113 protein-coding genes (1 of these 113 only partly in view) are annotated in these 110,217 nt (G+C 66.5%); 48 read left to right on the top strand and 65 right to left on the bottom strand.

What is annotated here, in order from left to right:
* The 4 genes in view from Q4G14_RS05745 to Q4G14_RS05730 are tightly spaced (at most 44 nt apart) and all read right to left on the bottom strand, a layout consistent with a single transcriptional unit that may run on beyond the window.
* Nucleotides 1-372, bottom strand: partial view of an efflux RND transporter periplasmic adaptor subunit gene (locus tag Q4G14_RS05745; RefSeq protein WP_303360777.1) — the start only. The gene continues 978 nt to the left of window position 1, outside the view; only the first 372 of its 1,350 coding nucleotides appear in the window; the start codon lies at nucleotides 370-372; the stop codon falls past the left edge of the window.
* 44 nt (nucleotides 373-416) lie between these two features.
* Nucleotides 417-1,265, bottom strand: coding sequence for a uracil-DNA glycosylase family protein (locus Q4G14_RS05740; RefSeq protein ID WP_303360776.1), 849 nt, complete (start codon nucleotides 1,263-1,265; stop codon nucleotides 417-419).
* Nucleotides 1,265-1,984: a response regulator gene (locus Q4G14_RS05735; RefSeq protein WP_303360775.1), complete on the bottom strand. Its 720-nt coding sequence runs from the start codon at nucleotides 1,982-1,984 to the stop codon at nucleotides 1,265-1,267. Before Q4G14_RS05735 ends, Q4G14_RS05740 begins: the two co-directional genes overlap by 1 nt.
* Nucleotides 1,985-1,988: 4 nt before the next feature.
* Nucleotides 1,989-2,501 carry a MarR family winged helix-turn-helix transcriptional regulator gene (locus tag Q4G14_RS05730; protein WP_303360774.1) on the bottom strand — a complete coding sequence of 171 codons (513 nt, stop codon included), beginning with the start codon at nucleotides 2,499-2,501 and terminating at the stop codon, nucleotides 1,989-1,991.
* 136 nt (nucleotides 2,502-2,637) lie between these two features.
* Between Q4G14_RS05730 and Q4G14_RS05725 the strand changes: the two genes are divergently transcribed.
* Nucleotides 2,638-3,507, top strand: coding sequence for a branched-chain amino acid aminotransferase (locus Q4G14_RS05725; protein ID WP_303360773.1), 870 nt, complete (start codon nucleotides 2,638-2,640; stop codon nucleotides 3,505-3,507).
* A 184-nt stretch (nucleotides 3,508-3,691) separates the two neighbouring features.
* Here Q4G14_RS05725 and Q4G14_RS05720 read toward each other — a convergent pair whose 3' ends face one another.
* From Q4G14_RS05720 to Q4G14_RS05675, 10 genes are all read right to left on the bottom strand, one after another.
* Complete coding sequence (locus Q4G14_RS05720) at nucleotides 3,692-3,880, bottom strand: hypothetical protein (protein WP_303360772.1); 189 nt, start codon at nucleotides 3,878-3,880, stop codon at nucleotides 3,692-3,694.
* 106 nt (nucleotides 3,881-3,986) lie between these two features.
* A complete protein-coding gene (locus Q4G14_RS05715; protein WP_303360771.1) occupies nucleotides 3,987-4,451 on the bottom strand; it encodes a PTS sugar transporter subunit IIA in 465 nt (154 codons plus the stop codon).
* A gap of 59 nt (nucleotides 4,452-4,510) precedes the next feature.
* Nucleotides 4,511-5,086 (bottom strand): ribosome-associated translation inhibitor RaiA, encoded by a 576-nt coding sequence (gene raiA / locus Q4G14_RS05710; RefSeq protein ID WP_303360770.1) that lies wholly within the window; start codon nucleotides 5,084-5,086, stop codon nucleotides 4,511-4,513.
* Between the two features lie 145 nt (nucleotides 5,087-5,231).
* Nucleotides 5,232-5,984, bottom strand: coding sequence for an LPS export ABC transporter ATP-binding protein (gene lptB / locus Q4G14_RS05705; RefSeq protein ID WP_303360769.1), 753 nt, complete (start codon nucleotides 5,982-5,984; stop codon nucleotides 5,232-5,234).
* Nucleotides 5,984-6,478 (bottom strand): LptA/OstA family protein, encoded by a 495-nt coding sequence (locus Q4G14_RS05700; RefSeq protein WP_303360768.1) that lies wholly within the window; start codon nucleotides 6,476-6,478, stop codon nucleotides 5,984-5,986. The genes lptB and Q4G14_RS05700 overlap by 1 nt, the downstream gene beginning before the upstream one ends.
* A gap of 26 nt (nucleotides 6,479-6,504) precedes the next feature.
* Entirely contained in the window at nucleotides 6,505-7,083 is a 579-nt protein-coding gene (locus Q4G14_RS05695; RefSeq protein ID WP_303360767.1) for a hypothetical protein, read from the bottom strand.
* On the bottom strand, nucleotides 7,080-8,027 hold the full coding sequence (locus Q4G14_RS05690; RefSeq protein ID WP_303360766.1) for an SIS domain-containing protein: 948 nt from the start codon (nucleotides 8,025-8,027) through the stop codon (nucleotides 7,080-7,082). Before Q4G14_RS05690 ends, Q4G14_RS05695 begins: the two co-directional genes overlap by 4 nt.
* Before the next feature lie 68 nt (nucleotides 8,028-8,095).
* On the bottom strand, nucleotides 8,096-8,710 hold the full coding sequence (locus Q4G14_RS05685) for a ribonuclease D (protein WP_303360765.1): 615 nt from the start codon (nucleotides 8,708-8,710) through the stop codon (nucleotides 8,096-8,098).
* A gap of 30 nt (nucleotides 8,711-8,740) precedes the next feature.
* Nucleotides 8,741-9,718, bottom strand: a complete 978-nt coding sequence (locus Q4G14_RS05680) for a VOC family protein (protein WP_303360764.1) — start codon at nucleotides 9,716-9,718, stop codon at nucleotides 8,741-8,743.
* 93 nt (nucleotides 9,719-9,811) lie between these two features.
* A complete protein-coding gene (locus tag Q4G14_RS05675; protein WP_303360763.1) occupies nucleotides 9,812-10,519 on the bottom strand; it encodes a VIT family protein in 708 nt (235 codons plus the stop codon).
* A 201-nt stretch (nucleotides 10,520-10,720) separates the two neighbouring features.
* On the opposite strand from Q4G14_RS05675, the gene Q4G14_RS05670 reads away from it, so the two are divergent.
* From Q4G14_RS05670 to Q4G14_RS05655, 4 genes are all read left to right on the top strand, one after another.
* On the top strand, nucleotides 10,721-12,307 hold the full coding sequence (locus Q4G14_RS05670) for an alkaline phosphatase (RefSeq protein WP_303360762.1): 1,587 nt from the start codon (nucleotides 10,721-10,723) through the stop codon (nucleotides 12,305-12,307).
* 82 nt (nucleotides 12,308-12,389) lie between these two features.
* Nucleotides 12,390-12,827 carry a hypothetical protein gene (locus Q4G14_RS05665; RefSeq protein ID WP_303360761.1) on the top strand — a complete coding sequence of 146 codons (438 nt, stop codon included), beginning with the start codon at nucleotides 12,390-12,392 and terminating at the stop codon, nucleotides 12,825-12,827.
* Nucleotide 12,828: 1 nt separating this feature from the next.
* Nucleotides 12,829-13,512, top strand: coding sequence for an ABC transporter ATP-binding protein (locus Q4G14_RS05660; protein ID WP_303360760.1), 684 nt, complete (start codon nucleotides 12,829-12,831; stop codon nucleotides 13,510-13,512).
* Nucleotides 13,505-14,812 (top strand): ABC transporter permease, encoded by a 1,308-nt coding sequence (locus tag Q4G14_RS05655; protein WP_303360759.1) that lies wholly within the window; start codon nucleotides 13,505-13,507, stop codon nucleotides 14,810-14,812. Before Q4G14_RS05660 ends, Q4G14_RS05655 begins: the two co-directional genes overlap by 8 nt.
* Before the next feature lie 137 nt (nucleotides 14,813-14,949).
* Here the strand turns inward: Q4G14_RS05655 and Q4G14_RS05650 are convergent, their stop codons facing one another.
* Nucleotides 14,950-15,429 carry a hypothetical protein gene (locus tag Q4G14_RS05650; protein ID WP_303360758.1) on the bottom strand — a complete coding sequence of 160 codons (480 nt, stop codon included), beginning with the start codon at nucleotides 15,427-15,429 and terminating at the stop codon, nucleotides 14,950-14,952.
* Nucleotides 15,430-15,618: 189 nt separating this feature from the next.
* Between Q4G14_RS05650 and Q4G14_RS05645 the strand changes: the two genes are divergently transcribed.
* The 4 genes from Q4G14_RS05645 to Q4G14_RS05630 are packed head-to-tail and all read left to right on the top strand — an operon-like array spanning nucleotide 15,619 to nucleotide 20,011.
* Nucleotides 15,619-16,539, top strand: coding sequence for a TRAP transporter substrate-binding protein (locus Q4G14_RS05645; protein WP_303360816.1), 921 nt, complete (start codon nucleotides 15,619-15,621; stop codon nucleotides 16,537-16,539).
* Nucleotides 16,536-17,048, top strand: a complete 513-nt coding sequence (locus Q4G14_RS05640) for a TRAP transporter small permease (protein ID WP_303360757.1) — start codon at nucleotides 16,536-16,538, stop codon at nucleotides 17,046-17,048. Before Q4G14_RS05645 ends, Q4G14_RS05640 begins: the two co-directional genes overlap by 4 nt.
* A gap of 3 nt (nucleotides 17,049-17,051) precedes the next feature.
* Entirely contained in the window at nucleotides 17,052-18,338 is a 1,287-nt protein-coding gene (locus tag Q4G14_RS05635) for a TRAP transporter large permease (RefSeq protein ID WP_303360756.1), read from the top strand.
* Nucleotides 18,308-20,011 (top strand): hypothetical protein, encoded by a 1,704-nt coding sequence (locus Q4G14_RS05630; RefSeq protein ID WP_303360755.1) that lies wholly within the window; start codon nucleotides 18,308-18,310, stop codon nucleotides 20,009-20,011. Before Q4G14_RS05635 ends, Q4G14_RS05630 begins: the two co-directional genes overlap by 31 nt.
* Nucleotides 20,012-20,022: 11 nt before the next feature.
* Here the strand turns inward: Q4G14_RS05630 and Q4G14_RS05625 are convergent, their stop codons facing one another.
* Both Q4G14_RS05625 and Q4G14_RS05620 read right to left on the bottom strand, forming a co-directional pair.
* On the bottom strand, nucleotides 20,023-21,969 hold the full coding sequence (locus tag Q4G14_RS05625; protein WP_303360754.1) for a MacB family efflux pump subunit: 1,947 nt from the start codon (nucleotides 21,967-21,969) through the stop codon (nucleotides 20,023-20,025).
* A gap of 1 nt (nucleotide 21,970) precedes the next feature.
* Nucleotides 21,971-23,140 carry an efflux RND transporter periplasmic adaptor subunit gene (locus tag Q4G14_RS05620; RefSeq protein ID WP_303360753.1) on the bottom strand — a complete coding sequence of 390 codons (1,170 nt, stop codon included), beginning with the start codon at nucleotides 23,138-23,140 and terminating at the stop codon, nucleotides 21,971-21,973.
* A gap of 183 nt (nucleotides 23,141-23,323) precedes the next feature.
* Between Q4G14_RS05620 and Q4G14_RS05615 the strand changes: the two genes are divergently transcribed.
* A complete protein-coding gene (locus tag Q4G14_RS05615) occupies nucleotides 23,324-23,683 on the top strand; it encodes a hypothetical protein (protein ID WP_303360752.1) in 360 nt (119 codons plus the stop codon).
* Between the two features lie 12 nt (nucleotides 23,684-23,695).
* Here the strand turns inward: Q4G14_RS05615 and Q4G14_RS05610 are convergent, their stop codons facing one another.
* The gene (locus Q4G14_RS05610) at nucleotides 23,696-24,631 is read right to left on the bottom strand and encodes a sugar-binding transcriptional regulator (protein WP_303360751.1); all 936 of its coding nucleotides are present in this window, start codon (nucleotides 24,629-24,631) and stop codon (nucleotides 23,696-23,698) included.
* A gap of 104 nt (nucleotides 24,632-24,735) precedes the next feature.
* Here Q4G14_RS05610 and Q4G14_RS05605 point away from each other — a divergent pair, with 104 nt between their 5' ends.
* From Q4G14_RS05605 to xylB, 8 genes are all read left to right on the top strand, one after another.
* Complete coding sequence (locus Q4G14_RS05605) at nucleotides 24,736-26,052, top strand: sugar ABC transporter substrate-binding protein (protein WP_303360750.1); 1,317 nt, start codon at nucleotides 24,736-24,738, stop codon at nucleotides 26,050-26,052.
* A gap of 61 nt (nucleotides 26,053-26,113) precedes the next feature.
* Complete coding sequence (locus tag Q4G14_RS05600; protein ID WP_303360749.1) at nucleotides 26,114-26,983, top strand: carbohydrate ABC transporter permease; 870 nt, start codon at nucleotides 26,114-26,116, stop codon at nucleotides 26,981-26,983.
* Nucleotides 26,984-26,995: 12 nt separating this feature from the next.
* Nucleotides 26,996-27,820, top strand: coding sequence for a carbohydrate ABC transporter permease (locus Q4G14_RS05595; protein ID WP_303360748.1), 825 nt, complete (start codon nucleotides 26,996-26,998; stop codon nucleotides 27,818-27,820).
* A 10-nt stretch (nucleotides 27,821-27,830) separates the two neighbouring features.
* A complete protein-coding gene (locus Q4G14_RS05590) occupies nucleotides 27,831-28,829 on the top strand; it encodes an ABC transporter ATP-binding protein (RefSeq protein WP_303360747.1) in 999 nt (332 codons plus the stop codon).
* Nucleotides 28,826-29,590, top strand: coding sequence for an L-iditol 2-dehydrogenase (locus Q4G14_RS05585; RefSeq protein ID WP_303360746.1), 765 nt, complete (start codon nucleotides 28,826-28,828; stop codon nucleotides 29,588-29,590). The genes Q4G14_RS05590 and Q4G14_RS05585 overlap by 4 nt, the downstream gene beginning before the upstream one ends.
* A gap of 3 nt (nucleotides 29,591-29,593) precedes the next feature.
* Complete coding sequence (locus tag Q4G14_RS05580) at nucleotides 29,594-31,054, top strand: mannitol dehydrogenase family protein (protein ID WP_303360745.1); 1,461 nt, start codon at nucleotides 29,594-29,596, stop codon at nucleotides 31,052-31,054.
* Nucleotides 31,051-31,719, top strand: coding sequence for an HAD family phosphatase (locus tag Q4G14_RS05575; protein WP_303360744.1), 669 nt, complete (start codon nucleotides 31,051-31,053; stop codon nucleotides 31,717-31,719). Before Q4G14_RS05580 ends, Q4G14_RS05575 begins: the two co-directional genes overlap by 4 nt.
* 11 nt (nucleotides 31,720-31,730) lie before the next feature.
* The gene (xylB, locus tag Q4G14_RS05570; protein ID WP_303360743.1) at nucleotides 31,731-33,158 is read left to right on the top strand and encodes a xylulokinase; all 1,428 of its coding nucleotides are present in this window, start codon (nucleotides 31,731-31,733) and stop codon (nucleotides 33,156-33,158) included.
* Nucleotides 33,159-33,237: 79 nt separating this feature from the next.
* Here xylB and Q4G14_RS05565 read toward each other — a convergent pair whose 3' ends face one another.
* Genes Q4G14_RS05565 through pcaD form a run of 6 tightly spaced genes read right to left on the bottom strand, consistent with a single transcriptional unit; the run spans nucleotide 33,238 to nucleotide 37,814 of the window.
* The gene (locus tag Q4G14_RS05565) at nucleotides 33,238-34,491 is read right to left on the bottom strand and encodes a lyase family protein (protein ID WP_303360742.1); all 1,254 of its coding nucleotides are present in this window, start codon (nucleotides 34,489-34,491) and stop codon (nucleotides 33,238-33,240) included.
* The gene (locus Q4G14_RS05560; protein ID WP_303360741.1) at nucleotides 34,488-35,321 is read right to left on the bottom strand and encodes a 3-keto-5-aminohexanoate cleavage protein; all 834 of its coding nucleotides are present in this window, start codon (nucleotides 35,319-35,321) and stop codon (nucleotides 34,488-34,490) included. Before Q4G14_RS05560 ends, Q4G14_RS05565 begins: the two co-directional genes overlap by 4 nt.
* A complete protein-coding gene (gene pcaG, locus Q4G14_RS05555; RefSeq protein WP_303360740.1) occupies nucleotides 35,314-35,934 on the bottom strand; it encodes a protocatechuate 3,4-dioxygenase subunit alpha in 621 nt (206 codons plus the stop codon). Before pcaG ends, Q4G14_RS05560 begins: the two co-directional genes overlap by 8 nt.
* Nucleotides 35,934-36,656: a protocatechuate 3,4-dioxygenase subunit beta gene (pcaH, locus tag Q4G14_RS05550; protein WP_303360739.1), complete on the bottom strand. Its 723-nt coding sequence runs from the start codon at nucleotides 36,654-36,656 to the stop codon at nucleotides 35,934-35,936. The genes pcaG and pcaH overlap by 1 nt, the downstream gene beginning before the upstream one ends.
* The gene (pcaC, locus tag Q4G14_RS05545; protein ID WP_303360738.1) at nucleotides 36,653-37,036 is read right to left on the bottom strand and encodes a 4-carboxymuconolactone decarboxylase; all 384 of its coding nucleotides are present in this window, start codon (nucleotides 37,034-37,036) and stop codon (nucleotides 36,653-36,655) included. The genes pcaH and pcaC overlap by 4 nt, the downstream gene beginning before the upstream one ends.
* Nucleotides 37,029-37,814 (bottom strand): 3-oxoadipate enol-lactonase, encoded by a 786-nt coding sequence (pcaD, locus tag Q4G14_RS05540; protein ID WP_303360737.1) that lies wholly within the window; start codon nucleotides 37,812-37,814, stop codon nucleotides 37,029-37,031. The genes pcaC and pcaD overlap by 8 nt, the downstream gene beginning before the upstream one ends.
* Before the next feature lie 94 nt (nucleotides 37,815-37,908).
* Here pcaD and pcaQ point away from each other — a divergent pair, with 94 nt between their 5' ends.
* Nucleotides 37,909-38,823, top strand: a complete 915-nt coding sequence (pcaQ, locus tag Q4G14_RS05535) for a pca operon transcription factor PcaQ (RefSeq protein ID WP_303360736.1) — start codon at nucleotides 37,909-37,911, stop codon at nucleotides 38,821-38,823.
* Nucleotides 38,824-38,960: 137 nt separating this feature from the next.
* Here pcaQ and Q4G14_RS05530 read toward each other — a convergent pair whose 3' ends face one another.
* The 6 genes from Q4G14_RS05530 to Q4G14_RS05505 form a co-directional block, all read right to left on the bottom strand.
* On the bottom strand, nucleotides 38,961-39,791 hold the full coding sequence (locus tag Q4G14_RS05530; protein WP_303360735.1) for a shikimate dehydrogenase: 831 nt from the start codon (nucleotides 39,789-39,791) through the stop codon (nucleotides 38,961-38,963).
* A 7-nt stretch (nucleotides 39,792-39,798) separates the two neighbouring features.
* Nucleotides 39,799-41,685: a bifunctional sugar phosphate isomerase/epimerase/4-hydroxyphenylpyruvate dioxygenase family protein gene (locus Q4G14_RS05525; RefSeq protein WP_303360734.1), complete on the bottom strand. Its 1,887-nt coding sequence runs from the start codon at nucleotides 41,683-41,685 to the stop codon at nucleotides 39,799-39,801.
* Between the two features lie 3 nt (nucleotides 41,686-41,688).
* Nucleotides 41,689-43,221 carry a tripartite tricarboxylate transporter permease gene (locus Q4G14_RS05520; protein ID WP_303360733.1) on the bottom strand — a complete coding sequence of 511 codons (1,533 nt, stop codon included), beginning with the start codon at nucleotides 43,219-43,221 and terminating at the stop codon, nucleotides 41,689-41,691.
* Nucleotides 43,221-43,724, bottom strand: a complete 504-nt coding sequence (locus tag Q4G14_RS05515; RefSeq protein ID WP_303360732.1) for a tripartite tricarboxylate transporter TctB family protein — start codon at nucleotides 43,722-43,724, stop codon at nucleotides 43,221-43,223. The genes Q4G14_RS05520 and Q4G14_RS05515 overlap by 1 nt, the downstream gene beginning before the upstream one ends.
* A 57-nt stretch (nucleotides 43,725-43,781) precedes the next feature.
* The gene (locus Q4G14_RS05510) at nucleotides 43,782-44,777 is read right to left on the bottom strand and encodes a tripartite tricarboxylate transporter substrate binding protein (protein WP_303360731.1); all 996 of its coding nucleotides are present in this window, start codon (nucleotides 44,775-44,777) and stop codon (nucleotides 43,782-43,784) included.
* A gap of 105 nt (nucleotides 44,778-44,882) precedes the next feature.
* Complete coding sequence (locus Q4G14_RS05505) at nucleotides 44,883-45,812, bottom strand: LysR family transcriptional regulator (protein WP_303360730.1); 930 nt, start codon at nucleotides 45,810-45,812, stop codon at nucleotides 44,883-44,885.
* A 127-nt stretch (nucleotides 45,813-45,939) separates the two neighbouring features.
* Between Q4G14_RS05505 and ptsP the strand changes: the two genes are divergently transcribed.
* From ptsP to phnE (Q4G14_RS05470), 7 genes are all read left to right on the top strand, one after another.
* Nucleotides 45,940-48,453 carry a phosphoenolpyruvate--protein phosphotransferase gene (ptsP, locus tag Q4G14_RS05500; RefSeq protein ID WP_303360729.1) on the top strand — a complete coding sequence of 838 codons (2,514 nt, stop codon included), beginning with the start codon at nucleotides 45,940-45,942 and terminating at the stop codon, nucleotides 48,451-48,453.
* A complete protein-coding gene (locus Q4G14_RS05495; RefSeq protein WP_303360728.1) occupies nucleotides 48,450-49,400 on the top strand; it encodes a 1-phosphofructokinase family hexose kinase in 951 nt (316 codons plus the stop codon). Before ptsP ends, Q4G14_RS05495 begins: the two co-directional genes overlap by 4 nt.
* Nucleotides 49,401-49,425: 25 nt before the next feature.
* On the top strand, nucleotides 49,426-51,174 hold the full coding sequence (locus Q4G14_RS05490) for a PTS fructose transporter subunit IIC (RefSeq protein ID WP_303360727.1): 1,749 nt from the start codon (nucleotides 49,426-49,428) through the stop codon (nucleotides 51,172-51,174).
* A gap of 173 nt (nucleotides 51,175-51,347) precedes the next feature.
* Nucleotides 51,348-52,301: a phosphate/phosphite/phosphonate ABC transporter substrate-binding protein gene (gene phnD, locus Q4G14_RS05485; protein WP_303360726.1), complete on the top strand. Its 954-nt coding sequence runs from the start codon at nucleotides 51,348-51,350 to the stop codon at nucleotides 52,299-52,301.
* 64 nt (nucleotides 52,302-52,365) lie between these two features.
* Entirely contained in the window at nucleotides 52,366-53,190 is an 825-nt protein-coding gene (phnC, locus tag Q4G14_RS05480) for a phosphonate ABC transporter ATP-binding protein (RefSeq protein WP_303360725.1), read from the top strand.
* Nucleotides 53,187-53,984: a phosphonate ABC transporter, permease protein PhnE gene (phnE, locus tag Q4G14_RS05475; protein ID WP_303360724.1), complete on the top strand. Its 798-nt coding sequence runs from the start codon at nucleotides 53,187-53,189 to the stop codon at nucleotides 53,982-53,984. Before phnC ends, phnE (Q4G14_RS05475) begins: the two co-directional genes overlap by 4 nt.
* Entirely contained in the window at nucleotides 53,972-54,778 is an 807-nt protein-coding gene (phnE, locus tag Q4G14_RS05470; RefSeq protein ID WP_303360723.1) for a phosphonate ABC transporter, permease protein PhnE, read from the top strand. Before phnE (Q4G14_RS05475) ends, phnE (Q4G14_RS05470) begins: the two co-directional genes overlap by 13 nt.
* A gap of 41 nt (nucleotides 54,779-54,819) precedes the next feature.
* Here the strand turns inward: phnE (Q4G14_RS05470) and Q4G14_RS05465 are convergent, their stop codons facing one another.
* The 11 genes from Q4G14_RS05465 to Q4G14_RS05415 all read right to left on the bottom strand — a co-directional run bounded on the left by Q4G14_RS05465 (nucleotide 54,820) and on the right by Q4G14_RS05415 (nucleotide 68,003).
* Nucleotides 54,820-55,209: a DoxX family protein gene (locus Q4G14_RS05465; RefSeq protein ID WP_303360722.1), complete on the bottom strand. Its 390-nt coding sequence runs from the start codon at nucleotides 55,207-55,209 to the stop codon at nucleotides 54,820-54,822.
* 150 nt (nucleotides 55,210-55,359) lie between these two features.
* A complete protein-coding gene (locus tag Q4G14_RS05460) occupies nucleotides 55,360-56,376 on the bottom strand; it encodes a sulfotransferase (RefSeq protein ID WP_303360721.1) in 1,017 nt (338 codons plus the stop codon).
* A gap of 141 nt (nucleotides 56,377-56,517) precedes the next feature.
* Nucleotides 56,518-57,390, bottom strand: a complete 873-nt coding sequence (locus Q4G14_RS05455; protein WP_303360720.1) for an alpha/beta fold hydrolase — start codon at nucleotides 57,388-57,390, stop codon at nucleotides 56,518-56,520.
* Nucleotides 57,391-57,438: 48 nt separating this feature from the next.
* Nucleotides 57,439-58,092, bottom strand: a complete 654-nt coding sequence (locus tag Q4G14_RS05450; protein WP_303360815.1) for a 3-oxoacid CoA-transferase subunit B — start codon at nucleotides 58,090-58,092, stop codon at nucleotides 57,439-57,441.
* A gap of 13 nt (nucleotides 58,093-58,105) precedes the next feature.
* Nucleotides 58,106-58,771 carry a 3-oxoacid CoA-transferase subunit A gene (locus Q4G14_RS05445; protein ID WP_303360719.1) on the bottom strand — a complete coding sequence of 222 codons (666 nt, stop codon included), beginning with the start codon at nucleotides 58,769-58,771 and terminating at the stop codon, nucleotides 58,106-58,108.
* The gene (locus Q4G14_RS05440; protein ID WP_303360718.1) at nucleotides 58,768-59,985 is read right to left on the bottom strand and encodes an acetate/propionate family kinase; all 1,218 of its coding nucleotides are present in this window, start codon (nucleotides 59,983-59,985) and stop codon (nucleotides 58,768-58,770) included. The genes Q4G14_RS05445 and Q4G14_RS05440 overlap by 4 nt, the downstream gene beginning before the upstream one ends.
* Complete coding sequence (locus Q4G14_RS05435; RefSeq protein WP_303360717.1) at nucleotides 59,982-61,391, bottom strand: bifunctional enoyl-CoA hydratase/phosphate acetyltransferase; 1,410 nt, start codon at nucleotides 61,389-61,391, stop codon at nucleotides 59,982-59,984. Before Q4G14_RS05435 ends, Q4G14_RS05440 begins: the two co-directional genes overlap by 4 nt.
* Nucleotides 61,378-63,885: a DUF3141 domain-containing protein gene (locus tag Q4G14_RS05430; RefSeq protein WP_303360716.1), complete on the bottom strand. Its 2,508-nt coding sequence runs from the start codon at nucleotides 63,883-63,885 to the stop codon at nucleotides 61,378-61,380. Before Q4G14_RS05430 ends, Q4G14_RS05435 begins: the two co-directional genes overlap by 14 nt.
* 19 nt (nucleotides 63,886-63,904) lie before the next feature.
* On the bottom strand, nucleotides 63,905-64,669 hold the full coding sequence (gene fabI, locus Q4G14_RS05425) for an enoyl-ACP reductase FabI (protein ID WP_303360715.1): 765 nt from the start codon (nucleotides 64,667-64,669) through the stop codon (nucleotides 63,905-63,907).
* A gap of 151 nt (nucleotides 64,670-64,820) precedes the next feature.
* The gene (locus Q4G14_RS05420) at nucleotides 64,821-66,926 is read right to left on the bottom strand and encodes a TRAP transporter permease (RefSeq protein ID WP_303360714.1); all 2,106 of its coding nucleotides are present in this window, start codon (nucleotides 66,924-66,926) and stop codon (nucleotides 64,821-64,823) included.
* Between the two features lie 90 nt (nucleotides 66,927-67,016).
* Nucleotides 67,017-68,003, bottom strand: a complete 987-nt coding sequence (locus tag Q4G14_RS05415) for a TAXI family TRAP transporter solute-binding subunit (RefSeq protein WP_303360814.1) — start codon at nucleotides 68,001-68,003, stop codon at nucleotides 67,017-67,019.
* A 251-nt stretch (nucleotides 68,004-68,254) separates the two neighbouring features.
* Between Q4G14_RS05415 and choX the strand changes: the two genes are divergently transcribed.
* Nucleotides 68,255-69,184, top strand: a complete 930-nt coding sequence (gene choX, locus Q4G14_RS05410; protein WP_303360713.1) for a choline ABC transporter substrate-binding protein — start codon at nucleotides 68,255-68,257, stop codon at nucleotides 69,182-69,184.
* Entirely contained in the window at nucleotides 69,181-70,674 is a 1,494-nt protein-coding gene (gene betC / locus Q4G14_RS05405; protein ID WP_303360712.1) for a choline-sulfatase, read from the top strand. Before choX ends, betC begins: the two co-directional genes overlap by 4 nt.
* 15 nt (nucleotides 70,675-70,689) lie before the next feature.
* Here the strand turns inward: betC and Q4G14_RS05400 are convergent, their stop codons facing one another.
* From Q4G14_RS05400 to Q4G14_RS05390, 3 genes are all read right to left on the bottom strand, one after another.
* A complete protein-coding gene (locus tag Q4G14_RS05400; protein WP_303360711.1) occupies nucleotides 70,690-71,163 on the bottom strand; it encodes a GFA family protein in 474 nt (157 codons plus the stop codon).
* Nucleotides 71,164-71,771: 608 nt separating this feature from the next.
* Nucleotides 71,772-72,008, bottom strand: coding sequence for a hypothetical protein (locus Q4G14_RS05395; protein ID WP_303360710.1), 237 nt, complete (start codon nucleotides 72,006-72,008; stop codon nucleotides 71,772-71,774).
* Nucleotides 72,008-73,183 (bottom strand): acetyl-CoA C-acyltransferase family protein, encoded by a 1,176-nt coding sequence (locus Q4G14_RS05390; RefSeq protein WP_303360709.1) that lies wholly within the window; start codon nucleotides 73,181-73,183, stop codon nucleotides 72,008-72,010. The genes Q4G14_RS05395 and Q4G14_RS05390 overlap by 1 nt, the downstream gene beginning before the upstream one ends.
* Nucleotides 73,184-73,284: 101 nt before the next feature.
* Here Q4G14_RS05390 and Q4G14_RS05385 point away from each other — a divergent pair, with 101 nt between their 5' ends.
* The 5 genes from Q4G14_RS05385 (at nucleotide 73,285) to Q4G14_RS05365 (ending at nucleotide 76,880) form a co-directional block, all read left to right on the top strand.
* Nucleotides 73,285-73,674 carry a winged helix-turn-helix domain-containing protein gene (locus Q4G14_RS05385; protein ID WP_303360708.1) on the top strand — a complete coding sequence of 130 codons (390 nt, stop codon included), beginning with the start codon at nucleotides 73,285-73,287 and terminating at the stop codon, nucleotides 73,672-73,674.
* Between the two features lie 60 nt (nucleotides 73,675-73,734).
* Nucleotides 73,735-74,475 (top strand): molybdate ABC transporter substrate-binding protein, encoded by a 741-nt coding sequence (gene modA / locus Q4G14_RS05380; protein ID WP_303360707.1) that lies wholly within the window; start codon nucleotides 73,735-73,737, stop codon nucleotides 74,473-74,475.
* Complete coding sequence (gene modB / locus Q4G14_RS05375) at nucleotides 74,472-75,161, top strand: molybdate ABC transporter permease subunit (RefSeq protein WP_303360706.1); 690 nt, start codon at nucleotides 74,472-74,474, stop codon at nucleotides 75,159-75,161. Before modA ends, modB begins: the two co-directional genes overlap by 4 nt.
* A complete protein-coding gene (gene modC / locus Q4G14_RS05370) occupies nucleotides 75,158-76,225 on the top strand; it encodes a molybdenum ABC transporter ATP-binding protein (RefSeq protein WP_303360705.1) in 1,068 nt (355 codons plus the stop codon). Before modB ends, modC begins: the two co-directional genes overlap by 4 nt.
* 73 nt (nucleotides 76,226-76,298) lie before the next feature.
* Nucleotides 76,299-76,880 carry a lytic transglycosylase gene (locus tag Q4G14_RS05365; RefSeq protein WP_303360704.1) on the top strand — a complete coding sequence of 194 codons (582 nt, stop codon included), beginning with the start codon at nucleotides 76,299-76,301 and terminating at the stop codon, nucleotides 76,878-76,880.
* 226 nt (nucleotides 76,881-77,106) lie between these two features.
* Here the strand turns inward: Q4G14_RS05365 and Q4G14_RS05360 are convergent, their stop codons facing one another.
* Nucleotides 77,107-77,520 carry a VOC family protein gene (locus tag Q4G14_RS05360; protein WP_303360703.1) on the bottom strand — a complete coding sequence of 138 codons (414 nt, stop codon included), beginning with the start codon at nucleotides 77,518-77,520 and terminating at the stop codon, nucleotides 77,107-77,109.
* A 496-nt stretch (nucleotides 77,521-78,016) separates the two neighbouring features.
* Here Q4G14_RS05360 and Q4G14_RS05355 point away from each other — a divergent pair, with 496 nt between their 5' ends.
* Nucleotides 78,017-78,655: a rhomboid family intramembrane serine protease gene (locus Q4G14_RS05355; RefSeq protein WP_303360702.1), complete on the top strand. Its 639-nt coding sequence runs from the start codon at nucleotides 78,017-78,019 to the stop codon at nucleotides 78,653-78,655.
* A 7-nt stretch (nucleotides 78,656-78,662) separates the two neighbouring features.
* Here the strand turns inward: Q4G14_RS05355 and Q4G14_RS05350 are convergent, their stop codons facing one another.
* The 7 genes from Q4G14_RS05350 to Q4G14_RS05320 form a co-directional block, all read right to left on the bottom strand.
* Nucleotides 78,663-79,631: a glycosyltransferase family 2 protein gene (locus Q4G14_RS05350; protein ID WP_303360701.1), complete on the bottom strand. Its 969-nt coding sequence runs from the start codon at nucleotides 79,629-79,631 to the stop codon at nucleotides 78,663-78,665.
* A gap of 56 nt (nucleotides 79,632-79,687) precedes the next feature.
* Nucleotides 79,688-80,380 carry a DUF2268 domain-containing putative Zn-dependent protease gene (locus tag Q4G14_RS05345; RefSeq protein WP_303360700.1) on the bottom strand — a complete coding sequence of 231 codons (693 nt, stop codon included), beginning with the start codon at nucleotides 80,378-80,380 and terminating at the stop codon, nucleotides 79,688-79,690.
* Nucleotides 80,381-80,420: 40 nt separating this feature from the next.
* Nucleotides 80,421-80,543 carry a hypothetical protein gene (locus Q4G14_RS05340; protein ID WP_303360699.1) on the bottom strand — a complete coding sequence of 41 codons (123 nt, stop codon included), beginning with the start codon at nucleotides 80,541-80,543 and terminating at the stop codon, nucleotides 80,421-80,423.
* 100 nt (nucleotides 80,544-80,643) lie between these two features.
* Nucleotides 80,644-83,289, bottom strand: coding sequence for a DNA translocase FtsK (locus Q4G14_RS05335; RefSeq protein ID WP_303360698.1), 2,646 nt, complete (start codon nucleotides 83,287-83,289; stop codon nucleotides 80,644-80,646).
* 2 nt (nucleotides 83,290-83,291) lie between these two features.
* On the bottom strand, nucleotides 83,292-84,476 hold the full coding sequence (locus tag Q4G14_RS05330) for an aminotransferase class I/II-fold pyridoxal phosphate-dependent enzyme (protein WP_303360697.1): 1,185 nt from the start codon (nucleotides 84,474-84,476) through the stop codon (nucleotides 83,292-83,294).
* Between the two features lie 145 nt (nucleotides 84,477-84,621).
* Nucleotides 84,622-85,947: an amidase gene (locus Q4G14_RS05325; RefSeq protein ID WP_303360696.1), complete on the bottom strand. Its 1,326-nt coding sequence runs from the start codon at nucleotides 85,945-85,947 to the stop codon at nucleotides 84,622-84,624.
* The gene (locus tag Q4G14_RS05320; protein ID WP_303360695.1) at nucleotides 85,947-86,123 is read right to left on the bottom strand and encodes a DUF1674 domain-containing protein; all 177 of its coding nucleotides are present in this window, start codon (nucleotides 86,121-86,123) and stop codon (nucleotides 85,947-85,949) included. Before Q4G14_RS05320 ends, Q4G14_RS05325 begins: the two co-directional genes overlap by 1 nt.
* 58 nt (nucleotides 86,124-86,181) lie before the next feature.
* Between Q4G14_RS05320 and Q4G14_RS05315 the strand changes: the two genes are divergently transcribed.
* The 8 genes from Q4G14_RS05315 (at nucleotide 86,182) to Q4G14_RS05280 (ending at nucleotide 95,226) form a co-directional block, all read left to right on the top strand.
* The gene (locus tag Q4G14_RS05315; RefSeq protein WP_303360694.1) at nucleotides 86,182-87,432 is read left to right on the top strand and encodes an RsmB/NOP family class I SAM-dependent RNA methyltransferase; all 1,251 of its coding nucleotides are present in this window, start codon (nucleotides 86,182-86,184) and stop codon (nucleotides 87,430-87,432) included.
* A gap of 138 nt (nucleotides 87,433-87,570) precedes the next feature.
* Nucleotides 87,571-89,160, top strand: coding sequence for a bifunctional phosphoribosylaminoimidazolecarboxamide formyltransferase/IMP cyclohydrolase (gene purH, locus Q4G14_RS05310; protein ID WP_303360693.1), 1,590 nt, complete (start codon nucleotides 87,571-87,573; stop codon nucleotides 89,158-89,160).
* A gap of 132 nt (nucleotides 89,161-89,292) precedes the next feature.
* Entirely contained in the window at nucleotides 89,293-89,790 is a 498-nt protein-coding gene (gene lspA, locus Q4G14_RS05305) for a signal peptidase II (RefSeq protein WP_303360813.1), read from the top strand.
* Between the two features lie 28 nt (nucleotides 89,791-89,818).
* Nucleotides 89,819-90,334, top strand: a complete 516-nt coding sequence (locus Q4G14_RS05300) for a DUF3035 domain-containing protein (RefSeq protein WP_303360692.1) — start codon at nucleotides 89,819-89,821, stop codon at nucleotides 90,332-90,334.
* Nucleotides 90,331-91,554 (top strand): cytochrome P450, encoded by a 1,224-nt coding sequence (locus tag Q4G14_RS05295; RefSeq protein ID WP_303360691.1) that lies wholly within the window; start codon nucleotides 90,331-90,333, stop codon nucleotides 91,552-91,554. The genes Q4G14_RS05300 and Q4G14_RS05295 overlap by 4 nt, the downstream gene beginning before the upstream one ends.
* Nucleotides 91,497-92,351 carry an NAD(P)-binding domain-containing protein gene (locus Q4G14_RS05290; protein ID WP_368661316.1) on the top strand — a complete coding sequence of 285 codons (855 nt, stop codon included), beginning with the start codon at nucleotides 91,497-91,499 and terminating at the stop codon, nucleotides 92,349-92,351. Before Q4G14_RS05295 ends, Q4G14_RS05290 begins: the two co-directional genes overlap by 58 nt.
* 152 nt (nucleotides 92,352-92,503) lie before the next feature.
* Nucleotides 92,504-93,850, top strand: a complete 1,347-nt coding sequence (locus Q4G14_RS05285) for a pitrilysin family protein (RefSeq protein WP_303360689.1) — start codon at nucleotides 92,504-92,506, stop codon at nucleotides 93,848-93,850.
* Entirely contained in the window at nucleotides 93,847-95,226 is a 1,380-nt protein-coding gene (locus Q4G14_RS05280) for a pitrilysin family protein (protein ID WP_303360688.1), read from the top strand. The genes Q4G14_RS05285 and Q4G14_RS05280 overlap by 4 nt, the downstream gene beginning before the upstream one ends.
* 81 nt (nucleotides 95,227-95,307) lie before the next feature.
* Here Q4G14_RS05280 and Q4G14_RS05275 read toward each other — a convergent pair whose 3' ends face one another.
* Nucleotides 95,308-95,493, bottom strand: coding sequence for a hypothetical protein (locus Q4G14_RS05275; protein WP_303360687.1), 186 nt, complete (start codon nucleotides 95,491-95,493; stop codon nucleotides 95,308-95,310).
* 149 nt (nucleotides 95,494-95,642) lie between these two features.
* Between Q4G14_RS05275 and mutL the strand changes: the two genes are divergently transcribed.
* Genes mutL through Q4G14_RS05260 form a run of 3 tightly spaced genes read left to right on the top strand, consistent with a single transcriptional unit; the run spans nucleotide 95,643 to nucleotide 98,531 of the window.
* Complete coding sequence (gene mutL / locus Q4G14_RS05270; RefSeq protein ID WP_303360686.1) at nucleotides 95,643-97,469, top strand: DNA mismatch repair endonuclease MutL; 1,827 nt, start codon at nucleotides 95,643-95,645, stop codon at nucleotides 97,467-97,469.
* Complete coding sequence (locus tag Q4G14_RS05265; RefSeq protein WP_303360685.1) at nucleotides 97,466-98,116, top strand: sulfotransferase family 2 domain-containing protein; 651 nt, start codon at nucleotides 97,466-97,468, stop codon at nucleotides 98,114-98,116. The genes mutL and Q4G14_RS05265 overlap by 4 nt, the downstream gene beginning before the upstream one ends.
* Before the next feature lie 43 nt (nucleotides 98,117-98,159).
* A complete protein-coding gene (locus Q4G14_RS05260; protein ID WP_303360684.1) occupies nucleotides 98,160-98,531 on the top strand; it encodes a DUF3775 domain-containing protein in 372 nt (123 codons plus the stop codon).
* A gap of 109 nt (nucleotides 98,532-98,640) precedes the next feature.
* Here the strand turns inward: Q4G14_RS05260 and Q4G14_RS05255 are convergent, their stop codons facing one another.
* The 11 genes from Q4G14_RS05255 to Q4G14_RS05205 form a co-directional block, all read right to left on the bottom strand.
* A complete protein-coding gene (locus Q4G14_RS05255) occupies nucleotides 98,641-99,846 on the bottom strand; it encodes a PQQ-dependent sugar dehydrogenase (protein WP_303360683.1) in 1,206 nt (401 codons plus the stop codon).
* Between the two features lie 115 nt (nucleotides 99,847-99,961).
* Entirely contained in the window at nucleotides 99,962-101,107 is a 1,146-nt protein-coding gene (locus tag Q4G14_RS05250) for a saccharopine dehydrogenase C-terminal domain-containing protein (protein WP_303360682.1), read from the bottom strand.
* A 1-nt stretch (nucleotide 101,108) separates the two neighbouring features.
* The gene (locus Q4G14_RS05245; protein ID WP_303360681.1) at nucleotides 101,109-102,164 is read right to left on the bottom strand and encodes a saccharopine dehydrogenase; all 1,056 of its coding nucleotides are present in this window, start codon (nucleotides 102,162-102,164) and stop codon (nucleotides 101,109-101,111) included.
* Nucleotides 102,165-102,222: 58 nt separating this feature from the next.
* Nucleotides 102,223-102,864, bottom strand: a complete 642-nt coding sequence (locus tag Q4G14_RS05240; RefSeq protein WP_303360680.1) for a pseudouridine synthase — start codon at nucleotides 102,862-102,864, stop codon at nucleotides 102,223-102,225.
* Nucleotides 102,861-103,487 (bottom strand): LysE family translocator, encoded by a 627-nt coding sequence (locus Q4G14_RS05235; RefSeq protein ID WP_303360679.1) that lies wholly within the window; start codon nucleotides 103,485-103,487, stop codon nucleotides 102,861-102,863. The genes Q4G14_RS05240 and Q4G14_RS05235 overlap by 4 nt, the downstream gene beginning before the upstream one ends.
* Before the next feature lie 21 nt (nucleotides 103,488-103,508).
* Complete coding sequence (locus Q4G14_RS05230; protein WP_303360678.1) at nucleotides 103,509-103,787, bottom strand: GFA family protein; 279 nt, start codon at nucleotides 103,785-103,787, stop codon at nucleotides 103,509-103,511.
* A 46-nt stretch (nucleotides 103,788-103,833) separates the two neighbouring features.
* Nucleotides 103,834-104,286 carry a GAF domain-containing protein gene (locus Q4G14_RS05225; protein ID WP_303360677.1) on the bottom strand — a complete coding sequence of 151 codons (453 nt, stop codon included), beginning with the start codon at nucleotides 104,284-104,286 and terminating at the stop codon, nucleotides 103,834-103,836.
* Nucleotides 104,283-104,486, bottom strand: a complete 204-nt coding sequence (locus Q4G14_RS05220) for a Trm112 family protein (RefSeq protein ID WP_303360676.1) — start codon at nucleotides 104,484-104,486, stop codon at nucleotides 104,283-104,285. The genes Q4G14_RS05225 and Q4G14_RS05220 overlap by 4 nt, the downstream gene beginning before the upstream one ends.
* Nucleotides 104,483-105,112 (bottom strand): LON peptidase substrate-binding domain-containing protein, encoded by a 630-nt coding sequence (locus tag Q4G14_RS05215; RefSeq protein ID WP_303360675.1) that lies wholly within the window; start codon nucleotides 105,110-105,112, stop codon nucleotides 104,483-104,485. The genes Q4G14_RS05220 and Q4G14_RS05215 overlap by 4 nt, the downstream gene beginning before the upstream one ends.
* A complete protein-coding gene (locus Q4G14_RS05210; RefSeq protein WP_303360812.1) occupies nucleotides 105,112-106,023 on the bottom strand; it encodes a co-chaperone YbbN in 912 nt (303 codons plus the stop codon). The genes Q4G14_RS05215 and Q4G14_RS05210 overlap by 1 nt, the downstream gene beginning before the upstream one ends.
* Before the next feature lie 68 nt (nucleotides 106,024-106,091).
* Nucleotides 106,092-106,274, bottom strand: a complete 183-nt coding sequence (locus Q4G14_RS05205) for a hypothetical protein (RefSeq protein ID WP_303360674.1) — start codon at nucleotides 106,272-106,274, stop codon at nucleotides 106,092-106,094.
* A 209-nt stretch (nucleotides 106,275-106,483) separates the two neighbouring features.
* On the opposite strand from Q4G14_RS05205, the gene Q4G14_RS05200 reads away from it, so the two are divergent.
* Nucleotides 106,484-107,803, top strand: coding sequence for an MFS transporter (locus Q4G14_RS05200; RefSeq protein WP_303360673.1), 1,320 nt, complete (start codon nucleotides 106,484-106,486; stop codon nucleotides 107,801-107,803).
* A 51-nt stretch (nucleotides 107,804-107,854) separates the two neighbouring features.
* Nucleotides 107,855-108,166 (top strand): GNAT family N-acetyltransferase, encoded by a 312-nt coding sequence (locus Q4G14_RS05195; protein WP_303360672.1) that lies wholly within the window; start codon nucleotides 107,855-107,857, stop codon nucleotides 108,164-108,166.
* A gap of 227 nt (nucleotides 108,167-108,393) precedes the next feature.
* Here the strand turns inward: Q4G14_RS05195 and Q4G14_RS05190 are convergent, their stop codons facing one another.
* Nucleotides 108,394-109,371, bottom strand: a complete 978-nt coding sequence (locus tag Q4G14_RS05190) for a glutathione S-transferase family protein (RefSeq protein WP_303360671.1) — start codon at nucleotides 109,369-109,371, stop codon at nucleotides 108,394-108,396.
* A gap of 149 nt (nucleotides 109,372-109,520) precedes the next feature.
* Between Q4G14_RS05190 and Q4G14_RS05185 the strand changes: the two genes are divergently transcribed.
* Nucleotides 109,521-110,018 carry a PepSY domain-containing protein gene (locus Q4G14_RS05185; protein WP_303360670.1) on the top strand — a complete coding sequence of 166 codons (498 nt, stop codon included), beginning with the start codon at nucleotides 109,521-109,523 and terminating at the stop codon, nucleotides 110,016-110,018.
* The last annotated feature ends 199 nt before the right edge of the window (nucleotides 110,019-110,217 follow it).

The raw sequence follows: 110,217 nt of genomic DNA, 5'->3' as shown, positions 1-110,217 counted from the left end.
CTCGTGCGCGGCCTCGGCCACGGCCACCTGCGCCTGCGCCGGGGCCGGGTCGATGCGCAGCAGAAACTGCCCCGCCGACACGCTGCTGCCTTCGTGCATCGAGGGGTCAAGCTGAACGATCCGCCCCGCCGCCTGCGCCCGCATTTGCAGCGAGCGGCGCGCCTGCACGGTGCCGAACACCTCGATCAGCGGATTCTGCGGCCCCGGCACCACCGTCAGCAGCCGCGCGGTGAACACCTGTTCCCCAACGGGCCGCCCGCCCCCCGGCCCGGCCCGCCGCGTCTCAAGCGCCTGCCACAACTGAAACCCCGCCAGAAACAGCAGGGCAATCGTCAGGGCGGCAATCGCCAGCCCGCCAAAACTGCGGATCATAAAGCGCATAAAACCTCGTTTGCCCGATCTAGGCCAAACGGAACCTAAACGGAAAGAGATTCCAGCCGTGCCTGCACCGATAAAAGATCGGCCCATGATTCGCGCTTGGCCACCGGATTGCGCAGCAGATAGGCCGGGTGGGTCATCGGCATGGCGGGGCGGCCAAAGGCCTCGGTCCAGTTGCCGCGCAGCCGCAGAATGCCGCGACGGCCCAGCGCCGCCTGACAGGGCGTGTTGCCCATCAGCACCACCAGATCAGGCGCGGCCAGTTCGACATGGCGGCGCACAAAGGGCATCATCATCGCCATTTCCGCATCCGAGGGATCGCGGTTGCCCGGTGGCCGCCACGGTAAAATATTGGTGATATACAGCGCCCGCGTGGCATCGACGTGATCGCGCGCCATGCCGATGGCGGCGAACATCAGGTCCAGCAACTGCCCGGCGCGGCCGACAAAGGGGCGGCCCTGACGGTCCTCTTCGTCGCCAGGCGCCTCGCCCAGAATCAGCACGCGGGCGGCGGGGTTGCCATCGGCAAAGACAAAGCGGCGCGCGCCCTTTTTCAGCTCGATCCCGTCAAAGCGTTCCTGCGCCGCCGCCAGATCCTCCAGCGTCGGCGCGGCATCCGCCATGCGCTGCGCCTCGGCCACCAGCGCGTCCAGATCCGGTTCGGCAGCGCCCGGTGAAAGCTGGGGCGCGGCGGTGGCTGGCCCGACCATTGCGGGCGACGCGGCCAGCGGCGCAGGCGCGGCAGCGGCGGCAGGCGGGCGGTCGGCCATGGCGAACCGATCCAGCGGCGCATCCAAAGCAGGTTCGTCCGCGCCCATCTCGGCCTGCCATTCCAGCAGGGCCAGCGCGGTCGCGGCGTCCAGATCGTCCCAGCGGCCCCCGTCCATCAGTCGGCCACCAGCATATAGCCGGTGCCGCGCACGGTTTGCAGGAATCGAGGCTCGCGCGGGTCGGGTTCCAGCTTGCGGCGCAGGCGGGTGATCTGAACGTCGATGGCGCGTTCGCTGTTTTCGGCCTCGTCACCGGGGGCGCCCCGGCCCAGATCCTCGATCAGTTCGGCGCGGCTGACCGGCTGGCCCCGGCTGGCCGCCAGCCGCCGCAGCAGCGCGGTTTCCGATCCGGTCAGGCGGATCGGCGTGTCGCCCGACCACAGATCGCCCTTTTCGGTGTCATAGCGCAGCGCGCCCATGGTCAGAAATTTCGGCTGCGCAACCTCGGCGGCGGGCATCCGGCGCAGGATCGCGGCAATACGCAGCAACAGTTCGCGCGGCTCGAACGGCTTGGCCAGATAATCATCGGCCCCCGATTCCAGCCCGGTGATGCGGTCGGATGTCTCGCCCTTGGCGGTCAGCAGCAGGATGGGCGTGCTGATCCGGCGGCGCAGATCGCGGGTCAGGGAAAAGCCGTCCTCGCCCGGCATCATCACATCCAGCACGATCAGGTCGAATTCCAGCCCGCCCAGCAACCGCCGCGCCTGCGCCGCATCGCGGGCGGCGGTCACGAAATAGCCGTGCCGTTCCAGAAACCGCCGCAGCAGGGCGCGGATGCGTTCGTCATCATCGACGATCAGGATATGCGTATCGGCAGCCGGGGCGGCGCTGGTCATGGGGTCAGTCCGTGGTGTCCTTCATCGACTGATACTGCGACCGCGTGTCCGGGTCCATCATTGCCTCAAGCACCTGCCGAAAACCCGCCACCGCCTGCGGCCCGGCGGCGCGATAGGCCGCGCGCATCCGGCCCCGCTGCGCCTCGGACAGGCGGCGTTCCAGCGCGGTGCCCTTGTCGGTCAGATGCAACAGCCGTTCGCGCCGGTCGCGCCGGCCCACGCGGCTGTCCACCAGACCATCTTCGATCAGCGTCCGCAGCACCCGGTTCAGCGATTGCTTGGTCACGCCCAGCACATCCAGCAGCGCCGTCACGGTCAGCCCCTGATCGCGCCCGATAAAGTGCAGCGCCCGGTGATGCGCGCGGCCATAGCCCAGATCGCCCAGAATCATGTCGGGGTCGGCGGTGAACGCCCGATAGGCGAAAAACATCGCCTCGATCCCCCGCCGCAACTGGTCGTCGGTCAGGAAAAGCAGCGTTTCCCCACCTAGACCCGCGATCCGCGCTGTGTCCTGCATCAGCTGTGGTTCCCTTTGATATGGCAGCGTTGTTGACTTTCAAAAATTTGTTAGATAGCCGTCAACCCATCTTGCGAAATATTTTTCACGTTTCTGAACGATCTGCGCAAGATTTGGAAAATTTGAGGGCATGGCGATGACGGCTGCATATGATGATCGCGACGGCAAGATCTGGATGGACGGCAAGCTGGTGGACTGGCGCGCAGCCAACGTCCACATCCTCAGCCACGCGCTTCACTATGCCAGTTCCGTGTTCGAGGGCGAACGCTGCTATTCCGGCAAAATCTTCAAAAGCCACGAACATTCGCTGCGGCTGATCGAATCGGCGCGGCTGCTGGACATGACCTCGCCCTATAGTGCCGAAGAAATCGACGCGGCCAAGGATCAGGTGCTGGCGGCCAACGGTTTCACCGACGCCTATGTGCGGGCGGTGATGTGGCGTGGCTCGGGGCAGGATATGGGCGTGTCGGCGCGGCGCAACCCGGTGCATCTGGCCATCGCGGCCTGGGAATGGGGCAGCTATTACGGCGACGCCAAATGGCAGGGCGCGAAACTGGACGTGGCGAAATGGAAACGCCCCTCGCCCGAAACCATCCCGACCGCCGCCAAGGCCGCCGGTCTTTACATGATCTGCACCATGTCGAAACACGCGGCCGAGGAAAAAGGCTGTTCCGACGCGCTGTTCATGGATTGGGAAGGTTATGTGGCCGAAGCGACCGGCGCGAACATCTTTTTCGTCAAGGATGGCGAGGTTCATACCCCGCAGGCCGACCGTTTTCTGAACGGCATCACCCGCCAGACCGTCATTCAGATGCTGCGCGACAAGGGCATCACCGTCCATGAACGCCGCATCAAGCCCGAGGAACTGTCGGGCTTTACCGAATGCTGGCTGACCGGCACCGCCGCCGAAGTCACCCCGGTCGCGGAAATCGGCGACTGGCGCTTTACCGTCGGCGACCTGACCCGCGGCATTGCCGAAGATTACGAAAAACTGGTCCGTAGCTGACCATGAAAGCCCCGGCCAGCCGGGGCTTTTTCATATCGCGCAAAAAATGCGCGGCGCGCGGGAATAGGCCGCCGCACCATGCGTTATCCCCCCGACATGTCATTGCATCCTGTTAACCAGCGCAGGGCCGGCCCAGTTCAACCCTTGCATCGGCCGTATCATCGCGGCCGATGCCTCTGCCGCCTCAGGCCATGCGGCCACGGGCAATGCGCAGAAACTCCGTCATTTTCCGCCCGTCATCCGCACGGGTCTGCGGGCGGCTGCGCAGCATCTGAATGGCCGGGTGCATCCCTGACTGACGCTCTTGCCGGGTGAATTCGCGCAGGCGGGCGGTGCTGGCGGCGCGGTGCTGGTCGCTGATGTGACGGGTCATGGCGGTCCTCCTTTCACGAAAGGATAGGACCGAATCGCCCGCAGGCCCAAGCCGGAATTGCGGTTTTCCGCAAATTGCACAAATTATGCGCAAAGGCGCAGGCGGGTCACGCCGCCTTGATGCCATGCGCCGCCGCCAGCACGGCATGCAGCGCCACCGGGCTGTCATTGGCGCGCAGCTTGCCGCGCAGATCCGGGTCGCGCAGCGTCCGCGACACCAGCGCCAGCGCCTTGAGATGATCGACGCCGGTGCTTTGTGGGGCCAGCAGGGCAAAGATCAGATCGACGGGCTGACGGTCCACGGCGTCGAAATCCATCGGCTTGTCCAGCCGGATGAACAGGCCCACGACCTTGCCCAGCGCATGAAGCCGCGCGTGCGGCACGGCCACGCCATGCCCCACGCCGGTCGCGCCCAGGCTTTCGCGTTCCTGCAACGCGTCCAGAACCTCGGCGCTGTTCAGACCGTAAACGCTGGCCGCTAGGTCGGCCAGTTCCTGAAACAGCCGCTTTTTCGAGGCGATCTGACTGAACGAGCGGACCGCCTCGGGTTTCAGGATTTCGCTGATCTGCATGTTTCCCTGATCTTTCAAGCCGTCCGGGCGGCGGGGCTGACCGCCGCCCGGCCCGGACATCACGACATACTGCGGGGGTCGATCCACCCCACGTTTCCATCTTCGCGCCGGTGGACCACGTTAACGCCACCGTGCTTTTCATTGCGGAACACCAGCAACGGCGCGCCGGCCAGTTCCATCTGCATCACCGCATCGCCAACCGACAGGGTGGGCACACGGCTTTCCATTTCGGCGATGATGATCGGTTGCAGGCCGGTTTCCTGCGATTCCCATTCATCCTCATCGGCGGCCAGCACATACATGCCTGCCTGCCCGAACTCAACCGGGGTCTGCCGTTCCTTGTGGTGATCCTTCAGGCGGCGCTTGTAGCGGCGCAACTGCTTGTCCATCTTTTCGCGGCACGCCTCGAAGGCGGCATAGACCTCGGCTGCGGACCCTTTGGCCTGCACGGTCAGGCCGGTGGACAGATGCACCACGGCATCGCAGGTGAACTGATGCGCATCGCGGGAAAAGGTGATGGTCGCATCGGTCGGCCGCTGCGAATATTTGTCGATCGTCTCACCCAGTTCCGTTTTCACATGCGATGTCAGTGCATCGCCGACATCCAGATGTTTTCCGCTGATGGTATAGCGCATCGTTGGTCCTTTCTTGTTGCCGCCACACGGCCAATGACTGCGCGACGGATGCGCGAGGGCGGAAATTGCCCCCATACCAACAGTTTGCTGCCGGAATTGTTTCGCTGTCAATCGCAGCAAGATGCCGCATTGCGGCATTGCGCGATCAGACCATGCGAAAGCCTTCGCCCAGATAGACCTGCCGCACGCGCGGGTCGGCAACGATTTCATCGGTGGTGCCCGACATCAGCACATGGCCATCGTGCAGAATATAGGCGCGGTCCACGATCCCCAGCGTTTCGCGCACGTTATGGTCGGTAATCAGCACGCCGATGCCGCGCGATTTCAGATCATGCACCAGCCCGCGAATTTCGTTCACCGCAATCGGATCGACCCCGGCAAAGGGTTCGTCCAGCAGCAGATAAGACGGGTTAGAGGCCAGACAGCGCGCAATTTCCACCCGCCGCCGTTCACCCCCGGACAGCGCCATGGCCGGGGCCTGCCGCAGATGCGCGATGGAAAAATCGCCCAGCAATTCCTCAAGCCGGTCGCGGCGGCGGTGGCTGTCGCGCTGCGACAGCTCCAGCACGGCCATGATGTTCTGCTCGACCGTCAGCCCGCGAAAGATCGACATTTCCTGCGGCAGATAGCCGATCCCCAGCCGCGCCCGGCGAAACATCGGCAGCACGGTGGCATCATGCCCGTCGATCAGCACCTGCCCGGCATCGGCGGCCACCAACCCGGCGATGCAATAAAAGCAGGTGGTCTTGCCCGATCCGTTCGGCCCCAGCAGGGCCACCACCTCGCCACGGGCCAGATCCATCGACACATCGCGGATCACCGGCCGGTTGCGGTATGATTTGCGCAGCGCGCGGACACGCAGCCCCTGAGCGCCGGGGTCAGCCGCCGTGCCCGCCATCAGTTGCGGCCCGGTTGCAGCACAGACCGCACACGCCCCTGCGCCTGCGCGGTGCCGTCGGCCAGATTGACGACGATGCGATCCCCGCTCATGACATTGCTGCCCTGGGTCAGCAGCACATCGCCGCTGAGCGTCACCATGCCGCTGTCCACCTCGTATCGGGCCGATTTCGCCTCGGCGGCGTCCGGCCCGCTGACCAGCACCACCCCGCCTGACGCATCCAGCGCCCGGATGCGGCGCTGCCCGTCCGTGCCGGCACCCGCGCCATCGGCATATTCGACCCGCACGCTTTGCGCCGACAGCCGCATCTCGCCCTGCCCGATCACGACATTGCCCTGAAACAACGCCGTGCCATCGGCCTGATTCACGCTTAACGAATCCGCCGACACCTCGACCGGGGCGCTGATGTCGGCGCGCATCCCGCCAAAAGCCACGGTCTGCGCCGCAGCGGGCAGGGCGGTCAGGGTCAGGGCGATCAATGTGGCACGGAACATGGCAACCTCGGGGTGCGCGGATGGGATCAGGGCTGGTATAACAGACGCACGCCGCCTGTGAAGTTCAAGACATGGCCCGCGCCCGCACCATCGGGCACCAGATCCATCGCCCCCGCCTCGATCCGGCCAAAGGGGGCGGTGGCGGCCACGCCTTCGCTGGCGCTGATCCGGTCATCGGTCATCATCGCGGTGATGTCGGGCGCCGTCAGCCGCCAGCCGGATGAGGTCTGCATCTGCACACCGCCGGACAGATGCACGGAATCAGGGCTGGTTTCGGCCAGAGGCGCAGCCAGACTGGCGGTCAGCCCGCCATCACCGGGCGCGCGCCAGTCCATCTGCAAACTGCGCAGCCGGCCATCCGCCGGGTCGGTCGAAGCCTCGGCCGCGCTCAGCGAAATCTGCGCGCCATCCGGCGTCACCCCGGCATAATGCGGCGCGGTGATGCGCGGGTCGCGGGCCATATCCTCGGCATCGACCTGCGCATAGGGGATATTCGGCGCAACCCCCGGCTTGCGGCCCAGCAGGAACAGCGTTGACAGAATCGCCAGCGCCAGCAACGGCAACAGCACACGCAGCCAGCGAACGATACGCGTGCGGTTCATCATACCATCCCGGCACGAAGACAGTCGTGGATGTGCAGAATGCCCGCCGGCCGCCCGTCATCATCCAGCGCGAACAGACAGGTGATCTTGCGCGCCTGCATTTCCGCCAGCGCCGCCTCGGCCAGGGCAGAGGGCGAGATGCTGCGCGGGTTCGCGGTCATCACCTGCCCGGCGCGGCGATCCAGCAGCCCGTCCATATGGCGGCGCAGGTCGCCGTCGGTGATGATGCCGGTCAGCCGCCCCTGCCCGTCCACCACACCCGTCACGCCAAAGCCCATGCGGCTGATCGTCAGCAACGCATCGGCCATCGGCGCGTCGTCAGGCACCAGCGGCATATCGCGGTGCATCAGATCCCCCACCTTGGCCAGCCGCGCGCCCAGCTTGCCGCCGGGATGGAAGGTGCGGAAATGTTCGGGGGTGAACTGCCGGTGCTCCATCAGCGCAACGGCCAACGCATCGCCCAGCGCCAGCGTCATGGTGGTCGATGTCGTGGGCACGATTCCGGTGCCACAGGCCTCGGCCGCCTGCGGCAGAACCAGCGCCACATCCGCCTGCCGCAGCAACGTCGATTCGGGCCGCGAGGCCACGCCGATCAGCGGGATCGAGAACCGCCGCGTGTGGGCGATCATATCCGCCAGCTCGGGCGTTTCGCCGCTGTTCGACAGCATCAAGACGACATCGGCCTGCGTGACCATGCCCAGATCGCCGTGGCTGGCCTCGGCCGGATGAACGAATTGCGCGGGCGTGCCGGTGCTGGCCAGCGTGGCGGCGATCTTGCGCCCGATATGGCCGGATTTCCCCATGCCCGACACGATCACCCGACCGCTGGCCCCCAGAATCAGGTCGACAGCACGATCAAAGGACGCATCCAGCCCGGCAGCCAGTTGCGCCAGCCCCTCGGCCTCGACCGCGATCACCCGCCGCGCTGTTTCGATATATCCGCTCACACCAGACCCGTCTTTCGTTTGCAAATATCCCGGGGGCCCGGGGGCTGGCCCCCGGTCCGACAGTCAAATTAATGGCTGAAGATGTCCTTTTCATCCCCCCAGCCCAACAGATCCAGATGCGCGCGGGCAGGCAGAAAATCGAAACAGGCCTGCGCCAGACCCATCCGCCCTTCACGCTTCAGGCGTTCTTCCAGCACATCCTTCAGCTTGTGCAGATGCAGCACATCGGATGCCGCATATTCCAACTGCGCATCCGACAGTTCCTCGGCGCCCCAGTCGCTGGTCTGCTGCTGCTTGGAAATATCCACCTCGACCAGTTCGTTCAGCAGATATTTCAGCCCGTGCCGGTCGGTATAGGTGCGCACCAGCTTGGACGCGATCTTGGTGCACCAGACCGGAGCCGTCACCACGCCAAAGGCATTTTCCAGCGCCGCGATGTCAAAGCGGCCAAAGTGGAACAGCTTCAGCACCTGAGGATTGACCAGCATCCGGGTCAGGTTCGGCGCCTCGTGCTGGCCGCGGGCGATCTGCACCAGATGCGCCTGCCCATCGCCCGAGGACAACTGCACCAGACACAGCCGGTCGCGGCGCGGGTCAAGGCCCATGGTTTCGGTGTCGATGGCAACGCTGGGGCCAAGCTCCAGATCGTCGGGCAGGTCGCCCTGATAAAGATGAATGCTCATCACGCGGTCTCTTGCTGATATATCGCGCCCCTATGAACCGGATTGCCCGCAATTTCCAGTGCCCTGCGGTTCGGGCAGCGGCATATCCTGCACAAGCTGCGGTCGCATGTGTTCCAGCCGCTGCGGCAGGATCAGCCTGCCGCCCAGAGCGGGCAGCGGCTCATCCACGGTGAATCCGGGGCCACGGGTGGCGATTTCCAGCAGATTGCCGCCGGGTTCGCGGAAATAGATGCTCTGGAAATAGCGGCGGTCGATCTGAGGGGCCACCTGAACGCCATGGTCGATCAGCCGCTGCCGACAGGCCAGCCCGGCGGCGGCATCGTCCACGCAAAAGGCCAGATGATGCACCGCCCCCGCCCCCTGCCGCGCCGGGGGCAGGTCTGGCTGCACGATGACATGCACCTCGCCAGCGGGGCCGGGGGGCGCGCCCGGCATGACAAAGGCCATGACCCGCCCGGCCCCGTCCGGGTCATCCCATTCCCCGGCCTGCCGCATCCCCATCAGGCCGGTCAGAAACCAGCAACTGCCCGCCGCGTCATGCACCGACAGGGCAACCGCCCCCAGCCCGCGAATCTGATGTTCGGGCGGCACGGATGAGTCCCGATGCGCCACAGCCGCCGGCCCGCAGGGGTCCGCGATCAGCGCCAGCCGCAGCCCGTCGGGGCTGTCACACAGCAGCGCATCCCACGCACCGACAGCCTGCGCCCGCACCGCACAGCCCGCCCCCGCCAGGCGCGCGGCCCAGAAATCCAGACTGTCCGGCGGAATGCGAAAGCCCACCCGGACGATGGCATTCGTCCCGCGCTGTTCCGGCGCGCTGTTCCAGTGAAAGAACGACAGCGTAGCCCCCACACGCCCTGCCCCGTCGCCGTAAAACAGATGCAGGCCGCCGCTGTCCTCGTTCACGCTGCGCTTGACCAGCCGCAGGCCCAGCAGCCCGGCCATGAAATCATGGCAGGCCCGCAGGTCGGCTGTAATGGCCGTCACATGATGATAGCCGGTCAGCATCCGTCCCCCCTTTTCACACCGCGCCAGATTCGCGGCAAGGAAAGGGCAGGTTAACCCCACGGGGCTTGAGAAACCGTTAAGCCGCGCCGGAAATCAGACGCTGACGCCGAACAGCCGCCCGACGCCCGCCGTCACGGCCATGGCAAAGCCGCCCCAGATGACCACCCGCAAGATCGCGCGCCCCATCGGCGCACCGCCCGCCCGCGCACCGATCGCGCCCAGCAAAACCAGCGCCAGCAGCGTCACCACCAGCACCGCCGGGATGATCTGCCCCGCAGGCGCCAGCAAGCTGGCCGCGACCGGCATGGCCGCCGCCGCCGAAAAGGTCAGCCCGGATGCCAGCGCCGCCTGCAACGGATTGGCGGCCAGCGCCTCGGTCAGGCCCAGTTCGTCACGCATATGCGCGCCAAGCGCGTCGTGATGGGTCAGTTCCCATGCAACCTTTTGCGCCGTTTCATCCGACAGGCCCCGGTCGCGCCAGATCGCGGCCAGTTCGGCCATCTCGCCGTCGGGGTCGCTTTCCAGCGCCTCAAGCTCGCGCCGCATGTCGGCCCGTTCGATGTCGGTCTGCGAACTGACCGAGACATATTCCCCCGCCGCCATCGACATGGCCCCGGCGGTCAGCCCGGCCACGCCCGCCAGCGCCACCGTGGCCGGATCGGGCGTCGCCGCAGCCACGCCCACGATCAGCGAACTGACCGAAACGATGCCGTCATTGGCCCCCAGAACGGAGGCGCGCAGCCAGTTGGACCGGCTGATGAAATGCGGATCATCGGAATGAGCACTGGACAGATGGCGCATGGTCTAACTCCGGTCCGGGGCGGGAATCGCCGCAAGCAAGGCGGTTTCAATACGACCGCTCCATGCCAGTTGCAACTGGAACCGGCCGGGACAACCCCAAAAACGCCCCCCCGCCAACCATCACAAACCCGTCACATTTCCGCTGCAAAGCCGTCACAATCCGCCGCTAGACGCAGGCTGACCTTGTTGTGGAGCATGTCGATGAAGACCCTTCTTCTTACCACCGTCGCGACCTTTGGTCTGGCCGGGCTGGCTGCCGCCGAAACCCTGCCGCAGGCCGACACCGATTGGTTCAAAAACGCACAGGCGACCATTCAGGAACGTCTGGCCGTGCAGCCGATCACCAACAAAGCCAAGAACGTGATCCTGTTCACCGCTGACGGCAACGGCATCGGCACGAACTATGCGATCCGTCTGTATTCCGGCCAGCTGGAAGGCGGGCTGGGCGACGACTACGTTCAGCCGCACGAGCGTTTCCCCAATGTCGCGCTGTCCAAGACCTATACCTCGAACGGCCAGACCGCCGATTCGGCCCCGACCGCCGGCGCCATGAACTCGGGCGTCAAAGGCAAGAACGGCATGATTAACATCATGGACCACGTTTCGGTGGGCGATTGCGCCGCCGGTGCGGATGCCGGCAGCAAGCTGTTCTCGGAAATCGTGTCGGAAATGGGCAAATCGGTCGGCGTCGTCTCGACCGCGCGCATCACCCACGCCACCCCGGCTGCCGTTTACGCCCGCACCGTGCATCGCGATTACGAATCCGACGCGCAGGTGCCCGAGGGTTGCGACCAGAAAGACATCGCCGCGCAGTTGATCGACCAGATGAACGCTGGCGTGATCGACCTCGCCCTGGGTGGTGGCCGCCGCGCCTTCCTGCCCGCCGATGCGACCGATGTCGAGGGCAACTCGGGTCAGCGCACCGATGGCCGCAACATGATCGAGGAAATGCAGGCGGCTGGCGCGCAGGTCGTTTTCGCCGACACCGACTTTGCCGAACTGGATCTGAGCGCCACCAACGCGCCGATCTTTGGCCTGTTTGAATCCAGCCACATGCTGTATGACCTTGATCGTCACGGCGAACCCTCGCTGGCGGAAATGACCGAAGCGGCGATCACCGCGCTGTCGAACAACGAAAACGGCTTTTACCTGAACGTCGAAGGTGGCCGCGTTGACCACGCCAACCACGATGGCAACCTGCACCGCACCGTCGGCGACGGCAAAGCCTTTGCCGATGCCATCGCCAAGGCGGTCGAGATGACCGATCCACAGGAAACGCTGATTATCGTCACCGCCGACCATGAACACGCCATCGCCTTTAACGGCTATTGCGGCCGCGGGTCCAACATCCTTGGCCTGTGCATGGAAGAAAACGAACAGGGCGTCGAACACACCGGCAACCCGAACCTGGCGGCTGACGGCAAGCCCTATACCGTTGCCGGCTTCCTGAACGGCGCGGGTTCGATTCTGGTGGAACAGGCCATGCCCGAACAGCCCGAAGGCGAACAGATCGCCGCCGACGCAACCGCGCCTGCCCCCGCCGAATCGACCGAGGCCGAGGCCCCGACGCCGGTCTTTGCCGCGCCGGAAGGCCGTCCGACCATCACCGAAGAACAGGCCACCGACATCGACTATCTTCAGCAGGCGCTGATCCCGATGTCGTCGGAAACCCATGCGGGCACCGATGTCGGTATCTTTGCCAACGGTCCCTGGGCGCATCTGTTCGGCGGCGTGGTCGAGCAGAACGTGATCTTCCACGTCATGCACCACGCTGTCACCGCCGAGTGATCCTGTGTCAAACTGCAATGGCCCCGGCATCTGTCGGGGCCATTCGCCATGACCTTACCCGCCCCGCGCGAAAGGAACCGCCATGAACCGCCGCCAGCTTTTGACCTCGCTGCCCGCTTTTGGTGCCGGTCTGACCTTGCCGGGCAGGCCCGCCCTCGCCTCGGACAAGACCGCGCGCCTGCGTGAACTGTATAACCGCGACATGAGCTTTTCCGATTTTGCGCTGGAACAGGAAGGCAAGCGGACCGAGATCTGGGGCTTTATGGCGCCGCCGCTCAAGGCGGATTCGGTGTTCTTTGTGCTGACCAACCGCCCGATGGCCGTCTGCCCGTTCTGCGAACCGGGGATGCCGTGGCCCAACGATATTCTGGCGGTCTATGCGAAACGTGTGGTCAATGTCATCGCCTTCAACGTGCCGATCACCGTCAACGGCGTGCTGGAACTGGGCGATCATGTCGATCCCGAACTGGGCTTTTATTCCAAGGTGCGCCTGAGCGACGCCACCTATGCCCGCGTCTGACATGGCCGCGCCCGCCCTGCATATCCACGATCTGCGTGTGACCACCCCTCAGGGGCGGGTGCTGCTGGACATCGCGGCGCTGCATATCCCCGGCGGCCAGACCGTCGCCCTGCGCGGGCCATCGGGGGCGGGCAAATCGACGCTGCTGCATGTCCTCAGCGGGCTGGTGCGGCCATCGGCGGGGCAGGTGCTGTGGGCCGAGCGCGATATCGCCGCCCTGTCTCAGGACGACCGCGCCCGCTTTCGCCGCGAAACCCTTGGCCTGATCTTTCAGGACTGCCACCTGTTCGAGGAACTGTCGGCCCTTGGCAATGCGGCGCTGGCCGCCGCCTTTTCCCCGGCACGGGCGCGGGGCGGCATCCATGACACGGCGGCCCGCTGGCTGACGCGCCTTGGCCTGCCGCAGACCGGCGCGCGCACGGTGGACAGCTATTCCGGCGGCGAACGTCAGCGCATCGCCGTGGCCCGCGCGCTGGCCGCCGATCCGCCGGTCATTCTGGCCGACGAACCCACCGCCGCGCTGGATCGCGACAATGCCGACCGGCTGGGCCGCGATCTGGTGGCACTGGCGACCGAGGGCGGGCGCACGCTTGTCACCGTCACCCATGACGCCACGCTGGCCGCGCAGATGCAGCGGCAGATCACATTGGCCGATGGCCGCATCACCGAGGACAGCCATGGGTGATTTCTGGGCCGGATTGCCCCCCGCCATTCAGGATACGCTGATCGCGCTGGCCCTGATCGCACCGGGGCTGATCGCCGGGCTGATCGTGCTGCGCGGCCTGCGCCCGCTGCCGCTGGCCACCGCCATGCTGCGCCGCTTCACATGGGTCAACGCGCTGTTCGTGCTGCTGATCGCGGTGTCGGTCGGCCTTGGCGTCGGCCTGCTGGCACAGGAACGCGGCCTGCGCCAAGGCTCGGCCCGCGCGGCTGAACCGTTCGATCTGATCGTCGCCGCGCCGGGCAGCGAAGTCACCGCGATGCTGGCCGCCGTCTATCTGCAACCGTCCGACATGGCGCTGGTCACGGGCGCGCAATATAACGAAATCGCCACGACCCAAGGCGTCGCCCTTGCCGCCCCCATCGCCTTTGGCGACAGCTATCAGGGTGCCCCCGTCGTCGGCACAACCGCCGAATTCGTCACCCATCTGGCCGGCACACTGGCCCAGGGCCAGATGTTCGAAACCGCGTATCAGGCCGTCGCCGGTGCCTTTGCCCCCGTCGCCATCGGCGACAGCTTTACCCCCGCACACGGCACCGGGCATGATACCGACGATCACGGCCATGCCGGTTTCAGCTATCACGTCACCGGCCGCATGGCCCCCACCGGCAGCCCGTGGGACCGGGCCATTCTGGTCCCCGTCGAAGGCGTGTGGGAGGTGCACGGCCTGCCCAACGGCCACGAAACCGGCGATCCCCGCATCGGCCCGCCCTTCATCCCCGAATACATGCCCGGCACCCCCGCCGTGCTGGTCCGCGCGACAGAACTATGGGGCAATTACGCCCTGCGCTCGCAATTCACCCGATCCGATCTGATGGCGTTTTTCCCCGGCACCGTGTTGTCGCAACTGCACGGGCTGATGGGCGAGGTCCGGTCTGCCATGTCGCTGATGGCAGTGCTGACGCAGGTGCTGGTCACGCTGTCGGTGCTGATCGGGCTGATGATCCTTGTGCGGCTGGTGGCACGCAGCCTTGCCCTGCTGCGCGCCGTCGGTGCCCCGCTGCGCTTTGTCTTCGCCGTCGTCTGGAGCTATTCCGCCGCCCTGATCCTGATCGGCGCGACGCTTGGCCTTGGCCTTGGCTGGATCGCCGCGCGGGTCATCTCGACCATCGTCACCACCCGAACCGACGTGCTGGTAGCCGCCCGTCTGGGCTGGCCCGAACTGCACCTCGTTGCCGCCTTCGTCAGCCTGACCCTGCTGCTGGCCCTGGTCCCCGCATGGATGGCCGTCCGCCGCCCGCTGCTGACCGATTTGCGGGGGTAAAACCCCGGCGCAGCCACCTGCACACAACTTTCGCAGCCCAAAACCCAACAATCACGGGCAACACGAAAACCAGCATCAAACCAGCGCCCGCCGCTTCCTGTTTGCCAAAATACGCACCTTCGGGCGCAACCTCGCCTTTAATGCGCGTGCCCCGCATGGCTGTGCGCGCTGGCATTTCGTGCGCCGATTTCGGCATGGGCATCCAGATGGACATCGCCGATCCGCACCTCGATATCCAATTCATCCCCCGCCACCAAAGCCTGCGGCAACCGGTCCAGCCGCAGGGCGATCACGCGCGGCTCCAATGCGACCTTATGCCCCGCAGGCAGCGGCAGGGCGGGCAGGACCACCCAGCTTTCGCCCGAAGAACCGTATTGGAAACCGACGATCTCCAGCGGTTTGCCCAATGCCTCGCCGCCGGTCAGGGTGGCGTCGGTGCCCGACAGGTTCTCGACCTCCAGATAGATCAGCGCCTCATCGCCCGCTGACCGCGCCGGGGTCCATGCGTGCAGCACACGCAGCCCCCCGGCCTCGCTGACGTGATGGGCGTGGTCATCTGCGGCCAGCGCAATGGCGGGGAACAGGGCGACACTCAGGGCGATCAGGCTGCGGCGCATGGGAAACCTCTTTTTTGCGCCCTTAACCAAGCGCATGGATATGTCATTCATATGACCATTCCCGCGCACCTGCCAGAAAAGGTGCCTTGACGTCACGCGCCCGTCCGGCCCAAATCCCCGCAACAAAGGGAGATGATGATGACAAGGTTCTTTTTCTGCACGGCCAGCGCGCTGGTCCTTGGTGTCAGCATGGCAAGCGCGGCCGAGGTCAAGATCGGCTATGCCCTGGCCGAAGACAGCCATTACGGCGCCGGTGCCCGCGCCTTTGAGGAAACGCTGAAATCCGAACTGGGCGATGCCTTTACCGTGCGGCATTTCCCCTCGTCCGGGCTGGGCGGCGAACGCGAGGTGATCGAGGGCCTGCAACTGGGCACGGTCGAGGCGATGATCGCGTCCTCGGGCACGCTGTCCAACTTCGTCCCCGAGGTCGGCGTGTTCGACATCCCCTTCCTGTTCCGCGACATGGACCACGCCCGGCAGGTGCTGGACGGTCCTATCGGGCAGGATATGCTGGCGAAATTCGATAATGTCGGCACCCACGCGCTGGCATGGGGCGAACAGGGCTTTCGCCATATCACCAATAACCGCAACCCGATCGTCACCCCCGAAGACATGGCCGGGCTGAAGATCCGCACCATGGAAAACCCGGTCCACATCCGCGCCTTCGAGGCGCTTGGCGCGGCCCCCACCCCGATGGCCTGGCCCGAGGTGATCCCGGCGCTGGAACAGGGTGCCATCGACGGGCAGGAAAACCCGCTGTCGGTGATCGTCTCGGCCAATCTGAACGAGGTGCAGAAATACCTGACCCTTGATGGCCACGTCTATTCCTCGGCCATCGTGATGGTGTCGCAGCGGCTGTGGAACGATCTGGACGACACGCAAAAGGCCGCCTTCGAAAAGGCCGGCGACGCCGCCGCCGCCGCGATGCGCGCCTATGTCGATCAGGTCGAGGTCGAGGGCGTCGAGACCCTGCAAGCGCGCGGGATGGAGGTGAACACCCTGACGCCCGAACAAAAACAGGTGTTTCAGGATCGTCTGGCCGACACCTATGCCACCTATCAGGGCCAGTTCGGGCAGGAACTGATGGACAGCATCATCGCCACGCAATGACCCGGCACAACCAGATCATCGGACGGCTGGAACGCGGCTTTGTCGCGCTGAACGCCGCCGTCATTATCGCGCTGCTGGTGGTGATGTGCATCACCGTCGGCTGGAACGTGGGCCTGCGCTATTTCACCAACCGCTCGCTGCCATGGGCGGACGAGGTGGCGCGCTATGCGATGATCTGGATGAGCTTTCTGGGTGCCGGGCTGGCCCTGCGCGAAGGCGCGCATGTCGCACTGTCCAACCTGCAAACCGCGCTGCCCGATCTGGTGGCGCGGGGCCTGCGGATGGTGGTTCTGCTGCTGCTTCTGGGCTTTTTCGCGGCGATGATCTGGATCGGCTGGGAATACGCCGCCCGCGCACAGTTCCAGCGCTCGGCGGCGCTGCGGCTGTCGATGTCATGGGTCTATCTGGCCATGCCGGTCGGCTTTACCCTGCTGACCGTGCATCTGCTGCTGATCGCCCGGCGCTATCTGCGCCACGGGCTGGACCGCGACGAAAACGAGGCCGTCTGACCGATGATTACCCTGATGATCGTGGCCTTTCTGGTCTTTGTTGCCATCGGTGTGCCGGTGGCCTTTGCGCTGGGGCTGTCGGCCTTTGTCGCCCTGGGCATCCTTGGCCCCTATCCGTTGCTGGTGATCCCCAAGGAAATGTTTTCGGGGATCGACAGTTTCCCCTTGCTGGCGGTGCCGTTCTTTGTTCTGGCGGCGGAAATCATGTCGGCAGGGGCGATTTCGCAGGCGCTGCTGCGCTTTGCCACGCAATTCGTCGGCCATCTGCGCGGCGGTCTGGGCCATGCCAACGTGCTGTCGCAGACGCTGTTCGCGGGCATTTCCGGGTCGGCATTGGCCGATGCCGCCGGGCCGGGCGCGATCATGACCCGCATGATGGAGCGCGGTGGCTATGACCGCGCCTATGCCGGGGCGCTGACCATTTCCAGCGCGGTGGTGGGACCGATCATCCCGCCCTCGATCACGATGATTATCTATGCGCTTCAGGATCAGCGGGTTTCGGTCGGGTCGCTGTTCATGGCGGGCATCCTGCCGGGCCTGCTGATTTCGGCCAGCATGGCGGTGGTCAACGCCATCATCAGCCGCCGCCGCAACTATCGCGGCACCGGCAACCGCCCCGGCTGGGGCGAAATCGGGCGCACATCCCTGTATGCCCTGCCCTCGCTGCTGCTGATCGTGATGATCGTGGGCGGCATCCGCAGCGGTATCACCACCCCGACCGAGGCATCGGTGATGGCCGTGTTCTATGCGCTGGTCATCAGCTCGGTCATCTATCGCAGCCTGTCGCTGGCGGCGCTGTGGGATGCGCTGCGCCGCGCGGCCATCATGTCGGTGGCGGTGCTGCTGATCCTTGCATCCGCCCGCGCCTTTGCCTGGGTGCTGATTATCGAGGGCGTGCCGCAGGCCCTGGCGCAGCATGTCGTCGCGCTGGAGCTGTCGCCGATCATGTTCCTGCTGGCGGTGAACGTGCTGCTGCTGATCTTTGGCATGTTCATGGACCCGCTGCCGGGGGTGATGATCCTTGTGCCGATCCTTGCGCCGATTGCCTATTCGCTGGGGATTGCGCCGAACCATTTCGCCATCGTCGTGATCGTGAACCTGACCTTTGGGCTGCTGACACCGCCCGTGGGCGGGCTGATCTTTGTGATTTCCGCCGCCACCGGGCAAAGGCCGGGCGCGCTGATCCGCGAATTGCCGCCGTTTCTGGCCGCGGCGCTGCTGGTTCTGCTGGTGCTGACCTTTGTGCCGGCGCTGTCCACATGGCTGCCGGCACTGGGCGGTTATCGCTGATGATCCGGGCCGGGCGCCTCATCGCGCTGGCGGTGATCGCGGCCATGGGCGCGGGGGCGGGGGCGGGCGCAGCCGGGGCACAGACACATCCGCTGATGCTGAACGGGCAGGTCTCGGACGGGGGGGCCGGGTTGCGGCTGGACTGGCCCACCGCGCCGCGCGGCATGGCGCAGGTGTTCCGCCGCGATCTGGGGCAGAGCGGGCCGCAGACATGGCAGCCCGTCCCCCGGCAGCCCGGCACCGCGCGCCTGTTCACCGACGACCTGCCCGCCGGGGTCGCGCGCGAATATCAGGTGCGGATCGACGGCACCCGCCCGGCCACCGCCGTCTGGGCCGCCGGGCATCAGGTGCCCGCGCTGGCCGATCAGGGCGTGGCGCTGATGGTCGTCGATGACACGCTGGCAGACGATCTAGCCACGTCGCTGGACCTGTTCCAATCCGATCTGACCGGCGCGGGATACCGGGTCACGCGCCATTTGTCGCCGCGCGCCGCCGATGACCCGGCCGACAACCTTGGCCGCGCCATGGCGCTGCGCCGCTGGATCACCGCGCAGTTCCGCGCCGACCCGGAAACGCCGCATACGGTGATCCTGATCGGGCACCTGCCGATTGTCCGCACCGGCCGGGTGAACCCCGATGGCCACGACCCTCATGCCGTGCCGACCGATCTGTTCTATGCCGACCCGGACGGGTTCTGGCCCTCGGCCCCCGGCGCGGATGGCACGCCGCAACTGATCCCCGGCACCCTGCCCGCCGATGGCATCCGTATGCAGATCGGGCGCATCGACTTTGCCCTGCTGGACGACCGTTTCGGCGGCGAGTTACCCCTGCTGCGCGCCTATTTCGACCGCAATCACCGCTGGCGGCACGGGCAGGTCGGTGATCCGCGCCGCGCCTATGCGGGCAGCAATCATCTGATGGTCGAACGCAATGCGGTGAACAATATCGTTGGCCCGGATGCGGTGACGGCGGGCGGGCATCACGATACGGCAGGCGGCGGCCCCTATCTGATCGGCGTCGATTTCGGCCAGTGGGGCGGCGGAGGCTATCACGCCCTGCCCCCGTCCGAGGCCGCCTTTACCATCAATTTCGGCAGCGCCAAGCATCGCTTTGACCAGCGCAACAACGCCATGACCGCGCTGCTGGCGCAGCCCGGCCCGCTGGCTGTCGGCTGGGGCGGAAGGCCCGCGTGGCAGTTGCACGGCATGGCCCTGGGCGAAAGCATCGGGCAGGCGCATCTGCGCACGGTCAACAATGGCCATGCCTCGCGCGGGGGGCTGGAAACGCGCGACTATCCGGCGAATGGCAATTACGACTGGCTGAACCCGCCCTGGGTGAACCTGCTGGGCGACCCGACGCTGCGCCCCTTTCCTCTGCCGCCGGTCCGCGACGCACAGGCCCGGACCACGCCGCAGGGCACCCACCTGCGCTGGACCCTGCCGGACGGGGCCGAGGGCGCGCTGATCCTGCGTGCCGAGGGCGACGACCCCTATCGCCCGCTGAACGGCGGCGCGCTGGCCGCAACCGACTATCTGGACCGGGAACCGCCGCCGGGCGCGCGTTACCTGATCCGGGCCAGCGGGCTGGCGCAGGTCCATGCCGGATCTTTCCACCGGCTGGCGCAGGGCATCGCAATCGCGCCGGATGCCCCGCCTTTCCAGCCCGCCCCCTGACCGCGCCGCCGCTATTCGCGGCTCAGCGCCACCACCGGGTCAAGCTGCGCCGCCGACCGGGCAGGCAGGAACCCAAAGGTGATGCCGATCAGCGTCGATGACAGGAAGGCGGCCACGATGGACAGCGGCGATATGGTCAGCGGCACAGTCGGCGCGACAGATGTAATCAGGCTGGCCAGCCCAACCGCCGTGGCGATCCCCAGCAAACCGCCGATGATGCAGACCAGCACCGCCTCGATCAGGAATTGCGCGATAATGTCGGACCGCCGCGCGCCGATGGCGATGCGGACACCGATTTCCTTGGTCCGTTCCGTCACCGACACCAGCATGATGTTCATCACCCCGATGCCCCCCACCAGCAGAGAAATCACCGCAATCGCCGCCACCAGCAGCGTCAGCGTCTGCGTGGTCGAGGTGATCGTCTGCCGGATCGTATCGCTGTTCATCATGAAAAAATCTTCGACGCCGTGGCGGCTGCGCAGCAGATCGGTCAGTTCCTCTTGCGCCTGCTGGCTGTCATAGCCGTCGGCCACCTGCACGGTGATGCTGTCCAGATATTTCTGCCCCGACACCCGCGACATGACGGTGGTGTAAGGCAGCCAGACGTTCAGCGACGAGGGGCCAAAGCTGGCCCCGCCAAGCCGGACGACGCCGATCACCCGCGCGGGCACCCGGCCCAGATGCAGTACCTGCCCGACCGGATCGACGCCCGTGCCGAACAGGGTGGTGGCGGTGTCTTCGTCGATGACGGCGAATTGCGACAGGCCGGTGATGTCGCTGGCGTCGAACAGGCTGCCCGACACGGTGTCATAGGAATGCAGCGCGAAATAATCGCTGCTGACGCCGCTGATCGTGCTGGAGGCGCTGACATTGCCATAGCGCACCGTTGCCTGCGACGACACGGCGGGCGACACTCCGGCGACGTAATCCTGCAAGGCGATGGCATCGGCATCGGATGGTATCAGCGTTTCGATCCGCCCGGCATCGCGCGCGCCAAAGCCGCTGCCCGCGCGGATGGTGATGGTGTTCGTCCCCAGCGAGGAAATATCCTGCAAGACCTTTTCCTGCGTGCCGGTGCCCAGCCCCACCACCAGCACGACCGAGGCGATGCCGATGATGATCCCCAGCATGGTCAGAAAACTGCGCATCCGGTGCGCCATCAGCGCGGTCACGCCCATGTTGAACGCCTCGCGCAGGCGGGTCAGCACCGAAAAGGCCGAGGCGCTGCGGGTCGGGGCGTCAACCCGGCGGGCGGCATCGGCGCGCCCGCTGTCGGCGATGATGACGCCGTCGCTGATTTCAATGGTGCGGCTGGCCTGGGCGGCGACCTTGGGATCATGCGTCACCATGATGATGGTGTGGCCGTCGCGGTTCAGATCTTCCAGCAGGCGGATCATCTCGGCGCTGCTTTTGCTGTCCAGCGCGCCGGTGGGTTCGTCAGCCAGAATCACCTCGCCGCCGTTCATCAGCGCGCGGGCAATCGACACGCGCTGCTGCTGGCCGCCCGACAACTGGCCGGGGCGGTGATCCAGCCGCCGCCCCAGCCCCAGCCGGGTCAGCAGATCGGTGGCCCGCTGCCGCCGGGCGCTGCGGCCTTCGCCGGCATAGATGGCCGGCACCTCGGTATTGCCGACCGCATCCAGATCGCCCAGCAACTGATACCGCTGAAAGATGAAACCGAAATGTTCGCGCCGCAATTGCGCCTGTTCGTCGGGGTCCAGCGTGCTGACATCGCGCCCGGCAAAGCGATAGCTGCCGGTGGTGGCCCGGTCCAGACAGCCCAGAATGTTCATCAGGGTGGATTTGCCCGACCCCGATTCCCCGATGATGGCGACAAATTCGCCCGGCCATATGTCCAGATCGACGCCCGACAGAACGGTGATCTGATCCTCGCCCGCCGGAAAGCTGCGCGAGATGCCGCGCACCGAAACCAGCGGCGCATCAGCGACCGCGCTCATCCTAAAATCCCATCGGCGGGGGCGGGCCGCCCTGATCGGTGCTGGTCGATGCCGGGGCCAGCGCCACGCCGGTCACGACCGCCTGCCCTTCGGTCAGCCCCGACCGGATTTCCGCCAGCACCTTGTTGTTCAGCCCCACCGTGACCGGCTGCTGCGTGGTCTGCCCGGTGGCGGCGTCATACAGCTCGACATAGGTGCCCTGCGCATCCATCTGCACCGCCGAGGACGGCACCACCAGCACATCATCGGCCCGCGCCAGTTCCACCGAAACCTGCGCCGTCATGCCGATGCGCAGCCGCCCGTCGCTGTTATCCACCTCTAGCGTGGCGTTGTAATAGATGGCGCTGTCGGTGGACAAAGTGTCGGTGGTCTCGATCTCGGATGGCGCGGGTTCGATGCTGCGCACAACGGCGTGGAACGGCTGATCCGGCGCCCCCAGCGTGGTAAAGGTCACGTTCTGGCCGACAGCGACATTCATCACATCCGCCTCGGATATTTCCGCCTTGACCAGCATGGTGGCCAGATCGGCCAGCTTGACGATGGTCGGCGCGGCCTGCACCGCGTTCACCGTCTGGCCCTGCCGGGTGACGATGGCGACCACGGTGCCGCTGATCGGCGCGGTGATCCGGGTGCGGTCCAGTTCCATCTGCGCATTGGCCACCGTCACCGCCGCACTGTCGCGCTGCGCCTGCAACGAAGCGATCTCGGCGACGTAAACCTGCACATCCGCCGTGGCGCTTTCGACCGATTCCTGCGAGGCAAGGCTTTGCGTCCCCAGCCGCTGCGCACGGGTCAGCGCCAGCTCCGCGCGGTTCAGCACCGCCTGCCGGGCGGCGATCTGCGCCTCGATATTGGCCAGCGCGGCCTGCGCCTGCAAAACGGTGTTTTCCTGATCGCGCGAATCAATCTGCGCGATCAGATCGCCTGCGGTGACGGACTGGCCCAGTTGCACGGCCAGCGTTTCGATCTGGCCCGACACCCGTGCCCCGACGCTGACCAGCTCGCGCGCCTCCAGCATCCCCGATGCCAGCACTGTTTCCGCGACATCGCCCATCCGGGCCTGCGCCGTGACCGGCGGCTGTTCTTCGCCGCCACGCTGGCTGGACCACAGCCACAGCGCCGCGCCCGCCAGCACCACCAGCAGCAGGATATGAAGTTTGCGCAATTTCATCCGCACGATCCGTTCTGTTCTTTTGGTGCAAGTGTCACCTGCGCCGCCCCGATTCAAGGTGAGTCGTGTCACGATGACGCGCGCCGCGGCTCTCGACACAGTGACGCGGCGTGATCGTTGGCAGGTTCAAATCCGCCGCCGGACCGGGTTATGATCCGCGCAACAGGTTTGCAGGTGCCCCCGATGATGAAATCCACGCTGTTGATTTTGACCCTGATGGCCGATGACGGCACGCGCATCACCATGTCCAGCTATGACAGCCCCGACGCCTGCGAGGGCGCGCGCGAGGTGGTGACGCAGGTTCTGGCCGATGCGGGGCAGGAAATGCTGGTGGCGATGTGCGGCGAAACCGACGTAAGGGTGACGCCCTATGTCCACGGCGCCCCGCGCCGGGCCGAGGTGAACCGTTTCCGCGTCGAACTGCCCCAGACCGGGGGCTTTACCGTCACACCGCTGACCGATGAACCCTGCGAGGACGCGCCCGACGCCGATCCGGCGGTCTATTGCACCCTGTCGGCGCAGCGGGTGATCGCGGGGAACTAGGGTCGCGCCCCCTTACCCCGCCACCTGCGCCAGCAGCCATGCGGCGCTGTCGGTATCGGTCAGCAGCCCGTTGACCAGCCCGCCGCGCAGCGCGCCAAGCGCGGCCTCGCGCCGTTCGGGGCCGTGGGCGGCGGCGGCGACCAGCGCGCGGTCCAGCCCCGGCAACCGGGCCGAGGCGACGCGGCCATCCGCAGGCAGCCACGCGCCCGCGCTGTCGTAGCAACGGCCCAGAATCTCGCCCACGGCCCCCTGATCGCGCAGGCTCTGCACCTCGGGTTCGGACAGAAAGCCGTCGGCGACCAGCGGGGCATAGCTGCCCAAGGCCCCCAGCCCGATCACCGCCACATCGGCGCGATGCGCCATGTCCATCACGCGGGCGATGCCGGGCTGGCGGTGCAGGGCGGCGCGTTCCTCGGGGCTGGTGGCGATCACCGGCACCATCAGCGGAAAGCTGGGCGCTGTCACCATCTCTGACAGCGAAAACAGCACGTTATAATAGGCAGCTGATCCGTCTGGCGCGATATTGCCGGTCAGCGATACGATCCGGTGGCGCGGACAATCCAGCCGCGACATCTGCGCCACCGCCGCGCGCAGGGTGCGCCCGGTGCCGATGGCCAGCGTGACCGGATCGGGGCGCGACAGCTCGGTCTCGATCAGATCGGCCACGTCCATCGCCACGCCGGTCATCCCGGCGGCGGCAGGCGACACCCGCGCCATCCGCAGCCCGAAACGCACCTTCAGCGCCTCGGCCAGATCCAGACATTCCGCCAGCGGGTGATTGATTCGCACCTTGACCATGCCCGACGCCATCGCCTGCGCAACCAGCCGCTGCGCGGTCTGGCGCGACACACCCATTTCGCGGGCGATTTCGTCCTGCGTCAGCCCGGCAACATAAGACAGCCACGCCGCCTGCGCCGCCTGATCCAGCTTGCGATCATTCCGTGCCATCCGGCCCCCTGCGCGGCAGATTCAAGATTCAATTTGACAAGCATAGCAGATAATGTGAGCATTTGCCCATAGGAAGGGCAAATGCCGTGCCCGGAGGAGGAAATATGAAGCACCCGATGCGCGCCCTGCTGGGCGCCTGCGCTGTCATGGCACTGGCCGCGCCCGCCATGGCCGAAACCATCACCATCGCCACCGTGAACAACGGCGACATGATCCGTATGCAGCGGCTGGCCGGCGAATTCACCGCCGCCCACCCCGACATCACGCTGAACTGGGTCACGCTGGAAGAAAACATCCTGCGCGAGCGTGTGACCACCGACATCGCCACCCGTGGCGGCCAGTATGACGTGCTGACCATCGGCAATTACGAAGTGCCGATCTGGGCCGCGCAGGAATGGCTGGTGCCGATGACCGACATGCCCGAAGGCTATGACACCGACGACATCCTGCCCGCCGTGCGTCAGGCGCTGTCGGTGAACGACACGCTGTATGCCGCGCCCTTCTATGGCGAATCAGCGATCGTGATGTATCGCACGGATCTGGCGCAGGCCGCCGGTGTGACCATCCCCGAAAACCCGACCTGGACCGACATCAAGACCGCCGCCGCCGCGATGACCGACAAGGGCGCGGAACAATACGGCATCTGCCTGCGCGGCAAGCCGGGCTGGGGCGAAAACATGGCCTTTTTGACCGCCATGTCCAACAGCTATGGCGCGCGCTGGTTCGATATGGCGTGGAAGGCCCAGTTCGACAGCCCGGAATGGGCCGAAACCCTGACCGATTATCTGACGATGCTGACCGAATACGGCCCGCCCGGCGCGTCGTCGAACGGGTTCAACGAAAACCTGTCGCTGTTCCAGCAGGGCAAATGCGGCATCTGGATCGACGCTTCGGTGGCGGCCAGCTTTGTGACCGACCCGGAAAATTCGACCGTGGCCGAACATGTCGGCTTTGCCACCTTCCCCAACAAGGACGGCGTGGACAATCACGGCAACTGGCTGTGGTCGTGGAACCTGGCCATCCCGGCATCGTCCAGATCGCAGGACGCCGCGAAAACCTTTATCGCCTGGGCCACCAGCAAGGATTACACCAACCTTGTGGCCGAGCGCGAGGGCTGGCGCGCCGCCCCGCCCGGCACCCGCACTTCGCTGTATGAAAGCGCCGATTATCAGGCGGCGGCATCCTTTGCGCCGATCACGCTGGCGGCGATGGATGCGGCCAATACCGCCAAGGCTTCGGTGCAGGATGTGCCCTATACCGGCGGCCAGTTCGTCGCGATCCCGGAATTTCAGGGCATCGGCACCGCGGTCGGCCAGCAATTCGCCGCCGCACTGGCCGGGCAGACCACGGCAGACGCGGCGCTGAGCGCGGCGCAAGCCACCGCCACCCGCGAAATGGCCCGTGCCGGTTATCCGAAATAAGACCAACCCGCGCCGCCCCTGACCGGGCGGCGCTTTTCCCTTTGTCCAAAGGACGCGCGCCATGGCCACAAGGCAAACGGCCCGGATTGCCCGACTGATGCGGATGCCCGCGATTATCCTGCTGCTGATCTGGATGGTCGTGCCGCTGGGTATGACGCTGTATTATTCGTTTCTGAATTACAACCTGCTGATGCCCGGACAGACCAGTTGGGCCGGCTGGTTCAACTATCAGTATTTCTACTCGGACCCGGCCTTCTTTGAATCCATCCGCAATACGCTGGTTCTGGTGCTGGGGGTGCTGGCGATCACGGTGATCGGCGGCATCGGCATCGCCATGCTGATCGACAAGCCGATCTTTGGTCAGGGGATCGTGCGCATCCTTGTGATCTCACCGTTCTTCGTGATGCCGCCGGTCGCGGCGCTGATCTGGAAGAACATGATCATGCACCCGAGTTACGGCGTTTTTGCTGATATCGCCCGTTTCATCGGCGTGTCGCCGGTAGACTGGTTCGCGCAATATCCGCTGTTTTCGATCATCGTCATCGTGGCCTGGCAATGGCTGCCCTTTGCCACGCTGATCCTGCTGACCGCGCTGCAATCACTGGACAGCGAACAGATCGAAGCGGCGGAAATGGACGGCGCAGGTGCCTGGGCGCGGTTCACCCATCTGGTGCTGCCGCATATGGCGCGGGCGATCACCGTGGTCGTGCTGATCCAGACCATCTTTCTGCTGGGCGTCTATGCCGAAATCCTTGTCACCACCAACGGCGGGCCGGGCAATGCCTCGACCAACCTGACCTTCCTGATCTATCGCGCGGCGCGTCTGAATTTCGACGTGGGCGGCGCGGCGGCAGGCGGGATCATCGCCGTGGTGCTGGCCAATATCGTGGCGCTGTTCCTGATGCGCGCCGTCGGCAAGAATCTGGATTAAGGGGGCACCATCATGGCACGCGCGATCCCGCAACGCAGCCGCATCCTGTGGACCATCGCCGCATGGTTCGTGGCGCTGCTGCTGTTCTTTCCGATCCTTTACACGATCATCACCAGCCTCAAGACCGAACAAGAGGCGATTTCCGGCTTTGCCCTGATCCCGTCCTTTACGCTGGACAGCTTTCAGGCGGTGCAGTCGCAGAACAACTATTTCCTGCCCTTCATGAACTCGGTCATCATTGCGGTCGGCTCTACGGTGCTGGCGCTGATCGTGGCGATCCCGGCGGCATGGGCGATGGCCTTTTCGCCGACCAAACGCACGAAAGACATCCTGATGTGGATGCTGTCCACCAAGATGATGCCCGCCGTCGCGGTGCTGGTGCCGATCTATCTGATCTTTCTGCGCACCGGGCTGATGGATACGCGCATCGGCCTGACGATCATGCTGATGCTGATTAACCTGCCGATCGTGGTCTGGATGCTGTATACCTATTTCCGCGAAATCCCCGGCGAGATACTGGAGGCGGCGCGGATGGACGGCGCCACCCTGCGCGATGAAATCGTGCATATCCTGACGCCGATGGCGGTGCCCGGCATCGCATCCACCATGTTGCTGAATATCATTCTGGCGTGGAACGAAAGCTTCTGGACCATCCAGTTGACCACCACCAACGCCGCGCCGCTGTCAGCCTTTATCGCCAGCTTTTCCAGCCCGCAGGGGCTGTTCTGGGCGAAACTGTCGGCGGCCTCTGTCATGGCCATCGCGCCGATCCTGATTATGGGCTGGTTCAGCCAGAAACAACTTGTCCGCGGCCTGACCTTTGGCGCGGTGAAATAAGGGGACAATCATGGGCAGCATTACGCTGAAACAGGTCCGCAAGACCTTTGGCGATGTCGAGGTGATCCCCGGCGTCGATCTGGACATCGCCGAGGGCGAATTCGTCGTCTTCGTCGGCCCCTCGGGCTGCGGCAAATCCACGCTGCTGCGGCTGATCGCGGGGCTTGAGGATGTGACCTCGGGGCAGATCCTGATTAACGGGCGCGACGTCACCGATAACGCCCCGGCCAAGCGCGGGCTGGCGATGGTGTTCCAGTCCTATGCGCTGTATCCGCATATGTCGGTGCGCAAGAACATCGCCTTTCCGCTGAAAATGGCCAAGATGCCGCAGGCCGAACAGGATGCGCGGGTGGAAAACGCCGCCCGCATCCTGAACCTGACCGATTATCTGGAACGCCGCCCCGGCCAGTTGTCGGGCGGTCAGCGTCAGCGTGTCGCCATCGGCCGGGCCATCGTGCGCGAACCGGCGGCGTTTCTGTTCGATGAACCGCTGTCCAATCTGGATGCCGCGCTGCGGGTGAACATGCGCGTCGAAATCAGCGAGTTGCACAACAAGCTGGCCACCACGATGATCTATGTCACCCACGATCAGGTCGAAGCGATGACCATGGCCGACAAGATCGTGGTGCTGCGCGCGGGGAACGTGGAACAGGTCGGCAGCCCGCTGGAACTGTATAACAAGCCGCGCAACCGCTTTGTCGCCGGGTTCATCGGCAGCCCGAACATGAACTTTATCGAGGGCGAGGGCGCGGCCCGCCACGGGGCCCACACCATCGGCGTGCGCCCCGAACATTGGCGCATGTCCCTGACCGAGGGCGAATTTGCCGGCACCGTCGGCGTGGCCGAACATCTGGGGTCGGACACCTTCCTGCATGTCGATCTGGACGGCGCGGGCAAGGTGATCGCACGGGCCAGCGGCGAATTTCCGGTCAGCCACGGCGACCGCGTGTTCCTGACCCCGCAAGAGGGGCGCATCTATAAATTCGACGCACAGGGGCTGGCCGCATGAGGTTGCAAGGCAAAACCGCCCTTATCACCGGCGCGGCGCGCGGCATCGGCCGCGCCTTTGCCCAAGCCTATATCCGCGAGGGCGCGCGGGTAGCGATTGCCGACATCAACGCCGATGGCCTGCGCGCCACCGCCGCTGAAATCGGCGCGGTTCCCGTCGTCATGGATGTGACCGATCAGGCCAGCATCGACGCGGGCGTGGCGCAGGCCGCGCAGGAACTGGGCGGCATCGACATTCTGGTGAACAACGCCGCGCTGTTCGATCTGGCCCCCATCGTGGACATCACCCGCGCCAGCTATGACCGGCTGTTCGCGATCAATGTCGGCGGCACCCTGTTCACCATGCAGGCGGTGGCACGGCACATGATCGAACGCGGGCGCGGCGGCAAGATCATCAACATGGCCTCTCAGGCCGGGCGGCGCGGGGAACCGCTGGTCGCGGTCTATTGCGCCACCAAGGCCGCCGTTATCAGCCTGACCCAATCGGCGGGGCTGAACCTGATCGCCCATGGCATCAACGTCAACGCCATCGCGCCCGGCGTGGTGGATGGCGAACATTGGAACGGCGTGGACGCCAAATTCGCCGAATACGAAAACAAACCCCGTGGCCAGAAAAAGGCCGAGGTCGGTGCCTCTGTCCCCTTTGGCCGCATGGGCACCGCAGACGACCTGACCGGCATGGCCATTTTCCTTGCCACCCCTGAGGCCGATTACATCGTCGCCCAGACGTATAACGTCGATGGCGGCAACTGGATGAGCTGACCGATGACCAGACTGAACAACGCCAATCTTGCGGCCCTCGACGCCGCCACCCCCACTTATGACCGCGCGGGCCTGACGGGTGGTATCGTGCATTTCGGCATGGGCAACTTTCACCGCGCGCATCAGGCGGTTTACCTTGACCGGCTGATGAACACCGGCAAGGGCCACGACTTTGCCATTATCGGCGCGGGCGTCATGCCCGGCGATGCGCGGATGCGCGATGCGCTGGCCGGGCAGGATTACCTTTATACCGTGGTCGAACAATCGGCCCAGCAGTCCGACCCGCGCGTGATCGGTGCCATGATCGACCACCTGCCCGCCGCCGATGGCGCGGCGATTGTGGCCAAGCTGGCCGATCCGGCGGTAAAAATCGCCAGCCTGACCATTACCGAGGGCGGCTATTTCATCGACGCCGCCACCGGCCATTTCGACCCGGCGCATCCCGCGATCGCCGCCGACGGGGCCGCGCCCGACACGCCGAAAACCGTGTTCGGGATGCTGGTCGCCGGGTTGCGGGCGCGCCGCGCGGCGGGCACCGCGCCCTTTACCGTCATGTGCTGCGACAACATCCCGCATAACGGCGTGGTCACACGTCAGGCGGTGGTGGAAACCGCCCGCCTGTCCGACCCCGAACTGGCCGATTGGATCGCCGCCAACGTCGCCTTCCCCAACGGCATGGTGGACCGCATCACCCCCGCCACCACCGACCGCGAACGCGCCCTGATCCGCGAGATGGGCATTGACGACGACGCCCCGGTCTTTGCCGAGGATTTCATCCAATGGGTGCTGGAAGACAACTTCCCCGCCGGTCGCCCCGCGCTGGAAGATGTGGGGGTCGAATTCGTCGATGACGTCACCCCGTGGGAACTGATGAAAATCCGCATCCTGAACGGCGGCCATGCGGTCATCGCCTATCCCGCCGGGCTGATGGACATTCACTTCGTGCATGAGGGCATGGAAAACGATCTGGTCCGCGCCTTTCTGGACAAGGTGGAAACGACCGAGATCATCCCCGCCGTGCCGCCCGTTCCGAACACCGACCTCAGCGCCTATTTCGCCAAGGTCAAGGAACGCTGCGCCAATCCGAAGATCGGCGATACGATCCGGCGGCTGTGTCTGGACGGGTCCAACCGCCAGCCCAAGTTCATCATCCCGACCATCGCCGACCGTCTGGCGCAGGGTCTGCCGGTCGAGGGGCTGGCGCTGGAATCGGCGCTGTGGTGCCGCTATTGCGCGGGCCAGACCGACAGCGGCGCGGTGATCGAGCCGAACGACCCCAACTGGGACCGCCTGACCGCCGCCGCGCAGGCCGCCAAGGCCGACCCCGCCGCATGGCTGGGCATGGCCGACATCTATGGCGCAACGGGCCGCGATCCGCGCTTTGCCGAACCCTTTGCCCGCTGGCTGGCGATGCTGTGGGAACGCGGCACGGCTGACACGCTGCGGACCTATCTGGCGCAATGACCGCGTTCATCTTTGACTGCGACGGCGTTCTGGTGGACAGCGAGCCGCTGTCCGTCGCCGAACTGGGCGTGACCCTGCGCGATGCCGGGGCTGCGATCAGCGATCAGGAGATCTTCGATCGCATGATCGGGCGGCCCATTGCCGAAATCGTTGCCATCGTCGCCGCCGAAACCGGGGCCGATGCCACCCCGTTGCTGCCCGATTACCGCGACCGGCTGCGGGCGCGCTTCGATGCGGAATTGCAGCCGATTCCGGGCATCCGCGATGCGATCCGCGCGCTGCCGCCGGGGCCGCGGGCGGTGGCCTCGTCCTCGACCCTGCCGCGGCTGGATCACTGCCTGCGGCTGACCGGGCTGCATGACCTGTTCGCGCCGCATATCTTTTCGGCCACGCAGGTGGCGCGCGGCAAGCCCGCGCCCGACCTGTTCCTGTTCGCCGCCGCGCAACTGGGCACGCCGCCGCAGGATTGCATCGTCATCGAGGACAGCCCCGCAGGCATCCGCGCCGCCAAGGCCGCCGGGATGCGCGTCATCGGCTTTCTGGGCGGCGGCCACGCCCGCGCGGCGCATCTGGCCGCGCGCCTGCCCGCACTGAACCCCGACGCCATCATTGCAAGTGCCGCCGAATTGCCCGAAACCTTGGCTGCCATGATGACCACCGCCTGAGGAGAGAGCGCATGTTTCTGGGGATCGACCTTGGCACATCCGGGGTCAAGGTGCTGCTGATCGACGCAGATCAGCGGGTTCTTGGCTCGGCCACCGCGCCGCTGACGGTGCAGCGCCCGCATGACGGCTGGTCCGAACAGAACCCCGCCGACTGGATCACCGCCACCCGCAGCGCGCTGGATGAATTGCGCGCCGCCCATGATCTGGCGGCAGTCGCAGGGATCGGCCTGTCGGGGCAGATGCACGGCGCGGTCACGCTGGATGCGGCGGATCAGGTGATCCGCCCGGCGATCCTGTGGAACGACACCCGCAGCCATGCGCAGGCCGCGCGGCTGGATGCCGCCCCCGATTTCCGCGCGATCAGCGGCAATATCGTCTTTCCCGGCTTTACCGCGCCGAAACTGGTCTGGATGGCCGAACAGGAACCCGGCGCCTTTGCCCGCGTCGCCCGCGTTCTGCTGCCCAAGGATTACCTGCGCCTGTGGCTGACCGGCGAAGCCGTGGCCGAGATGTCCGACGCCGCCGGCACAAGCTGGCTGGATACCGGCGCGCGCGCGTGGTCCGACCGGCTGCTGGCCGCATCCGGTATGCGCCGCGACCAGATGCCCGCCCTGATCGAGGGCAACGCCGTTTCCGGCGGTCTGCGTGCCGATCTGGCCGCCGGATGGGGGATGCGCCCCGGCACTCCGGTCGCGGGCGGGGCGGGCGATAATGCCGCCACCGCCATCGGCGCGGGGACCATCGCGGCGGGTCAGGGCTTTGTGTCGCTGGGCACCTCGGGGGTGCTGTTTGCCGCGACCGACCGCTATCTGCCGCGCGCCGAAAGCGCCGTTCACGCCTTTTGCCACGCCCTGCCCGGCATGTGGCACCAGATGGGCGTGATCCTGTCCGCCTCGGCCGCGATGGAGTGGCTGGCCGGGATCACCGGGACCCGCCCCGCCGATCTGTCCGCCGAACTGGGCGAGACCCTGCGCGCGCCGGGCGAAGTGACCTTTCTGCCCTATCTCTCGGGCGAGCGGACGCCGCATAACGATGCGCAGGCCCGCGCCCTGTTCGCCGGTCTGTCGGCCCGCACCGATCGCGCCGCCCTGACGCAGGCCGTGATGGAGGGCGTGGCCTTTGCCCTTGCCGACAATCTGGATGCCCTGCGCGCCGCCGGCTCAGAGCCGCAGGCGTTGCTGGCACTGGGCGGAGGCGCGCGGTCGGGCTATTGGCTGCGGGCGATTGCCACGGCGCTGAACCTGCCGGTTCTGCTGCCGGAATCGGGCGATTTCGGCGCGGCCTTTGGCGCGGCCCGGCTGGGGATGATGGCGGCAACCGGCGCCGATCCGGCCAGCATCGCCACCCCGCCCCGCATCGCCGCCGAGATCACCCCCGACGCCACCCTGCGCCCGGCGTTTCAGGCCGCGCATCACCGCTATCGGCAGCTATACCGCTGAAGCGGCCATCCGCCGCTCGTCCAGCTGGATCGCCGAGAGGGCAGTTTATGGAATATAATTCCATTATTGGCTGTTATTTTCAGCTTTCCCGCGCAACCTGCCCGGCAGCGCCTGTGTTCGCGGCAGGGTCCAGCGCCTGATGCCAGTCGCGCCCCGGTGCGAGGCCGGTCAGCGCCTCGGCCAGGGGGCGGCCCGATTGCAGCGCCTGTGCGACGATGGCCAGCGCGTCGGGGCGGGGCATGTCGCGGGCCAGCAGAAAGCCCGCCGCCTCGGCCATCATCGCGCCCTGATCGGCGGCAAAGGTGGCAGCGATGCGGTCGGGGTTGGCGCGCAGCGTTTGCGCCAGTTCCTGCGCCAGACGCAGCCCCGCGCCAGTGCGGATCGCCATATCCGGCAGGGTCAGCCATTCAAGCGCCATCGCCGCACCGTCGCGTTCCTGCGCATGGATCTGCGCCTGAAACAGCGCCCCCACCGCGCCCGCGTTCATCCGTGCCAGCGTAACCAGCGCCTCGGCGGCGACGGGGTTGGATTTCTGCGGCATGGTCGATGAGCCGCCGCCCACGCCCGCCGAGACCTCGCCGATTTCCGACTGGCCCAGCAGGATCAGATCAGCCCCGATCTTGCCCAGAGTGCCGCTGACCAGAGCCAGCCACGCGCCCAGCTCGCACGGGGCATCGCGGGTGGCATGGGTCGGGATCGGCGCGTCGGCCAGCCCCAGTTCGGTGGCCAAGGCGCGGCGGACCGCCGCCATGTCGTCCAGCGCGGCCCCCGTGCCCGCCGCACCGAACAGCGAAACCGTCAGCAGGCGGGGGCGCACTTCGGCCAGCCTGTCCAGATGGCGGCGCAGCGGCGCGCGCCAGACGGCGATCTTGGCCCCCAGAGTCGTCGGCGCAGCGATCTGGAACCGGGTGCGCGCCGGGATCGGCTGGTCGGCATACTCCGCCGCCTTGGCCGCCAGCGCCGCATCCAGCGCCGCGATCCGCGCGGCCAGAACATCCAGCACCGCAGCCCATTGCAAGGCGGCCGCGCTGTCCTGCGCATCCTGCGAGGTGGCACCGAAATGCAGCCATGGCGCCGCCGCGCCCAGGCCCGGCTTCAGCGCGGCCACCACCGCCTGCGCGGCAATGCCTGCGCGGGCGGCGGCATCGGTCAGGCTGGCCGGGTCGGGCGGGGTCGCCGCCGCGATGGCACGGGCGGCATCGGCGGGGATGATCCCCATGCGCGCCTGCACCTGCGCCAAGGCCTGTTCAAAGCGCACCATCGCGGCGACCTGAGCCTGATCGCCCACCAGCGCCGCGATCTCGGGATCGCCGAACAGCCCCTGCATCATCATGCCGCGCGCAGCCCCAGCATCGCCCGCGCCTGCTGATATGTGGCGACGGGGCGTTCGTATTTCTCGCACAGTTCCACCGCGCGGCGCACAAGCGCGGCGTTCGAGGGGGCCAGCCGGTCGCGATCCAGCCGCACGTTATCCTCTAGCCCGGTGCGGGCGTGGCCGCCGCTGCTGATCGCCCATTCGTTCAGCACGATCTGCTGCGGCCCGATCCCGGCGGCGCACCATTGCGCATCGTCCCCGAACAGGCGGCGCACGGTTTGGATATAGTAATCAAACACCTGACGATCCGCGGGCATGGCGTTTTTCACCCCCATCACGAATTGCACATAGGGGCGATCCTTGATGCGCCCATCGCGCCACATCGTGTGCGCTTGCAGGATGTGGGACAGGTCGAAGGCCTCGATTTCGGGCTTTACCTCGTATTTCACCATTTCGGACGCCAGCCAATCGACCAGATCCGGCGGGTTTTCATAAACCCGCGTCGGAAAGTTGTTCGACCCGACCGACAGCGACGCCATATCGGGCCGCAAGGGCAGCATCCCGCCCCGCGCCTGCCCCGCGCCCGAGCGCCCGCCGGTGGACAGTTGCACGATCATGCCGGGGCAATGACGTTCCAACCCCTCTTTCAGCGCGGCGAAACGGTCGGGGTCGCTGGTCGGCGCGCCCTGATCGTCGCGGACGTGGCAATGGGCGATAGTCGCGCCCGCCTCGAACGCCTGCTGGGTGGATTCGATCTGCTCGGCAATGGTGATCGGCACGGCGGGGTTATTCGCCTTGGTCGGCAGGCTGCCGGTGATGGCAACGCAGATGATGCAGGGATCAGACATCGAAGAACACCGTTTCTTCCTCGCCTTGCAGGCGGATTTCAAAGCGATAGACGGGCGCGCCGTCACGATCCGACCGCTGCCCGATCAGCGTGGCACGGCGGTTTTCCCACTCGATCAGATTCAGCACCGGGTCGGCGGCATTGGCATCGGCTTCGTCGCTGAAATACATCCGCGTGTTCAGCCCGATGTTGATGCCGCGCGCGACGATCCACAGGTTCAGATGCGGGGCCATCATCCGGCCGCTGCGGCCCATGACCGCGCCGGGCTTTACCGTGTCAAAGCCCCATTCGCCGGTCTCGAAATCGGTGATGACCCGGCCCCAGCCGCGAAAGCCGTCCTCGACCTCGCCGCCGCCTTCGGGATGGGCGTAATACCCGTCGGCATTGGCCTGCCAGACCTCAAGCAGCACATCCTTGACCGGGCTGCCCATGCCGTCGATCACCACGCCTTCGACGCGGATGCGTTCGCCGCGCGGGTTCGGGCCGGTGATGTCATGGCCCAGTTCGCGGCGGTAAATGTCGAACCCCGCCGCGCCGGGGGCCAGCCCGATATGCACATAAGGCCCCGCCGTCTGCGACGCCGATTCACGCAGGTAATTCAGGTTCTGAGGCATCAGTTCCCCTCCAGCCGGTTTTCAAACAGCGTGGACCGGCGGCCGCGCAGCACAATGTCGAATTTATAGGCGATGGAATCCAGCGGGATCGTGGCGTTCATATCCAGTTTTGCGATCAACTGCTGGATCGCATCCGGGTCGGGGATGGTCTGCACGATGGGACAAAGCGGGATCAGCGGGTCGCCCTCGAAATACAGCTGCGTGATCAGCCGCTGCACAAAGCCGGATCCAAAGACCGAGACGTGGATATGCGCGGGCCGCCAGTTGTTCACCCAATTGCGCCACGGATAAGCACCGGGCTTGATGGTGCGGAAAAAGTAATAGCCGTTCTCATCCGTCAGCGTCCGCCCGCAGCCGCCGAAATTCGGGTCGATGGGGGCAAGGTAGCTGTCTTTCTTGTGGCGGTAACGCCCGCCTGCATTGGCCTGCCACACCTCGACCAGCGTGTTCGGCACCGGCCGGGCGTTTTCGTCCAGCACGCGGCCATGCACGATGATGCGCTCCCCCACCGGGTCGCCGTTCTTGGCATAGTTCTTGATCAGATCGTTATCGATCGGGTCGATGTCATTGTGGCCAAAGCGCGGGCCGGTGATCTCGCTGATGGAATTTTGCAGCGAGATCATCGAAAAGCGCGGGCTGCGGGCGACGCTGGTCTTGTAATCGGGCGTCAGCGCGGGCGGGTGCAGGCGCCGGTCGCGCTGGTAATATTCGGCGGGTGTCATTCGGCCTCCTCCTCCATTTCGGCATAGGTCTGTTTGGCAAGCTTGAGCGCGTGATTGGCGCGCGGCACGCCGCAATAGATGGCGACATGCTGGAACACCTGCTGCACATCCTGTTTCGTCGCCCCGGTGCGGGCGGTGGCGCGGATGTGCATGGGGATTTCGTCCCAGTTCCCGGCGGCGGCCAGCAGGGCCAGCGTCAGCATGGACCGTTCGCGCCGGGTCAGCGCGTCGCTGGCCCAGACGGTACCCCATGCGGCATGGGTAATCAGATCCTGAAACGGGGCGTCAAAGTCGGATTTGGCGGACTCGGCCCGGTCAACATGGGCATCGCCCAGAACAGCGCGGCGCGTGGCCATGCCACGGTCGTAACGATCAGACATGGCCGATCCTTTGCAGAAATTGAATCAGAATGGCGGCGTAATCCGCCGGGGTTTCGACGCAGGGCAAATGGCCCGCGCCGTTGATCTGGGCATAAGCCGCGCCGGGGATCAGACCGGCGGTGGCGCGCACCAGATCGGGCGGCGTCGCCCCGTCCAGCCCGCCGCCGATCACCTGAACCGGCAGGTCCAGCGCGCCGACCTGATCGCGGTAATCCGCCGCCGCAATCGCCTGACAGCAGGCGGCATAGCCCGCGACCGGCTGGCGCTCCAGCATCCGCCGCCACAAGCCCACCTTGGCCGAGGCGCAAAAGCCCGGCGAAAACCACCGCTCCATCGTGGCGGTGCTGATGGTGGCGATGCCGCCGTCCAGAACCGTCTGGACGCGGGCGTTCCACATATCGGCATCGCCAATCCGGGCGGCGCTGTTGGAAATGACCAGCCCGGCCAGCCCGCCATGGCGCAGCGCCAGCGACTGCCCGATCAGCCCGCCGATGGACAGGCCGACAAAGACCGGGCGCACCAGCCCCAGATGCGCGATCAGCCCGGCGGCGTCATCGGCCAGCAGGTCGATGCTGTAGGGGCCGGGGGTTTCCTCGCTTAACCCGTGGCCACGCTTGTCGTAACGCACCAGCCGCAGCCCGGCGGGCAGATGCGGGATCAGCGCGTCCCACAGCCGCAGATCGGTGCCAAGCGAATTGGCAAAGACCAGCGCCGGCGCGCCCTGCGGCCCGTCATCGGCATAATGCAGATCGACACCGTTGATGATTGCGCTGTGCATGATCCCCCCTTCCATTCCCTGAACGTAGGGTCACATATTGAAACCGCCAAGTAAAATGAGATAATCAGCCTGATACTTGCCCGGAATGGAAATCATGGATCGCCGTATCAAGCTGCGCCACATTCAGGCATTCGTGGAAATCGTCCGCCAGCGCAGCCTGAAACGCGCGGCGGAACGTCTGCTGCTGACCCAGCCCGCCATTTCCCGCACCTTGGCCGAGCTGGAACAGATCACCGGCGGCACCCTGCTGACCCGCAGCCGCAGCGGCATCGCCCTGACCCCCGAGGGCGAGTTCTTTCACCGTTTCGCCGTGTCGGGCATGACCGCGCTGGAACAGGGGCTGGCCGGGCTGAACGATCCGGCGCAGACCGGGGCGCGGGCCTTGCGCGTGGGGGCACTGCCCTCGGTCGCGGCGCTGCTGATGCCGCAGATCGCCGGGCGGCTGGCCGATGCGGCGCCCGACCTGCGGTTGAGCATCATCGACGGCCAGCACGGGGCGCTGACGGCGCAGTTGCGCGCGGGCGATCTGGCCGCCGTCATCGGTCGTCTGGGCGAACCCGACACGATGCGCGGGCTGACCTTTACCCAGCTTTACCTGGAAGAAGTCGCCATCGTCACCCGCCCCGGCCATCCGATTGCCACGGATACCGACCTGCGCCGCGTGGGCGACTGGCCGGTGATCTTTCCGCCCCCCGTCGCCGCCATCCGCCCCTTGGTCGAACGGCTGCTGATCGCCGAAGGGCTGCCACTGCCGCCCAACCGGATCGAGTCGGTGTCAGGCGCGTTTGGCCGCGCGCAGACACGCGCCAGCGATGCGATCTGGTTCATTTCCGCCGGAGTGGTGGCCGCCGACGTGGCCGAGGGGCGGCTGACCCGCCTGCCCATCGACACCGGCCTGACCCGTGGCCCGGTCGGGCTGATGCAGCGCGCCGACGACCCCGCCGGGCCGGAACTGACCCTGTTCCGCCGCGCGGCGCTGGATGCGGTGGCCGGACTGGGGTTGAGTTAAACCCTCGACCCCATGAATAGCGCGGCTGGGGCACGGTGGCCCCGCGCATAATCCGCCTTGGGCATCTCCGCAGGGCGGAACATCGTGGGCGATCTGCCCGCGACGCCCGCCGCGACAGCGAATCGTGGGACGAAACCCTAATACCTGATCTGCGCCAGCGACCGCAGCTCATCGGCGGTGGTGGTGGGATAGCCGAAAAACTCCAGATAGGCGGGGATTTGTTCGAACAGCATGTCGGTGCCGATCTGGGTCTGACAGCCAAGCGCGCGGGCGGCGGCCAGAAAGGCGGTTTCTTCCTGCTTCATCACCACCTCGCCCACGAAACTGTCGCCCGACAGCCGTGCCATATCCATCGGCATCGGATCGCCGGGGTTCATGCCCAAAGGCGTCGCGTTTACCACGATGTCCCAGCCTGCGGGATCGTTGCTGCCCGTCAGCACCTCGACCGGATAGGCGGCGCGGATGCGGTCGGCCAGCCCCTGGGCCGCCGCCGCGTTCAGATCGAACAGCCCGATGCGCGCCGCCCCGGCCCGCGCCAGCGATGCGGCGATGGCCGACCCGACGCCGCCCGCACCCACCACCAGCGCGCTGGCACCGGCAACCGCGCGGCCCTTGCGCAGAACGCCGCGCACGAAACCTTCGCCGTCGAACATATCGCCGACCAGCCGCCCATCAGCCTCGCGCCGGACGGCGTTGCAGGCACCGCAGATCTGCACCGTCACCGAAACCTCATCCAGCAGCCCCACGACCGCCACCTTGTGCGGCATGGTAATCAGCGCGCCGGCGAAATTGCGCAGCCGGGCGACATGAGGCAGAAAAGTCGGGAAATCCGCCACCTCGCAGCCCATCGGCACCACTACGGCGTCGATGCCCCTGGCGGCGAACCACGGGTTATAGATCATCGGTGCCTTAAAGCTTTCGGTCGGCACGCCGATATGCGGCAGGATTTTGGTATAGCCAGAGATCATCTTTCCCTCATGCGCGCGGCATCGACTTGCCGCGCATCAGCCGTTTCAGCGCGGCGATGCGGAAGGGCGCGTTATAGGCGCCATAACCATCATAACCGCCGCGCCGCTGAACGATTTCAAAGAACAGCCCGCCAACAATCGGCCGCCCGTAAAGCTGAAAGAACTCGCCGCCCTGATCGTCGCGGTCATACAGGATGTTCAGCGATTGCAGGCGGGCCAGCGTTTCGTCATCCATGCCGAACCGGGCGCGCAGATCGGCGTAATAGTTTTCGGGTATCTCAAGCGCGGCAAAGCCCGCATCGGCCATCTGCTGCGCCGTTTGGAAGATGTCACGCGATTCCAGCGCCAGATGCTGCACCACCGACCCCATGCTTTCGGTCAGAAAGCTGCCCGCCAGCGTCCGGTGCGACTGGGTGCCGTTCAGCGTGATCCGCGCCCGCCCGTCGGGCGAGGCGATGGCCTGACTGCGCACCAGCCCGTCAGGGTCGGCCACGTCCAGCATCGGATGGCGCTGCATGTCAAAGATGGAACTGTAAAACAGCGTCCATGACAGCATCTCGTCATAGTTCATCGTCTCGGCCAGATGGTCCACGCGGGTCAGGCCGAAATCCGCGCCATCGCCCGGCAGCGGGTCGAATTCGCCCTGCCAGATCTGCGCGGCGCTGCTGTCGTCGATAAAGTGCAAAACCGAGCCGCCAACGCCCCGGATGGCGGGAATTTCCGCCTCGCCCGGCCCGACCGACTGCTCGAACACCCGCGCCCCCAGTGCCTGCGCGCGCTGCACCGTGGCGCGGGCATCGCCGACATGCAGGCCAACATCGCAGACCGCCGCGCCGTGGCTCAGATAGAAACTATGCGCAAAGCCGGTCTGTTCGGTGTTGATGACAATGCGGATCTCGCCCTGCTGCCACAGCGTCACCTGTTTCGTGCGATGCCGCCCCACGGGGCGAAAGCCCATCTGCCGCAGCGCATCGGCCAGACCGTCCTGTTCGGCGGCACTGGCGGCAAATTCGACAAAGGCGATGCCGTTGACGGATACGTTCGGCGGCAGAACCGGAACATCGGGGGCCAGCTCGGGTTCGGTGCGGCGGACCTGATCCATCAGCCAGATCAGGCTGCGATGGCCGTCGCGGGCGATGCCCTCGGGGCTGCCGCCGCGGAACTGATCGTTGAAGATTTCCAGCGACAGCGGCCCGGCATAGCCGGTGGCCGCGACCGAGCGCATAAAGTCGGTGACAGGCAGATCACCCTCGCCCGGCATGTTGCGGAAATGGCGCGACCAATACAGCAGGTCCATGTCGATCAGCGGCGCATCGGCAAGCTGGACGAAAAAGATCTTGTCGCCGGGAATGGCGCGGATGCTGGCGGGGTTGATCTTGCGCGACAGCGTGTGAAAGCTGTCGAGGATCAGCCCAAGCGCCGGGTGATCGGCGCGGCGCACGATTTCCCATGCGTCGCGGTGATCGTTGATATGACGGCCCCAGGCCAGTGCCTCGTATCCGATGCGCAACCCGCGATCCGCCGCGATCCCGGCCAGTTCGGCCAGATCGTCGGCGGCACGGTCGATGCCGCCCAGAGCCGCCGGATGGACCGAGGAACAGATCAGCATCAAGGGCGCGCCCAGTTCGGCCATCAGGTCGAACTTGTGCCGGGCGCGGTCAAAGGCGCGGGCGCGCAGATCGCCGGGCAGCCCCTCGAAATCGCGGAAGGGCTGGAACAGCATGATCTCCAGCCCGTGATCGCGGGCCATCGCCCCCACCTCGGCCGGGGCGGCGGCATCGCGCAGGAAATCCTGTTCAAAGATTTCCACCCCGTCAAAACCCGCCGCCGCGATGGCAGCGAATTTTTCGCGCAGGGTGCCCGCGATGGATACGGTGGCGATGGCGGTTTTCATGGCTTACCCCCGGTTCAGGTCGTTTTCGTCGGTCAGCGGTGCCAACCCGGCCCGGTTGCGCCAGCGTTTCCACACCGGCGTCTGGCTGACAAAGATCAGCACGACGGCGGCAAACAGCGCCAGCGACAGCGGGCTGGTGACGATGCCCTTGAACAGGCTGGCCAGACTGCCCTGTTCGGAAATGATCGCCCGGCGCCAGTTCTCATCCAGCAGCCGCGACAGGATCACCCCAAGGATCACCGGCCCCAGCTGGTATCCGTATTGCCGCATGAAATAGCCCAGCACCCCAAAGGCCAGCGTCCAATACACATCGGTGATCGCGCTGTTGACGGCATAAGACCCGACGATGGACAGGATCAGGATCAGCGGGATCAGCACCGTGCGCGGCATTTCCACGACTTTGGTGAAAATCCTGATGCCGGTCAGGCCGAACAGCAGCATGAAGAAATTGGCCAGCACCAGCGATCCGACGATGAACCAGAACATCGAGGGCTGTTCGATCATCAGCATCGGACCGGGGTTCAGCCCGTGGATGAACAGCGCCCCGATCATGATCGCGGTGACGGCATCGCCCGGAATTCCCAGCGTCAGCATCGGGATGAACGCCCCGCCCACGGCGGCGTTATTGGCGGTTTCGGGCGCGACCAGACCCTCTCTCGCACCCTGACCAAAGGGCACCTCGGGGTTCCTGGTGATCCGCTTGGCGTGGTCATAGGCCATCAGCGCGGCAATATCGCCCCCCGTGCCCGGCAGCGCCCCCACCACGACACCAATGGTCGAGGTCTGCGCCGACAGCGGCAGGTATTTGCGCACCGAAGCCCATTGCGGCACGATGCGGCTGATCTTTTGCCGCACGGCGACCTTATCGACGTGATGCAGCTGCATCAGCGCCTCGGATACGCCGAACATGCCGATCATCACCGCGATAAAGCTGATCCCGCCCCACAGGTTGGTATAGCCAAAGGTAAAGCGTTCCTGCGCGGTCAGCGGGTCCATGCCCACGGTGCCGATCAGCAGCCCCAGCGCACCGGCGAAGATGCCCTTTATCAGGCTTTCCCCCGACAGCGACCCGACCAGAAGCACGCCCAGAATGGCGATCAGCATAAAGTCGCGCGGCTGAAACGACAGCGCGAAATCGCTCAGCGTGGGGGCGGCGACCGCCAGCACGCCAATCCCGATAAAGCCGCCGATGAACGACATCACCGTGGCCAGCCCGATCGCCTCGCCCGCCTGCCCTTTCAGCGCCAGCGGATGGCCATCCAGCGCGGTGGCAATGGCGGATGGCGCGCCGGGGATGTTCAGCAGGATCGCCGTGCGCGAACCGCCGTAAACCCCGCCCATGAACACGCCCACCATCAGGCACAGCGCCGGATACACATCCCAGGTAAAGGTAAAGCCGATCAGGATCGACACCGCCATCGTCACCGACAGCCCCGGAATCGCCCCGACATAGACCCCGGCGAATGTCCCGGCGGCGATCAGGAACAGCAGTTTCGGATCAAGCCACGGGATCAGGAAATAATTCAGCGCCTCCATCAGAACCACCCTGAAATTGCGGCCAGAATTTCACCCTCGGGCACGATGCCGGCGGGCAGCAGAACGGTAAAGATCAGCCGGAACACGATATAGACCAGCGCCAGCGACAACAGCGACACGCCGATGGCATAGATCAGCCCGCCCCGGCGCAGGAACATCACCGACAGCACCATGAAGATCAGCGAGGTCGGCAGAAAGCCCAGCGGCACCAGCAGCACGCCATAGCCTGCGATCATCAGCGCCATCACGATGACGACGGGCGGCAGGATGTCGGCCCAGAACCGGCTGTCGTCACGGTCGGGCGTGCGCAGATTGCCCAGCAGGATCAGCCCGGAACTGACCACCATCGCAAAGGCAACCGCCATCGGCAGCGCGCCGGGCGAGGACAGCGACGAAAACCCGGCGATGTCATAGGCCGACCACAGCAGAAACAGGCTGGCCAGAAACAGCAGCGCGTTGAACGGCGTCTCGCCCGCGCTGCGTTTGCGTTTATCATGTTGCAAGACGGTTCCCCCCATAAAGCCGCCCCGGCCGTGTCGGGCCGGGGCGCAGGCGCGGCATCAGGGCCGTGCGATCCCGAAATCTTCGGGCGATTTCTTGGCCAGACCGGCATCATGGATCAGCCACGAGGTGACGGACTGCCAGTTGCTCAGAAACTGAGCGGCGGCATCGCCCGACAGGCTTTCCGGAATAAAGCCGCGCTCGGCCATCAGGTTGACGAAATCTTCACTTTGCGCACCTTCGGCATAGGCGGCGACCAGCTTGGCCACCACGTCATCGGGCGTGCCGTTCTTGACGAAAACGCCAAAGAACGGACCCCAGGGCAGGTATTGCCCATATTCGGGGTTGGTTTCGGTGATCGCGGGCACATCGGGCAGCGAATCGACACGCTCGGCATTGATAAAGGCGATGGGCTTCATCCGGCCGCCCTTGATGGATTCGATGGCCGCGCCCAGAACCGCCGGCATCACGTCGATGGCCCCGCCTTGCAGCGCGGTCAGCGCCGGGCCGTCGCCGTCATAGGGCACCTCGGTCACTTGCATCCCGTCGGCCTGCGACGACAGCATCGTCGTCACCACCGAGGCCACGCCGCCCGGCCCGGTCGAGCCGAATTTCACCGCGCCGGGGTTTTCCTGAATATAGGCCATCATTTCCGGGAAGGTGTCGAAAGGCGCATCGCTGCGCGCCACCAGAATCGGCACGCCACGGGCCAGAATGTTGACCGGCGTAAATTCCGAATAGTCGATGTCGCCCATATCCATCACCTTATACAGCAACGGATTTTCGGCACCCATCAGCAGGGTATAGCCATCGGCGGGCTGGGTATAGGCAAAGCGGGTGGCAATCGCGCCGACGCCACCGGTCATGTTGCGCATCACCACCTTGCCGCCCAACGCCCGCTCGGCGTGGGGGGTGACGGTGCGCATGACCACATCGGTCGAACCGCCCGCGCCCCACTGGATAATGCCCTGAATTTCCTTGGCCGGAAAATCCTGCGCAAACGCAGGCACGGCAAAGGCTGCGGCCATCAGGCCACCAAACAGCATGTGTTTCATCGTAATCTCCCATTCGGGCGCGTCCTCCTGCGCCCTGTGACTGAAGAATGTGGCAATCCGCCACGGAACTGCAAATACAATTATCGCGCCATCATTAACATGATGTTAACCCCTGGCTGCGATTTCCCACGGGCGGGATTCTGTGGCACGTTGTAATTCCTTGCGAAATTGCTGGATCGTGTATTCGGCAAAGCCCGACAGCAACCGCCCACGCTTGGTTACAACATAGACCGACAGCGGCGCCACCTCGGTCAGCGACAGGCGCACGACGCCCGGCATATACAGTTCCGCCACCGAAAATTCGTCGATCACGGCAACCCCCAGACCATGGCGGACCAGCGAAACCACCGTCTGCGCGAATCGCCCGCGCATGGCGTAATCGACCGGCAGACCGGCTTCGCGCAGCGGCCCGGCAAGGATCGCGCCGTAAGGATCGCCGGGATCGACGCCGACCATGGGAAACTGCACCAGATCGTGGATCGACACCTGCCCGCGCCCGGCCAGCGCGTGACCTTCGGGGACGATGGCGACCAGACGGCCCTGTGCAGCCAGATCGTTCTGCACGGCGGCATTCTGAACCGGAAAGGACATCATCACGAACTCGCCCCGTTCCAGCATCAGATAGTCGATGGTTTCCTCGATCTTCAGGATGTTCAGGTCCACGAACAGATCGGGCCAGCGCGTGCGCACATGCCGCAGCGCGCGGGCGGCGATGAACTGCGCAATCGACGGGGCCGAGGCAAAGGCCAGATCGACCGTCGCCCCGCGCTGCAACTGATCGACGGCGCGGTTCAGGTTCTCGATCCCGCCAAAGACGCGGCCAAGCTGGTCAAAGATGGCGTTCGCCTCGATCGCGGGCACGAACAGGCCGCCACGCCGTTCGAACAGGCGCAGGCCCAGCGAATCTTCGGTGTGGCGCACAAGGCGGCTGATGCCCGGCGCCGATACGCCCAGCATCCGCGCCGCCCCCGCGATGGTGCCCGTCATCATCACGGCGCGGATCACCTCGATCTGTCTCAGCGTCAGCCCGGCCATCGCCCCCCCTTTTGCGGCCATAGTATCGTCGCACGCGCGCGCGTCCACAGGCCACATCCGACATGCGTGGAAACGGCCCCGGAAATCGTTTATGTCAAGGACCGTAACCACAGGATGGGGGAAGCCGGTGCCGGGCCTGAACGAACACGAGATTCTGCCGCGCGAGCTGGTTCAGCTTGATGCCACTGTCACCGACAAGGCCGATGCGATCCGGCAGGCCGCCGCGCTGCTGACGGCGGCGGGCTGTCTGAAACCCGGCTTCGGCGACAGCATGATGCGGCGCGAGTCGACCTCGAACACCTATCTGGGCAAGGGCATCGCCATCCCGCACGGTATGGTCGAGGACCGCGACATGATCCTGCGCGACGGCATCGCCGTGTTGCAGGTGCGCGACGGCGTGGCGTGGAACGACGACCACCGGGCGCAACTGGTGGTGGCCATCGCCGCGCGGTCGGATGCGCATATCGGCATCCTGCGCCGCCTGACCCGGCTGATGCAGGACGAAGCGCGCGTGGCCATGCTGGCAACCACCGATGACGCGGGCCAGATCATCGCCGCGCTGTCGGGTGCCGAAGCCGCTGCCCCAGCCGGTGCGCCCGCCACCGATTTCGGCCAGTCCTTTGATTGGACGGTGGATTATCCCACCGGGCTGCACGCGCGCCCGGCGACGGAATGGACCGAAACCGCCCGCCGCTTTGCCGCCCGCATCCGGGTGCGCCACGGGGCCGAGGCGGCGGATGCCCGCAACATGATCGACCTGCTGCAACTGGGCCTGAAACCCGGCGATGCCGTCACCATTTCCGCCGAAGGGCCAGATGCCGCCGACGCGCTGTCCACGCTGCGGGTGGTCATCACCGGCCTGTCCGCCCGCGAAAAGGCCGATGCCGCGCGGGCCGAGGAAAAGCGCGCCGCCACGGCGGCCAGCGGCGGCTGGGTGCCGGTTGACGGCGGCGACGTGGTGGACGGCGTGTCCGCCTCGCCCGGTCTGGCCATCGGCACGCTGCACCGGATGGAATCGGGCGAGATCGACATCCCCGACACCCCCACCGACCTGACCAGCGCCGCCGACCGGCTGCATGATGCGCTGGCCCGTGCGCGCGAACAGTTGCGGTCGCTGGCCGATGACACCGCGCGGCGTCTGGGCGAATCGGATGCGGGGATCTTTCGCGCTCAGGCCGAATTGCTGAACGATCCGGGGCTGGTCACGCTGGCCTCGCAGAAACTGGTGGCGGGGCATGGCCTGGCATGGTCGTGGCACGCCGCCGTGCAGGAAACCGCGGCGCAACTGACCGCCGTGGGCAATGCCGTGCTGGCGGGCCGGGCGGTGGACCTGCGCGATGTGGGCCAGCGGGTGCTGGCGCTGATCGACCCCGATCTGGCCCGCGCCACCCCGGCCGAGGTCGCGCCCGGCACCATCCTGATCGCCGATGACCTGACCCCGACCGACACGGCGGGGCTGGACCCCGACCGCATCAGCGGGCTGGTGACGGCGCAGGGCGGGCCGACCTCGCACACGGCGATTCTGGCGCGCACGCTGGGCCTGCCTGCGGTGGTCGGCGCGGGCGCGGCGCTGTCGCGGCTGAAGGACGGGGCGCAGGCGATCATCGACGGCTCGGGCGGGCGGCTGTTCCTGTCGCCATCCGATGCCGATCTGGCATCCGCCCGCGCCTTTATCGCGACCGAGGATGAAAAGCGCGCCCATGCCGCACAGGCCCGCGCCCTGCCCGCCACGACGCGCGACGGCCATCAGGTCGCCATCGGCGCCAATATCAACCTTGCCGAACAGGCCGGTTTTGCGCTGGAGCAAGGGGCCGAGGGCGTCGGCCTGATGCGGACCGAGTTTCTGTATCTGGAACGCAGCGCCAGCCCGACCGAGGATGACCAGTATCACGCCTATACCGCCATGTCGCAGGCCATGGGCGGGCGGCAACTGGTGATCCGCGCGCTGGACATCGGCGGCGACAAACAGGTCAGCTATCTCGACCTCCCGCGCGAGGAAAACCCCTTCCTTGGCGTGCGCGGGGCGCGGCTGCTGCTGCGCCGGCCCGAACTGCTGGTGCCGCAATTGCGGGCGCTGTATCGCGCGGCCAAGGACGGGGCCGACATCCATGTGATGTTTCCGATGATTACCTCGGCCCCGGAATTGCGTGCGCTGCGGGCGACTTGCGACCAGATCCGCGCCGATCTGGACGCGCCGGAAATCCCCCTGGGGATCATGATCGAGGTGCCCTCCGCCGCACTTCTGGCCGAAGAACTGGCCCGAGAGGCGGATTTTTTCAGCATCGGCACCAACGACCTGACGCAATACACGCTGGCCATCGACCGCCAGAACCCGGTGCTGGCCCCCGAGGCCGACAGCCTGCACCCCGCCGTGCTGAAACTGATCGCCCAGACGGTCGAGGGCGCGCACAAGCATGGCCGTTGGGTCGGCGTCTGCGGCGGCATCGCGGGCGATGCATTCGGCGCAGCGCTGCTGGTCGGGCTTGGCGTGGACGAGCTGTCGATGACGCCCCGCGACATCCCGGCGGTCAAGGACCGGCTGCGTAACGCCGATCTGGCCACGCTGCGCGCGCTGGCCGAACGCGCGCTGGCCGCGCCCGACGCAGCCGCCGTGCGCGCCTTGGCGGGGGAACTGGCATGATCCACTGCATCGGGCTGAACCCCGCCATCGACCAGACGGTGACGCTGGACCGGCTGGAACCGGGGGCGGTCGTCCGCGCCCGCTCGGTCCGGCAGGACCCCGGCGGCAAGGCGGTGAACGTCGCCTCGGTGCTGGCCGACTGGGGGATGGCGGCCACCGCGCATGGCCTGCTGGGGCAGGATAACGCCGCCGTGTTTCAGGCGCTGTTCGCGCAAAAGGGCATCACCGACCGCATGATCCGTGTGCCCGGCGCGACGCGCACCAATATCAAGATACTGGAACAGGACGGGCGCACCACCGATGTGAACCTGCCCGGCTTTGACGCCGATGCTGCGGCGCTGGACCGGGTGCGCGCCGGTCTGGACGTGGCGCAGGCCGGGGAACTGGCCGTCGTGTCGGGCAGCCAGCCCGCCGCCCTGCCGCCCGAAGCCACCGCCGCACTGATCGCGGCGCTGACGGCCAGGGGCGCACGGGTGGTCATGGATGTGTCGGGCGCTCCGCTGCGCGCGGCGCTGGCATCCGACACCCTGCCCTTTGCCATCAAGCCCAACCGCCACGAGTTAGAGGAACTGACCGGCGCCGATCTGTCAGACCGCGCCGATCTGGTCGGCGCGGCGCGCGATCTGCTGGCGCGCGGGATCGGGCTGGTGGTGGTGTCGCTGGGCACCGAAGGCGCGCTGTTCCTGACCGCCGATGACGCCGTGCAGGCGCGGCCCGTGGCGCTGTCCACCGGCAGCGCGGTCGGCGCAGGCGATGCCATGGTCGCGGGCCTGACGGCGGCGCTGGCCGAAAAGCTGCCCCTGCCCGATCTGGCGCGGCAGGCCACGGGTTTTTCCGGCGCGAAACTGCAAAACCCCGGCCCGCATCTGCCTTCGCGCGATGCGGTGCGTGACCTGGCGGCGCAGGTCGCCCTGATACCACTGGCCGATTGGATCACCGGCGCCTGACGCCCGGACATTAAAGGAGAACAGGATGACCGATTTCATAGCCGTCATCGGAACACGCCACCGGGGCACCCATGCCGTGCTATCGCGCGAGGCGCTGCGCAAGGTTGCCGCCGCGCAGAACCACGGCATCGCCATCGAACTGGACACCGCCGACGGGGTGGTTGACCCGCTGGACGCTGCGGCCATTGCCGGGGCGCGGGCGGTGCTGCTGGTCGATGACGCGGTGGACGATGGCCGCTTTGCCGGTCTGCCGGTGCTGCGCGCCACCAAGGAAGACCTGCTGCAAGACGCAGGCGCGGTTCTGGCGCAACTGGTCGCGGCGGCGGGCGGCGGCGCGGCAACGGCAGCGCCTGCCCCGACCGCGCCCCCCGCCACCGATGGCCCGCTGAAGATCGTCGCCATCACATCCTGCCCCACCGGCATCGCGCATACCTTCATGGCCGCCGAAGGGCTGACCGAGGGCGCGAAACAGCTTGGCCACTCGATCCGGGTGGAAACGCAGGGGTCGGTCGGCTCGCAGGACGCGCTGACGGCGGATGAAATCGCCGCCGCCGATCTGGTCATCATCGCCGCCGACCGGCAGGTGGAACTGTCGCGCTTTGCCGGCAAGCGGGTGTTCACCGGCCCGACCAAGCCCGCGATCAACGATGGCGCGGGCCTGATCCGCCGCGCGCAGGCCGAGGCCCAGACGCAGGGCACCGCCACCGCGCAAACCGCCGAATCCGCGCAGCCCGCGCATAAGACCGGCGCTTACAAGCACCTGATGACCGGCGTGTCCTTCATGCTGCCCTTTGTGGTGGCGGGCGGTCTGCTGATCGCCATCGCCTTTGCCCTTGGCGGCATCTATGTCTACGAAGACCAGTATCAGGGCACGCTGGGCTGGACGCTGTTCCAGATCGGCGCGAACGGAGCCTTTACGCTGATGGTTCCGGCGCTGGCGGGCTATATCGCCTATTCGATTGCCGACCGGCCCGGTATCGCGCCGGGCATGACCGGAGGCGTGATCGCGGGCACCATCGGCGCGGGCTTTCTGGGCGGGATCGTGGCCGGGTTCATCGCCGGTTACACGGTGCTGGCGCTGATCCGGGTGATCCGCCTGCCCAAGACGCTGCAAGGGCTGATGCCGGTGCTGATCCTGCCGCTGCTGGCCACGGCGATCACCGGGCTGCTGATGTATTACGTCGTAGGCGGCCCGACGGCGCAGGCACTGGCCGCGCTGACGGAATGGCTGAAGGGGATGCAAGGATCGTCGGCGCTGATCCTGGGGCTGATCCTTGGCGGCATGATGGCCGTCGATATGGGCGGGCCGATCAACAAGGCGGCCTATGTCTTTGGCACCACGCTGATCGCCTCGGAAATCTATCAGCCCATGGCCGCCGTGATGTGCGCAGGCATGACCCCGCCGCTGGCGCTGGCGCTGGCGTCGAAACTGCGCCCCTCGATCTTTACCCCCGAGGAACGCGAGGCGGGCAACGCCGCCGCCGTGCTGGGCCTTGCCTTCGTGACCGAGGGCGCAATCCCCTTTGCCGCGCGCGACCCGCTGCGGGTGATCCCCTCGCTGATCGCGGGGTCGGCGGTGGCCGGGGCGATCTGCATGATGATGGGCGTGGCGCTGCGGGTGCCGCATGGCGGGGTGTTCGTCCTGCCGATCCCGAATGCGGTCACGAACCTGACCGGCTTTATCATTGCGATGCTGGTGGGCACGCTGGTCTCGGCCGTGGCGCTGATGGCGGTCAAACGGCCCGTGGCGGCAGCCGCGGCGCAGACCGCCTGAATACGGCGGGGCAAAGGGCGACCGCCCCTGCCCCGCCCTGTCGGCGCGGCACCTCTGCCTTGACCACCGGCAGCGGCGGTGGCAGATTGTCACAAAACCGTCACATTCCGGTCGTAAAAGAGTCATCCGCCACCCCTACACCCCACCGGAACCCTGTCGAACCGGAGCATCCGATGACCCTCTTTCGCCTTGCCGCAGCAACCGCATTGGCCAGTCTGATCGCCATCCCCGCCAGCGCCGAATTCGCGCTGGACGCCCGCTTTACCGACGCCGATGGCGATATGGTCGCCGACATCCCCTCGGATCCGGCGCAGCAGGTTGACCCGGCCACGCTGATCTTTGCCTATACCCCGGTCGAAGACCCGGCGGTTTACGTCGATGTGTGGAAAGAGTTTCTGGACCACCTGAGCGAGGTCACCGGCAAGCCGGTCGAGTTCTTTCCGGTGCAAAACAACGCCGCGCAATACGAAGCCATGCGCGCGGGCCGTCTGCACATCGCGGGCGTGAACACCGGCGGCAACGCGATCGCGGTGGCCTGTTCGGGCTTTCGCCCCTTTGCGATGATGGCCAATGCCGACGGGTCGTATGGATACGAGATGGAAATCATCACCTATCCCGACAGCGGCATCAGCGAATTGTCCGATCTGAAGGGGCGCCAGCTGGCCTTCACCTCGGAAACGTCGAATTCGGGCTTCAAGGCACCGCAGGCGCTGCTGGAATCGGAATTCGATTTGCAGGTGGAACGCGACTATACTCCGGCGTTTTCGGGCGGGCATGACAACTCTATCCTGGGGGTCGCGAACAAGGATTACGACGCCGCCGCCATCGCCAATTCGGTGCTGACCCGCATGACCGCGCGCGGCGTGGTGAACAGCGATGATCTGGTCACGGTCTATAAATCCGACACCTTCCCGACCACGGGTTACGGCGTGGTCCACAACCTGACGCCCGAATTGCAGGACAAGATCCAGCAGGCGTTCTTCAGCTTTGACTGGACCGGCACCGGGCTGGAAACCGAATTCGCCCCGCAGGGCGAAACCCAGTTCATCCCGATCAGCTTTCAGGAACATTGGGCCGTGATCCGCCAGATCGACGAGGCGATGGGCGTGACCTATACCTGCAACTGAACGCCGCATCACATCCGGGCGGGCGGGGCAACCTTGCCCGCCTTTTGCGTAAAAGGGGCCGCCGATGCTGACCGTCGAAAACCTGACCAAGACCTATCGCACCGGCGACAAGGCGCTGTCGGATGCGTCTTTCACCATCCCCGCCGGGCAGGTCGTGGGCCTGATCGGGCCATCGGGGGCGGGCAAATCGACGCTGATCCGCTGCATCAACCGGCTGGTGGAACCGACCAGCGGCACGGTGCGGCTGAACGACACCGACATCACCCGCCTGCGCGCCGGTGATCTGCGCCGCGCCCGCCGCCGCATCGGCATGATCTTTCAGGAATATGCGCTGGTCGAACGGCTGACGGTGATGGAAAACGTGCTGTCGGGGCGGTTGGGCTATGTCGGCTTCTGGCGCAGCCTGATGCGCCGCTTTCCGCCCGCCGATGTGCAGAACGCCTTCAAGCTGCTGGACCGGGTGGGCCTGTCGGCGCATGTCGATAAGCGCGCCGATGCGCTGTCGGGCGGCCAGCGGCAGCGCGTCGGCATTGCGCGGGCGCTGGAACAGAACCCCGAACTGCTGCTGGTGGACGAACCGACCGCCAGCCTCGATCCGAAAACCAGCCGCCAGATCATGCGGCTGATCGTGGAAATCTGCCGCGAACGCGGGTTGCCCGCGATCATCAACATTCACGACGTGGTGCTGGCGCAGCAATTCACCGACCGCATCATCGGGCTGCGCGCCGGGCAGATCGTGTTCGACGGCGCGCCTGCCGATCTGACCGAAAACGCCCTGACCGCGATCTATGGCGAAGAAGACTGGGCCGCCATGCGCCAATCCGCCGACGACGACGCCGCCGAGGCCGATGAGCGCGAGGCCCGCGAAAAGATGCTGGAGGCGCTGTGACCTACCCCGGCACATGGCGGCGGCCGCCGCAACTGATCCGCTCGCGGTTCTGGCGCATCACGCTGACCCTGGGCGCGCTGGTCTATCTGGCGCTGGCCATCGGCAGTATCGAGGTGAACTGGACCCGCGTCGCCGCCGGGATGGAACGCGGGCAGCGGTTCGTCACCGGCTTTCTGACGCCCGACTTCACCACCCGCTGGCGCGATATTTCAGCCGGGCTGGTCGAAAGCCTGACGATGACGCTGACATCCACCGTGGTCGGCGTGCTGATTTCCATCCCCATCGGCATCGGCGCGGCGCGCAATCTGGCCCCGCGCTGGCTGTATCTGATCTGCCGCAGCATCATCGCCATCAGCCGCGCCTTGCAGGAAATCATCGTCGCCATCTTTTTCGTGGCGCTGTTCGGATTCGGCGCCTTCGCCGGGTTCCTGACGCTGGCCTTTTCCACCATCGGTTTCATCGGCAAGCTGCTGGCCGAAGACATCGAGGACATCGACGAAAAGCAGGCCGAGGCGATCCGCGCCACCGGCGCAAGCTGGATGCAGCTTATCAATTACGGCATCCAGCCGCAGGTCATGCCGCGCCTGATCGGGCTGTCGCTGTATCGGCTGGACATCAACTTCCGCGAATCCGCCGTTATCGGCATCGTCGGCGCAGGCGGCATCGGGGCGACGCTGAACACCTCGCTGTCGCGCTATGAATACAGCAGCGCCGGGGCGATCCTGTTGATTATCATCGCCATCGTGATGCTGTCGGAATACGCATCCGGGCATCTGCGCAAATGGGTGCAATGATGGATCAGGTCTGGCAATACCGCACCCCCCGCACGCGCCTGCTGATCTGGGCGGGCTGGTTCGCCACCGTCGCGCTGTTCGTCTGGTGCTGGAACCTGATGACGGCGCGCACCAACTGGGGCTTTGTCCGGGACGCACCGCAGGCGGCGGGCGACCTGCTGGGCCGCGCCGTGCCGCCGCGCTGGTCCTATATGGAGCGGCTGTGGGCGCCTTTGTGGGACACGATCAACATCGCCACGCTGGGCACGCTGCTGGGCATCGTCATCGCCGTGCCGCTGGCCTTTCTGGCGGCGCGCAACACCACGCCTTCGGCGCTGATCCTGCGCCCCTTTGCGCTGTTCTGCATCGTGGCGTCACGCTCGATCAATTCGCTGATCTGGGCCTTGCTGCTGGTGTCGATCCTTGGGCCGGGGATTCTGGCCGGGATCATCGCCATCGGATTCCGCTCGGTCGGGTTCATCGGCAAGCTGCTGTATGAAGCGATCGAGGAAACCGACATCAGGCAGATCGAGGCGATCACCGCCACCGGCGCATCGCAGGCGCAGGTGCTGAGCTATGGCATCGTGCCGCAGGTGCTGCCGACATTCTACGGCATCAGCGTGTTCCGCTGGGACATCAACATCCGCGAAAGCGCGATTCTGGGGCTGGTGGGCGCGGGCGGCATCGGGATGCAGTTGCAATCCAGCCTGAACGTGCTGGCATGGCCGCAGGTGTCGCTGATTATTCTGGTGATCCTTGGCACCGTCGTCATCAGCGAATGGGTCTCGGCCAAGGTTCGGCATATGGTGATCTGACGCGGGCAGGCACCAATGCCCCGCCCGCGCCAGCGATAACCTTAGCTGTCGCGCCCGGTTGCGGCATCCACGCTGATCGGGCCGGGGCCGGCAAAGACCAGATACAGGAACACAAAGCAGTAAAGGATCGCCGCATCCCCGCCATTCAGCACCGGAAAGAAACTTTGCGGCGCGTGGGCGATGAAATAGGCGAATGCCATCAGCCCCGACAACAGAAACGCCACCGGGCGGGTGAACAGGCCGATCACCAGCAGCGCACCGCCGATCAGCTCCATCACGCCCGAAATCCACGACAGGCTAAAGGCGTCCGGGCTCATCCCGGCCGGAAAGCCAAGGATCTTTTGCGTGCCATGGGCCATAAAGATCAGCGCCGCCATAATCCGCAGCACGCTGCGCATGGTGGGCGCGTAGGTGGTCAGTTGGGTGAACATGTCTTTTCCTTTTGCATGGTGCAGCGGATTTGCGCCCTGCTGCTATAGCCCGTGCAGATAGGACGAAAGCAGCGAACGAACAACGCATATTTCGTTCGCGATTTGCAAACGCCGGGTTGCCCTGTCCTGCAAACGCCCGCCCGCGCCCCGTTACCGGCCAAGCATATCCAGCGCCGCCTCGCCCGGTTCGCAGGCGGCCAGCAGGGCGCGGCGGTCGGCGGGGGACAGCGCATCCAGTTGCGACACCCGCGCCATGGGCAGATGCGCCGTCGCCGCAACCCAGCCGGGCGGTGCATTGCCCGCAACCGCCATCCCCAGCCGCACGATCTGCCGGGGCGGATCGGCCAGCAACTGCTCATAACGGATCACCGTCACATCGGCGCCGCGCAGTTCAGCCACGGCGGTCTGCATCATGTCCGACCAGAACCGCCCGCAATCCACGACCGAGGGCCGTTTCGTCAGCAGATGGTTCACCCCCGGCAGCCCGCCCATCCGGCACAGCAGCGGCCAGAATGGACCGCGCCCGAAATGATGTCGCGGATTCAGCGTGTTCACCCAGGGCAGCCCGGTTTTCCACAGCCAGACCGGCGCGCGGGCCATGGTGAACTGGCGCAGGCTTAACGCCGTCGCCGCCCCGTTGCGCCGCAACAGCACCAGCCGCGCCTGCGGGAACATGCGCCGCAGCGTCCGCACCGCCACCAATGACCCGCCCGAGCGTTCGGCCCAGACCTTGCGCGGCCCGCCCGGCACCAGCCTGTCCAGCGCCGCAAACAGGGCGAGATACTGATCGGCCAGCGGCCGCAGCGGCCATGTGACCACCTCGGCCCCCAGCGCATCCAGCAGATCATCGGGCCGGTCGGTCAGATGCGGCAGCATGATGTTCAGCACCGGCGGGCAGTTGAACGGATCGTGGCGGCGGTTTTCGACACGGTGATACAGAAATTCGTCCGGCATCGTGTCGGGATTGGCCAGACGGCGCATCAGGGGCGTGGGTTGCGTCAGGTGCCGCCAAAAGGTGCGCCCGTCGCAGCGGTCAGGGCGATAGCCATAGGGACCAAGCCCGATGAACAGTTCCGACAGGCTCAGCACATCGGGGTGCTGGCGGATGATCTGTGATACCAGCGTTGATCCGCAGCGGGCCGACCCAAGCAACAGGGCAGCGTGCATCGACCCTCTCCAAGATGTATTACGAACAGTTCAGTTCAATCTTTGGTAGCGCCCCGCGCAGCCCTTGCCAACCCCCCGGCAGGCGTGCCGCAGCAGAATAATCAGATCGCTGAAATATTTGCGCAAATCACGCGCCGACTGTTACCCGGCCGCATCGCCGCCGGGGACCGGGCCTTGGGCGCGGATCAGGTCCAGCCAGTCGTGGATCACCGCCAGCGCCTGCGGTTCATCCAGAAAGGGGATGTGGCCACGGTCGGGGATTTCGGCGAACAGCAGGTCGGGACGGCGGCGGCGCATCTCGGCGGCGGTGGCGCGCGTCAGCACGTCCGAGCCAGCCCCCCGGATCAGCGCCAGCGGCAGGCCCGCGCAGGCATCGAACAAGGGCCATGCGTCGGGCAAGGGGTTCGCCTCCATCGCCTTGTCAAAGGCGATACGCAGCGCCGGGTCATAGGTCAGGCCCACGCCATCGGCCTGCTGCACATAATGGCGCACGGTCTCATCGGCCCAGCGGGCGGGCGGCACATTGGCGAAACCGGGCATGGCGGCGGGCAGACGGTCGGCGATCTCGTCCAGCGTGGACACGGTGGGGCGCACGCCGATGAACTGGCCGATGCGCATCAGCCCGTCGCGTTCGATCACCGGGCCGACATCGTTGAAACAGATGCCCGACACGCGCCCCGGCGCCATCCCCACCATCGCCATGCCCAGCAGACCGCCGCGCGACGATCCGATCACCGCCGCGCGGTCCAGCCCCAGATGATCCAGCAGCGCCAGCGCGTCCTGCGCCTCTTGCCCGACGATATAGCTGTCCGGCCCGGTCCAGTCAGAGCCGCCGCGCCCGCGGCTGTCCAGCCGGATCAGCCGCACCGCATCGACGTCCAGCCTGCGCGCCAGATAGCCAAAGTCGCGCCCGTCGCGGGTCAGCCCCGCCAGCGCCAGCAAGGGCAAGCCCTGCCCTTCGTCCTGATAGGCCAGCCGCGCCCCGTCGCGGGCGCGAAACGTCGTCTGCGTCACCGGCTTTGCCCCCCATTGCCGACCATGACCGACAGGATGCCAGCCGGGTCAGCCCAACTGCATTTCGGGCACATCGTCGGGAATGACAAGATCCGCCTCTGTCGCAGCCCGGATGGCGTCGGTGCTGACGCCCGGCGCGCGTTCGCGCAGGATCAGGCCGTGGCCGGTCGGCTCGATCACCGCCAGATCGGTGACGATCAGATCAACCTTGCGCCGCGCCGTCAGCGGCAGGGAACAGCGGCGCACGATCTTGGCCTGCCCGCGCGCGCTGTGCTGCATGGCCACGATGACGCGGGCCGCGCCGGTCACAAGATCCATCGCCCCGCCCATGCCCGGCACCATCTTGCCCGGCACCTTCCAGTTGGCCAGATGCCCGGCCTCGTCCACCTGCAAGCCGCCCAGAACGGTCATATCCAGATGCCCGCCCCGGATCAGGCCAAAGCTCATCGCGCTGTCGATAGAGGCCGCGCCGGGCACCGCCGACACGAAACCGCCGCCCGCATCGGTCAGGTTCGGGTCCTCCATCCCCTCGGGCGGGCGGGCGCCAAGGCCGATGACGCCGTTTTCCGCCTGAAAGAACACGCCTCGCCCGGCGGGAACGAAACTGGCGACAAGGCTGGGCAGGCCGATGCCCAGATTGACCAGCATTCCGGGCCGGATTTCCTGCGCCACGCGGCGGGCGATCAGTTCCTTGGCATCCATCGGCTTTTCCCCCTCAACCTTCCCCATGAGTCGCGCGCAGCAGCAGGTGATCGACCAGCACACCGGGCGTTTTCACGGCATCGGGCGGGATCACGCCCACGGGCACGATCACATCCGCCTCGGCGATGACGGTGGCCCCGGCCAGCGCCATGACCGGGTTAAAGTTATGCGCCGTCAACGAATAGGACAGGTTGCCGATGTAATCCGCCTGCGCGGCGGCCAACAGCGCGAAATCGGCCTTCAGCGGCAGATCCAGCAGGAAATCGCGGCCCTCGATCTGGATGATCTGCTTGCCGTCCTCGACCTCGGTGCCAAGGCCGGTGGGCGTCAGCACCCCGCCCAGACCGACGCCGCCCGCGCGGATGCGTTCGACCAGCGTGCCCTGCGGCACCAGATCGACCTGAATGCTGCCGTCGATCATGCCCGCCTGCGTTTCCGGGTTCAGCCCGATATGCGAGGTGATGACCCGCGCCACCGCCCCCGCCGACACCAGCTTGCCGATGCCATGGCCGGGCCGGGCGGTGTCATTGGCGATGACGGTCAGCCCGCGCGCGCCCCGCGCCACCAGCGCGTCGATCATCCGGTGCGGCGACCCCACCCCCATAAAGCCGCCGATCATCACGCTGGCCCCGTCGGGGATCATCTGCGCCGCCGCCTGCGGTGTCAAAGCGCCCTTCATGTCGTGCTGCCCCCCAGATTCAACAGATCGCGCGCCGCGCGGGCGATCACCAGCCCTTCGTTGGTGGGGATGACCATGACATGACCGCGCGACACATCCGATGAGATGATGGTTTCGTTGCGGTCATTGCGGCCATGGTCGATTTCAAGGCCCATCCATTCCGTCCGCTCGCACACCCGTGCGCGGATCAGGCGCGAGTTTTCCCCGATGCCGCCGCAGAACACCAGCGCGTCGATGCCGCCCATGGCCGCCGCCATCGCGCCCAGCTCGCGCTGGATGCGGAACACGAAATAGTCGATGGCCTGCTGCGCCTCGGGGGTGGCGGCGGATTCCAGCGTGCGCATGTCGTTCGACAGCCCGCCCGACAGGCCCAGCAGGCCGGATTTTTCATACAGCAGGCGGCGCACCTCGGCGGTGGTCATACCGCGCTGATCCATCAGATACAGCACCACGCCGGGGTCCAACTGCCCGCTGCGCGTCCCCATCGGCAGCCCGTCCAGCGCCGTGAACCCCATGGTCGAGGCGACCGAGCGGCCATTCTGCACCGCGCACATCGACGCGCCATTGCCCAGATGCGCGATCACCACCCGCCCCGCCGCAATCAGCGGCGCGATGCGGTGCAGTTCGGATGTGATGTAATCATAGCTCAGCCCGTGGAAACCATAGCGGCGCACGCCTTCGTCGTAAAAGCTGCTGGGCAGGGCAAAGGTATCGTTCACCCATGGGTGGGTGCGGTGAAAGGCGGTGTCGAAACAGGCGATCTGCGGCACGCCCGGAAAGGCCGCCATCGCGGCGCGGATACCGGCGATGTTATGCGGCTGATGCAGCGGCGCAAAGGGGCGCAGCGCCTCGATCTGCGCCATCACCGGCTCATCGACGATCACCGGGCCGCGAAAGGTGGTGCCGCCATGCACCACGCGATGCCCCACGGCCACCACCCGCGCATCGGGCAGCGCCGCCGACAGGCTGTCCAGCGCCAGTTGCAGCGCGGCGGCGTGATCGGCGGGGCGGCCCTCGGCCACCGGCAGATCGGCGCCCGCCCCGTCGCGCAGGCGGATGCTGGCCGCATCGCTGCCGATACGGTCCACCAGACCTTCGGCCAGCGCGCTGTCGCCATCCTGCGCCGCAAAGACCACGAATTTCAACGAGGACGACCCGGCGTTCAGCGCCAGAATGACGTCGTGCCCCGTGGGGCGGTTGGTCGGGCGGTTCATTGTGCGGCCACCCCGGTCAGATCGCCCCGCCCCGCGCCGGTCGCCGCATGATGCAGCGCCGCCACCGCGCAGGATGCCAGGCGCGAGGCCGCGCTGTCGGACCGCGAATTCAGGATCACCGGCACCCGCGCGCCCAGAACCAGCCCGGCCCCCTCGGCATGGCTGATAAAGGCAAGCTGTTTCGCCAGCATATTGCCCGCGTCGATGTCGGGCACCACCAGAATATTGGCCCGGCCCGCCACCTCGCCGCGCAGCCCCTTGGTGCGGGCGGCACCCATATCGACGGCGTTATCCATCGCCAGCGGGCCATCGACCTGCCCGCCGGTGATCTGGCCGCGCTCTGCCATCTTGGACAGCAGCGCCGCGTCGATGGATGACTGGATCGCCGGGTTCACCGTTTCCACCGCCGACAGAACCCCCGCGCGCGGTTCCAGCCCGATGGCAGCGGCCAGTTCCAGCGCGTTCTGAACGATGTCCTGCTTGGTCGCCAGATCGGGCGCGATGTTGATCGCGGCATCCGTCACCAGAACCGGCTCGGGGCGGCTGGGCACATCCATGACGAACACATGGGTAAAGCGGCGGCCGACGCGTAGCCCGTGGGTTTTCGACAGCATCGGGCGCAGCAGATCATCGGTGTGCATATGCCCCTTCATCACTGCGGCGGCGCGGCCCGCGTGAACCAGATGGCAGGCCTCGGCGGCGGCCTCGGCATCGCCGGCGATGTCGATCACCTCGATCCCGTCAAGGCTTTCGCCCAGTTCCTGCGCGGTGGCGCGGATCGCCGCCGCCTTGCCGATCAGGATCGGCACGATCAGCCCCTCATGCGCGGCCTTCAGCGCCCCCCCCAACGAGTTGGGATCGTCGGGGCAGACCACCGCCGTCGGCAGCGCGGGCAGGTGTCTGGCCTTTTCCAGCAGCGCGCTGAAATGGCGGTGCCGTTCGACCAGCAGGCCGGGAACCTCGATCCCGTCGCGGTCGAACTTGCGCGTCGGGGCCTGCACCGTCGCCTGACCATCCAGCAGCAGCACGTCATCGCCGACCCGGCGCAATTCGGTTTCCAGCATCACGATGCCGCCCGGTTCCTTGCCGGTCACACGAACGCGGCAGACGACCTCTTCGCCGGAATGGGCGCGTTCGTGGAAATTCAGCACCTGCCGCCGATACAGCGTGCCGGGGCCGGGCAGCCGCGTGCCCAGCGCCGCCGAAAACAGCGAGGCCAGAAACATGCCCGGCGCCACGCTTTCGGGCACGCCATCGCCGTCGCCATCCTCGTCCGGCAGGTGCATCGGGTTATAATTGCCGGAAATCACGGCAAAGGAAAACAGATCGTCCAGCGTAATCAGGCGGCGGAATTCGGCCGTGTCGCCGATCTGCAATTCATCCAGCGTGCGGTTAACCAAGTGCATCAGTCTCTGCCTTTCGGGTTCTGCGCCCGCGACTGGCCGGTGCGGGCTTGGGCGCAGCCTGTTCCGCGCCCGGCATGTCTTGCGCACTGTCTTGCGCGTTGGGGTGCCGTTGCGCAAGCGGATCGTCGTTCACATCCGCCGTAATCGGCCCCAACCCCAGAACCGAGCGCATCCGGTCCAGCAGAGCCAGCGTGGCGGGCGACATTTCATCCAGACGACCGGGGATATATTGCGCCACCGCCATCGCCAGTTCGCGATCCGCCGGATCGGGCAGCAGCAGCGGCAGCGTTTCGATGGCGCGGTCGCGTTCAAAGCTGGCGATCAGGGTTTGCTGATGAATGATGATGGCGCGCTTTTCCGCGCCAAGGCTGGCGAAGGGTTCGTCGCAGGTCAGCACCCGGCTGGACCGTTCCAGACGGTCGCGGCGCACATTGCCCCGGCTGTCCACCATCAGGATCAACATGCGGATCACCGCCTCGGCAAAGCCGCCCTTGTCGATCTGGGTCAGCGCGCTGGCGACCTCGGGCAGGCCGCGCAATTCGCCCGCGTCTTTCAGCGTGCGCCGCGCCTCGTGGCTTTGGCCAAAGGCGCGCGCCCAGGGGTTCGACCACATGCCGAAAAAGGTCATCTCGTAACACATGTCGCGCCAGTCGCGCCAGAAATCCAGCGCCTGTTCGACGGATTGCACCCACAGCGCCTCGGCGGCGACAAAGGGGTTGTCGGCGTGGACAGGATGGCGGTTGTCGCGCAGCTTTTCGGCGGCGCTTTCGACCAGCCCCATGACCGGATTGCGCGACGACATCACCGCGCGCTGCACCCGCAGCGGATGCAGCACCCGCCCCGCCTCGGCCATGGATGGCGTCACCGCCGCGCGCACCAGCGGACGCACCGCGCCTTCGTAAAACTGCGCCTGCATCTCTGATGCGCGGGCCACGGCGGCAAAGGGGCGTTCATCGTCAAAGCCGTCGTCGATGCCGCGAATGTCGTCCAGCGTGCGTTCGGCGAAACCGACGGTGAAATGCGTGCGGCCGTTCTTTTCGGTCACATCCTCGATGCGCATTTCGTAAAGACCGGGGGCCAGCGCCTCGATGGTCTTCATCGTCGAGGCCATTTCCGAATGTTCGCGATTGGCGATCTGGCTGCTGACAAAGATGCCCAGATGCCCGACCTGTTCATGGATCATATAGATGATCCGCTGTCCCCGGATGCGGATTTCGTTCACATCGGTATAGGTTTCGCAGATCCAGTTCAGCGCCTGCTGCGGCGGGGTGATATTGTCGCCAAAGCTGGCAAAGGCGATGATCGGCGCGCGGATGGCTTTCAGGTCGATGGGCCGGCCCGGCTCGATCCGGGCCTCGTTCTTGACCAGACGGTTGCCGACGAACAACTGTTCCACGATCCAGCGGATTTCCGGTTCGGTCAGCAGGAAAAAGCCGCCCCACCATGTTTCGAATTCCAGAAAGCGGTCGGTGCCCTTGTCGATGTCGCGGAACAGGTCGGTGTATTTGCGAAACATCGTGCGGCCGGGGTTCAGCAGCTCAAAGTTCTGCACCAGATGCGCGCCGTCAAAGATGCCGCCGCCCAGATCCGACAGGAACATCGGAATCCACGTCCCGCCCAAGACCCCGGCGTTATAGCGCATCGGGTTTTCGCCCACACGCCCGGCCCATGGCGCGACCGGCGCGCCGTTGATGACGATCGGCCCGGTCAGATCGGGGTTGGTCGCCGCCAGCAGCAGCGTGGCCCAGCCGCCCTGACAATTGCCGATGATGACCGGGGCCGAGGCATCGGGGTGGCGCCGCATCACCTCGCGCACAAAGGCGGCCTCGGTGCGGGTGACATAGGACAGGAACTGCCCCGGTTCCGGCGCGCGGCGGAAGGACACGAAATAGACCGGGTGCCCCTCGCGCATGGCGACGCCCACCTGACTGTCGGATTTGAACCCGCCGATGCCGGGGCCATGGCCCGCGCGCGGGTCGATGACGATATAGGGGCGGCGGCTGTCGTCGATGCTGACGCCCTCGGGCGGCAGGATGCGCAGCAGCATATAGTTCGACGGATAGGGCTGGTCGGCCCCGTCCATCACCACCTCGTAATCATAGATCAGCACCGGCGGGCAGCCCGCCGCCTCGTGTTCCAGAAAGATGTCGCCGCGCTGGCGCAGCGCATCCGCCGTCAACACCGCCCGTTCGGCGGCATCGGTCAGATAGCTGGCCCAGGCCGTCGCCAGCGCATGGGATTGCTGCGCCTGCCGGAACCCCTGCACCACGCGGGCGGTGGCATTGGCCGTATCGCGGGCGCGGGCGCCATGCGTGGCCGAGATATGGCGCATCTGCCGCTGAAACGCGCTGGCGATGATGTCGCCGGTCTTGCTGTGCGCCTCGATTTCGGACTGCGCATTCACCAGCCAGTCGCCCAGCATCAGCCCGGCATCATTGGCCGGGCCATACAGCGCATCATGGGCGGGGTCGAACAGATCGAATAGACTGGTCATGGCAGTTCCCTTTCGTGACTCAGGCCGTGATGGAATAACCGCCGTCGATGGCATGAACGCCGCCGGTCAGATTGCGCGCCTCGCGCGAGGCCAGAAAGGCCGCCATCGCGCCCACATCCTGAATCGTGGCCAGCTGGTGCATCGGCGCGCGCTCGGTCGCGGTGCGCATCAGCTCGTCGAAATGGTCGATCCCCGAGGCCGCCCGCGTCGCCAGAGGCCCCGGCGACAGCGCGTGAACCGAAATACCCTTTGGCCCCAGTTCGGCGGCGGCATAGCGCACGGCGCTTTCCAGCGCGGCCTTGACCGGACCCATGATGTTGTAATGATCCACCACCCGCGACGACCCAAAGAACGACACCGACATGCAGGTGCCGCCATCGGGCATCAGCGGCTCGGCCAGGCGGATCATGCGCAGGAAGGAATGCACCGACACATCCATCGCCTGCGCAAAGCCTGCGGCGGAACAGTCGATCACCCGGCCATGCAGATCATCGCGCGGCGCAAAGGCGATGGAATGGATCAGCACATCCAGACGGCCCCAGCGGTCGGTGATCTGCTGAAACAGCGCCTGCAACTGGTCGGGCTGCGACACATCCAGCGGCGCCACGATCTCGGCCCCCAGCGATTCGGCCAGCGGGCGGACATGCGGTTCGGCCTTGGCGTTCAGCCATGTGACCGCCAGATCGGCCCCCTGATCGCACAGCGCCTGCGCGCAGCCATAGGCGATGGATTGATCGTTGGCGATGCCCACCACCAGCGCCTTGCGCCCGGACAAGGAAAACATGCCTGCCCCCAAAATTGCCTCAGCCGCTGGTTAACAGCGGCATGAGTCGGGCAGGCGACAGGATGATGACGTTTCGCTGACAATCAGACCGGCACCCCAACCAGCCAGCCGGGGGCAGGCGCACCCCGACTGGCCGGTCTGGTAAACCGCGTCAGGCGGCGGCCGTGCCGCGCCCCAGCAACTGCCGCGCGATGATCGGCAGGAACAGCACCACCCCGATCACGGTCGGCACCGGATGCGGCGCGATCAGCAGCAGCGCGGCCAGCGCCAGAACCAGCCGTTCCACCCGGTAAAGCGGCGCGAACAGCCAGCCGGTGATCGCGGTGGACAAGGCCCAGATGCCGCCCACCGCCCCAAAGAAGGCCAGCGCAAAGGCCCCCCAGGTAAAGCCCTGCGTCACCAGCAGCAGCGCCGGCTGGAACACAAAGACGAAGGGCACCAGCGCCTTGCCCATCGACAGGCGGAAGGCCGTGTTCCCGGCCTTGAAGCCGTTGGCCCCCGCGATACTGGCCCCGGCATAGGCGGCCAGCGCGACGGGCGGCGTCACATCCGCCAGCACGCCAAAGTAGAACACGAAGAAATGCGCCACCAGCGGCTCGACCCCCATCAGGCCAAGGATCGGCGCGGCCACGGCAACCATGATGATATAGTTCGCCGTGGTCGGGATGCCGCAGCCCATCAGGATGCAGACGATGGCCGTCATGAACAGCGTGAACAGCAGCGTCATGGTGGCAATGCTCATCACCTCGAACGGCAGGAAGGCCAGCCAGGCGTGCATCCCCGCGGCCCAGCCCTGCGCGGTGCCCGTGACCATATAGGCGATCTTGAAGCCAACGCCGGTCAGCGTCACCACCCCGATCACCACACCCACCAGCGCGGCGGCGGCCGTGACCGACAGCGACTGTTTCGCCCCCAGAACAAAGCCCTCGATGATGCCGTGGAGGGTGCCCCGGATCGCCCCGGCCACGCCCTTGGCCATCAGTTCCTGCAACAGCAGCACGACGATACAGGATGAAATCGCCCAGAAGGCGGCGGCAAAGGGCGTGCGCCCCGACATCAGCACCGCGATCAGGATGACCAGCGGCACGACCGACAGCCAGCCCTGACGGATCACCCGCAGCGCATTGGGAATTTCCTCGGGGTGCAGGCCGCGCAGGCCCAGACGCCGCGCCTCAAGATGCACCTGCAACAGCACGCCGAAAAAGTGCATGAAGGCCGGAACCAGCGCCGCCACCAGAATCGTGGTCAGCGGCACGCCCAGATATTCGATCATCAGAAAGGCCACCGCCCCCATCACCGGCGGCGTGATCTGCCCCCCGGTCGATGACGCCGCCTCGACTGCGGCGGCGAAATGGCGGGGATAGCCGATGCGGATCATCGCCGGAATGGTCAGCGCGCCGGTTGTCACCGTATTGGCGATGGACGATCCCGAAATCGACCCCAGCAGCGCCGAGGACAGCACCGACACCTTGGCCGGCCCGCCCGAATAACGCCCGGCCAGCGCCGCCGCCACATCAATGAACAGCTGCCCCAGCCCGATGCGCGTGGCCATCACCCCGAACAGCACAAAGTGGAACACATATGTCGCGATCACGCCCAGCGCAGTGCCGTAAATCCCCTGCGAGGTCAGATACAGATGGTTGACGATCCCCGTCCAGCTTGCGCCCGGATGCACCAGAATGCCCGGCATATGCTGGCCGAAATAGGCATAGGCCATGAACAGCATCGCAATCACCGGCAGGGGCCAGCCCATCGACCGGCGCACGGCCTCCAGCAGGACGACGATCAGGATCGTGCCCATGGTCACGTCCAGCGTGGTCGGATTGCCGACGCGGAAGGCCAGATCGGAATAGATCCACGGCACATACAGCGCCGCCGCAGCCCCCATCAGCGCAAAGGCCCAGTCCCAGACCGGCATCCCGCCAATATCCAGCGGCCCGCGCCGCACCGCGCCGCTGCCAAAGGCGGAAAAGGCAAAAAACACAATCGCCAGCGTCACCGACAGATGCAGCCCGCGATGGATCACCGCCTGCGGAATGCCGAAACCGGCGGTATAGTAATGATAGCAGGACAGCAGAAACAGAACGATGCCCACCAGACCCGTGGCCCAGGGCAAAAGATCGCGAAAGCGCAGCTCGGGATCGTATTTTTCCTCGATCGCCTGCAATTCATCGGCGCTCAGATGGCCGATGGCATCTTCGTCATGTGTCTGGGTGCTGTGCTGCGCCGGGTTTGCGGCGCGGTTTGGATCGGTCATCCCCCGGTTCCTTCTTGCATGCCCTGCGGCATGGTCTTGTTGGCCTTGGCGGCAAAAAGTCAGGGGGCTGACGCCCCCTGACCTGTCATCTTATTCCAGCAGACCCGCTTCGCGGTAAAAGCGTTCTGCACCCGGATGCAGCGGAATACCCACGCCGTCCAGCGCATGTTCACGGGTAATCATCTTGCCCTTGGCGTGGCCCGCATCCAGCAGCTTGCGGGTGTTGTCGTTCCACAGCGCGGCGGTGATGCCATAGACCAGATCGTCCGACTGATCGGCCGATGTCACCCATTGCGCGCCCACGGCGATGGTGTCCACATCGCTGTCCTGCCCGTCATAGGTGCCAGCCGGAAAGGTATCGGCGGCGAAAAAGCTGCTGTCGGCCAGAATCTTGTCGCGCAGTTCGCCGTCGATCGGCACCACCACCACGTCATGCTGGCTGGCCAGTTCGGCCACAGCGCCGGTCGGATAGCCGCCGACAAAGAAGAACGCATCCATCGCGCCATCGCGCATCCGGTCAGCGGCCTGTTCGGGCTTCAGATATTCGGGGCGGATGTCCGCTTCGGACAGGCCGGCGGCGTTCAGGATGATCTGCGCATCCACCAGCGTCCCCGAGCCAGGCTCGTCCAGCGACACCCGCTTGCCCGCCAGATCGGCGACCGAGCTGATGCCCGCCCCGGCCGAGGCGATCAGGTGGATCGATTCGGGATACAGGTTGGCGATGACGCGCACCTTGTCAGCCGCGGGCTGGCCTTCCCAGATGCCGGTGCCGTTGAACGCCCAGGTGGCCACGTCACCCTGCACAAAGCCCGATTCCATGGTGCCGCCCTGAATGGCGTTCACATTGGCAACCGACCCGTTCGAGGCCACAGCCGAGGCGATCAGCCCCGGCACGCCGCACGACCCGCCCTCTTCGCAGGCGCGCGATCCGGGCGGGTTGGAAATGGCATTCGCCAGCAGCCCGCCAATCGGGTAATAGGTGCCCGACGTGCCGCCCGTGGCGACCCGGAAAAAGTTCATTTCCTGCGCAGTGGCAACCCCGGTCAGCCCCAGCGTCAGGGCTGCGGCAGCCGCCATGATCCGCTTTGCAAACATCTCGTTATCCTTTCCTGTTGGTCCGATACCCCCGCGCAAACAGGCGGGAATTCGCCGCGATCCTAGGCGACCCGTCACAATGGCGCAACTGACCGAAACGACAGGATTGCCTGAATTTCGACACAAACTGGCAGGTTCGCGGCGACAACGCCCCCTTTTCAACGCCGGACCGATCTGCAACGCTCAGACCAGTTTCAAGCAGACCAACGCGACAGACAACAGGGAAAACCACAATGATCCGCACCACCCTTCTGGCCACCGCGCTGACCACCCTGCCCGCGCTTGCCATGGCCGCCGACCCCGCATCCTGCGCCGCCGTGCGCCTGTCCGATCCCGGCTGGACCGACATCACCGCCACCAACGGCGTCGCCACCGTGCTGCTGTCCGCCCTCGGCTATCAGCCCGAGGTGCAGATCCTGTCCGTCCCCATCGGCTATGAGGCGCTGAAAACCGGCAATACCGACGCCTTTCTGGGCAACTGGATGCCCGCGCAGCAGGCGTTCCGCGACGATCTGGACGCATCGGGCAGCGTGCGCGAACTGGCGCAGAACCTGACCGGCGCGAAATTCACCCTTGCCGTCACCGCCCCCGGCGCGGCGCTTGGCGTGGCCGATTTCGCCGATCTCGACGCCCAGCGCGACGCCTTCGACGGCAAGATCTACGGGATCGAGCCGGGCGCCCCCGCCAACCAGTCGATTCAGGCGATGATCGACGCCGACGAATTCGGCCTCGGCGATTGGGAGCTGGTCGAATCCAGCGAACAGGGGATGCTGGCGCAGGTCACGCGCAACAGCGCGGCAGACCGGCCCTCGGTCTTTCTGGCATGGGCGCCGCACCCGATGAACATCGCCCACGACCTGACCTACCTGTCGGGCGGCGATGCGCAGTTCGGCCCCGATTTCGGCGGCGCAACCGTGCATACGCTGGCGCGCGGCGAATGGGCCGACACCTGCCCCAATGTCGCGCGGCTGCTGTCGCAGCTGGAGTTCGACGTGGATATGGAAAACGCGCTGATGGCCCGCATTCTGGATAACGGCGACAGCGGCGAGCAGGCGGCACGGGCATGGCTGGCCGAAAACCCCGACCGCCTGACGCCCTGGCTGGACGGCATAACCACCCTTGACGGCCAGCCCGGACTGGACGCGGTAAAGGCAGCCCTGTGAGCAAACCGAACTTTCTGATCCTGATGGCGGACCAACTGTCGGGGGTGCTGTTCCCCGACGGCCCCGCCGATTTCCTGCATGTGCCGAACCTGCGCCGCCTTGCCGCGCGCAGCACGCGCTTTGCCAATGCCTATACCGCCAGCCCGCTGTGCGCGCCGGGGCGGGCCTCGTTCATGTCGGGGCAATTGCCGCGCCGCACCCGCGTCTATGACAATGCGGCGGAATTCGCATCCGACATCCCGACCTATGCGCACCACCTGCGCCGCGCGGGCTGGCACACCTGCCTGTCGGGCAAGATGCACTTTGTCGGCCCCGACCAGCTTCACGGCTTTGAACAAAGGCTGACGACCGACATCTACCCCGCCGATTTCGGCTGGACCCCGGACTGGCGCAAACCGGGGCAGCGGATCGACTGGTGGTATCACAACCTCGGGTCCGTCACCGGCGCGGGCGTGGCGGAAATCAGCAACCAATACGAATACGACGACGAGGTGGCCTATCACGCCTGCCGCAAGCTGTATGACCTTGCGCGCGGGGCCGACGACCGCCCGTGGTGCCTGACGGTCAGCTTTACCCACCCGCACGACCCCTTCGTGGCCCGCCGCAAATACTGGGATCTCTACGAAAACGCGCCCGAGCTGGAGCCACCCCCGGCTATCCCCTACGAAGCGATGGACCCGCATTCCCAGCGCCTGATGGACGCCAGCGACTGGCGCGCATCCCATATCACCGCCGACCATATCCGCCGCGCCCGGCAGGGCTATTTCGCCAATATCAGCTATATCGACGACAAGATCGGCGAAATCCTCGACGTGCTGGATCGCACCCGACAGGACGCCATCATCCTGCTGCTGTCCGACCATGGCGAGATGCTGGGCAACCGTGGCCTTTGGTTCAAGATGAACTTCTTCGAACAATCCGCCCGCGTGCCGCTGATGATCGCCGCGCCGGGGATGCAGCCGGGCCGGGTAGATCAGCCGGTGTCCACGCTGGACGTGCTGCCCACGCTATGCGACCTTGCCGGCCTGCCCATGGACGAGATCGCGCCATGGACCGACGGCCATTCCCTGCTGAACCCCGCCGACCGCCCGCCGGTGCCGATGGAATACGCCGCCGAAGGCTCGATCGCGCCGATGATCGCCCTGCGCGACGGGCGCTGGAAATACATCGCCTGCCCCGCCGATCCCGAACAATTGTTCGACCTGCAAACCGACCCGGACGAGCGCAGCAACCTTGCCGCCGACCCGGCCCATGCGGGCACCCTGTCGCGCCTGCGCCAGATGGCCACGGCCCGCTGGGACCTGCCCGCCTATGATGCCGAAGTCCGCGAAAGTCAGGCCCGCCGCTGGATCGTCTATCCCGCCCTGCGCAACGGCGCCTATTTCCCGTGGGATTACCAGCCCTTGCAGCAGGCATCAGACCGATACATGCGCAACCACATGGACCTGAACGTGCTGGAAGAATCGCAAAGATTCCCGCGCGGGGAATAGCGGCGGGGGCGGGCCTCAGGCCCCCCGCGCCTCGGCCGCCTGCACCGCCGCGCCGAATTCTTCGGGCGTGGGCGATTGTTCAAAGGCGGGCACCCCCTCGGGCAGCACCAGCCACGGCTGTTTCCGGCTGGTCCAGATATGCGCCATCGGCACCAGCCCCGCGCTGTGATCCAGCGTCCCGGCACGCAGAAAGACCATATCGGGCAGCATATCGTTGCGATTGAACAGCCGGGTATGACAGGCGGCGCAGAACACTTCGGTAAAGCGGATACCATCCCGCTGCCGCACAAAGCCAACCGTTTCGCCGCTGCAATCCAGCGCATCCGCCGTCAGCATCGCATGTTCGGCAAAGGCGCTGCTGCTGCGGGTCTGACAGTTCAGGCAATGGCAGGCGTAAACATGCAGCCGCCCGACCGCGACGGCATAGGTCACGGCACCGCAGTCACAACCTCCGGTTTTCGGCATCGGGTCATCCCTGTTGTTTTTCATTCTGGCTAACGATCTGCGGGCGACACATGTTCCCAAGCCTCGGGCCATGCGCCTGCCCCCGATCTGCCCACAAACCCGCAGCAAAGCCATCCGCAGAGGCACATCCAGCACTGCCGCTGCGGCTTCCCGCATCAGGTCATCCCCGAAGGGTTCCATCACCGCCAGACAATCTGAATATGGAAAATTTTTCTAAATCCAAGGCGACGCACCCGCCCGACAAAGCCCAGCCGTGCCCGTGCCATCAAAAATCGGCAGTCGCCGCGAAGCTGACAGTTCAGAGAAAGGCAGCCGCCACTCACGGATCACACCCTGCGGCCTCCGGCATCGGGCACCTTGGGCAATCCGCCGCGTCTCTGCGCCACATCGCCCCTCACCCGGCCCCGCTGCGCCCCCCTATCCTGCAACGCGCATCGTCTGTGCACAGCTTGTGTACAGCCTGTGCACAGGTTGTGCATCGGTTGTGCAGCCAAAATCCCGGCATTTGCTGGCTTTCGCGGCCCGGCCCTGCGCCCTGTTGCGCCATGCAACGCCCGCAGCCGTTGCGCAGGCGCAAAAGAAAACGGCGCGCCCTTTCGGAACGCACCGTCAATCTGCCGACCTGCCGAAACTCACCCCGCCGCGCGTGCCGCGGCAATGGCGTTCTCCACCGCACGGCGCGCCTGCGGGCTGTTCGCCCAGCAGGTCGTGCCCAAAGCCGCCGCCGTGCCCCGGCAGATGGTTTCCGCATCCGCCTTGGCCAAAGAGGCAAGGCCGCAAAACCCTGCCTCTTCAAGACGTTGCACCACCATCGGCCCGACGAATTTCGCGCCCGGCAGAACCTGACGTTCGCCCGGCGCGAAGCGCATCAGAGCCGTTCCAGCGCCAGCGCGATACCCTGACCGCCGCCGATGCACATGGTGACGATGGCGCGCTTGCCGCCGATCCGCTCCAGCTCATACAGAGCCTTCACGGTCAGGATCGCCCCGGTCGCGCCGACCGGGTGGCCCAGCGCGATCGCGCCGCCGTTCGGGTTGACCTTGGCCGGGTCCAGACCCAGTTGCTTGTTCACGGCCAGCGCCTGTGCGGCAAAGGCCTCGTTCGATTCGATCACGTCGAAATCACCCAGCGACAGCCCGGTTTTTTCCAGCAATTGCTGGACCGCAGGCACCGGGCCGATGCCCATGATCCGCGCCGGAACCCCCGCCACGGCATAGCCCAGCAGCTTGGCCTTGGGCGTCAGACCGGCCTTTTCGGCGGCCTCGGCACGGGCCAGCACCACGGCGGCGGCGCCATCGTTGATGCCCGAGGCGTTACCGGCGGTCACGGTGCCATCCTTCTGGAAGGCGGCGCGCAAGGCACCCAGTTTTTCCAGCGTGGTGGCCTTGGGGTGTTCGTCGGTGTCGAACACCGTCACACCCTTGCGCGACTTGATCTCAAAGCCCGCGATCTGATCCTTGAAGCGGCCTTCCTCGATCGCCTTGGCGGCGCGGTTCTGCGATTCCAGCGCAAAGGCATCCTGCTCTTCGCGCGTCACGCCGTTTTCGGCGGCGACGTTTTCGGCGGTGATGCCCATGTGGCCGGTGCCCATCGGGCAGGTCAGCGCGCCAACCATCATGTCATACATGGTGGCATCGCCCATCCGCTGCCCGTGCCGCATGGTGGGCGAGGCATAGGGCGCGCGACTCATGTTTTCGGCGCCGCCGGCAAGGGCGAAATCGGCATCGCCCAGCATCAGCGCCTGCGCCGCCGAAACCACCGCCTGCGCGCCCGAACCGCACAGCCGGTTCACGTTCATCGCCGGGGTGGTGTCGGGAATCCCGGCCTCCAGCATGGCGGCGCGCGACAGATACATGTCGCGTGGTTCGGTGTTGATGACATGGCCGAACACGACAGTGCCGATCTGGTCCGGCGACACGCCGCCGCGTTCCATCGCGGCCTTGGCGACATGCGTGGCCAATTGAATCGGCGGGACCGAGGCCAGGCTGCCGCCAAAGCCGCCAATGGCCGTGCGCGCGCCCGACAGGATAACGATATCCGACATGAAGTTCCCCCTCTATGTAAAATGCTCCTGCGACCTTAGTGCGAGAACCGGGCGTCGAAAAGCCCTTGCGTCACGCAGGCCAGTCGCCCGACAATGTGGCGATGACCGAACCGGCTGACAACCCGCAAAAGCCCGCTTTGCCCCGTATCAAGCTGCGGCTGGATTACGGCCCGGCGTTGACCCTTGGCCCCGGCAAGGCCGATCTGCTGACCGGCATCGCCGAGCTTGGCTCGATTTCCGCCGCAGGCCGCCGCATGGGCATGAGCTATAAGCGCGCCTGGTCGCTGGTCGAGGAAATGAACAGCGCCTTTGCCCGCCCGCTGGTGGACAGCGCGCGTGGCGGGCCGGGCGGGGGCGGCGCGGTGCTGACCGAAACCGGCGCGCAGGTGCTGGCGCATTTCCGGGCGCTGGAATCGCTGCTGGTCGGGGCGGGGTCGGGCGATATTGCCGCCATCACCGGGATGCTGGACGATATGTCCGAACGGAAATGACGCTTGCCTGACCGGGCGCGGCGCGGTTATGGTCGCCCGGACATAACCAGAGGGGCCGCCATGCCAACCCTGACCCGCCGTGCCATTCTGGCCGCAACCATCGCCCTGATCCCGGCGCTGTCGCAGGCCGAAGACATCACCATCTTTGCCGCCGCCAGCCTGAAAACCGCGCTGGATCAGATCGCCGCCGAACATCCGGGCACGGCGGTCATTTCCTATGGCGGGTCGTCCGCCCTTGCCCGCCAGATCGTGTCGGGTGCGCCTGCCGACATCTTCATCTCGGCCTCTGTGCCGTGGATGGACGAGGTAGACAGCGCCGGGCTGATCGCAGGCGACAGCCGCCGCGATCTGCTGGGCAACGATCTGGTGCTGGTGGCCCATGGGCAGGGCGCGGCGATCACCTCGCTGGACGGGTTTGCCGACACATTGGGCGATGACAAGCTGGCCATGGCGCTGGTCGAATCCGTGCCCGCAGGGGTTTACGGCAAGCAGGCGCTGGAATCTCTGGGGCAATGGGCGGCGCTGGAACCGCATGTCGCGCAGGCCGACGATGTGCGCGCGGCCTTGGCGCTGGTGGCATCGGGGGCGGCCCCCTATGGCATCGTCTATGCCAGCGACGCGGTGGCCGAACCCGCCGTTTCGGTGGTCTATACCTTTCCGCAAGGCAGCCACGATCCGATCATCTACCCCGCCGCCCTGCTAAGCGATAACGCGGCGGCGGCAGAGTTTCTGGATGCGCTGTCGGGCGATGCCGCCCGCGCCGTCTTTGCCGCAAACGGCTTTACCACGCTGGCGGAATGAGCTGGCTCGGCCCGCAGGAATGGCAGGCGGTGCTGCTGTCGCTGCGGGTGGCGACGGTGGCCACGCTGGCCGCGCTGCCCCTGGCCATCGGTCTGGGCTGGGTGCTGGCGCGGCGGCGCTTTCCGGGCCACGGGCTGTTGTCTGCCGCGCTGCATCTGCCGCTGGTGCTGCCGCCGGTCGTCACCGGCTATCTGCTGCTGCTGCTGTTTCGCCGCAATGCGCCGGTTGGCAGCTTTCTGGCCGGCATCGGCATGTCGCCCGCCTTTCACTGGACCGGCGCGGCGATTGCCGCGGGCGTCATGGGCTTTCCGCTGATGGTGCGCGCCATCCGGCTGGGGTTCGAAGCGGTGGACCCCCGGCTAGAGGCCGCCGCCTCCACCCTTGGCGCCAGCCGCCCCGCCGTATTCGCCACCGTCACCCTGCCGCTGATCCTGCCCGCGATCATCGCCGGAACCGTACTGGGCTTTGCCAAGGCCATGGGTGAATTCGGCGCGACCATCACCTTTGTCGCCAATATCCCCGGCCAGACGCAGACGCTGCCATCGGCCATCTATGCCCTGCTGCAAGTGCCGGGCGGCGAGGGCGCGGCGATGCGGCTGGTCGGGATCTCGGTCGGCATTGCGATTCTGGCCGTGCTGGCATCCGAGGTGCTGGCGCGGCGCGCGCAGGCAAGGCTGACCGCATGAGCCTGTCGGTCGATTTCCGCAAGACCTTTCCCGGCCTGTCGCTGGACGTGGCCTTTGACGCGCCGGGCGGGGTGACGGCGATCTATGGCCCTTCGGGTTGCGGCAAGACCACCACGGTCAATGCCGTGGCCGGGCTGATGACGCCCGACGCCGGGCGCATCAGCCTGAACGGGCGCGATCTGTGGGCCGGGGGGCGCGGCCTGCCGCCGCATCGGCGCCGCATCGGCTATGTCTTTCAGGATGCACGGCTGTTTCCGCATCTGAATGTCGCGGGCAATCTGGATTACCCGGCCCGCTTTGCCCCCGCCCCGCCCGATGCCGCCACCCGCGCCCGCGTGATCGAGATGCTGGACATCGGCGCGCTGCTGACCCGCCGCCCCGCCGGTCTGTCGGGCGGCGAGCATCAGCGTGTCGCCATCGGCCGCGCGCTGTTATCCTCGCCCGATCTGCTGATTCTGGACGAGCCGCTGGCCTCGCTCGATCCGGGGCGCAAGGCGGACATCCTGCCGTTTCTGATGCGGCTGCGGCAGGCCGAGGGGCCGCCGATCCTGTATGTCAGCCACGCGATGGCCGAAATCGCCCGGCTGGCCGATACGCTGATCGTGATGGCGCGCGGGCGCGTGGCCCATGCCGGGCCGCTGGCCGAGGCGCTGTCTGATCCCGCCGCCGCCCGCGCCATCGGCGGGGCCGAGGGCGGCGCGATCCTGCCCGCCACCGTCGCCGGGCCGGGGCCGGACGGGCTGACCCGGCTGGACACGCCCGCCGGGCCGATCCTGCTGGCCGATCCGCCCGGCGCGCCCGGCACCACGCTGCGCCTGCGCATTCTGGCGCATGAGGTGATGCTGGCGCGCACCGCCCCCGCCGGGCTGTCGGCGCTGAACGTGCTGCCCGCCCGCGTCGCCGCGCTGTCGGAATCGGGCAGCCGGGTTCTGGTGCAACTGGCCATGGGCCGGGCGCGGATGCTGGCCGAAATCACCGCCCGATCCGCCGCCGCGCTGGAGCTGCGCCCCGGCAGCGACTGCTTTGCCGTCATCAAGACGGTGGCGCTGATCCGCCAATCGTGACCGATGAGCCTTTCGTGATTCCACAATGCCGCGATTTCCCCTATGATCGTCGGAAAAAGAACACGAGGCAGTGATGAACAGGCTTTTGAAACTGGCCATTGTCGGGCTGGTCGCATCATGCGGTGGTGGCGGCGGTAATTATTCCGCGCCCCGCAATCTGGATAATGCGTGCCTGCTGGTGCGCGAACGCCCGGCCTATATGAACGCGATGCGGGCCACCGAACGGCGCTGGGGCGTGCCGGTGCATGTGCAGATGGCCACGATCCATCAGGAATCGAAATTCATCGGCGATGCGCGCACTCCGCATCAATACGCATTGGGCGTCATCCCCATCGGGCGGCAAAGCAGCGCCTTTGGCTATAGTCAGGCGCTGGATGGCACCTGGGATGAATACGTCAAGGAAACCGGCAACCGCCGCGCCCGGCGCGACAATATCCGCGACGCCACCGATTTCATGGGCTGGTATATGCACGGCACCACCAACCGTCTGGGCATTTCCAAATGGGACGCGGGCGGGCAGTATCTGGCCTATCACGAGGGCCGCAGCGGCTTTGCCCGCGGATCGCATATGAACAAGCCATGGCTGCTGCGCGTGGCGGGCAATGTCAGCCAGCGGTCGGCGATGTATCAGGCGCAACTGACGAACTGCCGGTAAGGCCGAGGGGCTGGCCGCGCCCGGTCAAGGCGTCTGGCTGGCCCGGCTTTGCTGATCGACAGCTTGCCTCCCGGCCTTGAGGCTATCCCCTTGGGTCGCCTGCCCCTTTGGAGGCAAGCGCAATCCGCTGTGCCGCACCCCTGTCAGAACCATCGGCTGACCGGGCGTCCGCCACGCCCCCGCCGCCGCGCCGCCACTGCCGCGCCGCCACTGCCGCGCCGCCCGGTTATCGGGCGAACATCCCTGACCAGTCGGCAAAACCCTTGATCTCGATCGGGTTGCCGGACGGGTCGCGAAAGAACATCGTGCCCTGCTCGCCGGGTTGGCCGGCAAAACGGATGGTGGGGGCGATCACGAACGCGACCCCGGCGGCGGTCAGGCGGTCGGCCATGGCCTGCCAGTCGGCCATCCGCAGCACCAGCCCCAGATGCGGCATCGGCACCAGATGATCGCCCACCCGGCCCGTGTCGGTGGTGGCAAAGGGCTGGCCCAGATGCAGGCTGATCTGATGGCCGGCCATGTCGAAATCGACCCATGTTTCGGTGCTGCGCCCCTCGGCACAGCCCAGAATATCGCCGTAAAACGCCCGCGCCGCATCCAGATCGGTGACGTGATAGGCAAGGTGAAAGCGGCTTTCCATGTGGTTCCCCCTGATGGCCCCGGCAGCCCCGCCCGGCGGGAAATCTGCGCAAATCCGGGGCACTATGCGCCGCTGTGGACCACGCGTCCAGCGCCCTTGTCCGGCCGGCCCCTTATTGAAAAGCGGCGGACAAGCCCCCGATTCGCCCGGCGGCAAGGCAAAGCCGGTTCTGGCGGGCGGGGTGACTGCCCGTGACAAGCCGTTCCGGGTTGTGGGGGAGCGCCCCAAGGTGCGTATTTAGGCAAACAGGAAGCCTGCTTGGGGGCGGTTCAGGGCGGCGCCCTTGGGCGATAGTTGTTTGACCGGCACCCGGTCGTCAAAGGCGGTGATGGCGGTCGAGGCCATTCACGCTTGATGGTAAACTACGGGGTTATTCTTTCAGATTTCGCGGGCCGGTGAATGTCGGATCATCCATCCGCGCCGCGCGGTATCCCGCCTGTTGCGTTGCAATCAGCGCGGCCTGTGCTTATTTCGAGGGATCAAGCGCACGGTGTCCATGAAAACCCTCCCCCGCCCCTTTATCGCCATTATCGCCCTGTGCTGCCTGATCGAAGCAGCCCTGAGCCTTGCGCCCCTGCTGGGTGCGCCGGTCGGTGTGCGGCAGTTGGTGTTCGCCCTGGGCGGGTTCTGGCCTGCCATCGTCGGCACCGGGCGCGGCGTCTATCCGTTTCAGGATCTGGCGATGTTCGTCAGCTATGGCTTGCTTCATGCCGGGCTGGCGCATCTGGCGATGAACATGCTGTCACTGGCGGTTCTGGTGCGCGAAATGGCCCCGGCGCTGTCCACGGCGCGGCTGCTGGCGATCTATGCCGTTGCGCAGGTGGCCGGGGCGCTGTTGTTTTGGCAGATGCACCCGATTGGCGGGCCGATGGTCGGAGCCTCGGGGGCGGTGTTCGGGCTGGCGGGGGCGCTGTTTGGCTTTGCCGTGGTGCGATACAGGGCGCGCGGGCTGCCGATGGGGGGGCTGATGCGATCCGCCGCGATCCTGATCGGGCTGAACCTGATCCTGACGGTGCTGATGCCCAGCGTCGCATGGCAGGCACATCTGGGCGGAGCGCTGGCCGGGCTGGTCATGGGCGCGGTCTATGGCGCGATGCCGCCGCCACAGCGCAAGCCGATGCGCGCGCCGCGATAAGCCGCCCTCAGCCGCCCTTGCCCGAATTGCCGTCGCGCGCCAGATAATCGCGCCATAGATGCGGCGGCTGCGGCTGGTGCTTGCCGCGCAGGCGGGCCTGCACGCGGTGCAGCGTATTGCCCAGCAAAAACAGCGCATTCCCGGCCCACAGCCCCGCCGCGCCGTGATGCCGCCGCAGATAGCGGCGGCGCGATTGCAGCCAGATCGGCGATATCGGTTTGGCCTCGGGCGGCGGCTCGCCGGGGCGCAGGCCGGTGGACTGGCCTTCGTAATGCACCACAAGGCTGTCGGCGACGAACCAGACCTGCTGCCCGGCACGGCGGGCGCGGGTCATCAGATCGGTTTCCTCGAAATACAGGAAAAAGCCGTCATCCATCAGCCCGACCTCATCCAGCAGGCTGCGCCGTGCCATAAAGCTGGCCCCCGACACCCAATCGACCTGCTGCGTCTCGCGCAGTTTCAGCATCGGGATCACCCCTGACGGCACCAGCCGGTCTGCCGGGCCAAAGCACAGCCCGCGAAAGAACTCGCGCCACGGCACCGGAAAGCGGAAGCCCGATGCGGCAAGGCTGCCATCGGGGTTCAGCAACTGGCTGCCCGCAATGCCCGCATCGGGGTGATCGCGCAGAAATTCCCACAGCCGGTCCACCGCGCCGGGGCGGATCACCGTGTCCGGGTTCAGGAAATGCACATAGCCGAACGAAGCGTCCGGGGCGACCTGCCGCTGATAGATCGCGTTATTGCCATAGGCAAAGCCGCCGTTCTTGCCGATGGGCGCGCATTCGGCCCAATCATAGCCGCGCTGCGTGATATGGGCATGGATCGCCTGAACCGAGCCATCGCCGGATTCGGCATCCCCGATAAAGACCCGCAGATCCAGCCGCGCCGCGGGATCGGCAAGCGAATCCAGACAATCGCAGACCAGATGCGGCGTGCGGTAATTGACGATGATGATTGCGATCCGGTCGCCGGACATGACGGGTGAACCTTTTAACACTGACCCTGCGCTTTTACTGCATTGGCTTGCGCCGCTCAACCTTGGGCGTGATCGGCGGCGGGTGCGTCGGCCGGGGCATCGGGCGCGGCCCCCTCGGCCGTGACCAGCCGGCGCATGGCGGCGCGAAAGGCATCGGCCCCGGTTTGCGCCAGCGAGGCCGCTGTATCGTCGGGGGCCTGCGTCAGATATTCGGCGATCAGCCGGTGCCCCAACCCATAGCCGGACCATTTGCGCAGCCCGGCCTTGCCCTGAAACCATTCGGCATAGCTGAAATCCAGCCGCGACCATTCGTTCTGCGCCCGCCGCGCCAGCCCGGCAGACGGCACGGTGCGGTCCCACGGGTCGGGCTGCCCCCCCAGCACCTGCAAGACGAAATGCCCGGCCAGCCCCTCGCTGACCAGCGTTTCGCCCAAAGACCGGCCATAGCCCGGCCCCGCCCAACGCACGATGTGGTGCATTTCATGCAGCAGAGTGCGGATCAGCGCCTGCGCATTATAGCGCGCCGGGTCCAGCATGATCTCGACCAGGCCGGGCGCGGGGGCATAGCCGGACATCCCCCAATCGGTCGCCCCGCCGCCCGGTTCGGCCCGCACCACCAGATCGAAATCAGGCACGGCAACCAGATCCGAGGCCATCGCCACCGCATGACGCGCCCCCGCCCGGATCTCGGGCAGGATCGGGGTCAGCGCATGATGCGCGTTCAGGGGGTGCAGATAAAAGGTCGTCATATGGGCGGTGATGCCCGATCCGACGGCGCATGAAAAGACCTCAGCCCCGCGCGGCAGTCAGAGGGGCGGTCAACCGCTCAAGCTCTTGCGCAATCCGGGCGGCACGATCCGCCAGAAAGGCCGCATCGTCGCCGGGAAGGGCACAGTGGCCCCAAAGCCGCATTCAACTGATGCGGAATGGTCTGCGGCTTCATCAAACTTACCTCGCTGCCATGGGTCTGCGTCACCCATAGCAGCGTTGGTTTAACAAACCGTGAACGCCCTTACACCTCGGGCACCAGCACTTCGCGTTTGCCGACGTGGTTGCTGGCCGAGACGACGCCCTGTTCTTCCAGCTGATCGACCAGACGCGCGGCTTTTTGATAGCCGATGGACAGTTTGCGTTGCAGATAGCTGGTGGAACATTTGCGGTCGCGGGCGACGATCATCACCGCCTGATCGTAAAGCGCCTCGTCGGAATTGTCGGTGCCAAGGCCCAGAACGGCGTCGATTTCGTCGGCGCGGTCATCCTCGGGGCCTTCGACGACGCCCGACTGATAGCTGGGCGGGCCAAAGGATTTCAGGTGGTTGACGACCTCTTCAACCTCTTCATCGCTGACGAAGGGGCCGTGGATACGGGCGATGCGCGCGCCGTTGCCCATATACAGCATGTCGCCCTGCCCCAGCAGTTGTTCGGCCCCCTGTTCGCCCAGAATCGTGCGCGAGTCGATTTTCGACGTAACCTGAAAGCTGATCCGGGTGGGGAAGTTCGCCTTGATCGTGCCGGTGATAACATCGACCGAAGGCCGCTGCGTTGCCATGATCAGGTGAATCCCCGAGGCCCGCGCCATCTGCGCAAGGCGTTGAATACACGCCTCGATTTCCTTGCCCGCGACCATCATCAGATCGGCCATCTCGTCCACGACGACGACGATATAGGGGAAGGTTTCGGGCAGGAATTCCTCGGTTTCAAAGATCGGCTCGCCGGTGTCTTCGTCAAAGCCGGTCTGGACGGTGCGGCGGAACATCTCGTTCTTGGCCAAGGCCTCGCGGACGCGGCCGTTATAGCCCTCGATATTGCGCACGCCCATCTTGGACATCTTGCGATAGCGTTCCTCCATTTCCGACACGACCCATTTCAGGGCCACGACGGCCTTTTTCGGATCGGTCACGACCGGGGACAGCAGATGCGGAATGCCGTCATAGACCGACAGTTCCAGCATCTTGGGGTCGATCATAATCATCCGGCATTCGTCGGGCGTCAGCTTATACAGCAGCGACAGGATCATGGTGTTGATCGCCACCGATTTCCCCGAACCCGTGGTCCCGGCGATCAGCAGGTGCGGCATCTTGGCCAGATTGGCCACCACCGGATCGCCGCCGATGTCCTTGCCAAGTGCCAGCGGCAGCGGATGCGTGCCGTCGCCATAGGCGCGCGCCGACAGGATTTCGCGCAGCACCACCTTTTCGCGCCGCGCATTGGGCAGTTCGATGCCGATGACGGTGCGGCCCGGCACGGTGCTGACGCGCGCCGACAGCGCCGACATGCTGCGCGCGATGTCATCGGCCAGACCGATGACACGGCTGGCCTTCAGCCCCGGCGCGGGTTCCAGCTCATACAGGGTCACGACCGGGCCGGGGCGCACCTCGGTGATCTGGCCCTTGACGCCGTAATCATCCAGCACCGCCTCGAGCATACGGGCGTTTTCCATCAGCGCCTCTTGCGACATCTGATGGCGGTCGCCGGGGCGGGCATCGGTCAGCAGGGCCAGCGGCGGGCGTTCATAGGCGCTGTTTTCCTCGGCAAAGCGCAGTTGCGGCTGTGCCTCGGCCTGCGCCTGTTTCGAGGGCGCGGCCTTGCGCGCGGGTGGCACCACGGTGCGCGGCGTTTCGGCACCAAAGGGGGCGGGTTCGGCCGGTTCCACGACCGGCGCGGCGTCATCCTGTGCGACCTTGGCGCCGCCATCGCGCGACAGGCGCGCGGCCACGGCGGCCAGCACCGACCCCGCCCCCGAGCGGTTGCGGATCGCGTCGGAAATGCGGTGGCTTACCTCGTCCTGCGAGGGGGCCTCGCCGTCCCAGTCGGACTGGCGGTCAATCAGTTCGGGTTCGGGCAGATCGGCGGTGGTCAGATCGTCCGCCTCGTCCAGCGGCTGCGGCTTGCGGCGGGCAAAGATGCCCGGTGCGGCCACGGCAGTGGGGGCATCGGCCACGGCGGCAGCAGCGGCGGTCCGCGCCGCGCGGCGTTCGCGCAGCCGTTCCGCCATCGTGACCGAGGCCACGGCCCCGCGCCCGGCCAGCCGCATCGCGCCGTCATAGGCCGTCAGCAGCCCGATGACAAAGCGCCGCCACAGCGCCCGCAGCTCGGCGGCGTCGAAGCCCAGCACAAAGGCGGTAAAGCCCGCCGCCCCGATGGCCACCAGCAGGGCAAGGATCTTGATCCCGGCATAGGGCGAAAACGGCAGCAGGTTCAGCAGCGCCGCCATCACCATATCGCCGAAATGCCCGCCAAGGCCGTAGTTCTGCACCCAATCCGCCGGGGGCACCAGCGAGGTGGCATAGACCGACCACAGCGCCACCGCGATCGGCAGGAAAATGCCGCGCATGATCCGTTCTTCGCCCCTGTGCAGGATCAGCCGCAGCCCCCAGACCACGGCTCCGACCACCAGCAGCCACGACCCATAGCCCGCGATCATCATCAGGGGCGAGGCGATATAGGCCCCGATGGTGCCCAGCCAGTTCTGCGCCGCCGCATCGGTGGCCGACAAAAAGCTGGGATCATCCGCCGACCAGCTTGCCAACATCAGCGCAATCATCACGCCCAGCACGATCAGCCCCGCGCCCAGCAATTCCTTGCCCCGGCGTTCCAGTGCCGCCTGCGTGGTCTGATCGAACAGCGGATCGCGGCCCTTGGCCTGCCAGCTTGCCATGGTTAACCCCTTCCGTCGTAAAGCACCGCGCGCAGGCGGGTCAGCGCGATTTCCGTTTCTGCCGCATCGGCGACCAGCGCCACGCGGATAAAGCCCTTGCCCGGATTGTCGCCGTTCACATCACGCGACAGATAGGCGCCGGGCAGCACCTGAATACCGGCCTGTTCCCACAGGCGTTTTGCCGCCATCTCGCCGTCATCGACCGGCAGCCACAGGAAAAACCCGCCCGCAGGCGGCAGATAGCCGGGGATATTGCCAAAGATCCGGTCGGCGATGGCGTATTTTTGCTGATACAGCGCACGGCTGGCATCGACATGCGCTTCGTCGCGCCAGGCGGCCGCGCTGATGGCCTGTGCGGGCAGCGATAGCGGCGCACCCGCATAGGCGCGCAACTGCCGCATCCGCGCGATCTGCGCCGCCCCACCCGCCGCAAAGCCCGACCGCAGCCCCGGCAGGTTCGAGCGTTTCGACAGCGAATTGAACATCATCACCCGGTCGGCCAGCCCCATCCGCGTGGCCACCGCCAAGGCACCGGGCGGCGGCGCATCGCGCCAGATCTCGGAATAGCATTCATCGGCAAGGATGGTGAAATCATGCCGCTGAGCCAGGTCGATCAGCCGTTCCAGATCAGCCTCGCTGGCGGTCGCGCCCTGCGGATTGGCGGGCGAACACAGATAGGCCAGCGTCGTGCGATCCAGCAGATCAGGGGCAAGGCTGGCGTAATCGGGCAGGTGCCCGGTGGCATCGGTGGCGGGCACAAAGACCGGGTCGGCCCCGACCGTAGCCGCAGCCACGGCATAGACCTGATAGAACGGGTTCGGGATCAGGATCGCCGGGCGCTGGCCGTTTTTCTGTTCCGGGCACAGCGCGATGGCCGCGTTGAACAGCCCCTCGCGCGTGCCGTTCAGCGCCATGATCCGCGCCGGGTCCACATCCAGCCCATAGCGCCGGTCCAGCCAGCCGGAAATCGCCGCCAGCAGGTCGGGCGAGCCTTCGTTCGGCGGGTATTTGGCAAATCCGTTCAGGTTGTCAGCCATCACCTGCCCGACGAAATCGGGCATGGGGTGACGCGGCTCGCCGATGGTCAGAACCACCGGATCGCCGCCGGGCTGAAGACCGGACAACAGCGCCCGCAAACGCGGAAACGCGTATTCCGGCAGGTTCGAAAACCGCTCGGGGAATGCCATACTGCCTCGCTTTTGGGGTCTTTTGCCCCGTTTGCCTGTCAGATTACGGCAAAGTGACTGTGGGGTAAAGAGAATGTCGCGCCCAAAGGCCGGGGGTTTCACACCCCCGGACCCCCGTGGGATATTTGCAGACCAAAGATGCCTGTCAGGCCAAGGCCTGTTCCATTGCCGCAGCGACGCGCAGCAGAGCCAGATCGCCGCCCGCCGCGCCCATGGCCATGATGCCGCAACCGGGGCTGGCGGTGGGCAGGGTGATGGCGGGCAGGCCCAGCAGGTTGCCGATGCGGGTATTGCGCAGGGTCAGCAGGTTGGCCCGGACGAAATAGTCTTCGTCCGTGGACAGGCGTTCCGCATCGGGGGGCAGGATCGGCACGGTTGGCAGGATCACCGCATCAAAGCCCGCCACCGCCGTCGCCCATCTGGCACGGCAGCGGTGCAGCGTTTCCCATCCGGCGATATAGTCGGTGGCGGCGACGGCCTTGCCGCCCCGAAAGCGTTCGAGGATCGGCTTGTGCATCAGTTCCGGCGCGGCTTCGATCTGGTCGCGCCAGAGGGCATAGGCTTCGGGGGCGAACAGGGTTGGCGACAGGTCCAGCACACGGGGGATGATGTCGGGGGCGGCACGGCTGATGCCTGCGCCTGCGCGGGCCAGCCGTTCGACAGCGGTTTCAAAGGCGGTGGCGGGGCCTTGTTCGATCTGGTCGAAGGGCGCGCCTTCCAGCACCAGCAGCTTCAGGCCTGACGGCGTGGCCCCGCGCAGATCAGGCGCGCGGCGGGCGGTGACAAGGGCGAACAGTTCGGCGCAATCCTCGACCGTGCGGGCGATCGGTCCGGCCACGTCAAAGCGGCGGCACAGCGGCACCACGCCGGTGGCGGGCACGGCGCCGTGGGTCGGCTTGAACCCGCACAGCCCGTTCCACGCCGCAGGCACCCGGATCGACCCGCCGGTGTCCGACCCGATGGCCGCCGCCGACAGCCCAAGCGCCACCGACACCGCCGCGCCCGATGACGACCCGCCCGGCGCAAGGGCCGGGTCCAGCGCATTGGGCGGCGTCGCCGTGCGCGGGTTCAGGCCCAGGCCGGAAAAGGCCAGTTCGGTCATATGCGTCTTGCCCAGGCAGATCGCCCCGGCGGCTGTCGCATTGGCCAGCACCTCGGCATCGGCATCGGGGGTGCGCCCGTCCAGCAGGCGCGATCCGGCCTCGGTCGGGGTGCGGGCGCTGTCGATATTGTCTTTCCACGACAGCGCCACCCCATCCAGCAGGCTGCGGCGCAGGCCATCCTTGACGCGGTCATGGGCTGAAATCGCCTCGGACCGGGCGCGGGTTTCGGTCAGGCGGGCATAGATGCGGCGGCCATAGGGATGGCGGCGGGCCGCGTCGAGATAGGCTTCGGTCAGGTCAACCGGGTCCAGCAGGCCAGCCATGATCGCCCGGCCCTGCTCGGTGGCAGAAGCGCGCTGCCAGTCCATCAGAAATCCACCGCGATGCCGTTCTTTTCGTAATCGCCAAAGCGCACGGGTTCCGGCCCGTCGCGCCCGCCGTATTCCTTGGGCAAGGGCTGGTTCGCGGCGGCGGCCTTGCGGCGTTCTGCGGCCTCGGCCAGCGCGCGTTGGGCGGCGGGGGGCAGGTCTGTGCGGTCGGTCATGGCATTGCGCCCTGTTTTGGCCTAACGGATGGTGGCAGGTTAAGCGAAGGAAACGGTTTTGGCAAAGGTTCACGATCCGGTCCGCCACGCGGCGCTGTCGCTGCTGCGCGGGGTGCGCGAAGGGGTGTCGCTGTCCGATCAGACCGGGCGGCTGGCCGGCCTGGCCCCGGCAGACCGGGCGCGGGCCGGACGGCTGGCGGCGGAAACGCTGCGCCATGCGGGCCGGGCCGATGCGGTGCTGGCCGCGCTGATGGACCGCCGCCCCCGCCCCGAGGTGGGGGAAATCCTGCGCATGGCCGTGGTCGAGATGCTGCAACTGGATCAGGCCCCGCACGGAGTCGTAAATGCCGCCGTCGCGCTGGTGCGCGGCCTTGGCCCGCGCGGGCGGGCAGCGGCGGGCATGGCCAATGCGGTGCTGCGCAAGGCCGCCGCCACGACCGGCTGGGATACGCTGCCTCCACAGCGGATGCCGGGCTGGCTGCGCGATCCGGTAGTCACGGCATGGGGCGAAGACACCGCCCGCGCCATCGAAACCGCCCATCAGGCCGGGGCGCCGCTGGACCTGACCCCGCGCAACGCCGAAGCCCCCGGCGAGCCGCTGCCCACCGGATCGCTCCGCCTGCCTGCGGGGGCACAGGTATCGGCCCTGCCCGGCTATGACGCGGGCAACTGGTGGGTGCAGGATGCCGCCGCCGCGCTGGCCGTGCGCGCGCTGGAACCGCAGCCCGGCGAACATATCCTCGACCTCTGCGCCGCGCCGGGCGGCAAGACGCTGCAACTGGCCGCCGCCGGGGCAGAAGTGACGGCGCTGGACATCTCTGCCCCCCGCATGGCCCGCGTGCAGGAAAACCTGAACCGCTGCGGGCTGACGGCACGGCTGATAACCGCCGACGCGCTGAGCTTCCGCCCCGACAGCCCGCCCGATGCGATCCTGCTGGACGCGCCCTGTTCGGCCACCGGCACCATCCGCCGCCACCCCGACCTGCCCTTCCTGCGCGACGGCAGCGGCATCGCGGCGCTGACCGATCTGCAAGCACACATGATCGACCACGCGCTGACCCTGCTGCCCCCCGGCGGGCGGCTGGTCTATGCCGTCTGCTCGCTGCTGCCGGCCGAGGGCGAAGACCAGATCGCCGCCGCATTGGCCCGCCACCCCGACGTGATCGCCGACACACCCACCCCGCCCGGCATCGATCCTGCATGGCTTGGCCCCCACGGCCTGCGCCTGCGCCCCGATTACTGGCCGGATCAGGGCGGCATGGACGGGTTCTTCATCGCAAGGCTGCGAAAGCCGGGCCAAGCGCATTAAAACCGCCCCACCCGCTTCCTGTTTGCCCAAATACGCACCTTCGGGCGCAGCGCCGCCACGACCGACCGGCGCGCGACGCTGGACCTTGGCCCCCCGCTCGGCTAACTGACCGGCAAACCTTAACCGCCCGAGGCTGCCATGTCCGACCTGATCCACATCCAACGCGCGCTTATCTCGGTTTCCGACAAGACCGGGCTGATCGAGTTCGCGCAAAAGCTGGCCGCACGCGGGATTGAAATCCTGTCCACCGGCGGCACCGCGAAATCGCTGCGCGAGGCGGGGCTGACGGTCGTGGATGTGGCCGATGTGACCGGCTTTCCCGAAATGATGGACGGGCGGGTGAAAACGCTGCACCCCAAGGTGCATGGCGGCCTGCTGGCGCTGCGCGACAATGACGAACACCTTGCGGCGATGCAGGCGCATGACATCGCGCCCATCGACCTGCTGGTCGTGAACCTCTACCCGTTCGAGGAAACCGTGGCCAAGGGCGGCGATTACGCGACCTGCGTGGAAAACATCGACATCGGCGGCCCGGCGATGATCCGGGCTGCGGCGAAAAACCACGCCTTTGTCGGCGTCATCGTCGATGTGCAGGATTACGACGCCCTGCTGCAAGAAATGAACGCCAACGACGACCGCATCAGCCTGCGCTTTCGCCAGCGGCTGGCGCAGACGGCCTATGCCCGGACGGCGGCTTATGATGCGGCGGTGTCCTCGTGGATGGCAGGCGCCATTGGCGAGGCAACCCCGCGCCGCCGCGCCTTTGCCGGAACGCTGGCGCAGGGGCTGCGCTATGGCGAAAACCCGCATCAGACAGCCGCCTTTTACACCACGGGCGAGCCGCGTCCCGGCGTTGCCACCGCCCGCCAGTGGCAGGGCAAGGAACTGTCCTACAACAACATCAACGACACCGACGCAGCCTTTGAACTGGTGGCCGAATTCGACCCGGCCAACGGCCCGGCCTGCGCCATCATCAAACACGCCAACCCCTGCGGTGTGGCACTGGGGGATACGGCGGCGCAGGCCTATGCCCGCGCGTTCGACTGCGACCGCACCAGCGCATTCGGCGGCATCATCGCGCTGAACCAGCCGCTGGATGCCGACACCGCCCGCGCCATCACCGAGATCTTTACCGAAGTCGTCATCGCCCCCGACGCCAGCGACGAAGCGCGCGAAATCTTTGCCGCCAAGAAAAACCTGCGCCTGCTGACCACCGGCGGCCTGCCCGATCCGGCAGCGGCGGGGCTGACCTTCCGGCAAGTGGCCGGGGGCCTGCTGGTGCAGGACCGCGACAATGGCCGGGTGCTGCGCCCCGATCTGAAGGTCGTCACCAGACGCGCGCCCTCGGATGCGGAACTGGATGACCTGCTGTTCGCATGGACCGTCGCCAAACACGTCAAATCGAACGCCATCGTCTATGCCAGGGACCGCGCCACCGTCGGCATCGGCGCCGGCCAGATGAGCCGCGTTGACAGCACCCGCATCGGCCGCCGCAAATCCGAGGATATGGCGCAGGTCCTGGGCCTGTCCGCGCCCCTGACCGAAGGCGCGGCGGTGGCCTCGGACGCGTTCTTCCCCTTTGCGGACGGGATCGAGGCACTGGCCGAGGCGGGTGCCCGCGCCGTCATCCAGCCCGGCGGCTCCATGCGCGACGCCGAGGTGATCGAGACCGCCGACCGGCTTGGCCTTGCCATGGTGTTCACCGGCCAGCGTCATTTCCGCCACTGAGCCATGACCACCGAACCCAAAGCCCCGCGCAAGACCCCGGCAGAACGGGCGGGGCCGGACGCGCCCCGGCCCAAGGCTCCGCGCAAACCCCGCGCGCCCAAGGCCGCCCCGCCCCCGGTGCCGCAACCGGGCATGGCGCTGGTGGCCAAGGTCGCAGCGGGCACGCTGTTGCTGGATCAGGCGCTGAAATATCTGGTGGTGCATCTGCTCGATCTGGACCGGGTGCAGATGATCGACGTGATCCCGCCATGGCTGAACCTGCGCATGGCGTGGAATCAGGGGATGAACTTTGGCCTGCTGGCCAGCGACGCCAATCTGACCCGCTGGCTGCTGATCGCGGTGGCCTTGGCGGTCTGCGCATGGGTCTGGATCTGGCTGGCGCGGTCGCGCGCCGGGCTGCTGGCGCAGATCTCGGGCGGGCTGCTGATCGGCGGGGCGATCGGCAATGTGATCGACCGGCTGATCTATGGCGCGGTGGCCGATTTCCTGAACATGTCGCTGCCGGGCTGGCAAAACCCCTACAGCTTTAACGTCGCGGATATTGCGATCTTTGCCGGGGCCATCGGTCTGGTGCTGATGCCTGCGGGCGATGACGACAACACCCGTGACGCGCGCGGCAAAGCGCGCTAGAACGGGGCGAACGGACAAAGGGACGATCATGCGGGCCTTCTTGCTGACTTTGGGAATCGTGGCCATGGCGGGCCTGTCGGGATGCAGCCGCGACCCGAATCTGATGAACCTCGGCGCGGGTCAGGACGGGCCGGATGAATTCGCCATCCTGCCCACCCGGCAACTGAGCCTGCCTTCCGATCTGAACGTGCTGCCCCCGCCGACGCCGGGCGGCAGCAATATCACCGACCCCGCGCCGATGGGCGATGCGGTGGCGGCGCTTGGCGGCAATCCGGCGCAACTGGCCGCGCAGGGGATCGGCGCAGGCGATGCGGCGCTGGTGGCCTATGCGGGCCGCGGCGGCACCAGCCCCGGCATCCGCCAGCAACTGGCACAAGAGGACGTGGCGTGGCGCTCGGCCAACTCGCGCCGGTTGCTGGAAACCATCGCCCGCACCAATGTCTATATGCGCGCCTACCGCCCGATGATGCTGGATTCGCAGGCCGAACAGGAACGCTGGGGCCGCGCGGGTGCCCGCGTGCCGACCGCCCCTCCCCGCCCATGACGCTGACCATGACGCTGTTCGACCCGGCAGCGCCCGGTTTCGGTGAAAACCCGTGGCACGCCTATGCGGCGCTGCGCGATCAGCCGGGGCTGTATTGGCACGAACCCTTTGGCGGCTGGCTGGCCTCGCGCTTTGCCGATGTGCAGGCCATCGCCACCGACCGGCGCATGGTGCGCAGCGCCGCCGTGTTCCTGCCGCCCGATCAAGTCCGCCAGATGCAGCGGCAGGCGAATTTCCACGACATGCCGTTCCACGAACGCTTTGTGCAGACCTCGATGCTGGAAATCGACGGTCCCGACCATGACCGCCTGCGCCGCGCCGTATTTCCGTTTTTCACCCGCACCCGGCTGGAAAGCCTGCGCCCGGCCATCGCCGCCACCGCCGATGCGCTGATCCGCGATCTGCTGCCGCGGGGCCGGATCGACTTTATCGCCGATCTGGCCTCGGACCTGCCGGGGCGGATCATCGGCCGCCTGATCGGCGTCCCCGACGAGGACAGCCGTCAGATGACCGGGTGGAGCGAGGATGTCGTCAGCTATTTCGACATCGACCGCACCGCCGAGAAAAAGGCCCGCGCCGAACAGGCGACCGTGCTGTTTCACGATTATCTGGTGTGCCTGCGAGACGAGCGTATCACCCGCCCCCGCGACGATCTGATGACCGCGCTGATCGGGGCCGAATCGCGTGGCGATCTGCGCGGTGACGAATTGATCGCCGCCGTCATGCAGATCCTGCACGCGGGCCACGGCTCGACCATCGACGTGCTGGGATCGGGCCTGCATGCGCTGCTGACCCATCCCGACCAGATGCAGCGCCTGCGCGACGATCCGGCACTGATGCCGCTGGCCGTGCAGGAAATGTTCCGCTGGGCCGCGCCGCTGCCGTTCTTTCACCGCTATGCCTCGACCGATCTGACCGTGGCGGGCCGCGACTGGCCACAGGGCACGAAATTCGCGCTGCTCTATGCCGCCGCCAACCGCGATCCGGCGGCCTTCCCCGAACCCGACCGCTTTGACGTGGCGCGCAGCCCGAACCGCCACATCGCCTTTGGCGGCGGGCCACATGTCTGTCTGGGCAACAACCTGTCGCGCATGAATATGGAGGCGATCTTTACCGCCCTGCTGGCGCGCACCAGCCAGATCGCACTGGACGGGCCGGTGGTGTGGAAGGCGGGCCTTCAGGCGCATGGCCCCACCAGCCTGCCGATCAGCATGGCCTGAGACCCGGCCACACCAGAAACGAAAGGTTCAGCATGGCGCGCATCGGCTTTCTGGGCACAGGCGAAATCGCGGCGGCGCTGGTGGAAACGATGGCCGGTGACGGCCATCAGATCACCCTGTCACGCCGATCCGAAACCGTCTCGCAGCATCTGGCCAACCGCTTTGCCGGGGTCAACCGGGCCGAAAACCAGCAGGTTCTGGACAACAGCGACATCGTTTTCATCTGCCTTCTGGCAGACACGGCCCGGCAACTGCTGCCGGAACTGCACCTGCGCCCCGATCAGACGGTGATTTCCGTCATGGCCCGCGTCAGCATCGCCGAATTGCAAACACTCTGCGCCCCGGCAACCGACATCTGCGCGGCCATCCCGCTGCCGCCGATCAGCCTTGGCGGAACGCCGCTGGCAGCCTATCCCGACAATGCGGCGCTGAGACATCTTCTTGGGCGACACGCAACCATCCACATCTGCGCCTCGGAAACCGATCTGGCGGCGCATTTCGCCGCCACCGGCATCCTGCTGCCGCTGCTGGATCAGATCGACAGCGCCGCCGAATGGCTGGCCAGCTTTACCGGCGACCGAAACAGCGCCACACAATATCTGGCCGGGCTGATCGGCGGCTATTGCCGGATGCTGGACCAGACCCCCGACCTGCCCCGCCTGCGACAGGGGCTGAGCACCGAAGGCGGGCTGAACCAGACCCTCAGCCGCAAACTGGCCGATTGCGGCACGCCACAGGCGCTGACCCAGGGGCTGGACAGCCTGCGCAGCGGCCTGAATCTGCCACCCAAGGGCTAAGCCCGCCGCTTCCTGTTTGCCCAAATACGCAACTTGGGGCACGGCAGATCAACCGGCACGCCGCCCGCACCCCGGCCCACACAATGCCGCGAGGGCGCTTGAACCCCGCGCCCACAACCGGCACCTTCACGCCACCAACCGAAAGGATGCCCATGCGCGCCCCGCTTGCCGTTCTGACCGCCCTTGCCCTGACCAGCCCCGCATTGGCGGACATGCCCGAAGGGATCAGCCATTTCACCCTGCCCAACGGGCTGGAAACCGTGGTCATTCAGGATCACCGCGCGCCGGTGGTGGTGCAGATGGTCTGGTATAAGATCGGATCGGCCGACGAACCGCCCGGCAAATCAGGCATCGCGCATTATCTGGAACACCTCATGTTCAAAGGCACCGATACGCTGGCACCCGGCGAACTCAGCCGCACGGTGACGCGCAATGGCGGCATGGACAACGCCTTTACCTCTTACGACTTCACCGCCTATTTCCAGCGCATCGCCGCCGACCGGCTGCCGCTGGTCATGCAGATGGAGGCCGACCGCATGGCCAATCTGCGCATCGGCGAAGACGACTGGCAGGCCGAACGGCAGGTCGTGTTAGAGGAAAGGGCGCAGCGCACCGACAGCAACCCCCGCGCCCTGTTCGCCGAAGAATCCAGCGCGGTGCAGTTCTACAACCACCCCTATGGCCGCCCCGTCATCGGCTGGCGTCAGGAAATGGAGGCGCTGACCCGCGAAGACGCCATCGCCTGGTATGACGACCACTATTCCCCGAACGAAGCGATCCTGATTCTGGCGGGCGATGTCACCCCCGAACGCGCCCGCGAACTGGCCGAGGAATATTACGGCCCGATCCCGCCCAAGGGCCAGCCCGCGCCGCGCCTGCGCCCGCAGGAACCGCAGCAACGCTCGCCCCGGCGGATGGAAATGACCGACCCGCGCGTGCCGCAGCCGATGATGACACGCACCATCATCGCCCCCGAACGCAATGCCGGCGATCAGACCCGCGCCGCCGCGCTGACCGTGCTGTCGGAACTGCTGGGCGGGAATATGCAGACCTCGGTTCTGGGGCGCGAACTGGCGATGACCGGCAAGGCGCTGTGGGTCGGCACCAGCTATGACGGGCTGTCGGTCGATCCGACCACCTTCAGCATTTCCATGATGCCCGCCGATGACATGGACCGGGCCGATGCAGAAGCCGAACTGAACCGCGTGCTGAGCCGCTTTGTGGAAACCGGCCCCGATGCCGAGGCGCTGGAACGGGTGAAAACCCAGATCCGCGCCGCCCGCATCTATGCGCAGGACAGCGCCCATGGCCGCGCCTATGACTACGGTCAGGGCCTGTCCACCGGGCTGACCATTCAGGACGTGAACGACTGGCCCGACATTCTGGCCGCCATCACCGCCGATGATGTGACTGCGGCGGCGCGCGATCTGCTGGCCTCGGATGCAACCGTTACCGGCTGGCTGCTGCCCGCCCCCCAACCCCAGGAGGTGCAGCAATGATCCGCGCCACATTCGCACTGTGCGTCACCCTGATCGCCGCCCCCGCCGCCCATGCGATCGAGATCCAGCCCGTCACCTCGCCCGGCGGCATTCAGGCATGGCTGGTCGAGGATCACTCGATCCCCTTCGTCGCCGTCTCGCTGGCCTTTATGGGCGGGGCCAGCCTCGATACGCCCGACAAGCGCGGCGCGGTGAATCTGATGGCCGCCACGCTGGAAGAAGGCGCGGGCGAGCTGGACGCAACCGCCTTTGCCCAGGCGGTCGAATCGCTGGGGGCGCAGTTCAGCTTTGCGGCAGGCGATGACGCGCTGTCGGTCGATCTGCGCGCGCTGACCGAAAACCGCGATGAGGCCGCCGCCCTGCTGGCGCAGGCGCTGACGCAGCCGCGCTTTGACGCCGATGCGGTGGATCGGGTGCGCGCGCAGGTGCAGGCGGCGATCCGGTCGGATGATACCAACCCCCGCGCGCTGGCCTCCAAGGAAATGGCGCGGCAGGCATGGGGCGATCACCCCTATGCCACTTCGGTCAATGGCACGGCGGAATCGGTGGCGACGCTGCGACAGGCCGACCTGATCGAGGCCAGGAACCGCGTTCTGGCCCGCGACCGGGTGGTGATCGGCGCAGCGGGCGACATCACCCCTGATGAGCTGGGCCAGATGCTGGACAGCATTCTGGGCGGCCTGCCCGAACAGGGCACCGCGCCGCTGCCCGGCCCCGCCACGCTGGGGCTGACCGGCGGGGTGACGGTGATCGACTGGGACAGCCCGCAGACGGTGGTATCCTTTGCCGGGCCGGGGCTGCCGATCGACGACCCCGATTATTTCGCCGCCTTCGTCGCCAATCACATTCTGGGCGGCGGCGGGTTTTCCAGCCGACTGATGGATGAAATCCGCGAAAAGCGCGGGTTGACCTATGGCATCGGCACCAGCCTTTCGACCGGGATCTATGGCCAGACATGGGGCGGCGGATCAGCAATCGCCAATGCCAATGTCGGTCAGGCGGTCGGTCTGATCCGGGCCGAGTGGGACCGGCTGGCCGAGGGCGTGACGGATCAGGAACTGGCCGATGCGAAAACCTATCTGACCGGCGAATATCCGCTGCGCTTTGACGGCAATGGCAAGATCGCCGGTATCCTGACCGGAATGCAGATGGTCGGCTTTCCGATTGATTACCCCAACACCCGCAACGCCATGGTCGAGGCCGTGACCGCCGCCGATGTGCAGCGCGTGGCGCAGCGGCTGCTGGATGCCGACGGGCTGCGCTTTGTGCTGGTCGGCCGCCCCGAAGGCATCCGTCAGGATGACGCCGGGGACAGCGGCGATGCGCCTGCCCCGGATCAGGCCCCCGATCAGACCCCGGATCAGGCAACGAACTAGGCAGGCCCCCTGCCCCCCAACGGCAAGGGCCGCGCCCGGTGGCGCGGCCCTGTTTTATCATTCAAACTCAATCGGCCCGGATCAGGGCGTATTGACGCGCACCGCGCCGGTTGCACCCAGACCGGCACCGGCGACCGCGCCCACAGGGCCGGCAACCACGGCACCCGTCGCAGCGCCCGTGGTGGCGCGGGTCGCCGCGTCGGGACCGCAGGCGGCAAGGGTCAGGGCAAATCCGCCCAGCAGGGCAGCGGTCATTACTTTGGTCATTGGATCTCTCCTTTTGCAAAGGCTATGGGGCTGGAACACTCGTCCTGCGGTTGCGGTTCCGTTAACCAATGATAATTTTGTGATCGGGATGGGGATTGGCCTTGGGGGAATCATTGGCCTTGCCGGGGCAAGCTGCTAGATCTGGGGGCATGAACAGCGCCGCCCCCAATATCCGCCCGGTCATCCGCCAGCTTGACGAAGCCGCCGCCAACCGTATCGCCGCTGGCGAGGTGGTCGAACGTCCGGCATCCGCCGTCAAGGAGCTGGTGGAAAACGCGCTGGACGCCGGGGCCACGCGCATCGGCATCGACATCGCGGGCGGCGGGCGCGACCTGATCCGCGTCACCGACGACGGCTGCGGCATGACGGCAGACGACCTGCCGCTGGCCTTGGCCCGACATGCCACCTCCAAGATCGACGGCACCGACCTGCTGGACATCCGCAGCTTTGGCTTTCGCGGCGAGGCGCTGCCCAGCCTTGGCGCGGTGGCGCGGCTGTCGATCACCTCGCGCGCGGCGGGGCATGAGGCGGCGCAGATCACCGTGGAGGGCGGGCGCATCGGCCCGCTGCGCCCGGCGGCGGGCAATCGCGGCACGGTGGTGGAACTGCGCGACCTGTTCTTTGCCACCCCCGCGCGGCTTAAATTCCTGCGCAGCGAGCGGGCGGAAACGCAGGCCATCGCCGATGTGGTGCGCCGTCTGGCCATGGCCGAACCGCATGTCGCCTTTACCCTGACCGATTCCGGGCGCGAGATTTTCCGCGCCGATGCCGAACAGGGCGATCTGTTCGGCGCGCTGCAATCGCGGCTGACGCGGATCATGGGCCGCGATTTCATCGACAATGCCCTGCCCATTGACGCCACCCGCGACGGCATCACCCTGACCGGATTCGCCGCCCTGCCCACCTATTCGCGCGGCGCGGCGGTGGCGCAGCATCTGTTCGTGAACGGCCGCCCGGTGCGTGACAAGCTGCTGACCGGGGCCTTGCGCGCCGGTTACATGGATGTGCTGGCGGCCGGGCGGCACCCGGCGGCGGCGCTGTTTGTCACCTGCGATCCGCATCTGGTGGATGTGAACGTCCACCCCGCCAAGGCCGAGGTGCGGTTCCGTGACCCCGCGATGGCACGCGGGCTGGTGGTGTCGGCGCTGCGCCATGCGCTGGCCATGGCGGCACCGCGCGCGGCCACCACGCTGGCCGATGCGACCATCGCCGCCTTTCGCCCCGAACCTGCGACGGCGGCGGCCCCGCCGATGCGCCCGCTGAATGCGCCGCCGCGCCCCGGCCTTGCCGCTCTGGCCAGCGGATATGCCGCGCAGGCGCCCCTGCACCCCGGCTTTGCCGAGGCCCCCGCCGCCCGTGTCGAGCCGCCGCCCGAACAGCCCGCCCCCGCCGATGCCCCCCTTGGCGCGGCGCGGGCGCAGATCCATGAAAACTGGATCATCGCCCAGACCGCCGACGGGCTGGTGATCGTCGATCAGCACGCCGCCCATGAACGGCTGGTTTACGAACGGCTGAAAGCGCAGGCCGCCGCGCGCACCGTTCCGGCGCAGGCCCTGCTGGTGCCCGAAATCGTGGACCTGCCCCCGGCGGATGCCGCGCGGATACTGGAATTCGCACCCGAATTGGCCGAACTGGGGCTGGTGATCGAAGCCTTTGGCGGCGGTGCCATCGCCGTGCGCGAGGTTCCCGCCATTCTGCCGCGCCTGAATGTCGCCGCGCTGATCCGCGACATTCTGGACGACCTGTCCGACCTTGGCGCATCCGACCGGCTGCGCGCGCGCATCGACGCGGTGCTGTCCTCGATGGCCTGCCACGGATCGGTCCGCTCGGGGCGACGGATGAACGGCGACGAAATGAACGCCCTGCTGCGCGAGATGGAGCGCACGCCCAATTCCGGCCAGTGCAACCATGGCCGCCCGACATGGGTGCGGCTGGGGCTAAACGACATCGAGCGGCTGTTTGGCCGCAGCGGATGATTATTTCCACCCGGCATCGCTATATCTTTGTGCATATCCCCAAGACCGGCGGCACATCGCTGACGCAGGCGCTGGAACAGCGGGTGGGCCGCGACGACATCATCCTGTCCGATACGCCCAAGGGCCGCGCCCGCCGCCGCCGCGTCAAGGATGCCACGGCGCGCGGGCGGCTGTGGAAACATGCCACGCTGGCCGACATCGAAGGGCTGGTCGATCCGGCGATCTATGCCGATTACCTGATCCTGACCATCGTGCGGAACCCGTGGGATCGCATGGTCAGCATGTATCACTGGGCGCGGGACCAGCGGTTCAGCCACCCGCTGGTCAGGCTGGCGCAGACCGTCGATTTTGACGAATTCATCCGCAGCCCCATCGCCCGCCCCACCATGGCCCGGCGCATCGGCTATTACCTGACCGACAGCCGGGGCACCGAATGGCCGGCGCTGATCCTGCGCTTTGAAACACTGGCCGCCGACACCGAAGGGCTGGGCCGGCGGCTGGGGCTGAAGCTGAACCCGCTGCCGCATCTGAAAAAATCCGCGCGCGGCGATTATCGCAGCTATTACACGGCCGAAACCGCCGGCATCGTTGCCGCCGCGGCGCAGGAAAGCGTCACCCGATTCGGATATTCGTTCGATGCCGATTGATCCGCGCCGCACATGGCGCAATAAAGCATCAAGGAGGCCCGCCATGCTGGACATTACGCCCGACAAGATCGCCCATATCATCATCCGCGCCCGCGAATATGACAGCGGCATCGACGCTTGGGCGCATAACGGCCATCGGCGCGGCCATGGCACCCGAACCGAACTGCATGACTTCATCGAAAGCCTGAACGACGATGAACAGGCGGCCCTGGTTGCGGTGATGTGGATTGGCCGCGAAAGTTTCGAGCCCGAGGAACTGGCCGAAGCCATCGCCACCGCCCGCGCCGAAAAATCCACCCCGACCGAGGATTACCTGATGGGCGAACCCCGTCTGGCCGATTACCTCGAAGCCGGGATGGAGGCGCTTGGCCTGTCGCCCGAGGATGAGGAACAAGACCTGCAAAAGCCGGTCTAAGGTCCGCTGTCCCACGCACCCGCATCGGCCAGGGCGACCCGCTGCATCCGTAATGCTGCGGATCGCCCCTTGATATGCGCCTTTCGGAAACGCCGGGGGCGATGCTGGCCTAGTCGGCGCTGACCCGGATCAGCTTGCCGTCGGCATGGTCGGTGATAATCATCAGCGCGCCATCGGCGGCAACCTCGACTTCGCGCACGCGGCCGATGCCGTCCAGATAGCGGGCCTCGCCGGTTACGCGGTCGCCGTCCAGCGTCAGGCGGATCAGGTCGCCCGACCGCATCCCGCCGATCAGCGCGCTGCCCTGCCAGTCGGGGAACATCTCGCCGTCATAAAACGCCATGCCGCTGATCGCGGGCGAGGGGTCCCAGTAATAGTTCGGCTGCTGCATCCCGTCCTGCGCCGTCAGCCCCTCGCCGACCTGCCCGCCGCTGTATTCGGTGCCATAGGCAATGACCGGCCAGCCATAGTTCAGGCCCGGTTCGATCAGGTTCAGCTCGTCCCCGCCTTTTGGGCCGTGTTCGTTCATCCAGATGCGCCCGTCGGGGGCGACGGCGGCCCCCTGAATGTTGCGGTGGCCCGTGGTCCAGACCTCGGGCGCGGCGCCCTCGATCCCGGAACCGGCGGGGCTGCCATCCGCCGCGCTGATGCGGATCACCTTGCCCAGGGTCGTCGCCGGATCTTGCGCCGAGTCGCGATACTGGCGGTCGGATCGTTCGCCCAGACCCACGATCAGATGCCCTTCGCCGTCATGCAGGATGCGCGCGCCGAAATGATTGTTCGAAGAAGCGGCGGGCTGTTGCTGCCAGATGCGTTCGACGTTTTCCATCGCGCTGCCATCCGCCGACAGGGTGCCGGTGGCAATGGCCGTGGCGTTGGTGCCGTCGCCGCGCGGCTCGGCATAGGTCCACCAGACGCGGCGGGTTTCGGCAAAATCGTCGCTGACCGACACATCATGCAACCCGCCCTGCCCACGCGCGTCAACCTCGGGCAGGCCGCTGATCGGGTCGGACAGGGTGCCATCGGCGGCGACCAGCCGCATCCGGCCCGGACGTTCGGTCAGCAGCCATGCGCCATCGGGCAGCGCGGCAAGGCCCCAAGGGTGCTCCAGCCCCTCGGCCACCACGGTCTGGGTCAGGGTAATGTCATCCTGAATCACCGGCGCGCGGGTCTGGTTTTCAAAGGCCGGGGTCTGATCGAAAGCCGCGCCATTGGGCGGCGTGTCGTTGAAATCGGCCAAGGCGGTTCCGGCCATCAGCCCGCCCGCAGCAAGGGCAAGCAGGCTGGCGGCGGGGCGGATCGGGCGGGTCGTCATGGCAGTTCCTTTCGCAGATCGGGTCATGCACCCAACCCGCGAAAGCCGGTCACGTTCCACCGCCGCGATCACAGGGCTGTCAGCGGGTCAGGCGAAACCCGTCAGACAGGCCCCGTCAGCCGGAATGGGCCAGATGATCGACCTTGGCCATATGCTGGGCGATCTGGCCGGTTTCCACCAGCCAATCGGCCACCTGCACCGGATCATGGGGCGCGGCGTGGACACCGGGGGCGATCCTGCCCGCCGCCACCGCCTGCACCGCCAGCGCAACCGGGGTGGAGACAAGCTGCGCCATCGCGCTGCCATTGGCATTGCCATGGGCGTCCAGCACCCATTCCTTGTCGAACACCGCCGCCCCGTCGCGTTCGGCCCGCAGCGCCACGAACAGCACCACGCGGTCGGGTTCGCCTTCGGCATAGCTGTTGTCGCGCCAGAACTGGTCGGCCATCTCGCGCAGGCGGGCTTCGCCTGCTGCGCCGGTCAGGGACTCGATCTCGGTGAAGACCGGGGTCCATGCGTCCTGCCAGCCCTTCAGCCGGATGGTGCCGCGCACGAAATCGCTCACGTCCCACGCCGGGTCAAAGCCGTATTGCTGCACAAAGGGCAGCGAATCGCGGTTGGGGTAAACCTCGAACCGTTCGGGCACCGGCAGGGGCGCGTCATAGGGGGTGATCGCATCCCACGGGCGCGACACATCCAGCACCTGCCCGTCTTTCAGCGATTTCGACGGAGATTTCAGCGCCCGCAGCACACCCAGCGGCGACCAGCTGAATTTATAGCGGAACGGATTGGGATGTTTCGGCACCCCGCCGCAATAGGATGTGAACCGCACCACATCGCCCGGCTGCGCGATCTGGCGGTAATCGGCGACCAGTTCATGCGCCATCAGATGGTCGATGCCGGGGTCCAGCCCGACCTCGTTCACCAGCGCGACACCGGCGGCGCGGGCCGCATCGTCCAGTTCCGCCATCGCCGGCGAAACATAGGACGAGCTGACGAAATGCGCCCCCTTGTCCACGCACATCGCCGCAATCGGCGGGTGCTGGTCGGCGGGCAGCATCGACACCACGATGTCGCCCGGCTGCACCGCTTGGGCCAGCGCATCGGGGGTATAGGCGCGGATGTCGCCGGTCAGGTCGCCCACGGCGGCGCGCGCCTTGTCCACGGTGCGGTTCCAGACCACGACCGGCTGACCCGCCGCGATCAGGCGGCGCAGGCCGGGGATGGACGACAGGCCGGTGCCTGCCCAGTGAATCGTCATGTCAGACCTCGTTCACATGTTTGTCAAAGATGGCATTCGCCCGGCCCCATGGCCCGGCGCCGATCTGGCCCAGTTGTTCCAGCACCGGCAGCAATTGCCCGGCATAATCCTCGGAGCTTTCCAGCGGCAGCATCGAGGGCAGGTTGTCGATGGCCATCACATCCAGCGGCGGATGTTCGGCCACGCGGCGGACAGGCTGGTCCCAGGTGGTTTCGCGGTCATAGACCTTGATCGGGGAAAAATCGCTGCTCGGGTCGCAGGCCACATCGCCGATCACCGTCAGCGCGCGGCCCGGATTGGTGGCACTGGCGGGCACAAAGACAGGCACGCCGGGCATGGCCAGAATCGCGTTGATGAACAGCTCATGCGCCAGAATTTCCGGGAACGGGCCGCCATGGGCGGTTTCCGCCATATCCCAGCGGGTCACGGCCACGCCCATATCGCGCAGCAGGTCGGACGCGCCCCGGCCCACACGCCCAAGCGCGCCGATGACGATCGCGCGCGGGCGCGGGCGGGGCACCGCATCCAGCCGCGCGCGCAGATCGTCCAGCAACAGTTCCCTGCCCGCATAGGCGTGAACCGGGCCGCAGATCTGCCCGCGCTGCTGCGCCGCCCATGCCATCAGCGACACCGCCGCGCCCGCGTAACCGGCCCAATAGCCAAAGGCCGCCAGCCGCCGCCCGCTGTCATCCAGCAGATATTCCAGATCATACAGCGCCCCGCCACCATCGCGGAACCGCCGCAGCAGCACCTGCCCGGCGGACTGGCCCTTGAAGGCATGGCCGAACATGATGTGCCGGTGCCGCAAGGGCGACCCGTCCGCAGGCAGTTCCTTCAGCCCAAAGATGATCGCGTCATCGGGGGCGGTGGGCCACGACCCTTGCGGGGCGATCACCGCCCCTGCCTCGGCATAGCGGGCGATGGGGATGATCCGGTGCGGGCTTTCCTCGACCGTCAGCTTGTGACCGGCGGCGATCAGCCGGGCTGCGCCATCGGGGGTGATGCCCACCCGGTCTTCGTTGGGGCGGCTTTCCGCCCGGACCCACAAATGCACCATATCATCCCCCTGTCATGCCTGCCGCACAGATAGGGCAGCGCGCCGGAAAGGAAAAGGATCAGAACGGCACCGGCGCGGAAAAGCCCTGCATCACCCCGCTGTTGGGGTGGCGCAGCCGCAGCGTTTCGGCATGCAGCATCAGCCGCGGGTGATCCGCCGCAGCCCCCGTCGCATACAGCGGATCGCCCAGAATCGGATGCCCGAGCGAGGCCATGTGAACCCGCAACTGATGGCTGCGCCCGGTCAGCGGAAACAGCCGCACCCGCGTTTCGTCATCGCTGGCGCGCATCACCCGCCAGTCGGTCTGCGCCGGGCGGCCCTCGGCGTGATCGACCTTTTGCCGGGGGCGGTTGGGCCAATCGACGATCAGCGGCAGATCGACGGTGCCGGTTTTCGGTTCCAGCCGCCCGTGCAGGCGCGCGACATAGGCCTTGCGCGTCTGCCGTTCCTCGAACTGCCGCGCCAGATGCCGCTGCGCATGGGGGGTCAGCGCAAAGACCATCACCCCCGAGGTATCCATATCCAGCCGATGCACCAGCAGCACGGTCGGGAACGGGCCGCGCAGGCGGTTGATGACGCAATCGGCCTTGTCCTCGCCCCGGCCCGGCACCGACAGGATGCCGGGCGGCTTGTTCACCAGCAGGATTTCATGGTCGGCATGGATGATGTCGGGCAGGCCGGGGGGCGGGGCATAGCTCATTTCGCCACCAGCCGGATCGCCAGCCCGGCGAACAGCACTGCGGCGATCTTGTTCACCACGCCAAGGCGGCGCCCCAGCACCTGCCCGGCATAGCCCGCGACAATGCCGTAACCCATCGTCACCAGCGTTCCGGTAAGGGCAAAGATCAGCCCCAGCCCCAGGATCTGTTCCCAGACCGGGCCATAGCTGGCGCGGGTGAACTGCGGCAGAAAGGCCAGCAGAAACAGCACCGGCTTGGGGTTGAGGATATTCGACAAGGCTCCGCGCCGGATAATGTTCCACGGCCGCACGCTGCCCCGCGCCGTCGGATCGACCGGCCCGGCAGTCCAGCTTTTCCACGCCAGAAACAGCAGATAGGCCGCGCCCGCATATTTCACCACCGTCAGCGCCTGCGGATAGGCCGCTATCACCGCGCCAAGGCCGACCACGGCCAGCGTCAGGTGAAACAGCACCCCCAGCCCGACGCCAAAGCCCGCCAGCGCCCCGGCCCTTGGCCCGCCCTGTATCCCGCAGGCACTGGCAAAGAACACATCCTGACCGGGGGTAAAGTTCAGCACCAGCCCGCCCAGCACAAAGGCTGCAAGCTGCGGCGCAGGAATGGCGGCAAGGGTTTCAAGGATCATGGCACACCGTGCGGTTGGGCTTTACCCGCCTTGTGCCGCCTGCGGCAGACCGCCGTCAATCGTGTAATAATCGCCCATATCGGCGGTGTGGATATGCCCGGCCAGCCGCAGCCCGATGGGGGAATCGACCGCCCCGGCGGCGACCTTGACCCTGTCTGCGCCGAAGCACCGCCAGAACAGCGACGATCCGCAGGCGGGGCAGAACCCGCGCCCGGCCGCTCTGGGCAAGAGGAACCAGCGCAGCTCGCCCCGAACCGTCGGGCTGTCGCTGTCGAACGAGGCCCCGACCAGCGGCGGCACTGGCAGGCGCGCTGGCGCTGCACCGCACAGGCAACCGCCCGTGAACCTAACACCCTGCGAATGTGTCATCCAGAATCGCCCCCAGCCGGTCGGCATCGGTGCGGGTGAAAGCGTCGGGCAGATCGCTGTCGATGTCCAGAACCCCGATCAGCCGCCCGCGCGCGCCAGTCACCGGAATCACCAGTTCAGATCGGGTGCTGGATGCGCAGGCGATATGCCCCGGAAAGGCGTCCACATCCGGCACAAGCTGGGTCTGCCGCGTCCGCGCCGCCGCCCCGCAGACCCCGCGCGCAAAGGGGATCACCAGACAACCATGCCCGCCCTGATAGGGACCGATCTTCAGCAACTCCGGCCCGGTGACGCGATAAAACCCGGTCCAGTGAAAACGGTCGTCGCTGTGGTGAATCTCGCAGGCCAGCGTCGCCATCAGCGCGATTTCATCCGTTTCGCCCGCCGTCAGGGCGCGGATACGGGCGGCAAGGGCGTCGTAATCCATCATTCGGCCTTGATCTGGCGGGCCTCGTCGATCAGCATCACCGGAATGCCCGCGCGGATCGGAAAGGCCAGCCCGGCCGCCCGCGACACCAGTTCCTGCCGCGCCGCATCATAATGCAGCATGGTCTGCGTGACCGGACAAACCAGCGATTCCAGCATATGCCGGTCGAATTCTGGCGCGGGGCGGGGCGGGGTTCCGGTCATTGCAAACGCTCCTCTTTGCCGCTGTCATGCAGGGCAAATTCGATCAGGCTGGATAACATCTTGCGCCGCTCGGGCAAGGTCGGCGCCTCGAGCAGGGCCTGCTTTTCGCTGGCCTCAAAGGGCAGCGCCATGGACAGCGCGTTGACCAGCGTTTCGTCGCCCGCCTCGGCCATGCTGTTCCAATCGGCGCTCATCTCGTGCTGGTCCATCAGGCGGCGCAGCCGGTCGATCAGGCTGGCGCGGTCAAAGCCGGGGTCGGTTTCCGCCGGGCCGGTGTCATGTGCGTAATCCGACCAGTCGGCACGGCCTTTCAGATAGGGCGCAAAGCCCTCGTCCGCGTCGGTCAGCCGAAACCGCGACACTCCGCGCAGCGAAATCATATAGCGCCCGTCCTCGGTCTCGGTGAAACCCGTCACGCGGCCCGCACAGCCGATGGGGGCCAGCTCATCCTCGCCCGAGGGCTGGATGACGCCGATCAGCCGGTTATCGGCCTTCAGCACATCATCCAGCATTTGCAGATAGCGTGGCTCGTAAATCTGCAAGGGCAGCCGCGCGCGCGGCAGCAACAGCACCCCCGGCAAGGGGAACAGCGGCAGCCATTCGGGCAGATCGAACCGCTGCGGCATCAGGCAAAGATGATCGAGGACAACCGCCGCCGCCCCCGCTGCACCAGCGGATCATTGGGCTTGAGGCTGTCGAAGATGGTCAGCAACTGCGCCTTGGCCGCGCCGTCGTTCCAGTCGCGGTCGCGGCGGAAACTGTCCAGCAGGATGTCGATGGCCTCGTCCACCCGGCCCGCGGCATGCAGCGCCCCGGCGTAATCCAGCCGCGCCTGCTGATCGTCGGGGCTGGCCGTCACGCGCGCCTCAAGATCGGCCAGCGGCCCGGCACTGGCGGCCTGCCGGGTCAGCGCCAGCTGCGCCCGTGCCGCCTCGACCGGGGCCAGCCCGGAAACCTTGTCGGGCACACGGGCCAGCGCGGCCTCGGCCCCGGCTTCGTCCCCCATGGCCAGATGCGCGCGGATCAGCCCGCCCCATGCTTCGGCATTGTCGGGGGCCTCGTCGGTGATGGCGGCGAATGTCTCGGCCGCGTCTTCGGCGGCACCTTCGGCCAGCATGGTTTCAGCGGCCTCCAGCGCCTCGCCCAGCCCGCCATCACCGGCCAGACCGGCCAGCTTTTCGACAAAGGCGCGCACCTCGCTGGCGGGCAGCGCGCCCTGAAAGGCATCGACCGGGCGGCCCTGATAAAAGGCATAGACGGTGGGAACCGACTGAACCCGCAATTGCGCGGCGATCATCTGGTTCTGATCGACATCGACCTTGACCATCCGCACCCGGCCCTTCAGCCGCAGCACCTCGGCCTCCAGCAGCGGGCCAAGCGTCTTGCACGGGCCACACCACGGCGCCCACAGATCGACGATAACCGGCACTTCCATGGAACGATCAATCACCTCGGCCATGAAATTGGCTTCGGTCACGTCCAGGATCAGATCGGCGGCGGCAGGCGCGCTTTCGGGGGCAGAGCCAAGGTTCAGCATCGGGGCCTCTCGGATTGAGTCAGAGGATAGATGGCCCATGCACCCCGCCCTTGCAAGGCTGTCGCCGGTCAGGAACGATCAACCCGCGCCAGAAAGAACAGGTGGAACATATATCCGCCCACACCGCCGAACAGCGCCCCCCAGAACACCGAGCCGGTCGCGAATTCATAGGCCGACATCAGCAAAGGCAGGGCCACGATCAGCATACGCAGCCACAGCGGATCGAACATCGGGGCATCAGGATCAATCATCAGGCGTCTTTCGTTGACAAATATCCTCGGGGGGGCCGCCCTTGGGCGGCGGGGGGCAGACAGCCCCCCGGCAAGGGTAACGCAAACACCACGCCCTGTCTGCCCGGCGATCTGCCGCAGCCCGCACCGCCGCAAATTCGCGCTTGCCCAAGGCCACATCGCGTTTCATCCTGCGCGCAAGGCAAAGCAACGGCGCGGAAAGACCTGCCATGACGACAATGACGGTTGACGAGGCACTGGCGCGCGGCGGCACGGGCCGGTATCAGGCCAGGCTGCTGGGGATTTTCGGGCTGGTCTGGGCCGCCGATGCGATGCAGGTGATCGCGGTGGGCTTTGCCGCGCCGTCCGTCGCCATGACCTTCGGGCTGGAACGCACCACCGCCTTGCAGATCGGCACGCTGTTCTTTCTGGGCATGTTCGTCGGCGCCTTTGTCTTTGGCCGCGTGGCCGACCGCTTTGGCCGCCGCCGGGTGCTGCTGGCAACGGTGCTGATGGATGCACTGTTCGGCCTGCTGTCGGTCTTTGCCCCCAGCTTTGAACTGCTCTTGCTGCTGCGCTTTCTGACCGGGGTGGCGGTGGGGGGCACGCTGCCGGTCGATTACGCGATGATGGCCGAATTCCTGCCGCCGAAAAACCGGGGTCGCTGGCTGGTCTGGCTGGAAGGCTTCTGGGCCGTCGGCACCATCGTCATCGCCCTGACCGCATGGATCGCCGCAGCACAAGGCGCGGTCCAGCCGTGGCGCTGGATCTTTTTCATCGCCGCCGCCCCGGCGATCATCGGGTTCTGGCTGCGCATGTGGGTGCCGGAATCGCCGATGTATCTGATCCGCAACGGGCAGGAAACGCAGGCGCGATCCGTGGTGAACCGGGTGCTGGCGGGCAATGGCGCGCCCCTGCTGCCCGATGACGCAAGGCTGATCCCGCCCCCCGTCGATCCGCGCGCCGAAGGCTCGATCTTTGCGCCCGCCCTGCGCCAGCGCACGCTGGGGATGCTGGCGGTCTGGTTCCTTGTGTCGCTGTCCTATTACGGCGTGTTCGTCTGGGTGCCGGGGCAGTTGGCGACCGAGGGGTTCGGCTTTGTGCGCGGATACGGCTTTCTGGTCATTCTGGCGCTGGCGCAGGTGCCGGGATACGCGCTGGCGGCATGGGGCGTGGAAAAATGGGGCCGCAAGCCGACGCTGATGCTGTTCCTGCTGCTGTCCGCCGCCGGCTGTTTCCTGTTCACCATCGCCGGCACCTCGACCCTGATCGCAAGCGCGCTGATGCTGATGAGCTTTGCGCTGCTGGGCACATGGGGCGCGCTTTATGCCTTTACACCCGAGCTTTACCCCACATCGCTGCGCGGGGCGGGTATGGGCACGGCCAGTGCCATGGCGCGTCTGGGCGGCATTCTGGCACCCAGCCTGCTGGCGGTGGTCTTTGCCAAAGGGTTCGGGCTGGCCATCGGCACCTTTGCCGGGCTGTTGCTGCTGGCAGCCGTGGCACTGACCATGGTGCGGGCGGAAACCCGCGATCAGGCCATCGGATAGCGCCCCGCCAATGCCGCGCCCCACTGCCCGCCCTGACAGAAAGGACAGACCATGACCGACGTAACCATCACCCGCGAAACCGGCGCTGACGGCGCGGGCCGCTATGTCGCCCGGATCGACGGCATCGCGGGCGAAGGCGAACTGACGCTGGCCCCCGCCGGGCCGGGCCTGTTCAGCGCCGATCATACCCGTGTGCCGGAAGCCATGGGCGGGCGCGGCGTGGCCCGCGCCATGCTGGATGCGCTGATGCAGGATGCCCGCGCACAGGGGTTCCGGGTGATCCCGCGCTGTTCCTTTGTCGCGCGCGAGGCGGCGCGCCACCCCGAATGGGCCGATCTGTTCGCCCCATCCGACGCAACGTAACAGCAACGCCGCGGCGCGGGGCCACAGGCCCGCACCCGCTGCACGGGCGTTTCCCGGCGCGCGGGCAGGGAAAAACCGCATCAATCATCCGCCACAAAAACGCGGGAACCGATCCTGCACTGCCGCGTTAACCCGCCGAAGCCCAGTGGTCGGTGGATGCGGCCACAACCTCCCTCTCTCTCGGCCCCGGCATTTGCCGGGGCTTCCTTTTTTCAGCCCGCCGCCTGTCAGCCCGCGCGCCCGTGCGGCGCGGTCCAGTCGCGCAGCGGCCCGGCGGGGATGATCCGGTGCGGGTTGATGCTGTCGTGGCTGAAATAATAATGCCGGGTGATGTGATCCCAATGCACGGTCTCGGCCACGCCGGGCCATTGATACAGCGCCCGCGCCCAATCCCACAGGTTGGGATAATCCGTCACCATCTGCCGGTTGCATTTGAAATGCGTGTGATACACCGCGTCAAAGCGGCAGATGGTGGTGAACAACCGCCAGTCGGCCTCGGTCAGCGTGTCGCCAGCCAGCCATCGGCTCTGCGTCAGCAGCCCCTCGATCCAGTCGAGACTGTCAAACAGCGGTGTGATCGCCTTGTCATAGGCGGCCTGCGTGGTGGCGAAACCGGCCTTGTAAACGCCATTGTTCACCGTGTCATAGATGCGGCTGTTCAGCGCGTCGATCCGGTCGCGCAGCGCGGCGGGATAGTAATCGTGGCCATTGCCGGTCAGCCCGTCGAAGGCGCTGTTGAACATGCGGATGATCTCGGCGCTTTCGTTGGATACGATGGTGCCGCGCTGACAATCCCACAGCACCGGCACTGTCACCCGCCCCGAAGTCTGCGGATCGGCGCGCAGATAGATGTCGCGCATGAATGGCACCCCGAACAGCCGGTCGCCGGTTGCGCCGGGAAAATCGGTCGCAAAGGTCCAGCCATCCGACAGCATGTCGGGATGAACCACCGAAATGCCGATATGCGGGGTCAGCCCCTTGATCGCGCGAAAGATCAGCGCCCGATGCGCCCAGGGGCAGGCATAGGACACATACAGATGATAGCGCTCGCTTTCGACAGCAAAGCCGCCCTCGCCGCTGGGACCGGGCGCACCGTCGGGGGTGATCCAGTTGCGGTGGCGCGAGGTGTCGCGGACGAATTCGCCATCGGTTGCGGCTGTGTCGATCCAGCCTTCGCGCCATTCCCCGTTCACCAGCCTGCCCATCGCACCATCCTCTGCCTGATCCTGCTGGCATGTAACACGGTGACGCGCGGCCAGCCATCGCCGTCGCTCACGATTCCGTGATGGAAGTTTCGGCGACCCGGCCCGTTCCCCTTGTGCCGGCCGGGCAACGCTGAAAAATGGAGACGAACATGAAACTTTTCTTGGGAATCGCCACCGTCATGTCGCTGATGGCGGGCGGTGCGCTGGCACAATCGGCAGAATCGCAGATCCGCTCGCAACTGCGGTCGCAGGGGTTCAGCAATATCGAGATCGAACGCGACGATGGCCGCATCAAGGTCGAGGCCAAACGCGGCGCGCAAAAGATCGACCTGTCCTATGACGCCCGCACCGGCCGTCTGGTCGAGCGCAAATCGCGCACAGAGATCAGCGACCGTTCCGGCAGGCGCAGTCAGGCAGGCGGCAACCGCTCGCAGGGTAAACGCGACTGGTCGCGCGACGACGACGATGATGATGATGACGACAAGCGTGGTCGCCGTGGCTCGTCGTGGGGTGGTGACGATGATGATCGCGGTTCGCGCGGACGTGGGCGCGCATCGCGGGATGACGACGACGATGACGATCGCGGCTCGCGCGGGCGGGGCGGTTCGCGCGGTGGTGACGATGATGACGACGACGATGACGATTGATCCCGGCGGTCTGACGACCGGGTGACATGGGTCAGGGCGGAGGGCCGGTCAAAGGCCATCCGCCCGGCTTGTTTCCGCTGCCAGCGGATGCGCCACGGCGCGACGCATGGCAGGCGCAGAACCGCCGCGCCCCATCGGGCAAGCCCCCATACGCGCTAACTTAAGTGGTAGACGGGCGGCATCTGTCCGTGATTCATAA

The sequence above is a fragment of the Paracoccus sp. (in: a-proteobacteria) genome, assembly GCF_030538755.1.
Lineage (GTDB): Bacteria > Pseudomonadota > Alphaproteobacteria > Rhodobacterales > Rhodobacteraceae > Paracoccus.
Note: the sequence above shows the minus strand (reverse complement) of the source record. Positions and strands in the feature narration are given on the sequence as shown.

Excerpts from the sequence above, each read along its gene's own strand:
- Q4G14_RS05740 (WP_303360776.1), bottom strand. The coding sequence starts at position 1,265 with ATGGACGGGGGCCGCTGGGACGATCTGGACGCCGCGACCGCGCTGGCC.
- Q4G14_RS05735 (WP_303360775.1), bottom strand. The coding sequence starts at position 1,984 with ATGACCAGCGCCGCCCCGGCTGCCGATACGCATATCCTGATCGTCGAT.
- Q4G14_RS05730 (WP_303360774.1), bottom strand. The coding sequence starts at position 2,501 with ATGCAGGACACAGCGCGGATCGCGGGTCTAGGTGGGGAAACGCTGCTT.
- Q4G14_RS05725 (WP_303360773.1), top strand. The coding sequence starts at position 2,638 with ATGACGGCTGCATATGATGATCGCGACGGCAAGATCTGGATGGACGGC.
- Q4G14_RS05720 (WP_303360772.1), bottom strand. The coding sequence starts at position 3,880 with ATGACCCGTCACATCAGCGACCAGCACCGCGCCGCCAGCACCGCCCGC.
- Q4G14_RS05715 (WP_303360771.1), bottom strand. The coding sequence starts at position 4,451 with ATGCAGATCAGCGAAATCCTGAAACCCGAGGCGGTCCGCTCGTTCAGT.
- raiA (WP_303360770.1), bottom strand. The coding sequence starts at position 5,086 with ATGCGCTATACCATCAGCGGAAAACATCTGGATGTCGGCGATGCACTG.
- lptB (WP_303360769.1), bottom strand. The coding sequence starts at position 5,984 with ATGGCGGGCACGGCGGCTGACCCCGGCGCTCAGGGGCTGCGTGTCCGC.
- Q4G14_RS05700 (WP_303360768.1), bottom strand. The coding sequence starts at position 6,478 with ATGTTCCGTGCCACATTGATCGCCCTGACCCTGACCGCCCTGCCCGCT.
- Q4G14_RS05695 (WP_303360767.1), bottom strand. The coding sequence starts at position 7,083 with ATGATGAACCGCACGCGTATCGTTCGCTGGCTGCGTGTGCTGTTGCCG.
- Q4G14_RS05685 (WP_303360765.1), bottom strand. The coding sequence starts at position 8,710 with ATGAGCATTCATCTTTATCAGGGCGACCTGCCCGACGATCTGGAGCTT.
- Q4G14_RS05680 (WP_303360764.1), bottom strand. The coding sequence starts at position 9,718 with ATGCTGACCGGCTATCATCATGTGACGGCCATTACAGCCGACCTGCGG.
- Q4G14_RS05675 (WP_303360763.1), bottom strand. The coding sequence starts at position 10,519 with ATGCGCCATCTGTCCAGTGCTCATTCCGATGATCCGCATTTCATCAGC.
- Q4G14_RS05670 (WP_303360762.1), top strand. The coding sequence starts at position 10,721 with ATGAAGACCCTTCTTCTTACCACCGTCGCGACCTTTGGTCTGGCCGGG.
- Q4G14_RS05665 (WP_303360761.1), top strand. The coding sequence starts at position 12,390 with ATGAACCGCCGCCAGCTTTTGACCTCGCTGCCCGCTTTTGGTGCCGGT.
- Q4G14_RS05660 (WP_303360760.1), top strand. The coding sequence starts at position 12,829 with ATGGCCGCGCCCGCCCTGCATATCCACGATCTGCGTGTGACCACCCCT.
- Q4G14_RS05655 (WP_303360759.1), top strand. The coding sequence starts at position 13,505 with ATGGGTGATTTCTGGGCCGGATTGCCCCCCGCCATTCAGGATACGCTG.
- Q4G14_RS05650 (WP_303360758.1), bottom strand. The coding sequence starts at position 15,429 with ATGCGCCGCAGCCTGATCGCCCTGAGTGTCGCCCTGTTCCCCGCCATT.
- Q4G14_RS05645 (WP_303360816.1), top strand. The coding sequence starts at position 15,619 with ATGGCAAGCGCGGCCGAGGTCAAGATCGGCTATGCCCTGGCCGAAGAC.
- Q4G14_RS05640 (WP_303360757.1), top strand. The coding sequence starts at position 16,536 with ATGACCCGGCACAACCAGATCATCGGACGGCTGGAACGCGGCTTTGTC.
- Q4G14_RS05635 (WP_303360756.1), top strand. The coding sequence starts at position 17,052 with ATGATTACCCTGATGATCGTGGCCTTTCTGGTCTTTGTTGCCATCGGT.
- Q4G14_RS05630 (WP_303360755.1), top strand. The coding sequence starts at position 18,308 with ATGGCTGCCGGCACTGGGCGGTTATCGCTGATGATCCGGGCCGGGCGC.
- Q4G14_RS05625 (WP_303360754.1), bottom strand. The coding sequence starts at position 21,969 with ATGAGCGCGGTCGCTGATGCGCCGCTGGTTTCGGTGCGCGGCATCTCG.
- Q4G14_RS05620 (WP_303360753.1), bottom strand. The coding sequence starts at position 23,140 with ATGAAATTGCGCAAACTTCATATCCTGCTGCTGGTGGTGCTGGCGGGC.
- Q4G14_RS05615 (WP_303360752.1), top strand. The coding sequence starts at position 23,324 with ATGATGAAATCCACGCTGTTGATTTTGACCCTGATGGCCGATGACGGC.
- Q4G14_RS05610 (WP_303360751.1), bottom strand. The coding sequence starts at position 24,631 with ATGGCACGGAATGATCGCAAGCTGGATCAGGCGGCGCAGGCGGCGTGG.
- Q4G14_RS05605 (WP_303360750.1), top strand. The coding sequence starts at position 24,736 with ATGAAGCACCCGATGCGCGCCCTGCTGGGCGCCTGCGCTGTCATGGCA.
- Q4G14_RS05600 (WP_303360749.1), top strand. The coding sequence starts at position 26,114 with ATGGCCACAAGGCAAACGGCCCGGATTGCCCGACTGATGCGGATGCCC.
- Q4G14_RS05595 (WP_303360748.1), top strand. The coding sequence starts at position 26,996 with ATGGCACGCGCGATCCCGCAACGCAGCCGCATCCTGTGGACCATCGCC.
- Q4G14_RS05590 (WP_303360747.1), top strand. The coding sequence starts at position 27,831 with ATGGGCAGCATTACGCTGAAACAGGTCCGCAAGACCTTTGGCGATGTC.
- Q4G14_RS05585 (WP_303360746.1), top strand. The coding sequence starts at position 28,826 with ATGAGGTTGCAAGGCAAAACCGCCCTTATCACCGGCGCGGCGCGCGGC.
- Q4G14_RS05580 (WP_303360745.1), top strand. The coding sequence starts at position 29,594 with ATGACCAGACTGAACAACGCCAATCTTGCGGCCCTCGACGCCGCCACC.
- Q4G14_RS05575 (WP_303360744.1), top strand. The coding sequence starts at position 31,051 with ATGACCGCGTTCATCTTTGACTGCGACGGCGTTCTGGTGGACAGCGAG.
- xylB (WP_303360743.1), top strand. The coding sequence starts at position 31,731 with ATGTTTCTGGGGATCGACCTTGGCACATCCGGGGTCAAGGTGCTGCTG.
- Q4G14_RS05565 (WP_303360742.1), bottom strand. The coding sequence starts at position 34,491 with ATGATGATGCAGGGGCTGTTCGGCGATCCCGAGATCGCGGCGCTGGTG.
- Q4G14_RS05560 (WP_303360741.1), bottom strand. The coding sequence starts at position 35,321 with ATGTCTGATCCCTGCATCATCTGCGTTGCCATCACCGGCAGCCTGCCG.
- pcaG (WP_303360740.1), bottom strand. The coding sequence starts at position 35,934 with ATGCCTCAGAACCTGAATTACCTGCGTGAATCGGCGTCGCAGACGGCG.
- pcaH (WP_303360739.1), bottom strand. The coding sequence starts at position 36,656 with ATGACACCCGCCGAATATTACCAGCGCGACCGGCGCCTGCACCCGCCC.
- pcaC (WP_303360738.1), bottom strand. The coding sequence starts at position 37,036 with ATGTCTGATCGTTACGACCGTGGCATGGCCACGCGCCGCGCTGTTCTG.
- pcaD (WP_303360737.1), bottom strand. The coding sequence starts at position 37,814 with ATGCACAGCGCAATCATCAACGGTGTCGATCTGCATTATGCCGATGAC.
- pcaQ (WP_303360736.1), top strand. The coding sequence starts at position 37,909 with ATGGATCGCCGTATCAAGCTGCGCCACATTCAGGCATTCGTGGAAATC.
- Q4G14_RS05530 (WP_303360735.1), bottom strand. The coding sequence starts at position 39,791 with ATGATCTCTGGCTATACCAAAATCCTGCCGCATATCGGCGTGCCGACC.
- Q4G14_RS05525 (WP_303360734.1), bottom strand. The coding sequence starts at position 41,685 with ATGAAAACCGCCATCGCCACCGTATCCATCGCGGGCACCCTGCGCGAA.
- Q4G14_RS05520 (WP_303360733.1), bottom strand. The coding sequence starts at position 43,221 with ATGGAGGCGCTGAATTATTTCCTGATCCCGTGGCTTGATCCGAAACTG.
- Q4G14_RS05510 (WP_303360731.1), bottom strand. The coding sequence starts at position 44,777 with ATGAAACACATGCTGTTTGGTGGCCTGATGGCCGCAGCCTTTGCCGTG.
- Q4G14_RS05505 (WP_303360730.1), bottom strand. The coding sequence starts at position 45,812 with ATGGCCGGGCTGACGCTGAGACAGATCGAGGTGATCCGCGCCGTGATG.
- Q4G14_RS05495 (WP_303360728.1), top strand. The coding sequence starts at position 48,450 with ATGATCCACTGCATCGGGCTGAACCCCGCCATCGACCAGACGGTGACG.
- Q4G14_RS05490 (WP_303360727.1), top strand. The coding sequence starts at position 49,426 with ATGACCGATTTCATAGCCGTCATCGGAACACGCCACCGGGGCACCCAT.
- phnD (WP_303360726.1), top strand. The coding sequence starts at position 51,348 with ATGACCCTCTTTCGCCTTGCCGCAGCAACCGCATTGGCCAGTCTGATC.
- phnC (WP_303360725.1), top strand. The coding sequence starts at position 52,366 with ATGCTGACCGTCGAAAACCTGACCAAGACCTATCGCACCGGCGACAAG.
- phnE (WP_303360723.1), top strand. The coding sequence starts at position 53,972 with ATGGGTGCAATGATGGATCAGGTCTGGCAATACCGCACCCCCCGCACG.
- Q4G14_RS05465 (WP_303360722.1), bottom strand. The coding sequence starts at position 55,209 with ATGTTCACCCAACTGACCACCTACGCGCCCACCATGCGCAGCGTGCTG.
- Q4G14_RS05460 (WP_303360721.1), bottom strand. The coding sequence starts at position 56,376 with ATGCACGCTGCCCTGTTGCTTGGGTCGGCCCGCTGCGGATCAACGCTG.
- Q4G14_RS05450 (WP_303360815.1), bottom strand. The coding sequence starts at position 58,092 with ATGGATGCCAAGGAACTGATCGCCCGCCGCGTGGCGCAGGAAATCCGG.
- Q4G14_RS05445 (WP_303360719.1), bottom strand. The coding sequence starts at position 58,771 with ATGAAGGGCGCTTTGACACCGCAGGCGGCGGCGCAGATGATCCCCGAC.
- Q4G14_RS05440 (WP_303360718.1), bottom strand. The coding sequence starts at position 59,985 with ATGAACCGCCCGACCAACCGCCCCACGGGGCACGACGTCATTCTGGCG.
- Q4G14_RS05435 (WP_303360717.1), bottom strand. The coding sequence starts at position 61,391 with ATGCACTTGGTTAACCGCACGCTGGATGAATTGCAGATCGGCGACACG.
- Q4G14_RS05430 (WP_303360716.1), bottom strand. The coding sequence starts at position 63,885 with ATGACCAGTCTATTCGATCTGTTCGACCCCGCCCATGATGCGCTGTAT.
- fabI (WP_303360715.1), bottom strand. The coding sequence starts at position 64,669 with ATGTTTTCCTTGTCCGGGCGCAAGGCGCTGGTGGTGGGCATCGCCAAC.
- Q4G14_RS05420 (WP_303360714.1), bottom strand. The coding sequence starts at position 66,926 with ATGACCGATCCAAACCGCGCCGCAAACCCGGCGCAGCACAGCACCCAG.
- Q4G14_RS05415 (WP_303360814.1), bottom strand. The coding sequence starts at position 68,003 with ATGGCGGCTGCCGCAGCCCTGACGCTGGGGCTGACCGGGGTTGCCACT.
- choX (WP_303360713.1), top strand. The coding sequence starts at position 68,255 with ATGATCCGCACCACCCTTCTGGCCACCGCGCTGACCACCCTGCCCGCG.
- Q4G14_RS05400 (WP_303360711.1), bottom strand. The coding sequence starts at position 71,163 with ATGAAAAACAACAGGGATGACCCGATGCCGAAAACCGGAGGTTGTGAC.
- Q4G14_RS05395 (WP_303360710.1), bottom strand. The coding sequence starts at position 72,008 with ATGCGCTTCGCGCCGGGCGAACGTCAGGTTCTGCCGGGCGCGAAATTC.
- Q4G14_RS05390 (WP_303360709.1), bottom strand. The coding sequence starts at position 73,183 with ATGTCGGATATCGTTATCCTGTCGGGCGCGCGCACGGCCATTGGCGGC.
- Q4G14_RS05385 (WP_303360708.1), top strand. The coding sequence starts at position 73,285 with ATGACCGAACCGGCTGACAACCCGCAAAAGCCCGCTTTGCCCCGTATC.
- modA (WP_303360707.1), top strand. The coding sequence starts at position 73,735 with ATGCCAACCCTGACCCGCCGTGCCATTCTGGCCGCAACCATCGCCCTG.
- modB (WP_303360706.1), top strand. The coding sequence starts at position 74,472 with ATGAGCTGGCTCGGCCCGCAGGAATGGCAGGCGGTGCTGCTGTCGCTG.
- modC (WP_303360705.1), top strand. The coding sequence starts at position 75,158 with ATGAGCCTGTCGGTCGATTTCCGCAAGACCTTTCCCGGCCTGTCGCTG.
- Q4G14_RS05365 (WP_303360704.1), top strand. The coding sequence starts at position 76,299 with ATGAACAGGCTTTTGAAACTGGCCATTGTCGGGCTGGTCGCATCATGC.
- Q4G14_RS05360 (WP_303360703.1), bottom strand. The coding sequence starts at position 77,520 with ATGGAAAGCCGCTTTCACCTTGCCTATCACGTCACCGATCTGGATGCG.
- Q4G14_RS05355 (WP_303360702.1), top strand. The coding sequence starts at position 78,017 with ATGAAAACCCTCCCCCGCCCCTTTATCGCCATTATCGCCCTGTGCTGC.
- Q4G14_RS05350 (WP_303360701.1), bottom strand. The coding sequence starts at position 79,631 with ATGTCCGGCGACCGGATCGCAATCATCATCGTCAATTACCGCACGCCG.
- Q4G14_RS05345 (WP_303360700.1), bottom strand. The coding sequence starts at position 80,380 with ATGACGACCTTTTATCTGCACCCCCTGAACGCGCATCATGCGCTGACC.
- Q4G14_RS05340 (WP_303360699.1), bottom strand. The coding sequence starts at position 80,543 with ATGCGGCTTTGGGGCCACTGTGCCCTTCCCGGCGACGATGCGGCCTTT.
- Q4G14_RS05335 (WP_303360698.1), bottom strand. The coding sequence starts at position 83,289 with ATGGCAAGCTGGCAGGCCAAGGGCCGCGATCCGCTGTTCGATCAGACC.
- Q4G14_RS05330 (WP_303360697.1), bottom strand. The coding sequence starts at position 84,476 with ATGGCATTCCCCGAGCGGTTTTCGAACCTGCCGGAATACGCGTTTCCG.
- Q4G14_RS05325 (WP_303360696.1), bottom strand. The coding sequence starts at position 85,947 with ATGGACTGGCAGCGCGCTTCTGCCACCGAGCAGGGCCGGGCGATCATG.
- Q4G14_RS05320 (WP_303360695.1), bottom strand. The coding sequence starts at position 86,123 with ATGACCGACCGCACAGACCTGCCCCCCGCCGCCCAACGCGCGCTGGCC.
- purH (WP_303360693.1), top strand. The coding sequence starts at position 87,571 with ATGTCCGACCTGATCCACATCCAACGCGCGCTTATCTCGGTTTCCGAC.
- lspA (WP_303360813.1), top strand. The coding sequence starts at position 89,293 with ATGGCGCTGGTGGCCAAGGTCGCAGCGGGCACGCTGTTGCTGGATCAG.
- Q4G14_RS05300 (WP_303360692.1), top strand. The coding sequence starts at position 89,819 with ATGCGGGCCTTCTTGCTGACTTTGGGAATCGTGGCCATGGCGGGCCTG.
- Q4G14_RS05295 (WP_303360691.1), top strand. The coding sequence starts at position 90,331 with ATGACGCTGACCATGACGCTGTTCGACCCGGCAGCGCCCGGTTTCGGT.
- Q4G14_RS05285 (WP_303360689.1), top strand. The coding sequence starts at position 92,504 with ATGCGCGCCCCGCTTGCCGTTCTGACCGCCCTTGCCCTGACCAGCCCC.
- Q4G14_RS05280 (WP_303360688.1), top strand. The coding sequence starts at position 93,847 with ATGATCCGCGCCACATTCGCACTGTGCGTCACCCTGATCGCCGCCCCC.
- Q4G14_RS05275 (WP_303360687.1), bottom strand. The coding sequence starts at position 95,493 with ATGACCAAAGTAATGACCGCTGCCCTGCTGGGCGGATTTGCCCTGACC.
- mutL (WP_303360686.1), top strand. The coding sequence starts at position 95,643 with ATGAACAGCGCCGCCCCCAATATCCGCCCGGTCATCCGCCAGCTTGAC.
- Q4G14_RS05265 (WP_303360685.1), top strand. The coding sequence starts at position 97,466 with ATGATTATTTCCACCCGGCATCGCTATATCTTTGTGCATATCCCCAAG.
- Q4G14_RS05260 (WP_303360684.1), top strand. The coding sequence starts at position 98,160 with ATGCTGGACATTACGCCCGACAAGATCGCCCATATCATCATCCGCGCC.
- Q4G14_RS05255 (WP_303360683.1), bottom strand. The coding sequence starts at position 99,846 with ATGACGACCCGCCCGATCCGCCCCGCCGCCAGCCTGCTTGCCCTTGCT.
- Q4G14_RS05250 (WP_303360682.1), bottom strand. The coding sequence starts at position 101,107 with ATGACGATTCACTGGGCAGGCACCGGCCTGTCGTCCATCCCCGGCCTG.
- Q4G14_RS05245 (WP_303360681.1), bottom strand. The coding sequence starts at position 102,164 with ATGGTGCATTTGTGGGTCCGGGCGGAAAGCCGCCCCAACGAAGACCGG.
- Q4G14_RS05240 (WP_303360680.1), bottom strand. The coding sequence starts at position 102,864 with ATGAGCTATGCCCCGCCCCCCGGCCTGCCCGACATCATCCATGCCGAC.
- Q4G14_RS05235 (WP_303360679.1), bottom strand. The coding sequence starts at position 103,487 with ATGATCCTTGAAACCCTTGCCGCCATTCCTGCGCCGCAGCTTGCAGCC.
- Q4G14_RS05225 (WP_303360677.1), bottom strand. The coding sequence starts at position 104,286 with ATGATGGATTACGACGCCCTTGCCGCCCGTATCCGCGCCCTGACGGCG.
- Q4G14_RS05220 (WP_303360676.1), bottom strand. The coding sequence starts at position 104,486 with ATGACCGGAACCCCGCCCCGCCCCGCGCCAGAATTCGACCGGCATATG.
- Q4G14_RS05215 (WP_303360675.1), bottom strand. The coding sequence starts at position 105,112 with ATGCCGCAGCGGTTCGATCTGCCCGAATGGCTGCCGCTGTTCCCCTTG.
- Q4G14_RS05210 (WP_303360812.1), bottom strand. The coding sequence starts at position 106,023 with ATGCTGAACCTTGGCTCTGCCCCCGAAAGCGCGCCTGCCGCCGCCGAT.
- Q4G14_RS05205 (WP_303360674.1), bottom strand. The coding sequence starts at position 106,274 with ATGATTGATCCTGATGCCCCGATGTTCGATCCGCTGTGGCTGCGTATG.
- Q4G14_RS05200 (WP_303360673.1), top strand. The coding sequence starts at position 106,484 with ATGACGACAATGACGGTTGACGAGGCACTGGCGCGCGGCGGCACGGGC.
- Q4G14_RS05195 (WP_303360672.1), top strand. The coding sequence starts at position 107,855 with ATGACCGACGTAACCATCACCCGCGAAACCGGCGCTGACGGCGCGGGC.
- Q4G14_RS05190 (WP_303360671.1), bottom strand. The coding sequence starts at position 109,371 with ATGGGCAGGCTGGTGAACGGGGAATGGCGCGAAGGCTGGATCGACACA.
- Q4G14_RS05185 (WP_303360670.1), top strand. The coding sequence starts at position 109,521 with ATGAAACTTTTCTTGGGAATCGCCACCGTCATGTCGCTGATGGCGGGC.